Here is a 115,343-nt window from a genome sequence, read left to right as displayed (position 1 = left end):
TGCGGTAATTTTTCTACTGTAAAAATCACTTCAACCAGTGAGCCTATTTCTGGCATCACAAAACGGGCCTCACAGATATAATATCTTTTCTCCAACGGTAACCACTGACAGTCAAATATCACGGGTATCCTCCCGTTAACTTCTGCCCAGTAATAACCATTAACATCCTCATCAAACCGATGAGGATCATTTTTCTCTACGGGTGGGAATCGGTTTAATTTCCTGGTGGCTTTAACAAAAAAAAGCCCTAATTCATTAATATAAACAACCGGATCAAAGGTTCTATCATTTTGTTTTCTTAGAAAAAAGTCACGCTTATAGGTGATGTCGATATCGGATCGTCTAAATGGTCTGACAGTTATTGCTAATCCCTCATACTCCAGCCCCTGTTTATACCACAGCTCCTGATCCCCCGGCTGCATATCCGGCCAACTGGCGATCATTGGTAACACCACAAAATTGGCATCACAACCTTTTTTATTATTAATAAAGTCCGGATCCCAGGCACTGGCCCCTTCATATTCCGCCCAGTAAATAATATAGCTATCCGGCACTTCCATTACATAACCATTAAATTTACCACAAACAAAACCGGGGCGATTTTCGGCAGAAGCAAATGGTGGCATCATTAGTGAAAACATTATCAATAATGCTATTAAATATCTCACTCGTGTTTTATCACATAACAAACTACTCATATTTATCTTAGGGAACATAATTACCTTCCTTAACGTTTAATATGCGATAAAAGAAACTGCTGAGTACTGCTAACAATGGCTCTCCATTGCGGTAATTTTTCTACTGTAAAAATCACTTCAACCAGTGAGCCTATTTCTGGCATCACAAAAAGGGCCTCACAGATATAATATCTTTTCTCCAACGGTAACCACTGACAGTCAAATACCACCGGCACCCGTCCGTTAACTTCTGCCCAGTAATAACCATTAACATCCTCATCAAACCAATAAGGGCTATTCCTATCCTGTGGTTCTGCCCGGAATAATTTTCTGGTGGTTTTAACGAAAAATAGCCCTAATTTATCGATATAAACAACTGGATCAAAGGTTTTATTCTCGTATTTTCTAAGTCTAAGATAGGCATCGCGCATAAAAGCAACATCAGTATCAGATCGTATATATGGCTCGACGCTGATTGCTAATCCCTCATACTCCAGCCCCTGTTTATACCACAGCTCCTGATCCCCCGGCTGCATATCCGGCCAACTGGCGATCATTGGCAGCATCACAAAATTAGCATCACAACCTTTTTTATTATTAATAAAGTCAGGATCCCAGGCACTGGCCCCTTCATATTCCGCCCAGTAAATAATATAGCTATCCGGCACTTCCATTACATAACCATTAAATTTACCACAAACAAAACCGGGGCGATTTTCGGCAAATCCGAGTGGTGACATTATTAAAAGTAACAGTATTAACCTTCTCATTTGAGTTTTATTATTTAATAACCAATTGGTGTTTATATCAGGAGACATCATTATTCTCCTTAATATTTAATATGCGATAAAATAAATTGCTGAGTATTATTCACAATAGCTTGCCACTGAGGAAGTTTATCTATGGTGAAAATAATCCTAACCAGTGAGCCTATTTCCGGCATGATAAACCAAGATTCACAAAGATAATATATTTTCTTCATCGGTAACCACTTACAGTCAAATACTACCGGTACTCGCCCATCAACCTCTGACCAGTAATAAGTAATGACATCCTTATCTAGCCAATAATTACTTTTTTTGTCCCTTGTGTTTTTTCTAATTATTTTTTTGGTTACCTTGACAGAAAACAATTCTAATTCATCAAGATCAACCACAGGTTCAAATACTTTATCATTTTGTTTTTCAAGATAAACATCACGCTTATAATTCATATCGGTGTCAGGTCGTTTTAACGGGTGAATACTTACTCTTATTCCACCAAAATTTTCTTTTTTCTTATACCATAGTGATTTATCACCAGGTTGCATATCCGGCCAATTTATTATCATCGGTAATGCTACGAAATCGGTATCACACCCTTTTGTATTTTCAGTAAAACTGTAGCCCCAGGCGCTGGTACCGCTATATTCTGTCCAGTAAAAAACATAGCTATTCGGCACTTCCATTACATGACCATTAAATTTACCGCAAACAAAACCGGGACGGTTTTCAGCGAAAGTTAGCGGTGACATAATCAATAACATGATTTTAAATAACAAAATTAAGCATCTAACAATATATTCATTCATTAACACCATCCATATGTTATATTAATTCTATATCGAGATTAAATTCATTTATATACAATATATTTAAATAACTTGCTCGCAGTTAAATTGATAAAGTAAAAATAGCGTAAACATAAAAACAAAACAAGCGGTAAAAATAAAGTCACTAAGCAATAAGAATAGCAAGGCCACCTAATTAATAATATAAAATTAATAAAAAAAGACGCATATTTTAATATTGCGCCTTTATATTATCATCGGGAATTATCAATTAACTACAAAATATTAACCACATCCAACCAGCCATGCTGACCGCATACTGGGCGCCCATTCAACCAACGGCGCACCATATCCAGCGCCAGCATCGCACTGCTTTCCTGACGAATGCGCAAACCATGGCGGCTGGCCTGATAACGTACTGTTTGAGCAAATGTTCCTTCAGGGGTATACAGAGCCACGCTCAAGTGATCATTTTGCATGGCACCGACCGCCAGTACCACTTGCGCACCACACAGCATAGATAACGATTGTGCACGGCTGGCAATCTCTTCCAATGTTTCCTGACAATGCGCCGGTAGCAATTCACCGCCCGCCAATGGCACACCAGCACTCTGCAACTGCCAGTTCATCAACCCGCCAGTAAATTGTTCGCTCACCGCCAGTCGCAAGCCGCGTCCGTTCAATTGCTCGGCCAACAATGCAGGCAGCCCTTGCGTGCCTTCAAATAGCGTGCTGTCACCTGCCACTTCCCTCACCTGCTGCCATACCTGCTCCATCGCCTGATGTTGCGAGGCAGGGCCGGTCAGCTTCAATTCAATAATCGGGGCGGATGAACGGTAGCCCAGCACCACACCGTCCGGTAGCCGCAGTGGGTCCAGCTCTTGCGCCAAATCACTTTCTGAACGGCCAAAAGTGGTCATACGTAAACACAGCGGGGGTTCAGCCACATCGAAGTGTTGACGCAAACGCGGCATGATTTGTTGTTCCACCATCACTTTAAACTCTGATGGCACGCCGGGGGTGAAAAACATCAGGCACTTATTTAACCGTAGCGCGAAACCGCACGCCGTACCCACTGGGTTATCCAGCATTTCAGCATTGGCCGGAATATGTGCCTGTTTGCGGTTAGTCGCCGACATCACCCTCCCACGCTCATGGAAGAAAGCCTCCATACGCGCGATCCATTCCGGGTGTTCAACCAGCTCCGTTCCGGCTGCGCGTGCGGCAGCCAGAGCGCTCAGATCATCACTGGTTGGCCCCAGACCACCGTTAACAATCAACACATCAGCAACCTGACTGCGTTCAGTCAGTACTTCTATCAGTGCCGAAAGTGAGTCACCGACCGTTTCCCTACTGTTGATCGGCAAGCCTTGATTAAATAAATAATCAGCCAGCCATGCTGCGTTGGTATCGATAATCTGCCCATGCAGCACTTCATCTCCGGTACTCAACATCTCAACTCTGATCATTTTCTTCTCCGTCAGTGCTTATATATTCACTTTATGAATCTGATTACATAAACACAACGTTTATCTATTATCAGAATAATTAATCCCGATAAAAGTCGACCTTTCAATACACCAATAAACGTAACTATAAGTTTACACATTGCGTAACGTCGATTTGACACAAACAGGACGATCCACTACTCTGCTGCACTCAATAATTCCAATAAATTGTCATGTAGTAGAGGAAAGCGTGAAGAATCGCACTCTGGGCAGTATATTTATCGTTGCCGGCACCACCATTGGTGCAGGTATGTTGGCGATGCCATTGGCAGCAGCGGGCGTGGGTTTTGGTGTTACGCTAGTATTGCTTATTTCTCTTTGGATATTAATGTGTTACACCGCATTACTGCTGGTGGAAGTTTATCAGTATGAAGCAGCCGATACCGGGCTTGGCACGCTAGCCAAGCGCTATCTCGGCAACCGGGGCCAATGGTTGACCGGTTTCAGTATGATGTTTCTAATGTATGCCCTGACGGCTGCCTATATCAGCGGCGCCGGTGAATTACTGGCAACCAGTATCAGCCAGTGGACGCAACAATCGTTTCCGACCTCACTCGGCGTATTACTGTTTACGCTAGTCGCAGGCGGTGTGGTCTGTATCGGTACCCACTCAGTTGATTTATTCAATCGCATCTTATTTAGCGCCAAAATAATTTTTCTGATTGTGATGCTGGCACTGATGATGCCGCATATTGAAAAAACCAATCTATTGACACTACCACTGGAGCAAGGGTTAGCGCTTTCCGCAATTCCGGTGATATTCACCTCATTTGGCTTCCATGGCAGCGTGCCGAGCATCGTCAATTATATGGGCGGCAATATCCGCAAGCTGCGCTGGGTATTTATTATCGGCAGCGCCATTCCGCTGATTGCCTATATTTTCTGGCAATTAACCACGCTTGGGGCGATTTCCTCTCACACTTTTGTCGGTATATTGGCGCAACAGGCGGGCTTGAACGGCTTATTACAAGCAGTACGCGATGTCGTGGCCTCACCTCACGTTGAACTGGCAGTACACCTGTTTGCAGACCTGGCACTGGCGACTTCATTCCTTGGTGTGGCCTTAGGGTTGTTCGATTATCTGGCCGACTTATTTAAACGTCGTAATTCAGTGCGAGGCCGCTTGCAAACGGGCGTTATCACTTTCACACCTCCGCTATTGTTTGCGCTGTTTTATCCGCGTGGCTTTATTATGGCGTTGGGCTTTGCTGCAGTGGCGTTGTCAGTTTTGGCATTACTGCTGCCGGCGATGCTGGCATGGAAAGCCCGTAAGCTCCATCAGGGGCACTATCGGGTTTGGGGTGGGAAACCGGCGCTGGCTGCGGTATTTGCCTGTGGTGTGATGGTCATTGCCATTCAGGTGGGGATAGTGACCGGCGCATTACCGGCTGTCGGTTAATACCCTCCCCAACTAAAAGGGCGCATATCCTGTCAGGAATGCGCCTTTTTTTAATCAAACATTACTCATGTATTATCCAAAGTAATTGGCGTCGCAGGTAGGCAGCAAGCGAACGCATCCCGATGAGCTTACACAAGTAAGTGATTCGGGTTCGCGAGCGAAGCTAACACCCCTGTGGCTTCAAGAACGAAGGATAATCAGAATGCTACGCCAGCGCCAATATACACGCCATCCGCCACACGGTTATCCCGATGTCCGTCTTTACCTTTCATATTGATATAACGGTAACCGACGTCAACAGTTAATGGGCGGAATACATTCCAGCGCAAGCCGCCGTTGGCTTCGCTATAGGATTTCATGCCGCTGGTCAATTCTTCCGGGGCGAAATAGCCTTCACCGTACAGGGTGAACGATTTGTTGATCGGATAAGTTAACCCGCCACCAATCGCAATTGCACCACCGCTGCTACCGTCTTCCGGTGACATATAGATACCCTTGCCGCCGACCGTTGCCATCATTGGGCCAAGAGGGAGGTTGAACCCCAGCCCCAGTCCGTAGATATCACCATCGTGATCACTACGCGCCCAGTTACCATTGATAGCCAATCCGCCAGTATTGGTACCCATACCAAAGCCTAAATTAGTGTAATCGCTGCCGACTTCACCATTAAAACTTACGGCGCTGGCCGAACCCGCCACAAACAGCAGGCTGGCTGCACACGCGATTAAATGCTTTTTCATATTTTTCTCTCGTTATTCGTGATGTCACCCGCAAGCAAATTCTGGCCGACAGGTTTTTCCTTTCCGAGTTTAACCGAAATAAACCGCATGACCACACGAAAAAACCGATTAAATACCACAGTATTTCAAATGATTGTAAATAACCGCCTTATAGCCAGGCCTTATGTTAACAATGGTAACGATAAGGCGTACCTATTTGCTGAATACACCCAATAAGACTACAACTAATGTGGAGATCAAGGAATAACCCCTTGTTGTTGTTTAAATTATTATTTTGTCAATCAGGCTTTTGGCACAATGTAATACTGTAAACACCCTAAAAAGCAATCAATTCAACAGCTATACTGGAGAAAATGATGAGCAAAAAGAAAGGATTAACTACTGCTGCGGGCGCACCCGTCGTTGATAATAATAATGTCGTCACTGCGGGCCGACGTGGCCCAATGCTATTACAAGATGTGTGGTTCTTGGAAAAACTGGCCCATTTTGATCGTGAAGTGATCCCAGAACGCCGCATGCATGCTAAAGGCTCCGGTGCCTACGGTACCTTTACTGTCACCCACGATATTACCCGATATACTCGCGCAAAAATTTTCGCCGCAATAGGCAAACAAACCGAAATGTTTGTCCGCTTCTCAACGGTGGCCGGTGAGCGTGGTGCTGCCGATGCCGAACGTGATATTCGCGGCTTCGCCATGAAATATTACACCGAGGAAGGGAACTGGGATTTAGTGGGTAACGATACGCCGGTGTTCTATCTACGTGACCCACTAAAATTCCCTGACCTGAATCACGTTGTTAAACGCGACCCTCGCACTAACCTGCGTAATCCTACTTATAAGTGGGATTTCTTCTCCCAACTCCCAGAGTCTCTGCATCAGTTAACTATCGATTTCAGTGACCGTGGTCTGCCAAAATCTTATCGCCATATGCATGGGTTCGGCAGCCATACCTTCAGTTTTATCAATGCCAATAATGAGCGTTTTTGGGTGAAATTCCATTTCCGCTGCCAGCAAGGCATTGAAAATCTTATGGATGATGAAGCTGAAAAACTGGTTGGAACTGATCGGGAAAGCTCCCAACGTGATTTGTATGACGCCATTGAGCGCAAAGACTTCCCGCGCTGGAATCTACAAATTCAGGTGATGCCGGAACATGAAGCATCACAAACGCCTTACAACCCGTTTGATCTGACCAAAGTGTGGCCACACGGTGATTACCCATTGATTGATGTTGGTTTCTTCGAGCTAAACCGTAACCCGGAAAACTACTTTGCCGAAGTTGAGCAAGCGGCATTTAATCCGGCTAACGTGGTGCCGGGGGTGAGTTTCTCACCGGACCGGATGTTACAAGGCCGGCTGTTCTCCTATGGCGACGCTGCACGCTATCGTTTAGGTGTGAACCATCATCAAATTCCAGTGAACAGTGCTAAATGCCCGTTCCATAACTACCATCGCGATGGCGCAATGCGTGTTGATGGTAACAGTGGCAATGGCGCAACTTACGAGCCAAACAGTTTTGGCCTGTTTCAGGAGCAACCTGATTTCAGCGAACCGCCATTAACACTGGAAGGCGCGGCGGATCACTGGAATCACCGTGAGGATGATGATTATTTCTCCCAGCCACGGGCGCTGTTTAACCTACTGAGTGAAGAGGAGCATCAGCGGATGTTTACCCGCATTGCGGGTGAATTATCACAAGTACCGGAAGAGATTCAGCGCCGACAGGTTGCGTTGTTTACCCAAGTTCACCCAGATTACGGTAATGGGGTTAAAAAGGCGCTGGGGTTAAATTAGTATTATTGTTGTAACCGATTAGGTGTTCGTGTTCGGGTCCGGTTGATATCAGTTCAGTGATTAACTTACCTCCGTCGCCTTAACCGCCAAGGGGGGCACAAACGCGTGTCCCCCTTGGAACCCTGCGCTTGCGCACGTATCGCCTGCCTGCTTCGCAGGTACCCTCGGCTCAAATGTGCTTTTTAAGCTCAAGACCCTAAAAACTGGGTTTTGATTTTCTCTTTTGACGTTAAGCGCAATCAGGAGTATTACCGATAAAGACGATAGCTGTTTACCTGGTGCTTTAACAACCGAACCCTGTCACCAAATCAAATCAACTTAGCCACAAAATCAATAACCGCCTGTCGGGATACCTTAATCCCCCCCTGCTTAAGCGCCGCCGGTAAGCGGTAAAAAGCAATTGGTCGCTGGAAGACCGCCAATTGTGGTATCAGCCAATCCGATAAACTCGCCTCATCCACCTCATCGGCAACATCTATCACCGCTACTGGCCGGTGACCGAATTCATCATCAACCTGCGGCACAACAAAAGCTTGCTGTATCCCCGGATACTGTAACAAAACCCGCTCAATATCCTCCGGTTGAATACCCTCACCACCACTGAAAAACAGATTATCCAGCCGCCCGATAATATGCAGCTCACCTTGCTGCCACATCCCGCGATCACGGGTATGAAACCACCCTTCACTGTCGGTTATGGGCTGCAACTTTCCCTGCTGCCAGTAACCCGCCGCCAGGCAATCTGCTTTTATCCATACTTCATCTTCAACCAGTTTCACCTCTCGCCCCGCTAGCGCTACCCCCACGCCGGGCAAGCCATCGGCTCGTTTGGCACAAACGGTTGAAGCGGCTTCGGTCAAACCATAACCACACCAGCAGCGAATGCCACGGGCTTCGGCATGTTGTGTCAGGGTGGTTGGGATGGCTGCTCCGCCCAGTAACACCTCTTTCAGTGTTAACACCGAGTCATCTGTTGCCAGTAACCGCCATAACTGAGTGGGAACTAAAGAAGCGTGGCTACATCCGGCCAGGGCATCGTGTAATGCCCCCCCCTCTTGCACCACCAAGGTGGCCCCGGCACTCAGCCAGCGCCAGACAATACCCTGCCCCGATACATGAAACAGCGGTAATGACAGCAACCAGCTATCCGCCGAGGTGAAACTCATCAGCTTTAATATGCCATCGGCACTGACCAAATGCGCCGCCAGCGAATGCACTGCGGCTTTGGGTAAACCGGAAGAGCCAGACGTTAATGTCATCGTCGCCAGACGTAAACTATCCCAGACAACCGGTGTCATAACGGCACTATCTGTATCAAGTCGCAGCGGCGTGAAGCAGAGAGACACTGCCAGCGGGGCTGCCAGGTTCAGCACAAAATCAATATCCAACTGTGGCAGGAGTTGTGCCAGCAACGCATCAGGTAGCTGTGGATTGAGCGGCAAAACGCGCGCGCCACACTGCAATGCCGCCAGATAGGCCATCAACAATGTGTGACTGTTCTTACCGCGCAGTACCACACCACTACCGGGGGCGACACCTTGCTGTTGAAACCCCGCTGCCAGGCTATCGATATCAGCCGCTAATTGTTGCCAACTGATCAGTTGTGACCCCGAGCGTATGGCGATCGCCTGAGGTCGCAGATTGGCCCAGTATTTCCAAGGAGAAGAGTAAGTCCAGGGAGAAGAATATTGCCAGGGCCAATCATTCAACTGTGCCATAGCACGTCCAACTGTTCGGTTGTCACCATAGGCAAGGTACTCTCCGGCCACGGACGGACTAACTGCGCCTGCATCAGGCTCAGCGTATCCAACCCCGGCACGGTATCCGGTGTCAGCCAATCAGCCAGCCGGGCCAGTTGGGTTAAGCCAAGACTGGATTCAATGCTGGAACTGATTACCGCTACCAACCCCGCCTGATGCGCTTGCTGCACCAGTTGCTGACAGCGGCTGATGCTGCCCACCAGCGTCGGTTTGATAACAATCGCCACCACACCAGGTTCGGCTTCAACCTTAAAATCAGCCTCGCGTACACTCTCATCCCAAGCGATAGCAATCCCCGTGTCACGGGCAAACTCACGGGATTCGGCGCGGGTTTTACACGGTTCTTCCAAAAATGCAATGCGTGTGCGCAGTTCAGGATTGACATATTTCGCAAACCCATCAGCTTTCGCCCGCGTCCAACTACGATTGGCATCCAGCCGTAGCGTTAAGTCCGGCAAAGCCTCCAGCAGCACATTAACAATCATGCCGTCACGCACCGCTTCATACAGCCCAACTTTCACCTTGGCGACCTTTTCCCCAGGGAGCGCCTGTAGCACGGCAAATAGTTCATCGGGATCACCGGTGCACAATGGTGCTTTGCGGTAATTTGCCGCTAATGGCAGCGTTTGATTCAGCTCCGCCAGCGCACAACTGAGGCCAAAAGCGACTGATGGCAAAGCATCAAGTTCAGGTTCTGCCCCATTCACCCAGTTTTGCAGCCAATGTTGCGCCACAAGCTGTGCTTCAGGCAGCGTTTCCTGACTGAACTCCGGCAAGGGGGCAATTTCCCCCCAACCAATCTGTTCGCCCTGCTGCAATTTAACCAGTAGCCCATCGCGGCTTTTCAGCCGCTGGTGGCGCAGTATCACTCCCGCTTCCATCGGAAGGCTATAGTGGTATAGCGTGGCCGCGCGCATTACGGATTACGCTTGAATTTGCTGAAGTCCGGCTGGCGTTTCTCATTAAATGCGTTACGCCCTTCCTGACCTTCGTCGGTCATATAGAACAACATTGTGGCGTTACCCGCCAACTCTTGCAGACCCGCCTGACCGTCACAATCAGCATTCAGGGCGGCTTTCAGGCAGCGCAGCGCCATTGGGCTGTTTTGCAGCATTTCACGACACCAACGCACAGTTTCACGTTCCAGTTCAGCGATAGGTACCACGGTATTCACCAGCCCCATATCCAAGGCTTGTTTAGCATCATATTGGCGGCACAGGAACCAGATTTCGCGCGCTTTTTTCTGGCCGACAATGCGCGCCATATAGGCTGCACCCCAACCGCCGTCGAATGAACCGACTTTTGGCCCGGTCTGGCCGAAAATAGCATTATCGGCGGCGACGGTTAAGTCACACATCATGTGTAATACATGACCACCACCAATAGAATAACCTGCGACCATTGCCACGACCGGTTTCGGGCAGGTACGGATCTGGCGCTGGAAATCCAACACGTTCAGATGATGGACGCCACTGGTATCTTTATAGCCGCCGTAGTCGCCACGGACTTTCTGATCACCACCGGAGCAGAACGCTTTGTCACCTTCACCGGTCAAAATGATCACGCCGATATTGTCGTCATAGCGGGCATCAGCCAGCGCCTGAATCATCTCTTTAACCGTTAGCGGGCGGAATGCGTTACGCACATGGGGGCGGTTGATGGTTATCTTGGCGATACCATCGCTGGATTTGTGATAACGAATATCTTCAAATCCAGTAGAGCAATCCTGCCAGTCGATAGCGGCGTACAGTTGTTCTTCGCTCGGATAAAGCATAGTAAGCATTCCTTTAACGGGGGAGTGACAAAAATGAAGACTGTGATAAAAATGAAAGCACCTGCGCGGCAAAAGCACCGGGATTCGCCCGATGGGCATTGTGTCCGGCACGCGCCAGTGTGCGTAATGGCAGCGAGAATTGAACAGCCAATTGCTGGAATTTATGGTCGCGATCGCCACACAGATAAGTGTAAGGGACAGTAAGCCGTTGCAACGCCGGTAGCAGCCAGGGTTGATGGCCGAGTGACGTTGCTTCGAGCATATCAGCAACCGCCGGGCCATGATTATCCGCCCGCAGTAACACCAGTTTCTCGCGCTGTTGTGTGTCTAAATCAGCAAATACATCCTGTTGATACCAGTCGGCCAGCACCTGAGGCAACGGCTCTTGGCGAAAACGCTGCCCCCACAGGCGGTCATGCTGCAACCGTTTTTCACGCAATTCAGCGCTTTCCAGCCCAAGGTTACCCCCTTCGACCAATAAGCCCTGCAAGCCATGATGACTACCATAGCAGGCGTGATACATCGCAATTCGCCCCCCTAAAGAGTAGCCTGCCAGCCAATATTCGCGAATACCGTTAGCCTGTAACGTTTGTACTAACTGACGGCTGATATCCGCAAAACCACGGGTAGTCTGGGCGACCGATTTACCGTGCCCAGGCAGGTCTATCAGCAGTGAGGGATAATCGCCACATAACTCAGCAACCGGCAGCCAATCCAGACCGCTGCCTAACAAACCATGTAACCACACCAACCATGGCCCACAATGATGCCGGGCGGGAGACTCCGGGTGAGGATCGAGTTTACGGCAAGCCAGCGTCATAATTGCGCCACCTGTTGCACCAGTTGTTGCAGTGTTTCTGCCCCCTGACTTGGCGGCACCACGATTTCAATCAGTGTAACGCCACCCTGTAACCAGCATTGCTCTACTTGGTGCTGAAGCTGGAGCCAGCTATCTGGCCGGGCATAATGCAGACTGAACATCGCCGCAGCATGTTCAAAACTCACATCTTGCGGCATGCAGTAAAAGCGCTGTCGATCGGCTTCTGGGGTGGGTAACAGCGAGAAAATCTGCCCGCCATTATTGTTCACCACCAGCAACACCGTAGGTGCCGAGCTTTGGCGCAACAACGCCAGAGCATTAAGATCATATAAGGCCGATAAATCACCCACGATAACCAACGTGGGTTTAGCCGTTGCGCGCTGAACACCGGCTGCTGTTGACAATAAACCATCGATGCCACTGGCCCCACGGTTACTGTAAACCGGATAACCAACAGGCAGTTGGCCCAATGCATCAATCAAGCGCACAATTAAACTGTTACCGACAAACAACTGACCATTATCCGGTAATAATTCTGCCAGTTGATGCGCGACTGCGGCTTCGCTAAATTGCTCATTCAAGGCTTCAGCCACATGGGCTTGAGCATTCTCCGAGCAGATGGTCAGTTCCCCGGCCCACGGCGTGCGGCGCTGTGCTGGATGTTCCTCCAGCCATACATTCACCGGTGAAATGATTCTGCGGCCACGATGATTTGCCGGGTCGAGGCGACCGGGCAAGTTATCGACCAACCAGTACTCTTGCGGTTGGCACCCAGCCTGCCATTGCAACAGCCGTTTACCGGTCAGGCTGCTACCAAATTGCAGCACAATCTGTGCCTGCGAGAGAATAGTTTTAGCGGTGGGATGCCCGAGCCATAAGTCAGCGCAAGGTAGCGGCTGACCGGTTTGTGACAACACATCACCTATCAGCGGCCAACCGAGCAAATCAGCCCATTCAGCCAGTAGCTGCCCCTCTTGTGCCGTCATGCGCCCGGCAATCACCACTCCACGCTTTTGTCGCCAGAAAAACCAGTCCGCTTGCTGGCCTTGTGGCACAGATAAGGATTGACGCAGCCACGGATGGCACTCCTGCCACCAGTCGCCTAAGGTGGCAGACCATTCGGCATAGGCGTGCTCATCACCGCCATACAAAGGTTCGGCAAACGGGCAGTTAATGTGCAAGCCACCCTGCTGTAATTGCGCCATCGCATTATCGAGTGTGGAAACCAGCCAACTGGCAGAAATATCGGGTGTCGGACGCGGCAGATTGAGGCTTAGTGTAGGGTGGCTGGCAAACAGCCCTTGTTGACGAATAGCCTGATTGGCACCGCAATCAATCAATTCTGGTGGACGATCAGCGGTCAATAACACCAGCCGCTCACCGGTCAGCCCGGCTTCAATCAAAGCAGGATAGAGATTGGCGGCGGCAGTACCGGAAGTGACAATGACGGCCACTGGCTCGGTGGAGGCTTTCGCCAAGCCTAATGCCAAATGGCCCAGACCGCGTTCATCAAAATGGGTATGACAAACCAGCGAGGGATGCGCCGCCGCCGCCAGTGTTAACGGAGTCGAGCGGGATCCGGGAGCAATACAGATATGACGCACACCGTGGCGGGTCAAGGCTTCCAGTAACAACGCCGCCCAGCGACGGTTAAAAACACTTGTCGACATGGTTCGCTCAATAGTCAATTAACAGACACTGCGACCGCGATAATCAACATGAGGATAGTGCTTCATCCTGTTAAAAAAGCCCGGAGTGACTGATTAATGGTTATAAGTAAGGAAAGTGATCACAGTTTACACCTGCCGCTCAGGTGTCACAATCCGCCCACATAACGAGTGCGGTTAATTACGGCATTTTATTATCCTATTACTGACTTCCCAGCAAAGTGCGTAATCCGGCCGATTTGTTGTTAATTTCTTGCCATTCCTGTTCCGGGTCAGAGCCTGCCACAATACCGGCTCCGGCATACAGATGGACCTGTTGATCTTCAACCCAAGCGGAGCGCAGGGCGACACTAAATTCAGTCTGTTTTGCCGAAAGATAACCGGCAGAACCGGCATACCAGCCTCTGGGAAAAGGTTCGTACCGTGCAATAAACTGCCGCGCCACATTGCGGGGCAGACCGGCAACAGCCGCTGTCGGTTGCAAACGCTGCAAACAATCAGTATCGCTGGCGCGGGTAAGTTGGGCATGAATGCAGCGGCGCAAGTGCTGCACTTTACGCAAGCGGATGATTTCCGGTGGCATCACATCCACTGCGGCCACCCCGCCCTGTAATCGCTGGCAGATATCATCGACTACCAATAAATTTTCGCGCTGATTCTTTTCATCATGCATCAGCCAATCGGCCAGTTCCGCCGCCTGCTGGGGGCTGTCTGCACTGGATACCGTTCCGGCCAACGCCTCGGTCTCTAAATGCAATTGCTGGCGTAGATACAGGCGCTCTGGGCTGGAGCCGAGGAATGAACGTCGTGCATCAAAACGCAGCATAAAGTGGAAACAGTGGTGATTAACCTGCCGGCTGGCAGCCATAAATGCCGCGCAGGAGAGAGGCTTATCCAGCGTCAGTTGGGTGGCGCGTGCCAGTACCACTTTTTCCATCTTCTGTTGCGCTATCTCATCCAACGCGTGCTGAATCAGGTGGCTCCACTGCGGATATTCCGGCATATGCTGGGCATGTTGTACCTGAGCATCAAGTGCAGGCAACGATTTGGCGGCCACCAGTTGGTCAATAAAGGTAATTGCGAGCAGAGCATCTTGCTGTAGGGAGAAGTCACTGGCCAGATTGAGTGTTAAATAGGTTTGCTCGCCCCGACGTAATATTTCAATGCGGGGCAAAAACAGGAAACTGGCCTGCACCTGTGGCGCGCCATCAGCAGCGTGTTGGTTAACGATCACCGGTTCAAAGGCATTCAAGCCCCAAATACGTAATCCGCTCGCATCCCGATGCTGCTGAATAAAATGATCAGCCGCTTGCATATCATTGAAGAGCCGTGTTTGACCGCATGCTGCGGCCTCTTCATGGCCTTCGCGATGGAGCCAGTAAAATTGAGGGAAATGACATTGGGCGGCCAGCCACTCTAATAATTGGCTACCGATACGCCCCGATACGGGCACGATAATTTGCCGGATACCTGCCTGGTCAGGGAAACCGGCACGTAATTTCTGCCGCAATTCACCCAGCAAACCAGAAAGTTGTTTCACGACCACCTCGGCAAATCAACAGAAAGAGTGGGATTATACGGGCCGTGAATAATAAGAAAAGTCAGATTCAAAAGTTATTGTTAGTTATCACACTAATATTTGATATTGATGGTTTTATGTACTCAATAAGTGTTATCTGGCACCCAGCACGGTGCAATTGAAGAGTAAAGGGGCCGCAGCCCCTGATTATGGTTTCAGTGATCAGCCGCCAATCATTCAGCGACGAGCGATCAATAACCCCACGATCAAACCCGCAGTTGCCCCTATCCCCACGCTGCACCAGGGTTTTTCACGCACATAATCATTAGTGCAACATGCCAGTGCTTTCGCCCGTTTGATGTAGCATTCACTGCGGCCATTCAAACGGTTCTGAACCTCCTTTAGTGCTTTTTCCGCCCGTGCTTTAATCTCTTGATAGCTTTCATCAGCCGCATCGCCCGAGGCGCGCAACACTTCTTCCAGCGTATCAGTCAGCATAGTCAGATCGTCATCCAGCGAGGTTTGCTGTTCTTTATCTCGGTTCATATGCGTTCTCCATGAGTGAAAAAAGGGCATCTCATAAGAATAGCCGAAAATAGCCGGTGCAATATTGATTCAAGGCGGAAATGGAGTTTTCAGGATTAATCCGTATGGTAAATAATATGAGGGGAAAAGGGTTACTGACGCCCCTTCCCCGGTTTTATGACTAAAAACGGATACAACAAGCCCCTTGCTCAGCACCGGAAAGTTGTTCGCGCAATGCACCAAACAATTCACGGCCACTGCCTACGTGGAAGGCCGCGATATCTGGCAAGTCGGTATGGCGGGCAGCCAGTTCAGCCGCATCCACCAGCAGTGAAAGCTCGCCGGTGACACCATCAACACGCACCCGATCGCCATTACGGATTTTCGCCAGCAAACCGCCACAATACGCTTCGGGTGTCACATGGATGGCTGAGGGCACTTTGCCTGACGCGCCGGACAAGCGGCCATCGGTGACCAGTGCCACTTTAAAGCCACGGTCCAGTAACACACCTAATGGTGGCATCAGTTTATGCAATTCTGGCATCCCAATAGCTCGCGGCCCCTGATAACGCACCACCACTACGCAATCGCGGTCCAGTGCGCCAGATTCAAACGCGGGGCCGACATCGTGCTGGCTTTCAAACACCACTGCGGGGCCTTCAATAATCTGATGATCACTTGGCACCGCGGAGGTTTTCATCACTGCCCGCCCCAAGTTGCCACTTAAGACTTTGGTGCCACCGTGTGGTGAGAAAGGCATCGCCATACTGGCGATAACAGTATCATCCAGCGATTGCTGCGCCCCGTCACGCCAACATAATTGCCCCTGTTCCAGATAAGGCTCTTGGGTATAGCGCTGCAAGCCAAATCCGGCCACGGTATGGACATCTTCATGGAGCAAACCGCCCTGCAACAGCTCTTTTACCAACAGCGCTACGCCACCGGCCGCCTGAAAGTAATTGATATCTGCCGGGCCATTAGGATAAATGCGACATAACTGTGGTATCACTTCCGATAATTCAGAAAAATCATCCCAATCGATGATGATCCCCGCCGCACGCGCCATCGCCACTAAATGCATGGTGTGATTAGTCGAGCCGCCAGTCGCCAGTAGTGCCACAATACCGTTAACCACCACCTTTTCATCCACCAACTGACCAATGGGTAAATAGTTACCGCTGGTTTCTGTCAGGCGGGTGATCTGGCGGGCGGCGGCGGCGGTGAGCGCATCACGTAGCGGCGTATTAGGCTGGATAAAGGAGGAACCGGGCAAATGTAACCCCATCACCTCCATCACCATCTGGTTGGAGTTGGCGGTGCCATAAAAAGTACAGGTACCGGCACTGTGGTAGGAGGCAGCCTCTGCGTCCAACAAAGCCTGTCTATCGACTTTGCCCTCCGCAAACAACTGGCGCACCCGCACTTTTTCTTTATTAGACAGGCCGCTCGCCATCGGCCCGGCAGGAACAAAAACCGCTGGCAAATGACCGAATGACAACGCCGCCATCAACAAACCGGGCACAATTTTGTCGCACACGCCAAGATAGAGTGCACCATCAAACATATTGTGTGACAAGCCAATTGCCGCAGACATCGCAATTACATCGCGGCTCATCAGCGACAGTTCCATACCATCCTGGCCTTGCGTCACCCCGTCACACATCGCCGGAACGCCTCCCGCCACCTGCCCGACCGCCCCCACTGCATGCAAGGCATCTTTCAGTTGTTGCGGATAATATTCATACGGCTGATGTGCCGATAGCATGTCGTTATAGGAGGTAATAATCGCGATATCGCTGCGTACCATGTTCTTTAGCGCAATTTTGTCGTCTGGCTGGCAGGCCGCAAAACCGTGCGCCAAATTGCCACAGGCCAGTTGCGAACGGCGCACTGTATTTTCTTTGGCCGCGCTGATACGTTGCAAATAAGCAGTACGGGTAGCTTCGGATCGCGCAGTAATACGTTGCGTGACTCGGATGAGGGTCGCGTTCATCGCCATTCCTTATTCACTCAAGGGTGCTAAAATTTCAATGCTGCCCAATGGCAGGCCGATAAAATCTGCCAATACCTGTAACAACAGATTGTGATCGTCCAGATGGGGTGCGCCGGACACATTCACACTACCAATCACACCAGCTTGTTGAACCTGTAACGGAAAGCCACCGCCCAAGGCGGCATAATCCCGCAAACTAACACCGTAGCGTGCTTCCAGTGTGGTTTGACGCTGTTGTAACATCAAACCAGCGGCATAAGAGCTGGTATTAAGTAGCTCCACCACATTGCGCTTACGCCGCAACCAGTCATGATTTTCAGCGCTAGTCCCCAGCATGGCATAACTAAACAGCGTCTGGCGATTTACCGTGATATCGATAGCCAGAGCCACGCCTTGCCGCTCAGCCTGACACTTTATTTTCTCACCCAGCCGCCAGGCCGTTTCATGATTGAAATGAGGTAATTGCAGTAGTTGTTGATGCTGCTGACAGCGGGCTAATTGCTGTTGTAGATTCATGAAATTCTCCGGTGATAAATAGCGGGGCATAATGGTTACCAACCGATACCCCGCTACAGCTTAAGCGCGTTTAGCTTTAGCCAAACCTTTGTCAGCGATACCCTTCCCCGCCGCACTAACCTCAACATCACACTCTTTCGGCAGAGTTAAGGTTATCAATCCGGCAATAATCAGGGAGCCGGCCAGCATGCAAACTGCCGCGCTCTGCCCATAGAAGAAAATCATTACGCCCACCAGATACGGGCCACAGAAACCGCCCAGATTGCCTAAGCCATTGATCACTCCGCGTGCGCCACCCGCCACTTCCGGCACCGCGATACGACCCGGAATTGACCAAAATGGGCTGGTTGCGGCTTTGAGGAAGAAACCGCACACCACCAGTGCCAAGTAAGATACCAGTACGTTGTGGCGGAAAATCACCGACGTCACCAGGCCGGCGGCGAAGCAGAACAGGGAAACCATAATCAGCAGCCGGCGTTTACCCGTTCTGTCCGACAAGGCAGAAATGAGGTAGATACCGGCAGTGGTGGCAATAAAGGGTAAAATCGCCAGAATACCGACTGAAGCCATATTACCGCCGGTTAGGTTTTTCAAGATGGTCGGCAGCCATAAGGTATAACCATAATCGCCGGTCTGATAAAAGAAGTTCAGTGCGACCAGTTTCATCAACCCTTTATTCAGGAATACCGCCTTTAATGGCGCATTGGTCACCGGAGCATCGAGCATCCGCTCTGCCCTTTCTCGCGCCAACTCAGTCACCAGATAATCACGCTCCCTTGCCGACAACCATTTAGCTTCCTCTGGTCGGTCACTGATAACAAACCACCACATCACCAGCACCACGGCTGACAGTGAACCTTCGAGGAAGAACAGCCAACGCCAGTCCAGAGCATTAATAATGAAACCCGATAGCGGCGCGGTGAACATGCCGCCAATTGGGGCAAACATCATGACAAAAGCATTGGCCCGGCCGATTTCGCGTTCCGGGAACCAGTTACTGACCATGGTCAACACCACTGGCAACATGCCGCCCTCTGACACCCCAAGCACAAAGCGCAGGAATAGCAGTTGATAATGGTTAGTGACAAAACCGGTCAGAATCGAGACAACTGCCCAAACACAAAGAGAGTAAGCAATAAATTTTCTGCCACTACCATGAACCGCAATACGGCCACCCGGTACTTGTAGAAATAAATAACCAATAAAGAAAATACCACCCGCTAAACCAGCCATTTGACTGGTAATAGCCAGATCACTTTCCATACCACCGGGTAATGCAAAGCTAATATTTACCCGGTCCATAAAAGAAATAATACACGCAATCATTATTGGAACAATAACGCGAAACCAACGGGCATTAGGGATCTTACTGTCCATATAAACACGCCTCATGATAATAGCAGAGTATTACCCGCACCATGAATAATGGTGTAGGGAATGCCGCAAGCAAATAAACAGAAGTTTATTCTCTGGTGTTAATTAGAATTCACTGACTATTTTCAATATTTAATTAAAAATAATTATCTATTATTTATAGGTGATCGCCGTAGGGGCTTTTTCACCAGAAAAATGGGCTAATATATTTGAGAAGACAATATCGCTCATTTGAATTCGGGTTTCAGTCGTTGCACTGGCAATGTGTGGCAGCAAGACCACGTTGTCCATTTCAATTAAGGCTTGTGGCACATTAGGTTCATCGGCAAAAACATCTAAACCCGCACCACCAATATTCTGCTGCTGCAATGCAAGGATTAAATCATCCTGATTCACCATACTGCCACGGGCAATATTGATCAAAATGGCATGATTAGGCATCGCAGCAAAAATGGTTTTATTAACCAAACCGGCACTGTCTTTCCCTCCCGATATTGCGACTACCAGAATATCGCTTTGGCTGGCAAGACTCATAAGGTCAGGCACATATTGGTAGGGTAGCGTTTCGTTGTGCACCTTGTCGGTATAGGCAATTTGCATATCAAAACCCGCCGCCCGGCGAGCAATAGCTTGACCAATCTGCCCCATACCAAAAACCCCCAAACGCTTGCCGGTAACCTTAGATGATAATGGCAGAGTGCTGTGCGGCCACTGCCCGGCACGCAGGAATTTATCGGCCAAACATAGGCGGCGAGACGTGGCAATGATTAGCCCCAGCGCGGTATCAGCAACATCGTCAGTCAGTACACCGGGGGTGGTAGTAACAATAATATTGCGCTCGTGGGTGGTTGCTAAATCCACTGCATCGGTACCGACGCCAAAGATTGAGATTATCTGCACTTCAGGCAGCAGTGCCAACACCTCGTTGCTAACACCAATATCACCACGGGTCACGATGCCTTTAATATTCTGGCCCTGTTTTGCAAAGAACTCAGCATGATCAGTAACCTGGAAGAGTTTATGCACAGTAAAGGTTTGCTCCAACTTATCAGTTAAGTAGTCCATTACCGGAGCGATGATTAATACGGCTTGTTTGCTGTTTTTCATTACGGATACCTGGTCATGTCAATAAATTATAAAAAACCAGAATGGCGACAGGTAATCATCGGATGATTTAGCCATTCAGCGAATGTCGTTATAAGACCCGTTTTCAATGTTTTATTTTGTGATTCAGGTCACTGTAAATCATGTTAAGAAAACATGTTACCGGTAACGTGATCGACCTATCATTGCCAGAGCTGAATTGTTTCAGCCAGACAAATGCCGGTTAAGAACTTATAAAATTAACTACGTAAAATGTTATCGGTTGGTGTTATTTGTTATTGACGGACGGGGGATAATTTAGCGGCCATTGACCAAAGTGATTCGCAGCCATCATCCAGAGCCATGGCTGCTAGCTAGGGTAAGAAGATCAGATAGTCCCACCGAGTGAAATGCGGTAATGCAGGTCAACCTGTTCAATTGTAGGGATTTTCTTTATTTTCTTAATCAGAATTTCCGCTGCAACTTTACCCATTTCAAACCGTGGGGTGGTAACACTGGCCAGCACCGGGGTGGTGGCCTGACCGATATCTAAGCCATGGAAACCCGAAATTGCCATTTCAGCCGGTATCGCCATGCCTATTTTCAGGCATTCTTGTAACACGCCGACGGCCATATCATCATTAGTACAGAAAATAGCATCAACCTGCGGATACATTTGTCGTGCCAGCGCCAACATCCCAGCCCCGATCGAGACAGAAGAGACTTTATTAGGAGTGATATGCAATGGCGTAAAGCCTGCATCCACCATCGCCTGGCTATATCCCTGATAACGCTTGCGATCTCGCACATCAGACATCGAGCCGAAATAGACAATATTCTGCTTACCACTGGCCAGTAACGTATTGGTCATATCGTAGGCGGCCTGATAATTATTAAAACCAACGGTAATACGGTTGAACTGTGGTTCTAAATCCATCACTTGCGCAACCGGAATTTCGGCTGCATTCAAATACTTATCAGCACGTAAGGTATGTTCTGAGTCGGTGAGTATCAGACCGGAAATCTGACAGGACAACAGATTAACAATCTGCTCCTCCTCACGTTCTTTATCGTAGTTATAGTTAACCACTAGCGTTTGATAACCGCTGGCAGCGGTTACCGATTCAATACCCGCCAGTAAGTCAGAGAAAATCTGGTTATTAAAGGAAGGAATCAAGATACCAATACGCGGGATCTTTTGATTAAGACCATTTTCCCCTTCAGAATCAGGTGCGTAGTTAACCTCAGCCATCACTTGAGCAATACGCTCGGCCGTCTCTGGAGCCACTTTTTCCGGCGTGCGTAAGTAGCGGCTGACTGTCATTTTGGTCACGCCCGCAAGTAACGCGATATCCTGTAACGTAACACGCTGGTTTTTCATGGCAAATACCTGGAACAAGAGTGCGCAATGGGTAAGGTGATTATGCACTGTTAGCTTGTGTAATGAAAAGCATGTTACCGCTTTAAAATACAATAACAGCCAGGTGGCATATTATTAATCTAATTTATTATCAATAGGTTAATCTGAAACCCTACAATAAAACAGCTAAAACCCCAGCTAGCGACGGTATTTTCCCTTCATCAAGGGGATATCGCTCACGTATGTGGTAACAGCTTGTTGTAACATGATTTAAAGTGATCTTCATCACAGTTTACCCAAGCGGAAAACGGTTTGATATGCACATGTTTTCACACCGCCATTATTCAATAATATTTATTTTATAATGTCGCTTAATAAGCGCCATTTCTATCAGGAATTATTATGAAGAATCTATTTTCGTTAGAAAACCGTAAAGTATTAATTACCGGTTCAGCACAAGGTATCGGATTTTTATTAGCAAAAGGTTTGGCTGAATTTGGTGCGGAAATAATTATTAATGATATTACCGCAGATCGGGCGGAAAAAACCGTGGCGGAATTACGTGCTAGCGGTTTTATTGCACATGCCGCCGCCTTTAATGTGACCAACCACGATGCAGTTAATGAAGCCATTGAACAAATAGAAAGTAGCATCGGTGCTATCGATATTTTAATTAATAATGCTGGCATTCAACGCCGCCATGCTTTTACTGAATTTCCAGAAAAAGATTGGGATGACGTCATTGCTGTTAACCAGAAATCAGTATTTTTAGTTTCACAGGCCGTATCCCGCTATATGGTTAAACGTCAGCGTGGCAAAATTATCAATATCTGCTCGATGCAAAGTGAATTAGGCCGCGACACAATTACCCCCTATGCCGCCTCTAAAGGTGCGGTAAAAATGCTAACTCGCGGTATGTGCGTTGAGCTGGCTCGCTATAATATCCAGGTCAATGGTATCGCACCTGGCTATTTCAAAACAGATATGACAAAAGCGCTGGTAGATGATAAAGCCTTTACTGATTGGTTATGTAAACGGACACCGGCTGCTCGCTGGGGAGACCCGGAAGAGTTGATTGGTGCTGCGGTTTATCTCTCCTCCAAAGCGTCAGACTTTGTTAATGGTCATCTGTTGTTTGTTGATGGTGGAATGTTAGTTGCCGTTTAACCGTCGCTTGAAACTGTTGGGGGTTAGCGACCTTCGTTATTCGCCCCATCAATGACGTTGGTTAATGCTTCAATTAACCGGGAACAGAGGAACATTATGTCTGGTAAATGCATTATTGTTATGGGTGTATCCGGCACGGGTAAATCCTGTGTTGGTCAGGCACTGGCACAGGCACTTAACGCCAAGTTTATTGATGGTGACGACCTGCATCCGCGTGCCAATATCCAAAAGATGGCCTCAGGTCAGCCGCTTAATGATAGCGACCGCGCTCCGTGGCTTGAACGGCTAAGTGACGTGGCCTATAGCCTGCAACAGAAAAATGAAGTTGGTTTTTTAGTCTGTTCGGCGCTGAAAAAGCAGTATCGCGATCGTTTGCGGGCCGGTAATCAAGGGATACGTTTTCTGTGGTTGAGCGGTGATTACGATTTGGTGCTACACAGAATGCAGCAGCGCGCTGGGCATTTTATGCCTGAAAGCCTGTTGCAAAGCCAATTTGCAACCCTGGAAATACCCGATAGCAGTGAACCGGATGTTATTCAGATAGATATTTCGCCCGACGTCGCCGGTGTGGTTAAGCACTGTATTGTCGCGCTGGCACATGAAAATAGCGTGAGTCATTGTGCATAAACGTGCGGGCCACATAATCATATAGGAAGAGTTATGATACTTGATGAACTGAAAAGCGCAGCGAATAACCCGATCTATCCAGATGTTATCCGCCGAGCACTAACGGCTATCTGTAAAATGGATTTGGTTAACCTGCCAGCGGGCGAGCAAGAAATTGAAGGGCGTGAGATTTACTTAAATCATATTATCGCCACGACCAAGCCATTATATGAACAAGCCCCTGAATTACACCGTTACTATATTGATATTCATATTCTGCTGGAAGGCAGCGAGGTGATTGGCGCTTCACCATCAGCTCAGGGCCAGCGCCCAACGATGGATTTTGATAGCGAGCGGGATTACGGTTTGTTTGAAGGTATTACCACAGAAACGTTGTTAACACTGGCACCGGGTGATATTGCCCTGCTGTTCCCCGGCGAGTTGCATCGCCCGATGGGGACATTAGGTGACGTTGCACCGATTCGTAAGATCGTGGTTAAAGTGGCTAATCATCTTATCTGATTCGGTATTATTTTGGTTGATAGAGGCCGGATCAGGTTTCGGGGGATATTGGCTAGTGAAACAATTCGGTTGTCATAACTTCACGGCTCACTTTACCTCCATTGGCTCAACCGCCAAAGGGGTTACAAGCGCGTAACCCCCTTGGAACCCCTGCGCTAGCGCACGTATCGCTTGCCCACTTCGCGGGTTCCCTCACTCATCATTTCGCTGGCGGGACGGCTTTACGCGGGTCCCTCCGCGTGATGCCTAAATCCGCCGTCCATGGCGGATTTCCCTTGCTACACTCTTCACTCGGCAGCTCAAATGTGCTTTTAAACTTCAAAACCTAAAAACCTAAAAACAATGGTTTTGATTTTGACGTTGAGCGCAATTAGGAATATTACCGACAAAGACGATGGCCCGAGTGAGCCGCCATGGACGGCGGCGAAAAGCGCGCTTGAGCAGGAGCGAATCGCGCTGGCTCGATAAGGCCAACGACTGCCGGAGGGCACTGCGAATAGCAGTAATATTTCGCGCAAGCCGCAGGTGCAGGAGGGCCGGCTTGCCCTCCTGCTCGGTTGAGGCGACAGAGGTAAGGTGATAACTGAACGACTATCAACCGAAACCTGATCCGGTATCTATCAACCGAACCGATAATCTGAACGAATATCCCTCGAAACCTGATCCGCTCTGCGGTTCACATGCCCGAAGCTAAGTCAGCCGTAAAGTTATATCAACCGAACCGGATCACCTAATCAATATCAACCGGCGCTCCTAAGGAACGCCTCCCTTGACTCCTCCGCGCTGCCAACCACAACCCGCTGTTCTTCATAGCGTAGCCAAATACCACCCCGACTAACAATGAAGCAACCACCAACTTCCAATTACCATTACCGGCAAAAGTAGCGCAAGCGCCGATAAAAGTACCCGGAACAAATGATAACCACTGCTGGCAGGCCTGGATGCACATCAAAAACGCCACAAGCCCTGTCAAAACATACCCAAGGATCGTCCATTCAGGTTGTAAGGCACTGCCCTGGATAATCATCATCGCCCAGAACACCCCGCTCAGGCAGGTTAGCAGCGTAATCAGTAATCCTTTTAAACCACCTTGTGGGCAAGCGAAATAGGCGGTACAGCCAAGGAAACCAGCCCAACTGATTAGCCCTAAACTGACCGCAACCCAGCCCCAGATACCCGAGAGAATGCCAGTGGTAATGGCAATCATCAGAATAATGTTCATCAGTGTTACCTGCGCGAAAGTATCAAACCAATATCGATTGAGTGAAAGCCGAGCAGTTTACCTGAGTTGATGAGCAATATTCCGTATTTTTGTCACAAAAATATAAATTTTATTGTTATCATTACATTTATTATGTGATTAAAGTCACATAATAAACACTATGCATAATTTGGAAGCGCGATACACGCGCGTTTATTAAAAATTTGCTTATCACCACTTGCTGTCAATTCGCTAAAAAAACCCTTTTCATTAGCATATGGTACTATTTGTGTTTGGAAATTAAAAATATTGAAAAGCAGTCTATTAGTGAGTACCTCAGGGTCGCAATCTAAAAAAGACGCTCCGTTTTTTATAGATTGATAGTACTGAATGACTCTTTCTGAGATAACCGCATTAATATCAGGCTGCCCATGATTATCTTTAATACAAAACTTCAGCGCTTTAGTTAGCGGGTTTCTATTTACCCAATTATCAATATTGATATCATCTTTTTTTAAGTCAGATGCTGTACCAATGAAATGATTAATGATGACTTCATTGAGCAATTCGCCAGCTTTAATATGAATTTCACTGCCTTCGGCTATTTTTTTATGCAATAAATTCAAAGATTTAATTACAACAATATTAACTTTATCGATTAAGGTAACATAAGGGTTTCTCATATATATATCATTTTTATTTGTAATTAAATATGCATTTTCTATCATCGCCATATTTAATTCTTCATCTCCCTTCGCCCTATCAAGCAAGAAGTTGATTGTTTCTTTATCTTTAAAAAAGCCGGCAGATGGAACTATTTCATCTGATAGCGATAAAAAATCATCAGAGTCATATTTTGTATAAGAGTTATTATCATTAATTGATGGAAGCGAAGGTATACAGTACAACATAAATATCCTTAAGAATAGAGTGAAATAATCACTGATAAAGATATCTCAAAAAAATGTGTTCACCGCTCCATGTTTTACCCCACCCCCACCTTAAATAACATTAATTTCAGCACAGGGTAAAAAAACAAAACCCCCTGCGCGTTTCGGCTAACAGGGGGTTTGGGAACAGGCTTAACAATCAATTACATCAGTGGCTGAGCCATCTGAACCAGCGAGATCAACGGCTGCGGGTAAATACCCAGGAACAGCACCAAAATCGCAGAAATCAGCACGACCACACCGCCAGCAGTTAATGCCCAGTTGTTTGGCGTGTCACGCACCAATGTTTCCGGCGCGCTAAGGTACAGGCTGACAGTCACACGCAGGTAATAGTACAACCCAATGGCACTGCCTAAGACCACCGCCCCCGTCAACCACCACAGGTTGGCGCTGACACCCATTGCGACCACAAAGAACTTACCAATAAAGCCCAACGTCATTGGGATACCGGCCAGTGATAGCATCATTACGGTCATCACCGCAGACAGAATCGGTTTATGCCAGAACAGACCACGGTAAGAGAACAGCGATTCGGCATCCGGGCCTTTATACGGGCTGGACATCAAACTAACCACACCGAACGCACCCAAGCTGCTGAACAGGTAACCGGCCAGATAAACACCGACGGTTTCCAGTGCCAACTGATGGGTCTGCACCGCCACCAGCGCAATCAGCAAGTAGCCAAGGTGCGCGATAGAAGAGTAACCCAGCAGACGCTTGATGTTGGTCTGGCTGATAGCCATTAAGTTCCCGAACAGTATTGATGCCACCGCAATCAAGGAAAGCACCAAACGCACCGCCTCACTGTCGGCGGCCGGCGCATACAGGAACAAGCGCATGACTACCGCAAAGATGGCAATCTTACTGGCAGTCGCCAGGAAGGTAGATACCGGAGCGGGAGCACCCTGATACACATCCGGCGTCCACAGTTGGAACGGCACCAGCGACAACTTAAAGCCGAGACCAACAATCATCATCCCGAGACCAGCCAGAATCAACGGCTGGTGGATAGCGGAGTCACTTAGGCTCTTACCCAGACCGGCGAAAGACAAACTGCCAGACTCAGCATACAGCAGCGCCATCCCGAACAGCAGGAATGACGATGCCGCCGCAGACAGCAGCATGTATTTGATACTGGCTTCCAGTGAACGCTTCTGGCGATAGGCATAGCCAATCAGGCCAAACAGCGGTAAGGAAATCAGCTCAATACCCAAGAACAGCGACGCCAAATGGTTGGCACTGGCTAACAGAATGCCGCCCATGGTGGCAATCAGCACCAATAGGTAGAACTCTTCGCGGTTATCTGGATAGCCATTCAACCAAGGATAAGCAAAGGTGCTGGTTGCCAGGCTGGCAACAATCACCAGCCCGGTATAGAACATCGCATAGCCGTCAATCCGCATCAGCGGCGTGACATCCATCGGCCCGACCTGCCCGACAAAATAGAGTGACAGCAGTGCAAGGTTAAGCCCGATGACCGTCAGGGTGGCGTTAATAAAGTGATCGCGTCGCCACGCAATGGAGAGCATCACAACCACCACCGTCAATCCGACGATCAACAGCGGTAGCATTGCGATCAGTTGTTGAGGAGTTATTGTCATGGCGAATTACGGCCTTGTAGTTGTAATAGATGAAGCATTGAACCACTGCTGTACATTACTCATCGCAGCATGGGATGTGTCAAGAATTGGCTGCGGGTAAACCCCCAGCAACACTAGCAACACCACTAACAGCAGGATGATGGACAGTTCCCTTGCGCTCATGCCCGGTAACGCTTCTTGTGATTTTGGCGCACCGTAATAAGCACGCTGCATCATGATAAGCGAATAAACCGAAGCAAAGACCAGACCAAAGGTAGAGATCACGGTAATCACCGGAACCACCTGGAAGCTGCCGAACAGGATCATAAACTCGCCGACGAAGTTACCGGTGCCCGGCATCCCCAGTGTGGCTACCGCGAAGAACAGCGATAGCGCAGGCAAGTATTTGATTCGGCCCCACAGGCCGCCCATCTGACGCATGTCACGGGTGTGCAGGCGCTCATACAACTGGCCACAGATGATGAACATACCGGCGGCAGACAAGCCGTGGGCAATCATCTGGATAACCGCACCTTGATAAGCCAATTGGCTGCCGGTATAGATGGCAATCAATACAAAGCCCATGTGCGACACGCTGGTATAAGCAATCAGGCGTTTGATATCAGTCTGGCAGAAGGCCATCCACGCACCGTAGAAGATACCGATGACACCCAACCACATGGCGATAGGTGCAAACTCATGGGAGGCGTTCGGGAACAGCGGCAGACTAAAGCGCAGCAAACCGTAAGCTGCGGTTTTCAGCAAAATCCCCGCCAGGTCGACAGAACCAGCAGTTGGCGCCTGACTGTGTGCATCTGGCAACCAACCGTGCAGTGGCACAACCGGCATTTTTACCGCAAAGGCGATAAAGAAGCCCAGCATCAGCAGATATTCCACATTGTGGGACATCGGCGTATTCAACAGATCTTCGTAGTTGAAGGTCCAGATACCGGTGGCTTTATAGTGCACAAACACCAGCCCCAAAATGGCAATCAGCATGATAAGGCCGCTGGCCTGGGTATAGATGAAGAACTTGGTTGCCGCCGCGATACGGGTTTTACCGTCTGATGCTTTGTGACCCCACAAGGCAATCAGGAAGTACATCGGCACCAACATCATTTCCCAGAAGAAGAAGAACAGGAACATGTCGATGGCGAGGAACACGCCGATAACCCCACCCAGAATCCACAACAGATTCAGGTAGAAGAAGCCCTGGTTGCGCTGAATTTCACGCCACGAACAGAGGATAGCCAGCACACCTAGCAGGCCGGTTAGCACCACCATCAGCAGTGATAACCCATCCAGCGCCAGATGGAATTCAATACCAAACCGTGGGATCCACGGCAAGATGAACTCTGATTGCCACTGCGGTATTCCCGCCGGGTTAACCAGTGAATAGTTGCCCTGCCCCCACAACAGCAGAGAGAGCACCAATGTCAGCCCCATCGCGAGTAACGCTATCCAACGCGGTACTTTAGTACCGAAGCGCTCACACTGCCAAGACAGCAGGCCGCCGATAAAGGGGAGAAGAATTAGCCAAGGTAATAGCATGGCGTTTTGTGTCCCTAATTAAACGAAAAGCAACAGAGCCAGTACGACGACTGCACCCAAACCCATAGACGCGACATACCAACGCACCTGTCCATTTTCACTGAGCGTCAAACCGCGATTACTCCAGCGCGAAAGTATCGCCGGGGTATTCATCAGTGAGTTCAGCGGATCACTCTGCAACAGCCTTGCAATCCACAAGTACGGGCGGACAAACACATTGTGATACAGCCAGTCGAAGCCCCACGCATGGAACCACCAGACCGTAAAGAAGCGGCCCGGCGCACTTTGCGCGATGCTGTTGACCAGTTGGCGTTTGCCCAGATAGAGTGCCGCAGCCAATGCAATCCCGATAACCACTAACACGCCGGAGAAGATTTCCAGTGGCATTTTGCCCTCTTCACCGAAGTGAAGCTCTGGCAACACACCCGCCAGCGGTGGTGTTATCAGCGCGCCGACGAAAGTCGATAGCACCAGTAACACAATCAGCGGCAGACTGTGAGTGATCCCTTTAACCGGATGCGCTTTAGTTTTTGGCTCGCCGTGGAACACAATGAAAATCATACGGAAGGTATACAGCGCGGTGAGGAATGCCCCAACCAGCCCAGCGACCATCAGATTGATATGGCCACTGGCCAATGCGCCCCACAGAATTTCGTCTTTACTGTAGAAGCCTGCGGTAACCACTGGCAATGCAGCCAATGCGGCACCACCCACCAGGAAGCAGATATAAACCAATGGGATTGTCTTGCGCAGACCGCCCATTTTGAAAATATTCTGCTCGTGGTGACAGGCCAGAATTACGGAACCCGAAGAGAGGAACAGTAACGCTTTAAAGAAGGCATGGGTCATCAGGTGGAAGATAGCCGCATCCCACGCTTGAACGCCCAGCGCCAGGAACATGTAGCCAATCTGGCTCATGGTGGAATACGCCAACACCCGCTTGATGTCGGTTTGCACCAGCGCGGCAAAACCTGCCAGCACCAGTGTTACCGCACCGATAATCCCCACCAAATGCAGCACTTCAGGTGCCATCAGGAACAGGCCGTGGGTACGCGCAATCAGGTACACACCCGCAGTCACCATGGTTGCCGCATGGATAAGCGCGGAGACCGGGGTTGGGCCTGCCATTGCATCGGCTAACCAGGTTTGTAACGGCAACTGCGCCGATTTACCCACCGCACCACCGAGCAGCATCAGCGTCGCCCAGGTAATGGCGGTAGAGCCCATTTCCAGTTTCTGCGGTGCCAATACCATCAGTTCGCGAATATTCAGCGTACCCAGTTCTTGGTAAAGGATGAACAAGGCAATGGCGAGGAATACGTCACCAACACGGGTCACGATAAAGGCTTTCATCGCCGCCGCGCCGTTGGCCGGATTAGTGTAGTAGAAACCAATCAGCAGGTAACTGCACAGACCCACACCTTCCCAACCCAGATACATCAGCATCAGGTTATCTGCCAACACCAAAACCACCATACTGGCGATAAACAGGTTGGTGTAGGCGAAGAAGCGAGAGTAGCCCTCCTCCCCACGCATATACCAAGAGGCATACATATGAATCAGGAAACCCACGCCGGTGACCACCGACAACATGGTCAGCGACAAGCCATCCAGTGTTAGGGTCAACGGAATGTTGAAGGTGCCAACCGACATCCAGTTCCACAACGTCTGGTTAAAGACTTGGACACCAGTAGCCTTTTGGCTGAGGAAGTCCACTGCAACATACAGTGTGACCAACGCCGTCAAGCCAATCGATCCGACCCCAACCGTGGCTGAGGTATTTTCAGACCAGCGCCCACGGGAGAATGCCAACAGCAAGAAGCCCAGCAGTGGCAGCAGAATTGTTAAATATAATAGGTTCATCCGCGCATCTCACTGACTGTATCGATATTCAGAGTATGACGGCGACGATAGAGCTGTAACAGCAATGCCAAGCCAATACTGGCCTCCGCTGCTGCCAGCGTGATCGCCAGGATATACATCACCTGACCGTCAGCCTGACCCCAATAACTGCCCGCCACAACAAAGGCGAGCGCCGCTGCGTTGATCATCACTTCAAGGCTTATCAGCATAAACAGCAGATTGCGACGAATCAGCAACCCCGTTAGCCCTAGCACAAACAGTATGGCCGCCAGAATCAGGCCATGTTGTAGAGGGATCATGCTTGTTCCTCCGTTTTTCTTTTCGCGCTGTCGCTCGCGCCCATCACTTCACCCGGTTTATGTTCGCGCCCGATATGGAAGGCAACCACCAAACCGGCCAGCAACAACATTGACGCCAGTTCAACTGCCAGCACATAAGGGCCAAACAGGCTGATACCGACAGCTTTGGCATCGACCATTTCACCGCTAATACCAGAATCAGTGATTGAACTGATGGCATAAATCAGTACCGACAGCAGTACCAGTGCTAACAAGCCAGGGCCAATCCACAGGCTCGGTTTCAGCCAATCGCGCTCTTGTTGTTCGACGTTGCCCAAGTTCAGCATCATCACCACGAACACGAAAAGCACCATAATGGCACCGGCGTAAACGATGATTTCCAGCGCACCAGCGAAGTAAGCACCCAGCGAGAAGAACACCGCCGAGATAGCCAGCAAAGAGATAATCAAGTACAGCAGCGCATGTACCGGGTTGGTGTGAGTGATGACGCGAATAGTCGCCACCACTGCCACCAATGCTGCAATATAAAATGCAAATTCCATGGAAAGCGGCTCCTAAGGCATCAGACCTTTAACGTCAATCGGTTTGGCTTCGTTTTCGGCTTCGCCTTTCTGCTTGCCGTCTACTGCCATACCGGACATCCGGTAGAAGTTATATTCAGGATATTTACCCGGGCCGGAGATCAACAAGTCTTCTTTCTCATACACCAGATCCTGACGCTTAAATTCACCCATTTCGAAATCCGGCGTTAGCTGGATAGCGGTTGTTGGGCAAGCCTCTTCACACAAACCACAGAAAATGCAGCGAGAGAAGTTGATACGGAAGAACTCGGGATACCAGCGGCCATCTTTGTGCTCAGCTTTCTGTAATGAGATACAGCCAACCGGGCAAGCAACGGCACACAGGTTACAAGCAACGCAACGCTCTTCACCGTCAGGGTCACGCGTTAACACGATACGACCACGGTAGCGCGGCGGCAGGTAAACCGGCTCTTCGGGATACATTTGGGTTTCACGCTTGTGGAAGGCATGAAGGCCAATCATCCACAGGCTGCGCACTTGGGTGCCGAAACCAACCACTAACTCTTTCAACGTCATGGTTCATTCACCCCTTATTGAGCGTTGTACAAAATGACCGCGGCAGTCGCCAGCAGATTCAGCAGGGTCAACGGCAGGCAAACTTTCCAGCCGAATGACATCACTTGGTCATAACGTGGGCGCGGCAAGGATGCACGGATCAGAATGAACATCACCATGAAGAAAGCCGTTTTCAGCGCGAACCAGATAAATGGCGGCAGGAACGGACCTTGCCAACCACCGAAGAACAGAGTGACTATCAGAGCAGAGACGGTCACGATACCGATGTATTCACCGACGAAAAACAGACCGAATTTCATACCGGAATATTCAATGTGGTAACCATCGGCCAGCTCTTGTTCAGCTTCTGGCTGGTCAAAGGGATGGCGGTGACATACTGCAACACCCGCAATGGCAAAGGTCAGAAAACCAAAGAATTGCGGAATCACATTCCAGACGTGTTCCTGAGAGTTAACAATATCCTGCATATTGAACGAACCCGCCTGTGCGACTACGCCCATCAATGATAAGCCAAGGAATACTTCGTAGCTCAGGGTTTGCGCAGATGCACGCATCGCCCCTAACAGAGAATATTTGTTATTACTCGACCAACCGGCAAACAGCACGGCATATACCGCCAGCCCGGCCATCATCAGGAAGAACAGAATACCGATATTAAGGTCCGCAACCGCCCAGGTCGGGCTGACCGGGACGATGGCGAAAGAGAGCAGCAGTGAGGTAAAGGCAATCACCGGGGCCAGCGTAAAGATAGCCTTGTCGGAAAAGCGCGGAACCCAGTCCTCTTTGAAGAACATTTTGATCATGTCAGCAACCAACTGCAATGACCCGCCCCAACCGACACGGTTTGGCCCGTAACGGTTCTGGAACAAGCCCAGCAAGCGGCGCTCACCGAAGCTCATAAATGCGCCGCAGGTCACTACCACCAACAGAATCACTACCGCTTTCAGGACAGAGATTAAAATCTCAATCAATTCAGGGGTAAACCAGCTCATAATACTGCCTCCCGCAGATTCTCAACGCGCGCACCCACCATCATCGGTGGAATGCCCGGTAAGCCAAGCGGCAAGCCGACCTGACCCCGAGCCAAGGTTTCACTCAGGCGCACTGGCAGACGCAATGTCTGACCGGCACAGTTGAATTCCACCAGCGTACCGAGGTTAACCCCAAGCGTTGCAGCATCGGCTGGATTGACCATCACATAAGGTGCTGGCATGCGCTGCTGGATGACATCTGAGCGCTGCGACATCTCTTCACTACCAAACAAGTGGTAGTAGGGGGCAATCTGCCAGCCATCAGCCTGAGCGGTAAAGGCTGCCGGTACTGAATCAAAGTAACCGAGCGTCCCCTCTCCTGCTTCAATCAGGCGCACACCCGGATCACCAAAGCGCAAGCTGCCACCCACTTCAGCCTGGAATTTGTTCCATGCCTGCGGTGAGTTCCAGCCCGGTGCCCAGGCAAATGGGATCTGCTGACGATCAGCCAGTGGGCTGTTATTCCCTTCCATTGAGAAAGCGAACGGCGTGTCGATATCCTGTGGCTGACGCGGTTCATGCACACTGATATCTGCGCGCATAGCCGTGCGGCCGCTGTAACGGATAGGTGAACGCGCCAGTTTCTGACCACGAATACGGAAGGTCGCATCCGGTGCTGCTTCAACAATACCTTCCAACTGTGGCAATGCGCGGACACAAGCCGCAATCACATGATCCAGTTGCGTCCAGTCCACATGGCGACTGGTATAAGTTGAATGCAAGGAGTGCAACCAGCGCCAGCTTTCCAGCATGATGCTGTTGTTTTCCGGTTTTTTCGGGTCGTCGTAATAGGTTGGATCGTAAACCTGGAAGAAGCGTTGAGCGCGGCCTTCCTGATTGACCAGCGTACCGTCGCTTTCAGCAAAGCTGGCGGCAGACAGAATCAGGTCTGCTTTTTCCATAATCGCGGTGCGTTGATGATCAACCACGATCACGTTGGCGGCGTTCTCCAGCGCGGCGTCAACTTTGTCTTGCGCCGCATGGCGATAGAGATCGTTCTCCATCACGATAACGCTGTCAGCATCACCACGGGTCAACAATTCCAGCGCGCTATCCAGTGAGCCACCGCCAATCATAGTCAAGCCGATGCTGTTGGCTGCACTGGCAACGAAGGTGATACCCACATCAGATCCACGGCCTTTCAGTGCGGTTGCCACGTTAGCTGCCGCAGCAATGATGGCATCGCTGCCTGCACTGCTACCGGTCACGATCAATGGTTTTTTCGCGCCCGCCAAGGCTTGCACGATGATATCCACTTTGCCTTTCAGCGCGGGGGCCAGATCCGTGACAGCCGGTGACGATGCATCTAGCGCGTTAGCGATAGCAAAGCCTAAACGAGCCTGATCATCCACCGGTGCGCGGTAGTTCCACGCCGCGATATCATCCATACGGGTGTTATCAACGTTTGTGATAAACAGCGGATGTTTAGCGTGTTGGCCGATGTTCATAATCGCCGCGATTTGCCAGTCAGCCACTTTCTGTGCAGCGGCCATTTCACGGGCTTTGCCTTTCACCGCCTGACGGACAGACAGTGCGATACGTGCGCCAGTCTGGGTCAAATCTTCACCCAGGATCAACACCGCATCGTAGCTTTCAATTTCGCGCAGTGATGGCGTGTAAATGCCGCCTTCTTGTAGCACTTTCAGCATCAATTGCAGGCGTTGTTGCTCACCTGCGGCAATGCCGGTATAGAAGTTTTCCGCACCGACCAGCTCGCGTAATGCAAAGTTACTTTCCAGGCTGGCACGCGGTGAACCGATACCGATAGTTTTCTTCGCCTGACGCAGAATATCCGCCGCACCTTGCATTGCCTGTTCGGCATTCAGGTGGATCCAGTCATTACCACGCAATTGCTGTGGTTGACGTGGGCGATCTTTCAGGTTGACGTAGCCATAGCCAAAACGGCCACGGTCACACAAGAAGTAGTGGTTTACGCTGCCATTGTAGCGGTTCTCGATGCGGCGCAACTCACCGTAGCGTTCGCCAGGGCTGGTGTTACAACCCACACTGCACTGCTGGCAGATACTTGGCGCAAACTGCATATCCCATTTACGGTTATACCGTTCGGAATGGGTTTTATCGGTGAATACCCCGGTCGGGCACACTTCTACCAGGTTGCCAGAGAACTCGCTTTCCAGCGTGCCGCTCTCAGTACGACCAAAGTAGACGTTGTCGTGTGCGCCATAAACACCCAGATCGGTGCCATCAGCGTAATCTTTGTAGTAACGCACACAACGATAACAGGCGATACAGCGGTTCATTTCGTGCGAGATGAACGGACCGAGATCCTGATTTTGATGAGTCCGTTTACTGAAGCGATAGCGGCGGAAACTGTGTCCGGTCATCACTGTCATATCTTGCAGATGACAGTTACCCCCTTCTTCACAGACCGGGCAATCGTGTGGATGGTTAGTCATCAACCATTCAACCACACTCTCACGGAACGCTTTGGCTTCGCCGTCATCAATGGAAATAAAGGTTCCATCAGTGGCCGGGGTCATACAGGACATGACCAAACGCCCACGGGTATCATCGGCGTTTTGGTATTGCTTTACCGCACATTGGCGGCAAGCGCCGACGCTTCCCAGCGCCGGATGCCAGCAAAAGTAAGGAATATCGAGTCCCAGGGAGAGACAAGCTTGTAACAGGTTGTCGGCCCCGTTTACGTCGTATTCTTTGCCGTCTACATGAATCGTAGCCATATCAGCATGCTTCCAAGTGACTTGTATTTGAACACGTTTATTGTCTGTTACGACGACCTTAAAACGGTTCGTTTACAAGCGTTAATCAAAAAATCTGGCTCTTGCTGAAAACAGCAAGAGCGTCAATGCTGCTACCAGCGCGCTTTTAATAGGTTCGGTTGAATACCGGCTATGGCTCGGGTGTTGCCATAGTCTTTACTTGCGATCCCGGCTTCGAATTCTTCCCGGAAATATTTGATCGCACTTTGTAGTGGTTCAACCGCGCCCGGCGCGTGAGCGCAAAAGGTTTTGCCCGGCCCCAAGAAGCGGCAAAGTTGCTCCAGCGTCTCAATGTCGCCCGGCTGACCTTCGCCGCGCTCCAGTGCACGCAGGATCTTCACGCTCCACGGCAACCCATCGCGGCAAGGGGTACACCAGCCACAGGATTCACGGGCGAAAAACTCTTCCAGATTACGCACCAGCGGAACCATACCGATCTCATGGTCTACTGCCATTGCCAGTGCAGTGCCTAACCGACTACCTGCTTTGGCAATATTTTCGAAGTCCATCGGTAAATCCAAGTGGTCGGCGGTCAGGAAATCGGTCCCTGCCCCACCCGGCTGCCAGGCTTTGAACTTCAAGCCATCACGCATGCCACCGGCGTAATCTTCCAGAATTTCACGCGCTGAAATACCAAAGGGCAGCTCCCACAGACCTGGGTTTTTCACCCGGCCAGAGAAGCCCATCAGTTTGGTACCCGCATCGTTACTCTTACCCGCCGTAATCCCCTGATACCAGTCAACGCCGTGCTCAAGAATGGCCGGAACGTTACACAGAGTTTCAACGTTATTGACGCAAGTCGGTTTGCCCCATACCCCAGACGATGCAGGGAAAGGCGGCTTGGAACGCGGATTGGCACGGCGGCCTTCCAGCGAGTTAATCAGGGCGGTTTCTTCACCGCAGATATAACGGCCAGCACCGGTATGAACAATCAGTTCAAAATCAAAACCGCTGCCCATGATATTTTGGCCCAGCAACCCAGCTTCCGTTGCCTCGCTAATCGCACGGCGCAAGTGCACGGCAGCTTCGATATATTCGCCACGCAGGAAGATGTAACCACGGTAAGCTTTCAGCGCAAACGCACTGATCAGCATCCCTTCCACCAGCAGATGAGGCAATTGCTCCATCAGCAAGCGGTCTTTATAGGTACCTGGCTCCATCTCATCGGCATTACACAGCAGATAGCGAATGTTCATGCTTTCGTCTTTTGGCATCAGGCTCCACTTCAAACCAGTGGAAAAGCCTGCACCGCCGCGCCCTTTCAGGCCAGCGTCTTTTACCAAATTGACCACATCAGGTGCTGTCATGCCTTTTAACGCTTTTTCAGCACCCAAATAACCATTTTTACTGCGATATTCATCCAGCCATACTGGCTGTTTGTCATCGCGCAAACGCCAGGTCAGCGGATGCATTTCTGGCGTGCGAATAACCTCTTTGGTAAAACCCGAATTAGTTGTCATGGATATTGCTCCAGTAACTTCTCAATATCTTCAGGTTTCAGATAGCTGTGGGTATCGTCGTCGATCATCATGGTCGGACCGCGATCACAGTTGCCCAAGCAGCAGGTTGGCAGCAGCGTAAAGCGGCCATCAAACGTGGTCTGGCCCGGCTCAATACTGAGCTTCTTCGAAATCGCGGCCTGAATCCCTTGGTAACCGGTGATGTGGCACACTACGCTGTCACAATAACGGATCACATGACGCCCAACCGGTTGACGGAAGATCTGACTGTAGAATGTGGCCACACCTTCGACATCGCTGGCCGGGATACCCAGCACTTCAGCAATGGCGTGAATCGCCCCATCCGGCACCCAACCACGTTGTTTCTGCACAATTTTCAGTGCTTCAATCGACGCGGCGCGGGCATCTTCGTAATGGTGTTTTTCATGCTCGATAGCATCACGTTCTTCAGCACTCAACTCGAAAACTTCAGTTGTGGTCGCCGGTTCAGCCGCATTGACTGCCAGATCCACCACATTTTGGCTTTCGTTATGATCCTGAGTCTCTTTTTGATCACTCATAATTAGCGGTCCACATCAGACATTACAAAATCGATACTGCCCAGATAGACGATCAGGTCAGATACCAGGCTGCCACGGATAACCGAGGGGATCTGCTGCAAATGGGCATAGCTTGGGGTACGTATCCGGGTGCGATAGCTCATGGTGCTAGCGTCACTGGTCAGATAGTAGCTGTTGATCCCTTTGGTCGCTTCAACCATTTGGAATGATTCGTTGGCTGGCATCACCGGACCCCATGAAACTTGCAGGAAGTGGGTGATCAGCGTTTCGATATGTTGAAGCGTACGTTCTTTCGGCGGCGGCGTCGTCAGTGGGTGGTCAGCCTTAAATGGCCCTTCTGGCATGTTTTTATAACATTGCTCCAGAATGCGCAGGCTTTGACGTAATTCTTCCACTTTCAGCATCACGCGGTCATAACAGTCGCCGTTGTTACCGACTGGCACTTCAAAATCAAAGTTTTCATAGCCGGAATACGGGCGCCATTTACGCACGTCAAACTCAACCCCGGTGGCACGCAGGCCTGCGCCAGTCACACCCCATTCCAGTGCTTCTTTGGAATTGTAGGCAGCAACGCCGATAGAACGCCCTTTCAGGATACTGTTCTGCAACGCCGCTTTGACGTAGGAATCGAGACGTTTTGGCATCCAGTCAAGGAAGTCACGCAGCAAACGCTCCCAGCCGCGCGGCAGGTCGTGTGCAACACCACCAATACGGAACCAGGCCGGATGCATACGGAAACCGGTAATCGCTTCAACCAAGTCATAGATTTTCTGTCGATCAGTAAAGGCGAAGAACACCGGCGTCATTGCGCCGACGTCCTGGATAAAGGTACTGATATACAGTAAATGACTGTTGATGCGGAATAATTCAGACAACATCACACGGATGGTTTTAACGCGATCCGGTACCTCAATGCCTGCCAGTTTTTCAACCGCCAGCACATAAGGCATTTCGTTAACGCAACCACCCAGATATTCGATACGGTCGGTGTAGGGGATGTAGCTGTGCCAGGACTGGCGCTCGCCCATCTTCTCCGCACCACGGTGGTGGTAACCCACATCCGGTACGCAGTCGACAATCTCTTCACCATCAAGCTGCAACACGATACGGAAGGCACCATGTGAAGAAGGGTGGTTCGGGCCGAGGTTAAGGAACATAAAGTCCTCGTTTTCGGTGCCGCGCTTCATACCCCAATCTTCGGGTTTGAAGGTCAGAGATTCCATCTCCAGATCCTCTTTCTGCTTGGTCAGCACAAAGGGATCAAATTCGGTAGCTCGTGCTGGGTAATCTTTACGCAGCGGGTGCCCTTCCCAAGTCTGCGGCATCATGATGCGCGTCAGATGTGGGTGACCATCAAAGGTAATACCAAACATTTCCCAAGTTTCCCGCTCATACCAGTTGGCATTAGGAAAAATCTTGGTCGCTGTGGACACGTGCAGGTCTTTTTCAGACAGTGCCACTTTCAGCATAATGTCGCGGTTACGCTCGATGGAAAGCAGATGATAGAAAACAGAAAAATCCGCTTCAGGGAGGCCCTGGCGGTGAGTGCGAAGACGCTCATCAACGCCATGCAAGTCGAACAGCATGACATACGGCTTCGGTTGTTTTCTCAGAAACGTCATTACTTCCAGCAATTGCTCACGCTTTACCCATACCACGGGCATACCGGTACGGGTTGCTTGAACAACAAAGGCCTCAGGCCCAAAACGGTTCGACAGCTCGCTAATCACCGGATCATCGAGATGATCACGGGTTTGCCATGCAGGCTGGGCGCTATCGGACGTCGTTAAATCGGTCATTATTTATTCACCACACTGTTTTTTCACCACACTGTATGTGTCATTTTGTGGTCATTTGCCGCACACATGTTCTGGAAGAAAAACCGTTCATTCCCAAAACAAATCACTTACGCACCGCGATCCTGAGCCGTTATCTTTTGCAAAATAACAAGCTTAGATCTCGTCAGGTGTACGCAGGTTAGTTACTGCAATTCGTTCAGCATGCTTACGCTCTCTTTCTGGTTGCATATTGGCGCGGTAAACGCCTTGATCACCTACAACCCAAGAGAGAGGACGGCGCTCTTTACCGATAGATTCCTGTAGCAGCAACAGTGCTTGCATATAAGCTTCAGGGCGCGGTGGGCAGCCAGGAATATACACATCTACCGGTAGGAATTTATCCACGCCTTGTACTACGGAATAGATATCATACATGCCGCCGGAATTGGCACAGGCACCCATGGAGATAACCCACTTGGGTTCCAGCATTTGTTCATACAAGCGCTGAATTACCGGGGCCATTTTGGTAAAACAAGTCCCCGCCACGACCATGAAGTCAGCCTGACGCGGAGAAGCACGCAGCACTTCCGCACCGAAACGTGCCACATCATGTACGGCAGTGAACGAGGTCACCATCTCCACATAACAGCAGGAAAGACCGAAGTTATACGGCCAAAGAGAGTTTTTACGCCCCCAGTTCACCATGTCGTGCATGGCGTTCTCAAGTTTACCCATGTAAACACTACGGTGGACATGTTGCTCGAGAGGATCGCCGCTGACGGTTTCCTGAGTTTGCAGGGGGTAACGGTCATTCTCACCGTTAGGGTCTATGCGGGTGAGCGTATAGTCCATGTTAATGCCTCGCTGTATTTATTGACCACTATACCCTTTGTACTTAGAGCTGCAGGGCTGTTAGCTACTTTCACTCACCCGAATCACTGACTTGAGTCAGCTCATCGGGATTAATGAGCCTCATGGTGGAGGCTCACCCTACGGGCTAGCATACATGCGCTTCAAATCGTGACCGATTTGCCGTCCGCTTGCTGCTGACCTGCAACGCCAAGATCTTTAGGTATATCTTGTGGAGGACTGCTGGCGTATTTGACTATGCTCGGTTTGCTCACTCGGCGATTAGAACGCGTAGGAGTCCAGTCCAGCGCGCCGATGCGCACCAGATAAACCAAACCAGCCAAGAGCACCAAAATGAAAATGGTTGCTTCGATAAAGCCTACCCAGCCACTCTCACGGATAGAGATTGACCACGCATACAGGTACAGGGCTTCAACATCGAAAATAACAAAGAACATGGCGACCAGATAGAACTTGGCAGACAAACGCATACGCGCAGAGCCTACCGAATCAATACCGGACTCATAGGGGACGTTTTTGGCGCGAGCCCGAGCTCTCCCACCCAGGAAGAACGCACCTAAGAGCATCAAGCCGCATAACCCGATAGCGCCGATCAGAAATACAGCGAACGCCCAATGATGAGCGATAACTTCAGTGGTTGTTGACATACTCATTGCTTACTCATCAAAAGTGGTGTCGGACATCCTGCTCTTATGTTGGCAGTTAGTGCACCACATCGATTCAAAGGGAAGGATAAAAACCACACGAAACACACTGTCTTTACAACTGTTTAGCCAGTGTTTTACTGTGGGCTTTTTACTCCTTTCAGTAACCTTTTGTCAACTTTGACAAAAGTAACTACACATTAATTTACAAACGCACGATCTTACTTAACATTTGGTGCGAAGTGTAAAGCTAAATCGTGTCAGTAATTTGTTAAGTCAGAACATACACATATAAACCAACGTGGAGAGTTCGTTTTAACTATACCATTGTCTCAGGAATAACCGGTTCTTCCACTCACTAGCTAGGGGTATTTTTTTGATCCAGAACACGTTTTGAGTGTTATTTCATAAATATTCGACGTGAAAAGTTGTCTTTTAAAAAAAATAAATAGTGGAACGTTGTTTTAATAAAAATAAATGGAAAAATAAGAAGAAATATTAACCACTAATTCAATATGGTTTATTCTGCTTTAACCCATACTCAGACTGATCGCTAAGTGAAATAAAGCGACGTTTTAAGCATGAAATTAAACGGGAGCAGTGGAAAACTGTTTTTTATAAAAGATAAAAACAAAAAAGCCCCTAAAATAAGGGGCTTATGATATTTTAATTAACGCTAGACGTTCAACTTTTCTCGTCTATTAAATAATCAGAATCCAGCACTAAATCCGATCCAGACTGCAAGCCATGTTGGTGGCCCGTCTGCATAGCATCAAAAATGGCTAAGGCCAATTCGTTGCCACACTGACTGTCTTTACATAATGCATAATGTGTTTCAGGCAACCGAGGTAGCCCTTCTGTTTCACCCAGTACGCGTAAATCAGGACTCATCATCTCTATTGGCCTGGCGGTCACACCCAGCCCTGCCCTGACTGCCGCACGGATGGCAGAAAGTGAAGAGGCTACATAGGCGATACGCCATGCAATACCGGCTCTGGTCAGATTTTCTATTGCCATATCGCGAAATGGGCTTGGCTCATCCATCACCACTAGCGGTACCGATTCACCTGACTGATACTGATAGTCGGCGGAACAATACCAAAGCGTGGGTGATGTCCTTAAGATCACATGATGAGTGTCGACCTTGGCGGTAGTAATAGCCAGGTCCACTTCGCCATTACTCAGCATATCAGCGATAAATGGACTGCGTTTTACTCGCACATCTATCGCTAGCCGAGGATATAGCGTCGCCACTCGGTTCAGCAAGAAAGGCAACAGCGTATCGGCAGTATCATCAGATGCGCCGATAATGAGTGACCCTTCTATATTGCTGTACATAAGTGACGTACAAGCTTCATCGTTGAAACGCAAAATTTTTCTGGCATAGCCAAGTAACTGGAGACCATGTTCAGTCAATAATTTGTTACGCCCATGGCGGGCAAATAACTCCTTACCGACTAACTGTTCTAACCGTTGCATTTGTTGGCTAACTGCTGATTGAGTCCGACAAACCGCTGCGGCAGCAGAGGCAAACGTATTCAAGTCAGCAACAGCTACAAAGGTTCTAAGCAGATCGAGGTCGAGATTAATTATCGGACGATTTGCATTTGTCATAGTGTATTCTTCACTTTTTTGAATTCTAATTACAAACTACCCTGGTGTTTTAAGTAACAGCGCCATCAATAAGGGACGACGCTAAGCATGACAGTACCCCACTCATTAGAGTAGGGCAAAAAATTTACTTATATTTCGTTACCGCTATCTCTTTTTATAAAAATCTATTGGATAAGTTATGTATTTATTTGTAAGAACAGTGATAGGCAGCCACTAAATCTTCGATTAATGAAGATTTTTTCTCTTTAGGAACCTGTTTTTCCTCAGGTCTTTTATCGTGCTGTAACGCCATTCTAATTAAAAAATCCGTACCAGCCTCTTTCAGAATATCAAAAAACATCAATATATCTTTGCGTATGTTTTTTATCTAATTGAGTAAATTCAACTAATAACATTGATACCCGCTAAGATTTAGCCTGGGTAACATTAATTATTCTTAATAGTTTTCCTATCTACAATTTTGTCTCTTTTCACATCTTAATAATATGTATGATGATATAAATTGTTGAATTGAGATCCCAACCATTAAAATACAGCATAATTAGGTCTCATTATCACCGGCATCAACCCGCCATTTGGGGGTGGAAAGTCAACGACATCTTATAGATACACTTTGTTGTTAACTGCTGTATATCATTCAATTAACCAGAATAAAACACCATAAAGTTACATAACAAAAGCATATAACAATAGCTTTTAGTCATAAAACATAAACTATATTCTGCAACAGCCAGGTTGGCTGCCGTTTCAAATAAAAGCAGACATTTGCACTAAAGACGTGCATAGAACTTCAAAAACCAGTGACGTCGGAGTACATTGGAGGCCTTGCAGTGTTCCACGCTGAGGACACGCTTTTACCAGCAAAAGGCTCAATTTTTTATGTCCCCCATTGAGAAATCCAGCAAACTGGACAACGTCTGTTACGACATTCGTGGACCAGTGCTAAAAGAAGCTAAGCGTCTTGAAGAAGAAGGTAACAAGGTTCTGAAACTGAATATCGGCAACCCAGCCCCATTTGGTTTCGATGCACCCGATGAAATTCTGGTGGATGTGATCCGTAATTTGCCGACTGCACAGGGCTATTGCGATTCCAAAGGCCTGTTTTCGGCGCGCAAAGCCATTATGCAGCACTATCAGGCACGGGATATGCGTGACCTGACAGTGGAGGATATTTACATTGGGAACGGTGTCTCTGAGCTGATCGTGCAATCCATGCAGGCATTGCTGAACCAGGGCGATGAAATGCTGGTACCTGCACCAGATTATCCGTTATGGACGGCGGCAGTTTCGCTTTCAAGCGGTACCGCCGTACATTACATGTGTGATGAAGAATCGGGCTGGTTCCCTGATTTAGACGATATCCGCAGTAAAATCACGCCGCGTACTCGTGGTATTGTGATTATTAACCCGAATAACCCAACCGGCGCGGTATACAGCAAAGAGTTGTTGCTGGAGATTGTTGAAATCGCCCGTCAAAATGATCTGATCATTTTCGCCGATGAGATCTACGATAAGATTTTATATGACGAAGCTCAGCATCATTCTATTGCTGCTTTGGCACCTGATTTGTTAACTGTAACCTTCAATGGTTTGTCCAAGACTTACCGTGTTGCTGGTTTCCGTCAGGGCTGGATGGTGCTGAACGGCCCGAAAAAGCACGCTAAAGGTTATATTGAAGGTTTAGAAATGCTGGCATCAATGCGTCTGTGCGCCAACGTACCGATGCAGCATGCCATTCAGACGGCACTCGGTGGCTATCAGAGCATCAGCGAGTTTATTCAGCCGGGTGGGCGCTTGTACGAACAACGTGACCGTGCCTGGGAGCTAATCAACCAAATACCGGGGGTTTCTTGCGTGAAACCTCAAGGTGCGCTGTATATGTTTCCGCGCATTGATCAGAAGCGGTTTAACCTGAAAGATGATCAGAAACTGGTATTGGATCTGCTATTGCAGGAAAAAGTGCTGTTGGTTCAAGGCAGCGCCTTTAACTGGCCATACCCTGATCATGTGCGGATTGTAACATTACCGCGCGTGGATGAGCTGGAGATGGCAGTTAGGAAACTGGGGCGGTTTTTGGAAACCTACCACCAGTAATTAATCAGGGCTTGTATAGCAAGCCCTGTTTTATTTATGCAGTGATTATCTTAAACAACCGAGTTCTTCCCTTTGTTGACGATCGATTAAAACCCTCACCGAATCATTAATGCTCCAAGATATTGCAGAACCTTGTTGTTTAATCAGCTTATTGCAACGTTCTATTCTTCGTTGCTCTTGCTGCTTATCCCTCGCGGCGTTATGCGTAGCGCAAAACTCCTCACTGAACGGCCCCAAATTTCCCCCGACACAGAACTCCTCCTGAGCTTGTGTTGTCGCACTGAATAATAAAATTGACATAGGAATAAGTAATAATTTCATATAACTATCCTTAGCTTTATAATTTAAATAAAATTTATATACTGAAATTTAATAATCCATAGAATGGACAAAAAAAGAATAATGAGTTCACATCACAGACTCAATAGAGCCAATGTTAAATAATTTCTTTTATAATTAATAAGATAGAATGAATGGCAAGGATGAAACACAAAGATAAAGTGAGGGTTTAATAAACAAAATTGAGATATTGTGAGAATATTTAATTAACTCATTATCTCATTGATCAAATCGATTTGATGTTATCCTCGTATGCAGATTGTTTCCATCATCTTATGGTTAATATATTGAATAGAGAGAAAACTATGAGTCATTTCTTCGCCCATCTATCCCGTTTGAAACTAATCAACCGCTGGCCTCTGATGCGCAATGTCCGCACTGAGAATGTCTCTGAACACAGTTTGCAGGTGGCATTTGTCGCTCATGCGCTAGCTATCATTAAGAACCGTAAGTTTAACGGCAATCTTAATGCTGATCGCATTGCACTGCTGGCGATGTACCACGATGCCAGCGAAGTGATTACCGGGGATTTACCGACGCCCATCAAGTATTACAACCCGCAAATCGCCCACGAATACAAAAAAATAGAAAAGGTTGCCCAACAAAAACTGATCGAAATGCTGCCGAAGGAGTTACAGCATGATTTCCGCTGTCTGCTGGACGAGCACTATTACAGCGAAGAAGAGAAAGCGCTGGTTAAACAAGCCGATGCCCTGTGTGCTTATCTAAAATGTCTGGAAGAGTTATCGGCCGGTAATAACGAGTTTATTCAAGCCAAAGCGCGGTTGGAGAAAACCCTCTCGATGCGCCAAAGCCCGGAAATGGATTACTTTATGGCGGTGTTTGTGCCCAGCTTTAGCCTGTCACTGGATGAAATCAGCCTCGACTCACTGGATTAAAGTTGAAGTTGAAGTTAATTTTCAAAAGCATATTTGAGCTGCCGAGCGAAGAATATAGGCAAGGAAAACGGGCAGGACGCCCGTTTTAGGCGTCACGCGGAGGGACCTGCGAAGCAGGCACGCGATACGTGCGCTAACGCGGGGATTCCACAAGGGGTCACGCGCTTGTGACCCCTTTGGCGGTTGAGGCACCAAGGGGCAAGGTGAGCACCAATCTCATATCAACCAAACTAAACACAACTCTTACCCCATAGCATCCCAATCAGAATGGAAACAGCACCGGCACCACCATCACACTAACAATCATGACTAATATCGTAAATGGTACCCCCATGCGGACAAAATCACCGAATTTATAGCCACCAGGCCCTAATACCAAGGTGTTCACCGGTGACGAAACGGGGGTCATAAAAGCGGCTGAGGCTGCAATACCAATAATCATCGCAAAGGGATATGGCGAGACTGACATCTCCCGCGCAGCAGCAATGGCAATCGGTGCCATTAGAACTGCCGTTGCCGTATTAGAAATAAACAATCCGATTGTGGCACACAACACAAACAAACATAGCAGCATGACGCGCGGCCCCATCCCACCGGCCACATCCATCAAACCACGAACAATCAAATCAACCCCGCCGGTTTTCTGCAATGCCTGCGCAAAGGGCATCATCCCGATGATCAAAATCAAGCTCGGCCAATGGATTGAACGATAAGCACTTTCCATATCAATACATCGGAACTGCCCCATCAGTAAACAGGCGACCAGCGCTGCAATCACATTCGGCACCTCGTCGGTCATCATCATGGCAACCATCAACGCCAGACAGAACAATGCGTGGGGGGCTTGCGAAATGGCCGGTGCCACTTCATCCACTTCAGCCGGCAGGTTCAGTACGATGAAATCACGGGTCTTTAACTGCAACTGGCGAATCAGTTTCCAATCACCGATCACCAGTAAGATGTCGCCAAACTGTAATTTGTCATCAACCAGTTTGCCTTCCAAAGTCTTACCATTGCGGCGGATACCCACCACATTTAAACCATAGCGGGTACGGAAGGTGACCTCACGTAGACTCTTTCCCAATAGAGCGGAATCAGGAATGAGCGAAACCTCAGCCATTCCGACGTTGCGCGCCTGCTCGGAGAAGTATTCACCGCGCAGTACCATCGGCTCCAGCATCTGCTCGGTACAAAATTCACGTAAGTCTATGTCGCAATCTGACATATCAATCAGTAAGACATCGTTCTCGTGCAATTCGGATGAACCGGTGGCGCTCACCATCACACGCCGAAAACGCTTCCAGCGTTCAATCCCCACCACATTTGCCCCATAACGGGCACGCAGATGCAGCTCGTCAAGTGAACGGCCAATCAAAGGAGAATCATGGCGGATAGCCAAACGGCGCGCACGGCCATTCAGTTTATAATCGCGAATAAGGTCTCGGAAAGTACGGCGTTTCCATTGCTGCTCTTTCTCTGAGCTTTCCGGCTTCCCTCCCAACCAGCGCCGGGCCACTAGCATGTAACCAACACCCATTAGCAAAATGATGATACCAATCGGAGTCACACCAAAGAAGCCAAACCCTTTGATGCCTTCGCGCAGTAACTCACTGTTTACCACCATATTTGGCGGTGTTGCCACCAACGTCATCATGCCACTTATCAAACCAGCAAAACTCAGCGGCATCATTAAACGCCCCGGCGAAATTTTCATCCGGCTGGCAACACTCAGTACCACAGGGATAAAGATCGCCACCACGCCAGTTGAACTCATAAAAGCGCCCAATCCGGCAACCGTTACCATTAACAGCGCCAACATTTTGGTTTCACTGTGACCGGCGACTTTCACCAACCAATCGCCCACCTGATAGGCAACACCGGTTCTGACTAACCCTTCACCAATAACAAACAGCGCCGCAATCAATATCACGTTGGGATCACTGAATCCGCTGGTCGCCTCACCTAATGACAACGTACCGCTCATCACAAAGGCAATAATGACCAACAGTGCTACCACGTCCATGCGCAGTTTATTGGTAGTAAACAGCACAATAGCTATTAGAAGTAGCGTCAACACCCACAATAGTTCGCTGTTCAAAATGGCCTCGTTGGCAAAAAGTGAAAGGGAATATCCGGCTCTGGCAGTAAAACATTAAAATCAGCGATGGCCGCTGTCTGAGATCAATAATGACTGCAAATTTATGTGCTTACTATCCCGCAAAGCGTTTAATTGTATTTTTTCCCTGAAAAAAGTTTATCAATTTGTGAGGTTCCAGACAGTAAAAGAGCGCCATCAGGCGCTCTCAGTGAAGATGTTTAAGCATCGCGCGAAAACTTAACCTACTCGCACAACCCGTGCGCCATTAGTGGTCACTTCAACATTAATTTGTTCCAGCGAACTGAGCACCAAATCAACCTGATCAAGTTTTGGCGTATCCGCCGGAGCGTTGACTGCAATCACCTGACAGCCCGCCGCCAAGCCTGACAAAATCCCCGCAGGGGCATCTTCCACTACGATACAATCAGCAGGAGCCAACCCTAAGCGCTCGGCCCCCAACAGATAAGCATCCGGCTGAGGTTTGCCATGCTTAACCTGTTCGCAGGTGATAAACACTTCAGGTACCGGCAGATGGCCGGCAGCACGGCGAGCAGAAGCGACCGGTACCGAGCCAGAAGTGACAATAGCCCACGGAATTGACAGGCTGTTTAGTCGATCCAACAGTGCCACTGCGCCTGGCAGTGCACTCACACCATCGGTGTCATTGGCTTCAATCTGCTCCAATGCCAGAAACTCAGCCTGAATTTCAGCCTCGCTTGCACCTGACATGAAATGACGTAAAGAGGTAATTGCTTGTTTGCCATGGATAAAATCAAGAACTTCTGCTGGATTGATGCCTCGCCCTTGCGCCCAGCCAATCCAGGCCCGTTCGACAACAGGTAAAGAATCAACCAACGTCCCGTCCAAATCAAAAAGAAAACCTTTACACTCCACAAGCACATCCTCTTCAGTAAAACTATTTCTTCAACTTACTGATAGCACACAAGTTACACGTTATCAGGCATTGATGATTTGCGAAATTTCAACGGCACTCAAATGGTATTGGCGTGGACATGATTGCCAGATAGCCAGCATACGTTGGTATTTATCCCACATTGGGGTTTGAGAGTTGAAACCATGAGTTCCTGAGTCAAAATGGGTGTAACGCCCTTCAGTATTAACCATAAAGCGCACATAACTCAGATAACGGGATTCGGTAGCAGCATCAAAGCCGAGGAATGAGATACGGCGCTCATCCAAGTCTTGCTTGTCTTTCAGGTTACCGCTGGAGACTTGCAGGGCGTGATGCATCTCCATGATATTAATGATAGTACGGCAAGTATCTTCGCTCATTTCACCAAAATCACGGTCCAGTTCACGCATCTGCAAACCAAAGCCGCGCTCGACAATGGTTTGCTGGCGACGATAACGCTCAGCATTTTCCGGGTCCAGCATGGTCATCATTTTGTACTGATTCGACAGAATCAGTCGTTGGGCGTTTGTCATATCCATCACTAACTCCTAAAACATAAATAATGAGGAAATCATCGCACACAGGCTTAGGCCATACTTTGATTTGACAGGGGATTTTGCACCACTAATCCTTTGATGCATAGAAAGCTGCTGGCATAAAACGCCCCTTAGAGGTCATCAAGAAATGTTTTATCCAACTGTTTGAAGGCACGTTTCAGCACATCCGCCAGGGATTGGTAAGTTGGCGTCTGCTCGACCGGTGCAACGGCCTGCCCCGCTTCAGTCAGCTTGTTGCGTACCTCGTGGAACCACTTGAGTAACGTTGGCGGTAATGGGGTTATCGCACGCTTACCTAACCACCATAACCCTTGTAATGGTAAACCACAGGCGAACAGCGCAGTTGCGATAGCTGGCCCTAGCTGCCCACCGAGGGCTATCTGCCAGGTCAGGGTAAAAATGGCCAACGGAGGCATAAAGCGGATACCGAAACGTGTCGCCGTAACCACGCGATTTTCGGGAAACACTGTCGCCAGGCGCTTATCTGCAGGCCAGGTCTTCATATAAAGTTGGCCGCGCTGGAGTACCTGAAACCAACTTACAGAATCAGAGGGTTTTGTTGTCATGGTTTACCTCAACTTCACAAACAAAAATTAAAATTTTTTTTGCAATCCACAAACTAAAAATTAGTCTGTTAAATATATTTTGTTTTTAGGCTGCGCTATCGGTATCCTAGCTCGGCCTTTTGGCCGCTAGAAGATGGCACTAAATATGTCAACTTTTTGCAGCTTTTAAATCATTTTTGTTAAATCGCACCGATTTTTACCACCAGGTTTTAACGTTTGCACTTAGCGTTTAATCCGCGATTTTTCCATCATCATGCCTTTTTCTCTATCGCATGATGTTAATCATTAATGTCGACGCCAATATGCGCTACGCTTTTGGACTGATTGACGTTTTATTAACCACATGTTTTTCGCTGTTTTTGCACCTTCAATGCCCCACGCGCATCGTTGTGTAAAAACAAATGTTGAACACGACTATAAAATAGGTACTTCCATGTCGAGTAAGCTAGTACTGGTTCTTAACTGCGGTAGCTCTTCCCTAAAATTTGCTATCATCGACGCGACCAACGGTGAAGAACACCTCTCTGGTTTAGCCGAATGCTTCCATCTGCCTGAAGCCCGCATCAAATGGAAACTTGATGGTGGCAAACAGGAAGCAGCATTGGGTGCTGGTGCAGCACACAGCGAAGCACTGAATTTCATTGTTAATACTATTCTGGCACAAAAACCAGAGCTTTCCGCGCAACTGACCGCTATTGGTCACCGTATTGTTCATGGTGGCGAGAAGTTTACAGCATCCGCTATCGTTACCGACGAAGTTATTCAGGGTATCAAAGATTCCATCCCATTTGCACCACTGCATAACCCAGCTCACTTGATCGGTATCGCTGAAGCGTTGAAATCATTCCCGAATCTGGCTGATAAAAATGTCGCCGTCTTTGACACTGCATTCCATCAGACCATGCCAGAAGAGTCTTATCTCTACGCCCTGCCGTACCGTTTATACAAAGAAAACGGTATCCGTCGCTATGGCGCACACGGCACCAGCCACTTCTACGTCAGCCAGGAAGCCGCTAAAACCCTGAACAAGCCACTGGAAGAGCTGAACGTCATCACTTGCCATTTGGGCAACGGTGGTTCAGTCACTGCGGTTCGTAACGGTAAATGTGTTGATACTTCTATGGGCCTGACACCACTGGAAGGTTTGGTCATGGGCACCCGTAGTGGTGATATCGACCCGGCGATCATTTTCCATTTGTATGATGCCATGGGCATGAGCATGGAACAGATCAGCAAGCTGTTGACCAAAGAATCTGGCCTGCTGGGCCTGACGGAAGTCACCAGTGACTGCCGCTATGTTGAAGACAACTATGCAACTAAAGCAGATGCACGCCGCGCAATGGATGTGTTCTGCCATCGTCTGGCAAAATACATCGGTGCATATACTGCGCTGATGGATGGCCGTCTGGACGCGGTTGTCTTCACCGGCGGTATTGGTGAGAACGCAGCAATGGTACGTGAACTGACGTTGGACAAACTGGGTCTACTGGGCTTTGAAATTGACCACGAGCGTAATATGGCCGCACGCTTTGGTAAGTCTGGCACCATCACCAAAGATGGCAGCCGTCTGGCTCTGGTTATCCCAACCAATGAAGAACTGGTTATCGCGCAAGATGCTGCTCGCCTAACCGCATAAGTATTTTTACCCAAAGACCTTGGAGCTGCAGGTAGGCGGTAAGCGAACGCATCCCGATAAGCTGACTCAGGTCAGTGATTCGGGTAAGTGAACGTAGCCAACCCCCTGAAGTTCCAAGGACGAAGGATGTCCCCAAAGTCATTGGAGTTGCAGGTAGGCGGCAAGCGAATAAATCCCGATGAGCTGACTCAGGTCAGTGATTCGGGTGCATGAGCGTAGCCAACAACCCTGCGGCTTCAAGGACGAAGGGTATAACCGTAAAGAGGTTTAGCCGTGTCCCGTACAATAATGTTGATTCCTACCGGCACCAGCGTTGGTCTAACCAGCGTCAGCTTGGGTGTCATCCGCTCCATGGAACAAAAAGGTGTACGCCTGAGCGTATTCAAGCCAATCGCCCAGCCTCGTGCCGGTGATGATGCACCTGACCAAACCACCACTATTATCCGTGCGAACTCCAGCATCACTGCTGCTGAGCCGTTGAACATGGGTTATGTGGAAACCTTGCTGAGTTCTAACCAGCAAGATGTGTTAATGGAAGAAATTGTTGCCCGTTATCACGAAAATACCAAAGACGCAGAAGTGGTTCTGGTTGAAGGCTTGGTGCCAACACGTAAACATCAGTTTGCCAATGCATTGAACTATGAAATTGCTAAAACGCTGAATGCTGAAATCGTCTTTGTTATTGCGCTGGGTAATGACTCACCGGATCAGCTGAAAGAGCGTATTGAACTGGCTCGTTCCAGCTTTGGTGGCAGCAAAAACAAAAATATCACCGGCGTTATCATTAACAAATTAAATGCACCGGTTGATGAGCAAGGCCGTACCCGCCCTGACCTGTCTGAAATCTTTGATGATTCCACCAAGGCCAGCGTTGCGAATATCGATCCGAGCCAACTGTTTGCCAACAGCCCGCTGCCCGTTCTGGGTTGTGTGCCTTGGAGCTTCGAGCTGATTGCAACTCGTGCCATTGATATGGCTAATCACCTGAAAGCGACCATTGTTAACGAAGGTGATATCAGAACTCGCCGCGTTAAATCGGTCACTTTCTGTGCTCGTAGTATCCCGCATATGCTGGAACATTTCCGTCCAGGTTCTCTGTTGGTGACCTCAGCAGACCGCCCAGACGTGTTGGTTTCAGCTTGTCTGGCGGCAATGAATGGCGTTGAAATTGGTGCCATCCTGCTGACAGGTGGTTATGCGATTGATGAACCGATTAAAAAGCTGTGTGAGCGCGCCTTCCAAACTGGCCTGCCAGTATTTATGGTTAATACCAACACTTGGCAGACCTCCCTCAGCCTGCAAAGCTTCAATCTGGAAGTGCCCGCCGACGACCATGAGCGTGTTGAGAAGCTGCAAAACTACGTTGCCAGCCATATCAGTGGTGAGTGGATTGACTCTCTGAGTGCAACTTCTGAGCGTTCACGTCGCTTGTCACCACCAGCATTCCGCTACGAGCTGACCGAACTGGCCCGTAAAGCCGGTAAACGCATCGTACTGCCAGAAGGCGATGAGCCACGTACCGTTAAGGCTGCTTCTATCTGCGCTGAACGCGGTATCGCGACTTGTGTGCTACTGGGCAACCCAGAAGAGATCCAACGTGTTGCTGCCGCGCAAGGTATTGAGCTAGGCAAAGGCGTTGAAATCATCGATCCTGTTGCCGTGCGTGAACAATATGTTCCGCGTCTGGTTGAGCTGCGTAAGAGCAAAGGCATGACCGAAGTGGTCGCACGCGAACAGTTGGAAGACAACGTCGTTCTCGGCACTCTGATGCTAGAAAAAGGTGAAGTTGACGGTTTAGTTTCCGGTGCAGTACATACCACCGCAAACACCATCCGCCCACCGTTGCAGTTGATCAAAACCGCACCAGGCAGTTCACTGGTTTCTTCTGTGTTCTTTATGCTGCTGCCTGACCAGGTTCTGGTTTACGGTGACTGTGCAATCAATCCAGATCCAACCGCTGAACAACTGTCTGAGATTGCTATTCAATCTGCGGATTCTGCTGCAGCATTCGGTATTGAACCACGTGTGGCGATGATCTCTTACTCTACCGGTAATTCTGGTGCGGGTAGCGATGTCGAAAAAGTACGTGAAGCGACCCGTCTGGCACAAGAAAAACGCCCAGATCTGATCATCGATGGTCCGTTGCAGTATGATGCGGCAATCATGGCAGATGTGGCAAAATCCAAAGCGCCTAACTCACCGGTTGCAGGTAAAGCCACTGTGTTCATCTTCCCAGATTTGAACACCGGTAACACCACCTATAAAGCGGTACAACGCTCTGCTGACCTGATCTCTATCGGGCCGATGCTGCAAGGTATGCGTAAGCCAGTTAACGATTTGTCCCGTGGTGCATTGGTTGACGATATCGTCTATACCGTAGCACTGACGGCGATTCAATCCGCTCAGGCTGACGCCAGCGCATCTTAAGTCTAAGATTACGTTGTCTACGAAACGCCAGCCTTGTGCTGGCGTTTTTGTTTGTTGGCAAAGCGATGTATAAATTGGGGTTAGAACGCTTTCACCTCGTAACCACATTCGCCAAAAGAGCGTATCCGTAAAACGCGCCAACAAAAAAACCGCCATATAGGCGGTTTCTCTGTGCTGGTCCGGTAAGCGGCCATTCCAGCGGGCTTGTTAGTATCAAAATAACTGTTACTAACATATCGCAAGTGCAACCCTGTTCTCATATTTTGGGCCAGTTGCTATTCACTGTCAAGTATCGGCTGGGGGTGCATTCGTGTACAATCGCGGCGGACCTTTTCGCCGCCTTAAGCAAGCGGGCATCGGTTTAAGGGAAGGATATCCATTGGCCGTAACGCAAGTGCAACCCTGTACTTGTATTCACGGTAGTATCACCGGTGGTGCTGGCGTGAAGCGGTCTAAGCATGGACCGCACAATGAAACGGTACTTTTGTATTGTGCTCGTTGTATTTGGCGCATTGTTAACATCCGGGAATGGGGGTTGGCGTATTTTCAACAACTCAATCACGGTGATAATCAACACGTCAGGCAAGTAAGCCCGGTAAGCCGCCCTGCGGGGCGGTTTTCCTTTATTGTTTGGCGCTAGCCTCAGGTACTCTGCCGTGGTTCAAATTTATAGCTGAAACTCTGGCTAACCGGTTCACTCAACTCGCCATCGTCCTCACTCTCAAGCAGTTCGATCAACATCTTGCCGGCATCTTTACCCATTTTCCGGTAATCGATACGCATCGACGTCAGCGTCGGGTGAGTCTGATCACAGTTATCAGAGCCATCCAGGCAGGCAACCGCGATCCCGCCGGGGATTTTCAGCAAGCGGCGCTGGCATTCAAACAACACTCCCAAAGCGATATCTTCGTGGCTGCAAATAACAGCATCCAGTTCCGGCTGGCGTTGTAGGATCTCCGTCAAGGCATAGCGGCCAAACTGCAAACTGGCTGTTTCTGGTGTAGTGACGGTTTGATCGGCATTTTTGTAATGTTCCAGCATCGCTTTATGCCAGCCGTTCAATTGCTGACGTTGCAAGCGGTTATCCATATGAGCGCCAATAAAACCAATATTGTGATAACCGCGCTCCAGTAAATGACTGCTTAATGCATAAGCAGACTCAAAAAATGCCGCTTCAAGGGTAATTTTTGCCCCTTTAAAGTAGGAACCCACCACATTAACGCTAGGAATATTGGCTCGCTCTAGCAATTGATAAGTTTTATCTGCCAGTTGTGAGCCGAATATCACCACCGCTGCTGGATTGCTTTGCAGCAGTGTCATCAGTATTTCAGCTTCTTTCCGCTGATTATATTCATGGCAACCCAGCAATAACTGAAATTCATTCTTGTTCAGAATCTGTTGTAGCGCCTGCATAAATCGGGAACTGGCTTTATCGGTAAGCGATGGAATCAAAACCGCGACAGTATCGCTATGTCCTGAGGCCAAAGCCCCCGCTGCACGGTTGGGAATATATCCTAATGTTTCAACAGCTTGCTCTATCTTCTCACGTAACTTATCTGAAACCTGCTCCGGCGTTCTCAGCGCTCTGGAAACAGTCATCGACCCTACCCCAGCGTAATTCGCCACATCCAATAGAGTGACCCGCCCGGTATTACGGCGCTTGCGTGTTTTTTCCATGCTGAGTTCCTGCCTGATTAAAATTTCTTGCCGAATTAAAATATCCTGTTTGGATAAAACAAATCAGTCCGAACGAATCTCGGCAATACGTTGCATTGTATATGGCTTATTACGAGATAGCCAAAGACCCTGACGCAACAAATGATAGCGCTATCACAAAATTTGGTAGCGCTATCAGGTAGCGCTACCAATTGAGATATTCATCACATTAATAACTACGATAACTATCTACTCTCTGGTTAACAGTCATCGGGAGTCATCAATATCATGTTAAAAACACTGTTAACGTCAGACGTCATTCAGGTGGTTAGCCAGGCAAAAGACTGGCGTGAGGCCATCGCAATTTCATGTAAGCCACTGATTGATAATGGCTCTATTGAAGCGCGCTATGTCGACGCTATTTATCGCTCCCATGAGGCTATTGGCCCTTACTACGTGGTCGGCCCCGGCATTGCGATGCCACATGCCCGCCCGGAAGAAGGCGTTAATAAACTCTCTTTGGCATTAACCGTCATTACCGAGGGTGTCACTTTCAATGCTGAAGGTAATGACCCGGTCAAACTACTCATTGTGTTAGCCGCGACAGACAGCAATAGCCATATTGAGGCTATTTCTCAACTCGCTCAGTTGTTCGATAACGATAAAGATGTACAAACCTTACTTAATGCACAAACGCCGCAAGAGATTCAATCAGTCATTGCGCGTTATTAATCACGGCATTCAGTACGGATAATAATTTTAAGGGGAAAGAAAATGAAAATTACAGTGGTTTGCGGTAACGGCTTAGGTACCAGCCTGATGATGGAAATCAGCATCAAAAGTATTCTGAAAGAGTTGGCAGTCGCAGCCGAAGTGGATCATGTGGATCTTGGCTCTGCCAAAGGTACCCCAAGTGACATCTTCATCGGTACCAAAGATATTGCCGAGCAACTCATTGCTCAGTCGGTTGGCGGCAAAATCGTTGCTCTTGATAACATGATTGATAAGAAAGCCATGAAAGAACGTTTGTCTGTGGCATTAACTGAATTAGGCGCGCTGTAAGCGGAGGCTGGCATGGATTTCTTTCGTTTCTTAATGAGTGATGTGCTTTCTGAACCGGCAGTTCTGGTCGGTTTGATCGCGTTAATCGGCCTGATTGCCCAGAAAAAACCAGTAACTGAGTGTATTAAAGGCACCGTAAAAACCATCATGGGTTTTGTCATTTTAGGTGCGGGCGCGGGCCTGGTGGTTTCATCTCTGGGTGATTTTGCCAATATCTTCCAACACGCTTTCGGTATTCAGGGCGTGGTGCCGAATAACGAAGCAATCGTTTCTGTGGCACAAAAGAGTTTTGGTAAAGAGATGGCGATGATTATGTTCTTCGCTATGGTGATCAATATTCTGATTGCCCGCTTTACGCCATGGAAATTTATCTTCCTGACCGGTCATCACACCCTGTTTATGTCGATGATGGTGGCAGTAATTCTGGCTACCGCAGGTATCAGCGGCGTGACACTGATTGTCATTGGTTCGTTGGTAGTTGGGGTTGCGATGGTGTTCTTCCCAGCGATTGCCCACCCTTACATGAAAAAAGTGACCGGTTCTGATGATGTGGCAATTGGCCACTTCTCTACCCTGTCTTACGTACTGGCAGGTTTTATCGGTAGCAAATTCGGTAATAAAGAACATTCTACTGAAGATATGAATGTGCCGAAAAGCCTGCTGTTCCTGCGTGATACACCAGTGGCTATCTCATTCACCATGTGTATCATTTTTATCGTGACTTGCCTGTTCGCCGGACCAGAAGTGGTGAAAAGCCTGAGTGGCGGTAAGAACTGGTTTATGTTCTCGTTGATGCAATCCATCACTTTTGCCGCGGGTGTGTACATCATCCTGCAAGGTGTACGTATGGTTATTGCCGAGATAGTGCCAGCATTTAAAGGGATTTCAGACAAGCTAGTTCCTAATGCAAAACCTGCATTGGATTGCCCGGTAGTATTTCCATACGCACCTAATGCGGTTCTGGTTGGCTTCCTGAGCAGCTTTGCTGCGGGTCTTATCGGTATGTTCGCACTTTACTTGATGGACATGACCGTGATTATCCCAGGCGTAGTTCCTCACTTCTTCGTTGGTGCAGCAGCCGGGGTATTTGGTAATGCAACCGGTGGCCGCCGTGGTGCTATTTTAGGTGCCTTCGCGCAGGGCTTATTGATTACCTTCCTGCCAGTCTTCCTGCTGCCAGTACTGGGTGACATCGGCTTTGCCAATACCACGTTCAGTGATGCTGACTTCGGTGCGCTGGGTATCTTACTGGGTATTATTGTAAGATAATCAGCAAGATGAAAGTAAGAAACACGAAAGCCCCTGAAGAGGGGCTTTTTTATGCTTAAGCAAGAATTAATCTTCGCGAGGGGTGATTTTACCGTAATCCTGCTCATTGTTACGCGTCAGCCACAGTGACAGCGCTTTCAGAGAGTCAGGGGTAAACTCGTCACAACGGGCAGTGATATCTTCCGGTACCATCCAGCATACCTCTTCAATTTCCTCAGCCTGTAGTGCGAATGGCCCATGGGACACGCAACTGAATAATCCGCCCCAAACCCGGCAACACTCTTCTTCAAAATAAAACAGGCCATGTTCGGCAAACGGGACACCGGCGATCCCTAACTCTTCCTCTGCCTCACGCCGCGCAGATTCCAGATAGTTTTCACCACTCTGCACAACACCACCTGCGGTGGCATCCAGTTTACCAGGATAGAAATCTTTACTCTCGGTACGACGTTGTACCAGAATTTTCCCCATTCCATCGTGCACCACAATATAGGTAGCACGGTGGCGTAGTCGTTGAGCTCTCATTTGTTGACGGCTGGATTGCGCAATAACTTCATTTTGCTCATCAACAATATCAACCCACTCGATGACTGCTGCTGGATTTTGCTCCACCATCCTCTGAAACCTTCTATCTGGGCGCGGTGAGACTCGCGCAATTGTTAATTATAATTTTACCCTTCTGATTTGACGTTACTGCATCAATCAATTTGAGTAACTAACTATTTATAATAGTTTTTTTAAATCCAATTGGGTGACAAGTTCATCGTTATGTAGGGCCAGAACCTGTAAAACTCCTTGGTCTAACATGCCATAGCTCGCCGGGTATCCGCCTTTGGGGATACTGACCGAGCCTGGATTAAAACAAATAATATCTGCCTGTTGCTGAGCTTCGGGCAGATGAGTATGACCATAGACTAAGACATCCCCCTTACGCAACGGAGGAAGTGCGCCGGGATGATAAAGGTGACCATGCGTCAAAAATAGGCGGGTTTCTGGCATAATAATCTGCTGCCAACCGGCCATTATCGGGAACTGTAATAGCATCTGGTCAACTTCACTGTCACAGTTACCACGAACCGCAATGATCCTTTCTTTATAGGGGTTTAGGCGCTCTGCAACCGCGGCTGGCTGATAACCTGCGGGTAACGCATTACGTGGCCCATGGTTAAGCAAATCACCCAATAACACCAACCACTGCGCACCACTGCGCTCGAAGGTAGCCAGAACCTTTTCCGTCGCGGGTAACGAACCATGCAGGTCAGAAGCAAACATTAACTTCATGATATCGTTTTCTCTTAGGTCTACTCTCAGCAAATCAGGTGGCATAAACGCCTGGGGACTTAACGAGAGATAAAGAAGTCTATTCTATCATCCAATTGGTCGGATTAATCCGATAAAAATCGGAATCTGTCATGAGAAAATTTTATCGCAAAAAACAGCGCCGACACGACAAAATAATATCAGCGCAAGGTGAACTACAATACGAGGGTAGCGTTACAACGAGGGTTGAGATACCAGTTCATCCAATGTCACCGGATTGAATAAATACCCCTGCATAGCATCAATATTGCTGCCCTTAAGTTGCGCTGACTCATCCTCATTTTCCACGCCAACCACAATGACACCGAGGCAATATTTCTTAATATTATTGATTAAGATCGGGAAGGTATGTTTATTGTGTTGCCAGAAAAAATGCTTATCGATTTTTACATATTCAAAAATATTGGCCGTGACTGCATTCAAGGTGGAACCGCCACTGCCCAAATCGTCTAACCATAACGGATAGCGCTCCGCTAGTTCCCGTAGCAACGGGTTATTCATCCCATCGGATAAATTAGAAAAGGTCTCCATGATTTCCAATCGTAGGAAAGGCATCTCATCCAACAACTGGCGTATTGCAGCATCCGTCACAATCACCCCCGCCAAATCAAAATCAATATTGATTGAAAGCAGAACATTGTGCGTGATAAACCAATCGCTATACGCTTTTACGGCCCGCAACTGGTCCTGGAATAAATCAGTCTTTCCGTCGATATCTAATTTTTTAATAAACTTGTCTACATCGATGGGCAAATCGACCGATTTCGCAGAAAATCGGCTTAATAGCTCTACTGCCAGTAAGCTACCATCTTGTCTATGTATGGGCTCGCATACATAAGAACAATTAACTTCGATATTTAGCTTCATGCGCACCTGAAAAAGTATATGGACAACAATGAGGTCACAACCAGACCTCAGCCGGAGGATTTATAAGCCACCGCGAGTTTTTATAAAGCACCCAACATTTATTTATAAAACATCCAAACTTCACAAGGTATAGGAGGCCAACAGCCTTCTCCTCCATTCAGGTTAGTTTGTTCACTCTAGCAGAAATTCACAAAATCAGTGTTTTAAAAGTAAGCAAGGTGTGGCTTATAGTCGTTCTTGTTGTTCAGAACAATAGCCATATCTGCAGTTTTCTACTGCCGAAGTGGTATTACTTGAACGTTCAATACTGTATTAATCGGATAGATTGGTGCATTTGTTTAGTTATTATTTTTTATTTTTCCAAATGATGTGACTCACCCAGACTTACCGATGAGATTAAAAAAATAATCTCAGGATGTGCTCAGCATCGTAGGAGAAGATCGCAGGTTAGCCTATGCTGAAGGAGAAACCAGACTGCCGCTATCCCCAACGGACTCGGCGTTGCAGGTAGGCATCAAGTAAGCGATTTGGGTAAGTGAACGCAGATAACCCCCTGCGGCTTCAAGTAAGAAGAGGATAAATGGAGATTGGCTATGCGTATATTAATAACCGGAGCTACAGGCCTAATTGGGCGCAGTCTAACTGCCTTCCTTTTATCGCAAGCCCATCAAGTAACCGTTCTAACCCGTGACACTCAGCGGGCGAATAATGTGCTCGGCGCACAAGTCACCTGCTGGTCAACGCTAAATGATAAACATGACCTCAATGATTTTGATGCAGTAATCAATCTGGCTGGCGAGCCTATTGCAGAAAAACGCTGGACCCCACAGCAAAAAGAGATTTTGTGCCAAAGCCGCTGGCAGATAACCGAACGCCTGAGCACGTTAATAAGGGCCAGCAGTACACCACCAGCGGTATTTATTTCAGGATCCGCCGTTGGCTTTTATGGTGATCAGGGGCAAGCTCTGGTTACCGAAGAAGAGACGCCGCATGATGAATTTACCCATCAGTTGTGCGAGCGCTGGGAAAATCTGGCTCGGGCGGCTGAAAGTAGTCATACCCGCGTTTGCCTGTTACGCACGGGTATTGTATTAGCGCCACACGGCGGTGCACTAGCCAAAATGGTGCCGCTGTTGCGCCTTGGGCTAGGTGGCCCAATAGGGGATGGTCGCCAATATCTCCCCTGGATTCATATCGATGATATGGTGCATGGGATCTATTATCTGTTGACTACCGATGGCCTAAACGGCCCATTTAATATGGTTTCACCTTACCCGGTACATAACGAGCAATTTATTGCCACACTGGCCAGCGTGTTAGACCGGCCAGCGGTTATCCGCACACCAGCCGCCGCGATCCGCTTATTGCTGGGCGAATCCGCAGCATTAGTGTTGGGCGGACAACGGGCGGTGCCGAAACGATTGGAAGAAGCTGGTTTTGGCTTTCGCTATTTTGAACTGGAAGAAGCACTGCGCAATGTGCTGCACAAACCCTCGGCTTAATCGAATTGCTGCGGGATAGATAAAATCGCTATCCCGCAGAGATGTTACTTTAGTGCGCCAGAAAGGAACTGCTGCAAGCGGTTACTCTTTGGGTTACCAAAAAGTTCAGCCGGCGGGCCTTCCTCTTCGATTACCCCTTTGTGCAGGAAAATAACATGGCTGGAAACATGGCGTGCGAACTCCATTTCATGGGTTACCACCACCATGGTTTTCCCCTCTTCGGCCAGTTTTTGCATGATACGCAATACTTCACCGACCAGTTCTGGGTCCAGCGCAGAGGTAGGTTCATCAAATAGCAGTACATCGGGTTCCATCGCCAGTGCCCGGGCAATGGAAACACGCTGCTGCTGGCCTCCTGATAGATGTACCGGATATTTAGCCCGTGCGCGCTCATCAATTCCAACTTTATCCAGATAACGGATAGCCCGCTCTTTGGCCACTGATTTACTTAACCCCAAGACTTGAACCGGTGCCTCCATTACATTCTCCAGCACCGTCATATGGCTCCACAAATTAAAATGTTGGAATACCATCGTCAGGCGCGTGCGCAACAGTTGCAGCTCTTTTTTATCAAAAACTTTCAATTGCCCATCTTTATCCCGTACCAGGCGGATATCTCGATTATTAACGCTAATCGAGCCTTCACTGGGCTTTTCCAAAAAGTTGATACAGCGTAAAAAGGTACTTTTCCCTGAGCCGGAGGAACCAATAATGGAGATAACATCCCCTGCTTTAGCCGAAAGTGAAACACCTTTTAAAACTTCATGTTCACCGTAGTGCTTATGCAATTCCGTCACAGACAGTTTGGTTTCAGCTATTTTAGTTTCTAATGTGTCAGTCATAAGATCTCCGTACTTAATGCGATGCCTGAGGTTTTATATGAGCCAGCCAACGTTTCTCTGCCTGGCGGAACAGGCTAATTAGCGTAAAGGAGATAATCAGATAAAGTACGGCAGCAATACCAAAAGCATAAAACGGCTGATAAGTTGCAGCGTTAATATCACGCGCTATTTTCAGTATATCTGGCACCGTGGCAGTAAATGCCAGAGCGGTGGAGTGCAGCATTAAGATTACCTCATTACTGTAAGCCGGTAAGGCAATACGCAGCGCAGAAGGTAAAATAATACAGCGATACAATTTAAAACGTGAAAAACCATAGGCTCTGGCGGCTTCGATTTCACCATGTGGCACCGAACGAATGGCCCCAGCGAAAATCTCAGTGGTATAAGCACAGGTATTCAATGTTAGCGCCAAAATAGTGCAATTCAATCCGCTGCGGAAAAATGCATTCAGCAAATCATTGCCTCGGACAATCTCCAAACTGTACATGCCGGAATAGAATACCAATAGTTGTACATATAAGGGCGTACCACGGAAGATATAAGTAAAAATCCAAACCGGCAAGCGAATCCAACGCCGTTCGGCGACCCTTGCTACTGCCAAAGGAATTGCCAGCAACCCGCCCATGACGACTGAGGAAATAAGTAACCATAAGGTGACAGCCATCCCGGTGAAGCGATAACCATCACTCCAGAGCAGTGCTTGCCAATATTGTTGCAGGATCTCTATCATAGCTCAGCCCTCTTCACCCCATGGGAATAGCGCCGTTCTAGCCACAGTAATACGCCATTCGATACCGTGGTGAAGACCAGATAGACCACGCCGGCCACTAAAGCGAAGAAGAATGGCTGATAAGTCCCCTTGCCTGCCAACTGTGTGGCCTTAACCACATCATTTAACCCCAAAATAGAGACCAATGCCGTTGCCTTTAGAATGACTTGCCAGTTATTGCCGATACCGGGCAGTGCATAGCGCATCATGGCAGGAAACATGATTCTGCGGAAAATTTGGCTAGGGGTGAAACCAAATGCCGTCGCCGCCTCAATCTGGCCGCTGGGTACCGCCATATAGGCACCCCGGAAGGTTTCAGTGAAGTAAGCACCATAGATAAAGCCAAGGGTAATTATCCCAGCGGAGAGAGGATCAATATTGATTTGCTCAAAACCAATTGATTCAGTAATGCTATTTAGGGTTATCTGCAAACCGTAGAAGATAAGCAGCATTAAGACTAAATCGGGTACACCACGGATTAGTGTGGTGTAGCATTCAAAAAAGCCAGATAACAGCCGATTCGATGATAACTTTCCACCGGCACCAATCAAGCCGATAATCACTGACAGCAGCACTGAACACAGTGCCAACTCCAGCGTCACCAGCGCACCTTCAAATATCAGTTTCGAATATCCATCCAGCATCTGGGTTATCCTGTTTTACTGAGTAAGGAGTCTGGTTAATTGCTATGTTTAATTGCATGTAGAGGCCCCAACCATTTTTGGCTGGGGCCTTAACGGCAAAGGTGATTAACCGCCGTAAACATCAAAATCGAAATATTTCTTCGCCAGCTTGTCGTAAGTGCCATCTTTGCGCATTTCTGCAAAGGCTTTATCCAGCGCCGCTTTCAGTTCTGCATCATCTTTACGCAAGCCCATACCGGTACCTACGCCAAAGAATTGATCATTTTTTACTGATGGACCGGCGAAAGCATAACCTTTACCCGCCTCTTGTTTCAGGAAACCTTCACTGCCTGCAACTTCATCCTGGAAAGCCGCATCAATGCGCCCCGAGGCCAAGTCAGCATAAATCAGATCCTGATTTTGATAAGCAACTACATCAATACCTTTTGGCTGCCACTCAGCATTGGCAAATGCTTCCTGAGTAGAGCCTTGCAACACCCCAACACGTTTGCCTTTCAAGGCCACTAATGTAGGCTCGATTTTACTGCCTTTGGTGGCAATTAAACGGGCATTGGCCGCGTAGAGCTTGTCGGTGAAAGCAATCTCTTTTTGGCGTTTTTCAGTAATGGAGAGTGAGGAGATAATGGCATCGATTTTTTTAGCTTTGAGCGATGGGATTAATGCATCGAAGTCACTTTCAACAAAAGTACATTTGGTATCGATACGTTTACATAACTCTTTTGCTATATCGATATCAAAACCTACCAATTCACCACTGGCATTTTTGGACTCAAAAGGAGCATAAGTTGGATCAGTACCAATTTTGACATCTTTAGGAATGGCAGCAAAAGCACTGCTGGCAGCAGCCAATGCTAATACTAGCGGAAGAACCAAGATCTTCTTATTCATACATAACCCTCAAATTGATTTTCGATGCCATAAAGTGCGTTAGTTTTCCGTACAACCCAGAGCGTTCATAAACCAATTTGCAGTAATCGTGCCAGTAATCATCTGGCGATAAAGCTAATTTCACTACTGCTTAATTAGCACGATCACCGCTAAATACCAGCATCAAGTTGTACGCAAAAATCGAATACGGAACGCATGCCCTGACACACCTTCTCAAACAGGATCATTGTGGTGCATTATCCGCCCCATTTCAGTGCGATGTTGCACAAATGTATCAATTAAGGGGAAAATGTTAATTACTACCTTGCCAACGCGTAAACAGGTCTTCAGGTAGTTCGATATCAAATTGATCGATAACCCGATTAACGGTCTGATCAATAATATCTTGAATGGTTTGTGGTCGATGATAAAACGCTGGCATCGGCGGCATAATGATAGCGCCCAGCTCAGCGGCTTGTACCATCAGGCGTAAATGCCCTAAATGCAACGGGGTTTCGCGCACACCCAACACCAAGGGGCGGCGCTCTTTTAAGATCACATCAGCAGCACGGGTCAGCAAACCGTCGGTATAGCTATGAACAATGCCAGATAACGTTTTGATTGAACAAGGCAAAATGACCATGCCACAGGTCTTGAATGACCCAGATGAGATACAAGCAGCAATGTCACGTGAGTCATGTACAACATCGGCCAGTGCCTGCACATCCTTTACGCTGAGCTCAGTTTCCAGCGCCAGCGTTTGGCGCGCCGCATTACTGAGAATAAGATGAGTTTCCACGCCCTCGACATGTTGTAGCACCTGTAATAGCCGTACACCATAAATGGCACCGCTGGCACCGCTAATGCCGATAATAAGTCGTTTCATGGGGTACTGCCTCGCGCTGATGTTATGCCTTATAGAGTGAGCATAACATAAAGAAATATCGCCAGACTTTGCCGTATCAAGTGCGGATTAGCAAGTTATTGGCCCCGTTTTGCCACAATACTCATGGCCCTCGGGTAGATAACAAAAAAGGTGCACCGCGCCGGAACGCTGGTTGCACCTTTTTGATTCATGCTCTGCCGATGACTTGAATATACCGAATAAATTTCAAGATGCAGCGTGGATTGGCCGCGGCCAACACATCTGCAACGTGAAAGATGACAGGTATTACCCTTCGTTATGCATCTCCAGATTCTCGGCTTCGTTATGATTACGTAATGCCTGCGCATCATCGTTACGTAACGACTCAAGATATTCCAGATAGCTCTGATCGACATCTTTAGTCACGTAAACGCCGTTAAAGACCGAGCACTCAAACTGGATGATGTCTGGGTTATCTTCGCGTACTGCCTCGATAAGATCGCTAAGATCCTGGAAAATCAGTGCATCGGCACCAATCAACTGGCGGATTTCATCCACTTCACGACCATGGGCAATCAATTCGTTCGCACTTGGCATATCAATGCCATACACATTCGGGAAACGAATTTCCGGTGCAGCAGAGGCGAAATAGACCTTCTTCGCCCCAGCCTCACGCGCCATCTCGACAATTTGTTCCGACGTTGTGCCACGCACGATAGAGTCATCTACTAATAAGACGTTCTTATCACGGAACTCTGCGCGGTTGGCATTGAGTTTACGGCGCACTGATTTACGACGTTCCTGTTGACCAGGCATGATAAAGGTACGGCCAACATAACGGTTTTTCACAAACCCCTGACGGTACGGTTTATCCAGAATACGGGCGATTTCCAGCGCGATATCGCAAGATGTTTCCGGGATAGGAATGACAACGTCAATATCCAGATCTTCCCACTGTTTGGCAATTTTGGCACCCAACTTCTGCCCCATGCGCACGCGCGCACTGTAAACAGAAATTTTATCCATAAAGGAGTCTGGGCGAGCAAAATAAACATACTCAAACAAGCACGGATTATATTTCGGATTTTCAGCACACTGGCGGGTGAACAACTGGCCTTTTTCCGTGATATACACGGCCTCGCCTGGTGCAACATCACGCAGGAATTCAAAACCAAGAGTATCCAGTGCCACACTTTCAGAAGCGACCATATATTCATTGCGGCCGTCAGCCAAAGCGCGCTTACCCATAACCAACGGACGAATACCGTTAGGGTCACGGAACGCAACCATACCATGGCCGATAATCATCGCGACGCAAGCATATGCCCCACGGATCAACTGATGCGTTGCAGCAACAGCGGCAAAAATATTGTCTGACTCCAACGGATAATGTTGAAAACGGTCTAATTCACTGGCAAAAATATTCAGCAGAATTTCTGAGTCAGAAGTGGTGTTCACATGACGGCGAGAAACTTCGAATAATTCCTTTCTCAGTTGGTGAGCGTTAGTCAGATTACCGTTATGAGCCAGAGTGATGCCAAACGGTGAGTTAACGTAGAAAGGCTGAGCCTCGGAAGCACTAGAACTGCCAGCCGTCGGGTAACGAACATGGCCAATACCCATATTCCCCTGTAAGCGCAGCATATGCCGGGTTTCAAATACATCCTTCACCAAGCCGTTTGCTTTACGCAGCCGGAACCCATTATGGGCATCAATGGTAACGATGCCCGCAGCATCCTGGCCTCGGTGCTGAAGCACCGTCAGCGCATCATAAATCGACTGGTTTACCGGTGCAAAACCGGCGATACCGACAATACCGCACATGTTGTCTTTTCCTCATAAGCCGCTCCGAATCGGTAATTGATTCGGTAAGAAACTCGACGTGCTCTGCAGGTAGTCAAAGAACCACCTGATTATATAACTGAACTGCGGGATCAATTGTGACTGTTTCCAGTCAACACTCTGTGAAAAGCCAGTAAACGTATCCAGAAAGAACAACATGGCAGAGACTATCAGAACACCTCGCAGCGCGCCAAAACAGACACCCAGCACCCGGTCAGTTCCTGATAACCCAGTACGTTCAACCAACGAACTAATCACATAGTTAACAATAGCCCCGACGATCAATGTCGCGATGAACAAAATGCCGATGGCAATTCCGTTGCGAACTACTTCATCTTCAAAACGCGTGAAGTAGACAGCAAGGTAAGTGTAAAAATGGCTGGCAACAAAAAACGCACACCCCCATGTTACAAGTGACAATGCTTCACGGACAAAACCCCGGATTAAGCTGACTAACGCAGAAAATCCGATAATCCCTATAATGACGTAATCAATCCAGACCATGGCTATTCCAATGACGAAATCGCCGCTGCATCCTGTTCGCGGCGAATTCTAACAGAAAAAGAAAACGTTTGCGTAGGGGAATTCTTACCCACGACAAATTAAAGTGCGGCGATTTTAAAAACAACAATCGCCGCACAAACTTAGCTCAAAAACCCCATACACACTGATATCTTAACGCTCGGCATAAACCTTAACGCGCCGTGCCGTAGGGCTTAACTTGCCCATTCAGACCACTTAATGAATTAAGCTCCGGCAGCGCAGATTGCAATTTTTGTTTTGACGCATCTGGCCCGACATACACGCGGGTTATCTGGCCCTGAACTGGCGTTGCAGGCACCGTAAACGCCCGATGACCTGACAAGCGCAGCGTCGCCACGATTTCATTCACTTTAGCGGCGTTTTTCAACGCGCCCAGTTGGACGACATAAGCCTGCCCTACCGGTGCTTTTTCTTCTGTGGTCGGTTTGACTTGTGGCTGAACGTCCGGCTTAACCTCAGTTTGAACCTCAGGTTTAGGTTTCACTTCCTGCGGTTTCTTCTCTACCGGTACCGGTTTGACCTCAACCGGTTTCTTCTCAACAGGTTTCACCTCAACCGGCTTACTTGGTATCACTGGCGGTGCCACGATAGTCGGTTCAGACGAAAGGTTACCGGCATCATTAGCAGCCTGAGAGGCGGAATCATCTTTAGGGACATCCACGGCTTGCGCCGCACCTTCTGGTGGAGCGATAGGCAGAGGTTGACTGACCGGAGCAACCGCATCGATCTCCTGACTATCGCCTGGTTTTGGCACTAATGGGATAGCCGCAAACTCATCCTCATAATGCTTCTTTTTACCATCCAGTAGCCCCGGCAGTACAATCACGCCTAACGCCACCAGAATTATGGTCCCGACTAAACGGTTCTGGAACTTACTTGCCACTCGCACTCCCCAATTCAATGCCTTGATAAACTCAAGTTGTCACAAATTCAAGCTGTCATAAATCCAATACAGCCATCACATGAGCGACAGTATGGAAAGAACCACAGACAATAACCACATCCTGTGGTTCCGCATCCTGCATCGCCTGACGCCAGGCCGTTTCTACATCGCTAAACTGGCGTGATAGCACCAGATGCTCGGCTAATTGCTCCGCAGTCGCCCCACGCGGCCCTTCAAGCGGCGCACAATACCATTCATCAACTTGTTCAGATAAACAGGCCAGCGTCCCGCCAATATCTTTATCTGATAGCATGCCGACCACTGCCCGTACTTTACCGTGTTTCGGCAATCGAGCCAGCCTGTCGGTGAGATAACGTGCTGCATGCGGGTTATGGGCTACATCCAAAATCAGCAGCGGCTGCTCACTGACAACCTGAAAACGCCCCGGCAAACTGGCAGCCAACAAGCCCTGGCGAATAACCTCATCGCTTAAAGGCAGGCCGGAATAGTGCAATACGGCCAAAGCTGTCGCCGCATTTGCCAAAGGTACGTTTGGTAAAGGCAAATTGGCCCACTGATGGTTACCACACTGCCAATCCCAGCTATTTCTTTGTTGATCAAATGGCGCCTGTTGGCTGAACCACCATGCGTCATCACGGCGATACAGTTGTGACCCCAATTGCGCAGCAACATCGGCAATCGACTGCGGCATATCAGGTTCGCCAACCACGGCAGGTTTCCCTGCACGGAAAACACCGGCTTTCTCGCGGCCAATGCTTTCTCGATCGAAGCCCAACCAGTCAGTATGGTCTATGGCAATACTGGTAATAGCCGCAACATCAGAATCGACTATATTGGTCGCATCCAAACGCCCACCCAACCCCACTTCCAGAATCACTACATCAAGCTTAGCCTGCTTAAATAATTGCAGCGCTGATAAGGTGCCAAATTCGAAGTAAGTCAGGGAGATACCCGCGCGCCCGGCTTCAATTTGAGCAAAAGAGTGGCTGTGTTCAGCCTCAGACAATTCCTGCCCCTGAATACGAACTCGCTCGGTATAGCGCAAAAGGTGAGGTGAGCTGTAAACCCCGACCCGCAGACCCGCCGCAAGTAAGATTGATTCCAGGGTACAACAGGTGGTGCCTTTGCCATTGGTACCAGCAACGGTAAAGACTTTTGGGGCAGGTTTAAGCAGATCCAAACGCTCAGCAACCTGTTTAACACGTTCCAGACCCAACTCGATTGGTTGAGAGTGCAAACGTTCAAGATAGTAAAGCCACGCGGCCAAAGGCGACGTGGCTTTGGGGATTTGATGGTTTTTCATGAGTCCCGTCACTGGCCTTTATACCCATCAGACTTCAAGCTGCATGTGCATTGACTGCTTTCGTTGCTCGGCCCATCCATGGGCCTCGCCTCTGCGAGGCCGCTGCAAGCAGCGATGTTCAACATGGTTTACAACCAAGTTGTCACTCAATTGCCGCCTTCCTGCAACTCGAATTATTTTGGGTAAATATTTTCTTTTTTAAAGCTATAAAGCTTAAGTTGCGACCATGCACAACAACCGGGCATCACCTTATCAGGGTGATGCCCGCGTGAGTAATCAGGCTTCGGCCTGATTATCCGCCTGTGCAGTATCGGCTTTGCTCTCAATCACACTAGGTTGTGGCTGATGCGTTAATTTAGACAAGATACTGGCAATTGTCTGGCGCATCACCGGGCGACGAACGATCATGTCGATAGCGCCTTTTTCAATCAAGAACTCACTGCGCTGGAAGCCCGGCGGTAGTTTTTCCCGAACAGTTTGCTCAATAACCCGTGGACCAGCAAAACCGATCAAGGCTTTAGGTTCTGCGATATTGATATCACCCAACATTGCCAGACTGGCGGAGACGCCACCCATGGTAGGGTCTGTCAGCACAGAAATGTACGGCAAGCCACGCTCTTGCATTTTAGCCAAAGCAGCACTGGTTTTTGCCATCTGCATCAGTGACATCAATGCTTCCTGCATACGAGCACCACCACTGGAAGAGAAGCACACCAACGGGCAATTATCTTCCAGCGCCTGCTCAACCGCACGCACAAAACGAGCACCTACCACTGACGCCATTGACCCACCCATAAAGGCAAATTCAAATGAAGCGGCAACAATAGGCATGCCCTGCAAGGTTCCTTTCATGGCAACCAAGGCATCTTTCTCACCCGTGTCTTTTTGTGCAGCAGAAATGCGATCTTTATACTTCTTGGAATCCTTAAATTTCAGGATATCCTTCGGCTCCAGTTCGCTACCCAATTCAACTTCACTGCCTGCATCCAGTAGCATATGTAACCGTGAACGGGCTGTCATACGCATGTGGTGATCACACTTAGGACAAACTTCCAGATTACGCTCTAACTCGGCACGGTAAAGCACCTGACCGCAACTGTCACATTTAGTCCACACCCCTTCAGGAATACTCGCTTTACGGGTTTGTGTAATATTGCTTTTGTTAAGAATTCGTTCAATCCAGCTCATCGATGACCTTTCTGTTTGAACCTGGCTGTTGCCAGTCCGCTGTTCATGCTTTAACCATCTCCCTGAAAACATCCCAATAAAAAATGCCTGAGATACACGCCATGACAACGTGGCTAAGGCACTGGAACTCGGGTTGTCCGCAGGAACAGACCATAAATGTTACTCATTAAACCATATTGGCTCGACAGTGTAGATAAAAAACTGGTCGAACCCACGGCTTAGGTAACGTTTTTACTGATTTTTTTGGCGTGATTGCGCGCGCCGATGCCGCCAAACCTCAAATACACCCGGCAAAATTGACACCACAATAATGGCAACAATTAGCAATTTCAGATTGTTCTGCACGATAGGTACGTTACCAAACAGATAACCAGCATAGGTGAATAACAGCACCCATACCAACGCCCCAATCACGTTATAAGCCGCAAAGTGGCGATAAGACATTTTCCCCATTCCGGCGACGAACGGCGCGAAAGTGCGGATAATCGGGACAAAACGTGCCAAAACAATCGCTTTACCGCCATGCTTTTCGTAGAACTGATGGGTTTTTTCCAGATAACTGCGGCGGAAAATTTTTGAATCTGGGTTACTGAATAGTTTCTCTCCGAACACCCGACCAATGGTGTAGTTAACGGCATCGCCCAAAATAGCGGCGGTAACCATCAATGCCACCATAACGTGTACGTTGATATCATTGGAAGGTAATGATGCCAGCGCCCCGGCCACAAACAACAAAGAATCCCCCGGCAGGAACGGCGTCACCACCAGACCGGTTTCACAGAATAAGATCAGGAATAAAATGGCGTAAACCCAAATCCCATACTGCGCTACCAGCTCCGCCAGATGAACATCAATATGCAAAATAAAATCAATAACGAAACGTATAAATTCCATAAATACTCTCGAGTGGTAAACATGCCTATGCTTTGATTGAGTGAGGTTAACTGAACTTCCTTAGGTATTCCTTAGCCCGAGGCGAGCTCACTCATCAATGTAGAGAAATCAGTCATCTGCCAAAAAGAGTGGCCCCATTGGCGCCATTGGTAGAGCAAAGCGTTCAGGATAATCAACAGAGACTAAATACAACCCCTCGGCTTTCGCCGTTGCCGCAGCACGCGATCGGTCTTTCAGTGCCAGCAACTCGGCCATCCAGTTGACATCCTGATTACCACACCCAATCTCAATCAGGCTACCAACAATATTACGCACCATATGATGGACAAAAGCGTTGGCCTTGATATCTACCACGATATACGCGCCATGTCGGGTAACTTTGACATGTTTTACATTTCGCCATGGCGTACGAGACTGGCACTGTATCGCGCGAAATGAGGTAAAATCATTCTCGCCGAGTAAACATTGCGCAGCTTGTTCCATTTTTTCCGCATCCAGCGGCAGGTAGCAATGGGTTACCCCTTGCGCCAAAACCGCGGGGCGATAGCGATGGTTAAAAATAATATAGCGATAACGGCGGGCGGTTGCGCTGAAACGGGCATGAAAATCATCATCCACTGTTTTTATCCAACGCACGGCGATATCTGAAGGTAAATGACTATTAACCCCCATAGTCCAGGCGGCATCTTTACGCACCGCCGTGGTGACAAAATGCACCACCTGCCCGGTGGCATGTACGCCAGCATCAGTGCGCCCAGCACAAAATACACCGATGGGTTCATTGGCTACTTTCGATAAAGCGGCCTCCAGGCAAGCCTGCACACTGGCAACCTCTAACTGGCGTTGCCAACCAAAATAGCGGCTGCCGTTATATTCAATGCCCAGCGCAATTTTTATACTGGCCGTTTCAGCCACGACGTCTTGTTGCTGAGCCAACTCAAGTTCGGACATCAGTATAGTTGCTCCTGCAACAGGCGCTCCGCCGTTTCAATTGCCATCAATGCGCCACCAAAACGGATGTTGTCGGCCACTGACCAGAACTGCAACACTTCAGGAATGCCGTAGTCGTTACGCACACAACCAATACTCAGCACCTCACTGCCCGAGGCATCACTAACCTGTGTTGGATAATCATCCTCTTCAGATAATTGGATATCTTCACAATTTTCCAGTTCGCCGCGTGCCTCATCTGCGGAGATCGGGCGCAAAGCTTCCAGATGAACCACTTGTGCCTGACCGTAAAATACCGGTGATTGAATGCAACTCACCGAGATAGGCAGACCCTCGTCTTGTAATACTTTACGCACCTGATCAACCAAACGGCGTTCTTCACGCACACTGCCCTCTTCATCAGCCAGCAGCGGTAATACGTTAAATGCCAGTTGCTTGGCGAAGATACTTGGCTCAGCAGGAATGCCATTTAACAGCTTGGCGCTTTGACCGGCCAGATCGTCCACAGCAGCCTTGCCGTGAGCGGAGGCTGAAATCAGCGCAGTGACATGCAAGCGGGACAACCCAGCCTGTTCCGTCAGTGGTTTAATCGCAGTCAGCAACTGGCTGGTCAGGCTATCGGCCACGGCCACAATATTGCGATTGCGATATTCTGCCAGCACCTGAGGATTCACACTTGGCACCACCAGCGGTACGTCCGGTTCCATCGCGAACAGGCCACTGCTATCAATAACCAGACAACCTGCATTCGCCGCTTCTTCAGCGTATTGCTGTGAGGCTTCGCGCCCGGCAACAAAGAAAGCTAACTGCACCTGAGACCAGTCAAATTCAGCAACATTTTCCACCAGCAAACTTTTACCATTAAAGCGCACAGACGCACCGGCGCTGCGTTCGCTGGCCAGAGGATACAATTCACCAACCGGGAACTGGCGCTCATTTAACAGCTCCAGCAAAGCTTCACCTACTGCGCCCGTTGCTCCTAACAGAGCAATATTCCAGCCGTCAGACATGTTGGTTTTCTCCACTAACGTTCATTAAATTACAAGGGTTCATTCAGATACTAAGATCGATTGAAATAGAAAGGCGGTAAAAAAACCGCCTGACAATCAATAAATTAAAGTTTATACCGGGCTTATAATAACTGTGTACTAAAGCCTAATTTCTGCAACAGTTCGGCACTGGCCACATTATCGCATTGCACGCAGAGCGATGACCACTCGCGCCGCTCCTGGTAGTGCTTGCGCAGCCGATCAAACTCACCGAGGATGCCGGCAACATGGCGCAGCGGTGCATCATCGCGGCGCACATCATACACTAAGTGCATCAATCGTTTTAATTTGCCTTCATCCAACTCACCGTTCAGTCTCAAGTGGCTAAACTCCGGTTGAGGTAACAAGGAGGCTAGCTCTACCGACTGCGGCTGCCCCAGATGTTGACTAAAAGCTTCAAATACTTGTGTGGTACCGCGCGCTTTGCCCTCCAGCGTATAGCCGGCAATATGCGGTGTCCCGATATCAATCCGCCCTAACAGCGGCAAAGATAACTCTGGTTCTGGTTCCCACACATCCAATACCACACTGAGTTTCTTGCCTTTCTCCAACGCATGAAGCAGCGCAGCGTTATCCACCACCGCTCCGCGACAGGCATTAATCAGAATGCGGCCATCCGGCAGGGCTGCCAGTAATTCATCGTCCGCCATGTGCAGACTTTGATAAGGGCCGGTTTTATTCAACGGTGTATGGAAAGTGAGGACATCTGCCTCTCGCACCAGTTTTTCCAGCGGCCAGAAGGTGTCATTATCACCCCTGTCTGCCCGTGGCGGATCACACAACAGAGTACGCACACCTAAGGCTTGTAGCCGGGCATTCAATCTGGCCCCGACATTCCCCACCCCAACAATGCCGACGGTTTTGTCACGCAATTGGAAACCATCGCGTTCAGCCATCATCATCAGTGCAGAAAAAACATATTCCACAACCGCAATGGCGTTACAGCCGGGGGCCGCAGAGAAACCAATTCCTTGTTGCTGTAGCCAGTTATCATCGACATGGTCGGTACCGGCAGTTGCTGTACCCACAAAGCCAATTGACGTGCCTTGCAGCAAGGCCTCATTCACTTTGGTGACCGATCGCACCATCAGCGCATCTGCACCAATCAGTGCTTCACGAGGAATTGGTCGCCCCGGCACTGCCTGTACCTCACCTAAACGCCGGAATAGCAGATCCGCGTACGGCATATTCTCATCAACCAGGATTTTCACTTTGTTCTCCGGCAGCTTACTGCCCTATAGATGAAAAGCAGGGACTTAGTATATACCCAAAGAAGTTGGAGTTGCAGCCAACACCCCTGCGGCGTCAAGGATGAAGACGATCCCCAAAATCATTGGCGTTGCAGGTAAGCTGCAAGCGAATAAATCCCGATGAGCTGACTCACGTCAGTGATTCGGGTGCGTGAGCATAGCCAACACCCCTGCGGCGTCAAGGATGAAGGGGATTGTTGCGACGAAAACGCTCCGGCGTAGTCCCTGCAATTTGCTGGAACATGGCGATAAAAGCCGATGCGGAACTATACCCGACATCCAGTGCGATGCTTTGCACGGTTTTCCCTTGCTCTAACAACGAGATAGCGTGCAAAAAACGCAACCGCTGACGCCATTCACTGAAGGCCATGCCCAGTTCTTGCTGGCAGCGGCGCGATAACGTCCGCTCGGTGGTATAGACCCGCTTGGCCCACTGCGCCAGTGAGGTATTATCCGCCGGGCAACGTTCTAGCGCCGTCAGAATAGGTGACAGTAATTTATCCTGCGAGGTAGGCAAGTAGGTGCGCTGTACCGGTGACATTCTGAGTTGATCGATCAATACGTGGGCTAAGCGCATATCTTGCTCACTTTCCGGCATCAATACACCACGGGAGAAACAGTCTTCCACAATGGCATTAAAGATCGGGCTGACATTAATCAGGCAAGCTGATACCGGTAATTCCTTACAAAGCGCAGGTGCAATATCAATAGCACGAAATTGCGTCGGCTTGCGGTTATAGCTGGAGTGCTCCATGCCGGCTGGTATCCAGACACTGAATTCAGCAGGTGCCAGAAAGCGCTGCCCCCCAATACTCATTGCCACTACACCTGACTTTACGCAGATCAACTGCCCATAAGGATGGGTATGCGGCAAAAACTCAGTATTGGCATTAAAGGCCTCGCAACGAAAGGAAAGGCTCAGTGGCACGGTCGTTGCTACCACCGGGAAAGAAGGCTCAGCCATGGTGAACTATCTCCTGTGAAAAAGAATTCCTGCCGAGATTGTCTTAATCACAGCAATAATTGTCTGGTTTTCAGTATATAGAATAAATCAGACAACTGTAGACTACGTCACATATTATTTAGATGAGAATTATTATCATGAATATGCTATTCCCCCTGTTCGCGGTGATCATCTGGTCAATCAATGCCGTGGTCAGTAAGGTCTCTGCCACCGCAATTGATCCCGCCGCCATCTCGTTTTATCGCTGGGTACTGGCGTTGCTAACGTTAACGCCATTTTTACTGCTGGGTGTTATCCGTAACTGGCAGGCAATCCGCGTTTATTGGTGGAAATTGATGATATTAGGGATGCTGGGCATGGTGCTGTACCAAAGCCTGGCGTACTACGCAGCTCACAGTGTTAGCGCCCTGTTTATGGGGATTCTCAGTTCGTTAATTCCCTTGCTGACCGTGCTTATTAGCATTGTGGTGTTACGTGTCGCCCCCACGGTCGGTATTGCATTAGGTAGCGTGCTGTCATTAGGTGGGCTGGTGTGGTTGGTAAGTGCAGGTAACCCAGCACAACTGTTGCAACATGGTATTGGCAAAGGCGAATTGATGATGTTCGGCGCATCGGCATCCTATGCGCTGTATGGTGTATTGACCAAACGCTGGGCGATTCAATTACCGAACTGGCAGTCCCTTTATATGCAGATCGTTTTCGGCGTGGTGCTGTTATTGCCTAATTTCCTGATGGCCTCAGATGTGCAACTGACGGCGCAAAATATCCCATTGGTGCTATTTGCTGGTATACCGGCCTCAATTATTGCGCCTTATTTATGGATCCACGGTGTGATGCGTTTAGGTGCAAATACCGCATCAATATTTATGAATCTGACACCGGTATTTACCGCCATTATTGCCGTGGCCTTCCTTCATGAGCAATTACACAGCTATCACCTGATTGGCGGGGGTATCACACTGGCGGGAGTGATCTTAGCTCAACGCCTGCGCACTCCATTGCGGCGCTCGGCGGCGCAGTAAAAATAAGGTAGCGGCGTATAGGCTGCGCTGCTACCCCATACATTTCTTTTATTCCGCGCTAACCGCCATCATTTCTGTTTGGACCTTATCTTTACGATGCAACATCAGCACGCCCAGTAATACCAGTGCGCTGCCCAGCAATTGGGAGGGAGAGAGCGTTTCCCCCAACAAGAAATATGCAATCACCGCAGTGAAGACCAGTTCCAGCGTTAATAGTAGGCTGGCCACCGCCAAAGGCAGTGTTTTCAAACTGAGATTAAACAGGCCAAACCCCAGTAATGTTGGTCCGGCGGCTAAAATTAACAATAGCCCCCAACCAGACCATTGAATACCATCAGCCCTATAAGATAAGAAGAATAGATCACCCACCATTTGCTGTAACCCTGGCAGCGGGAACCACAGCAATAACTGATTAAATATCAGTTGGTAGATAGCGGAGAAACCAAAAACATACAGGATAGTGTTCCAGACCGGATAACGGCGTTCGGTCGCAATGCGCCCCGCCAGAGTATAAAAGCTGTAACCAATACCAGAGGCTAATCCGATAAAGAGGCCAACAAAATTAAAGTCTGAACCAGTAATATTCAGGCCATCGCTGACTAAGAAACAGCCCAACAGGCTGATCACCATAACCAATAATTCACGCCAGCCCATATATTCGTTATAGAAAATCCAGCCGAGAAACACGGTAAAACCGATTGAACAATAGACCAGAATGGTGGAGATCGACGCACCGTTTAAAGCAACAGATTCAGTCCACAGCCCATTAAAGACCGCCAGCAATAAGCCATATGCAGTATAGAACTTTAGCTGGCACCCACGTAATTTGGCCCATTCCGGTTTGGTCAGAAGTAAAATAGGCAATAACACCACGGCGACCAGTGCAGCCCGCCAGAAAGCCAATACCGAAGTGGGTAGATGATAATGCGCCGTGAGGATACGAATTATGATGCCGGTAAAACCCAACAACATGGCACTAATGATCGCCAGCAGATAGCCTTGTCGTTTGCCACTAAACCCGCCTCTGCCCGCCCCGATAGAGCCAAATGCTGATGGGAATAAATTTGCCGGAATCGCCATAACAACCTCATAACTACTTTCACGATAGTGATCAGATAGCGATTGTACCCCCCATGTTCTCTGCTACCAGAGCCACTTTCCTGCTGATTGATACAGGCCACTTTTTCCCTCTTGAAGCCTTGTTAAGCTTGAGTATAGTGACAATACATTATCCACAGTGAGCCACTTCTGGCCGGTGAGACATGCATATTCCGTTAGATCGTCAGCAAGACATTCCACTGTATCTACAAATCGAAGAGGCATTGCGCCGTGCTATCCTCAGTGGGGTGTTTGCCGATGGCGACAAACTGCCTTCAACCCGCACCTTGGCAGCAGAATTATCAGTGAGCCGCCTCACCGTGGATAATGCCTATGCCGAACTGGCGGCTAAGGGGTTATTACAACAACGTCGTGGTAGCGGTGCCTATGTCTGTCACCTCTCACCACCGCCAAGCCATCCGCATCCACGGCTACATGGTGAGTTCCCGCTGGACCGTTTTACCACTGTCACCTCACGGCTGGACGGGTATGCCGATATCCCCTTACCGCCAGATACCATCAATTTTGCCGCTGGCATCGGTAGCCCCAAAATTTTCCCATTGGATGAATTCCGCCAGATCTTGCATTCAATTCTGCGCCGCCATGCTGAAGAAGCATTCAGTTACGGCGATTACTGCGGCTATTATCCATTGCGCGATACACTCAGCCGCATTCTATCCGCACAAGGTATTCCTACCCGGCCAGAGCAACTGTTGATAACCAATGGTTCGCAACATGCCATCAGTCTGATCAGCCAATCACTGCTGGCCCCAGGCGATAGCGTGCTGGTAGAAGAACCCACTTATGCCGAAGCATTAGCCCTGTTCCGCCTGCATAAAGTGAATATTATTACCCTGCCAAGCGACCAACAAGGTATGAATCTGGCTACCCTGCCTGCGCTGTTAGCCAGACATCAACCGAAGCTTATCTATTGCATTCCCAACTTTAATAACCCCACCGGACGCTGTATGAGTGAAGAGCGCCGCCATCAGTTAGTGCAAATAGCCAGAACCGCTGGGGTGCCAATACTGGAAGATGATTATGTGGGCGACTTGCGTTACAGCGGCAAAAAGCTGCCTTCGCTGCGTTCACTGGCAGCAACAGGTGAAGTTATCTATGTCAGTACTTTTTCCAAAATGTTACTACCCAGCATGCGCATTGGTTATCTGGTGGCAGACGCGCCCCATTACATTCAACTGGCGCGCTTAAAGCATGTTGACAGTTTTACCAGTTCGAACCTGATCCAACGGGCGTTGGATGCCTTTGTCACTGTTGGGCGTTATGACAAACAGCTCCGTCGGGCTTGCCGTTTGTACCGCCAGCACCGTGATGCCATGGTCGATGCCCTCCAGCAGACGCTGCCGCTCGGCTGCCAATTTGAGGTTCCTGACGGGGGGTTATTTATCTGGCTACAATTGCCAGCAAACGTACCAATGACTCAATTGATGCCGCTGGCGTGGCAGGCGGGGGTCACTTTTGCAAAAGGAGGCGGGTTTTACCCCCAAGAATCACAAGGCGAATTTACCTTGCGCTTGAATTTTGCCGCTAATTCACCCGAGCTGATTAGCCAAGGAATAGCCAGATTAAGTGCGGCGATTCGTCAGTGCCAGGCATAAAATCAATCAAAAAACGCACGACCAACAGTCAGACTGAGTCAAACTGTTGGTGTGCAGTTCCCTGTGAACTTTACTAGACAGTTACCTTAGAACGAGGCCAGCCATAAACGCAGTTTCATACCCCAATAGCTGGTCCATCCGCTGGTGTTTTGTACCATCTGGCCTTGATAGAGGATCACTAACGTCGGTGTAACACCGACTTGCCACTGCGCAGACAACTCACCGCGTGGGTCATTTATCACCGGCAACCGGTACTCCTTCTTCGCCAACCAGCGCTCAAGCTGTGGTGCTTCACCGGAGCGCAGCGCCACCGTCATCACATTCTCGCCCTCCTGCACCATTTGATTGACACTGGGGCTGGTGAATTTACACACACCGCACCATGTTGCCCAAAAATAGATAAGCAACGGTTTGTCCTGGCTCATCGCCTTTAACGAGACAGTTTGGCCCGCCAGGGTTTGCAACGACATATCGCTCCAATTAGCCGGTACCTGCGGGCTACGCAACCAATCCATCGCCAAAGAGACCACCGTGACCAGTGCCAGTAAAATAACCAGCTCTTTACCCCACCGCTTCAAGCGACTCATTTACCCGCCTTAGCCAGTTGCTGCTTCACTATCTCCTCCAGTTGCTCATAGGAAATAGCACCTGGAATTATCTGATTACCAATCAAGGTGGCTGGTGTGCCCTCGATACCCAGTTGATCCGCTAACTTCAGGTTGGTACGTAGCACATTCAAGCTCTGCTCGCTTAGCGCTACTGGCGTAACACCGGTCTTTTTCTGCGCCGCGGCAATACTGTCAGCATCGTGGAAACCTTTTTTCGCCATCAAGCGCTGATGGAATGGCAGAAATTGGTTCGGATGTTGTTGCCACAGCGTCAGTGCCAACCGCGCACTGGTCATTGAGCTTTCCCCTTTAAACGGCAGCGGTTTTATCACCACCGCCACCTGCGGGTACGCTTTCACGATTTTTTCCAGCAAGGGATCAAAGGTTTTACAAAATGGGCAGTTGTAATCGGTAAATGAAACCAATGTCAGGGCTGGCATTGTAGCCCCGAAACGGGGGCTGCCGGGGTCTTGGAATAGCACTTGTTTATTGGCTTCGATAAATTGATCCATTTGCTGCCCTTGCGCTTCATTAGCTTGCTGTTGCAAGGCATTGATGGATTGCTCAAGAATATCTGGGTTAGCGACCAGCGTTTCACGGATTAAGGCTTTAATCCGCACTTCCTGCTCCGGTGTAAAAGGCGCAGCCGCCCAGAGTGGCGTCGAGATCAGCGTTAACAACACAACCATGATAATTTTCATTCTTTATTTCCTTTAGCATCGGCCAAAATTTTTAATAACACGTCACTGTCCAACAGTGGTGAGAGCACCACACCCTGCGGTTGTTGTGGCCCATAAATTTGATTAAATGGGATTGCGACACTGCCGCGCTGGCGCAAAAACTCAGTAATATCAGCAGAAGGCCGTGTCCAGTCACCGCGTAACGCCACCACGTCAGGCGCTTGCAATGCCTGCTGCACATCGTCACGCATCAGGACGTGTATTTTGTTAACTTTACAGGTCACGCACCAATCGGCAGTGACATCGACAAACACCCGCTTATGCTCCACCAGCGCTTCCTTAATGGCAGATTCAGTTAATGGCTGCCACGGGATGTTGTCATGTAGCGGTTTGCGCCACAGATTAGCCGTCAACGAACCTGCCAACAGTAATCCGCCGATAATCAACACCCCGATTAAGCTGACGATTGCTGCAACACGCACGCCATAACGCCAGCCAATAGCCAGCAATAGCGTTAACAGCAACACTCCGGTAATCACTATCACCAGTTGTAGGCCAACATGGCTCACCATCAGGCTCAGTAACCACAGACTTGATGCCAGCATCAGCCCCCCCATCCCGATGCGCAGGCGATTCATCCAACGACCGGGGCGGGGCAAAAACAGCACTAATTTAGGCCATAGCGCCACCGCCAACCACGGCAGGCTCATGCCAACCCCCAGGGCGGTAAATATGCCCCATAGCGCCGGTAAAGGGGCGGCCAGCGCAAAGGCTACCGCCGTCCCCAGGAATGGCGCGGAACACGGGGTTGCCAGTAGCGTCGCCAATGCGCCCTGTCCAAAGTGGCCGGCCAAACCGCGAGCCCCCGCTTTCTCTACACGAGGCGCAGCAATACGACTATTGAGCGATGAGGAGAGATTGATCTCGAACAAGCCGAACAGATTGGCCGTAAAGAGTGCGGTAACCAGCACCATAAAGCCGATAAACCAAGGGCTTTGGAACTGAATTCCCCAGCCAAGGGCATGATTACCTAAGCGCAAGGCGGTCATCAGTAGTGCCAACAACCAAAACGAAGTCACAATTCCAGCAGACGATGCCAGAAACTGCCAACGAATCTGACGGCGGGTTTGCTGCCCGGTCTGCAAAATCGACCCCAGTTTCATTGCAAGAACCGGAAGCACACAAGGCATCAGATTAAGAATAAATCCGCCCGCCAGCGCCATCACTATCCAAGACCAAAAACGGGGGGAGGATTGCGGTAAAGTGAGCGCTTGCCCAATCGTCACCGTGGCCTCTTGCGCCAGACCTGCGTCAGTAATCACCATTGTCAGGGGTTTACCACGGAGATCCCCCACGCCCTCCCCCCAACCATCGGTCGCAGGAACCCGCACCGAGAGCTGATTACCCTGTACGCTGACCTGCGGTTTGCCGAAATCCACGTCCGCCAAGGTATCGAAGAACAATTCGGGCTGTTGCCAACCTTCGTCACGTACCGCCAGAATTTGCACCTCACCATGACCAAAACCAGCTTGGATCTGTTGGGTCAAGGCATTGGCAATGGGTACCTGCCCCATCGCTTGGGCAAAATCGTGTTGGAATTGTTGTTGGTTTTCGTCGCTTAACGGCGAGGAAAGATCGAGGCTAAACGGGTAGTCCGTCAAAATGCAGACATTGCTACAGGTCGATAGGGTCAAGATGCCATTTAGCGTTTGGGGTGCCTTAGCGGAAATGACGATCGGCAGCATGACCTGCTCGTGATAGCCCTGGGTAGAAATACCAGAAACATCAAATCGTTGTGGTACAGGCCAGTACCATTTTACCGCGTCAAGAGGTGTGCTCCAGGCAATGGTTGGTGCAATGCCCCCTTCACCCGGTGAGCGCCAGTAAGTTTTCCAGCCTTTATCCAGTTGAACGGAAAGTAACAGGCGGGTTGCACCGCTCGTTGAGGGTTCGGCATGAATCCGCACCTTAGCATGTGAGTTTTGTGGGCTGACCAACCAGCCGCTGTCTGCCGCCCAAAGGGTGGGCATCCATAGCAGTAACAGACAGAACAACGCTGTCTTGCTTAAATTGAACATGATTCTTCTCCAGAAATAGATTAATCACAGCAACGCAAAAGGTTGCCGTAGTTATGCCAACAGCATCTCTATTCCCGGAAAATGCAGAGTTGCAGGTGCACCCTCAAACGGCTGGGTGATATCACTCTGGGTGGCGGAAACCTCATGCGGGCCGGAATCACTGGCCCCAATAGCAAGAGTAATAAACCCAGAGAAAAAATCGCTAATTCGAACAGAACAGGCGGGGATGCTAACAGGGATTTGGCACTTAGCTCACAAGGCGTGGGAGCTTCATTTGCATCGGCAGCAACCTGTGATGACGATGTCTGAAGGAGGTTTTTTTCCAACGCGTGCAGGCTGGCGATGCGTTGTGTCATACAAACTAATATGACCAGGCAAGCCAGACAGAGGAACCACTTTGCCGCACGCTGTTGTTTAACCATTTACCGTGTTTAATCCTGATCCGTATAATTCATCAGTAAAATTGATAAATTAGTCTCATTCAAGACTGAGCGCTCATCTTAACGGCATAATTAAGATTATCAATGTCTGAACTTAAACAATCACTCAAAGTGACATTTAATTACAAACGTATTTAACCAAAAAAACATAATCTGACGGTATGGGTCGCCCACATTTACGCGTATCATATTGGTAGCCTGCGTCTATCGCCGGGTACTTTATGAACGTCCACAGTATCTCCTCCACAGCGAAGGACCGGTTATATGCAACCTTTGAACGGCCCGGGTGTACCGATTGCCAGTGATCGCAATATTGCACCGACCAAAGTACCTCATCAGGGCCAAGTGGAAGATCAGGCACTTACCCCTGCGCAACGCACTACGCTGGAAAAGCTAATTGTGCGGATTATGGCCCTCAGCCCAATTAAATCAGCCGAGATCTGGGCCGGTCTGCGCCATGATTTATCCTTGGGTAGCACCAGCGACTTACTGGCACGCCACTTCCAACCCGCAGAGCAATTGCTGCAAACCCGCCTTGCACAGGCACAGGAAAATCACGCCAATCATCAATTGCGCCAGCAACTGACCGAACTGCTGCCACAAGGTAACAACCGGCAGGCGGTCAGTGATTTTATCCGCCAGCACTTTGGTCATACCGTATTAAGTCAGCTAAGTCATGCTGAGTTACAACAGGTTTTGGTGCTACTGCAATCCGGCACCCTGAATATTCCACAGCCACAACTGGCAACAATAACTGATCGGCCGTTACTGCCCGCAGAGCATCAGAATATTCAATCGCTAGTAGCAAAACTTAGTGCTGCAACCGGTGAGCAACCGGCCAAAATATGGCAGGCGTTGTTTGATATGGTGGGGGTGAAAAGTAATGATCCATTACCTGCGCGCCATTTCCAGCTACTCAGCCAGTTTTTACAGACCAAAGTGGCACTCAGCCAACAAACGGCACCGACATTGGTTAACCTGCAAACCGCGTTGAAGCAGCCCGCTGATGCGCAGGAACAACAATTATTAATTGATTACAGCCAGAATCGCTTTCAGGCCAGCCCTACCACGCCGCTGACACAAGCGCAGTTGAATGACATTATCAATGTCCTGTTTACCGCCAGATTAGATCGGGCTAATGCAGCCCAACGTTTAGCAGAAGACCAAAAAACTCTGCAACCAGTGATTAACCCGCTGATCGCCGCATTACCCCAATCATTACAGCCATTGTTGCAAAAACCGTCACTGGCATTTGTGGCGCTAATTATAGTGATGGCCTTTTTGTTGGCTATCTTCCTCTAACCAGATGTGGCTCAGGTTATCTCCCGCTGAGCCATCCATCTGATTACAATAATAGCCACCAGCCAACCAGAGCACTCCACAACAAAAATGGCAGTGAATAAGCGTGGAATTTTAACCAGATGGCAGGTTCTGCTGCCATTCTCAGCGCAATTAAATTAGCCATAGAACCCAACACAAAACCAAAACCACCAATATTGACCGCATAAGCCACCAGCGCGCTGGAAGGCAGATAATTAAGCAGCAATATTGTGGCGGGGACATTACTGATCAATTGCGATAGACCCATCCCCAATATATAGGCGGCAGCCGCAGACAGCGTTTTGATTTCACCGAACAGCGATTGTAACGCAGGTAACTCCGTCAGTAGGCGCACGTCAATGAACATCGCCATAAAGACCACAATCAAGCTCCAGTCAATTGCCAATAACACCCGCCGCGCCAGTAACAATAAACCAGCGAAAACGACAAGCAGCCCATAGCCAGCCCTGCCCAAATCTACGCAGATAATAAAAATAACATACAACGCCAAACAACTTAGCAACAGGCGGAACTGGTAGGGATAAAGCGGGCTTGAGGCCTGTTTCTTTATCTTACGCGCCGGAAAACGCCACCATGTTACCGCTAATAATGTCAGCAGAATAATGGCTGCTAAAGGTGCCATTTGGCGGGTAAAACCAATAAAAGAGAGTTCGGAACGGCCCCATAACAGAATATTTTGTGGATTGCCGATCGGGGTTAATAGCGACCCGGCATTGACTGCCAGCGCCGAGAAAATAATTAGGCGGGCAACCGGCAGAGACGATATTTTTTTCAACGTCAAAATCAGTGGAACAATGATAAATAGCGCCACATCATTGGTCAGAAAGGATGACAACACTGCCGCAGCTAAGACTAAAAACAGCGCCAGATGCCGCTCAGTGTGGAGTGTGTTAATAATTTTCCGGCCAATAAAATCGAAGTAACCGCTGACCTCAACCCCTTTAGTCAGTAGCATTAATCCCAATAAAGTAACAATGGTGGTCCAGTCAATAAACTGCGGGAAGACGGCAATTTGGGCTGGCATTAAGGCCGTTAACCCTATCCCCAAAATCAATAAAATATGTAATAGACGATCTTTGAGAAAAGGTCTTAATACCGTTTTTACTGCTTGCTGAGTAGTCGCAAATAATGTCATCAGGAAATCTACAAATGGCCAGGGGCTGACAAAGAGAGATTACGTTAGCGTAGCCTATCATTTTATGCCAGCCCCTATTGTCTACCGGCTGCCGCAACCGGCGGCAGGGCAGTGTTAACTTAACTTTGTGTGTTGTGTTTTATCGCTTTTCTGAAATCATCCATTGAACAGAACCCGTTGGCATCAACCGGGCAGCCCTTAATTTCCAGCGTGACACGTTTTGGTGGTGCCTGAAGGGTCAGCGGCGTCTTATTACGAATTTGCTCAGTCGACAGATAGATATATTCGATCTTCATCATATCTTTATTTTGTTTCGTATCTTTCCAGCGCTCAAATACTACTTTGCCGCTGATTGGTGTTTTCTCATATTGGTCTGGCAGTTGGTATTCTTTAGTTTTCAGTGCTGCCAACAATGAAGCAATGTTAGAGTCATGCCCAACCAATACCGCCAATTTAGCTTTCTGCGCCGCTAATTCATTAGGCGTTTTCTCACCGACGGGATCAAGGGCGGCACTGATAAAACCGACTAACTTCTCAGCCGCATTATCCGCAATGGCAGGAGAACCGAATAACGTCTCATGGTAGAGGTTTTTGATATCGATTAATTTACGCCACTCTTCCGATGACTGAATCCGTCCCCAGGCCACATCTTTAATCGGGAAACCTTCGTAATATTGCAACATAAATGCATCTGATGCGCCGGTACCTAACTTCAGCGGGCCGGTGATGCCTGGCTCTTTATTTTGTACCAATACAATATTAGTTGGCTGGGTACTCCAGTCACATTTCTTATCCGTTAAACAGGCCGGTGATTTTTTATAATCCAACACGCGGGAAAGTAAATCGTAATTAGGCTGTAAGCGCTTATTTAGCCCTTCTACCCCGCCCGGCCCGGCGTGTTGATTAATCGATGCCAAGGCTTTTTCTTTAAATTCTGGTGTGACATATAGCGTGATGATCGGATTAAAAACTGGATCCATTTTGCCGATGTCTTTTTGGTGCGCCACTGGCACATTACAACCAGGGAAAGCACCGAATAAGAAATGCTGCGCGGTACCAATAGTCCTTGGCAAGCTGTTAGCATAAGTAAATACCGTGGTATCTGCCGGGCATCCTGTCGCTTTCAGTAATTTGGCATTAACCAACCACTCGCGGAAGTACCCCCCCATCATCGCCTCAAGCTCAGCCCCTTTCGGTGTCAGATAACCGCCAGGGGTGGTCCATTGTGGCCATTTATCGGGTGTCGCACTGGAAAGCATATCGCCATAATTTACCAAAGGTGCTCGTATACCATGCCGGCTCATCACCAGCACTTGTTCAAGTTTATAGTTGTCACTTTTATCCTGTGCTACAACATGGGTTGACGCTGGCAAGAGTAGCGCTAATAGTGTCAGGGTGTATGCCGTCTTTATTTTTATCATCCTAATCTCCGTCATCCTGTTGATGGTAATAGTGTAAAAATGGATAGAGGAATAAATAGATGTTCCGATTGCTACAGATTTGTTACAACCAACATGATAGACAGAGATAATAGGTATAGTCGGAGTCTTGTCACAGTTCCGCTAATTGCTTTGTCGCGGTGCATCAGCAGCGTGTTTCTACATAGTTAAATTTCTATCCATACTCAGACGGGCGTTTGTACAGGAATAAGCGAATGAAAATTTTGGGTCTTATTGGCGGTATGAGTTGGGAATCAACCATCCCTTATTACCGGATGATTAACCAGCAGGTTAAAGAACAACTTGGCGGGTTACACAGTGCCAAAATCATTCTCTATAGTGTGGATTTCCATGAGATTGAACAGCTTCAGGCCAAGGGGGACTGGGAAACTGCAGCACAGTTGCTGTCTGATGCCGCCGTTTCATTAAAAAATGCCGGAGCTGACGTCATCGTGGTATGCACCAATACTATGCACAAAGTGGCTGATGACATTGAAGCGGCCAGCGGATTACCGTTATTGCATATCGCAGATGCTACTGCCGCACAAATTAAGCTGCAAGGGATCAATAAAATTGGCTTATTGGGCACCCGCTACACCATGGAACAAGATTTTTATCGGGGCCGATTGACGGAAAAACACGGTCTTGAAGTAATTACCCCTGATAGTATCGATCGCGAAAGTGTTAACCGCATTATTTATGAAGAGCTGTGTTTGGGCGTTATCAGTGAAACCTCCCGCCAGGAATATCGCCGCATTATGGGCAAATTAGAACAGCAAGGCGTGCAAGGGATTATCTTTGGTTGCACCGAGATTACATTGTTGGTTAACGCGCAAGACGCGAGCGTACCGGTATTTGATACCACCGCAATACATGCCTGTGCGGCCGCTGAATATGCGCTGACATGCTAATTGTGATGATTCCCCAGCCATCACACATTTGCCAAGGCAGCAAACAATAACAGATCGGTGGGCAGCAGAGGTTGATACCGCTTGCTGCGACCTCCCCTGCATGACTCAGCAATAGGCCGAGTGACAAAGGTTGCCACATCACTACGGCGTTAAGTTGGAAGAATATCAGCCGCTAATAATATTCCTACCCGCTGCTTTTGAGTTATAGAGCATTTTATCTGCACGGATTAATAGCTGTTCCTGCGCTTCATTTTGCCCCAATTCCACCACACCCAGGCTCATCGTTACATTGATATTCCCTTCCACAGGCATGGTTTCGATGCATTGCCTGATTTTCTCAGCAATACATTTAGCCTCATTTAATTGTGTGTTAGGTAACACAATCATAAACTCATCGCCACCCCAACGGCCTAACACATCAATTTCCCTAATATTATTCCTGATCACATCAACAATATGCGTCAATGTTAAGTCCCCAACAGAATGACCATGCTTATCATTAATAGATTTGAAATTGTCTAAATCCAACGCAAGCAATGACAACGGCTGGCAAAATCGTTTTGCGCGGTTATATTCGTGTTTCAGTACTTTTTCCAGCAAATAACGGTTAGCCGCAGAGGTTAATACATCTGTTTCAGAAAGACTTTTTTTGATATCGAGTTGCTGCTGTAACCGGAAATTGGTTTCGCGTAATTCAACAGTTCGCTCCTCGACTAACGCTTCCAGAGATTTATTCTTTAACTCTAACTTTTCAAGGCGCTGTTTTCTGTCATGGATATTGCGGTGAGCGCCGATCATCCTCGATACGGAACCATCACTATTACGCTCAATCACCTTGCCGCGATCTTCAATCCATATATAGTCGCCATCATGAGTCCGGCAACGGTATTCAATCTGGTATCGTTCTGCCTGGTTATTAATATAGGCATCAAACTGAAACATCACTCTTTCAAAGTCGTCTGGATGGATGATTTTTTCCCAAGTATGGACTGTATTTTCAAAAACATGGGCAGGGTAACCCAGCATTTCATACCAACCAGTATTACGATAAACAAATCCACTGTTGGCATTCCAATCCCAGATACCATCACTTATCACTTCCAGAATTTCATGAACAACGCGCTCGTTTAAATCGGCAATCTTAATCTTCTGATCACTTTGATTATGGCTCATTGAACTATCCTGCTGTGTTGGTAAATTAAAAGACAAAAATAAAACTGTTTAATTATTGTTCTAATAGTGTGAATTAACGTTTTTGAGCAGGCAAGGATTTTTTAACTTCAAATTTGACTTTAACAGAATAAAAAAATATTAAGAAACGATGTAATTAGGTTAACGTATTAAGATTCAATCACCTACAGTCTATAATGTTATTCATCTCGATTATTGAGTACAAGATATTTTTATGAATAGTCAGTGATCAACTGATGATTATTGTATTCTTCCTTAGACGTATTTATTCATAGCGAATAAAAAGGCCCGCGATTACTCGCAGGCCTTAGTAACTCAATATCAATGAGCAGAAATATCTGCGATTGACCTTATTTCTGGTATTTACGCATGACCAGTGTGGCGTTAGTACCACCAAAACCGAAGCTGTTAGACATAACAGTAGTCAATTCGCGTTGAGTTGGCTCAGTAATGATATTCATCCCCGCCGCCTTCTCATCCAGATTTTCGATATTGATACTTGGTGCGATAAAGCCGTGTTCAACCATCAGCAGGCTAAAGATAGCTTCATGCACACCCGCAGCACCCAGTGAGTGGCCGGTCATGGCTTTTGTTGAGGAGATAGCCGGTGTGTTATCACCAAATACCTCACGAATCGCACCCAGCTCTTTCACATCACCAACCGGTGTAGAAGTACCATGTACGTTCATGTAGTCAATTGGCGTATCAACGCCTGCCATTGCCATCTGCATGCAACGAACAGCACCTTCACCTGATGGTGCAACCATATCAGCACCATCAGAGGTTGCGCCGTAGCCAACAATCTCAGCATAGATATGTGCGCCACGCGCCAGAGCATGCTCAAGCTCTTCTACCACCACCATACCGCCGCCACCTGCAATGACGAAACCATCACGGTCTTGATCATAAGTACGGGAAGCTTTAGCCGGAGTTTCATTGTATTTGGTCGACAACGCGCCCATGGCATCGAATTCACAGGCCATTTCCCAACACAGTTCTTCACCACCACCCGCAAACACCACATCCTGCTTGCCCAGTTGGATTAACTCCAAAGCATGACCAATACAGTGTGCGGATGTCGCACAGGCAGAACTGATTGAGTAGTTAACACCTTTGATTTTGAACGGTGTTGCCAGGCACGCGGACACACCGGATGCCATGGCTTTGGTCACCATATAAGGACCAACACCTTTCAAGCCGCGTGGGGTACGCATTGCATCAGAACCGGCAACCTGATTACGGGGTGAACCACCACCGGAACCCACTACCAGCCCACTGCGGAAATTGGATACCTGATCGTCTGACAGACCAGAGTCTGCTATCGCTTCTTGCATCGCAAGAAAAGCATAAATTGAGGCGTCGCTCATAAAACGCAGCACTTTGCGATCAATGAGGTCTTTAGGCTCAGATGCCAGCTTTACATCGCCCCATACATGGCTGCGCATACCTGCGTCTTTAAATTCCTGAGCGAAAGTAATGCCAGAGCGGCCTTCCTGCAAAGATGCCAGAACTTCCTGCTGGTTATTACCAATGCTGGAGACAATACCCAAGCCAGTAATTACTGCACGCTTCATTCAATACCTCTTCCACTTATTTTACATTCGGGATTTTGCAACGCACTTTAGCGTACAGTTGTACGCCGAACAAGTCCGATCAGCGTAATATACCCAGATAATTTTACGATTTGCACGCGGCCGGTCACATAGTTAGAATCGCCCTACCCCTTGAGATACGAGTCTTTCAACGTGAGCCAACCCCCAATCCAAACCGCGACATTAAGCTGGAATGAACAGGGTACACCTGTATCGGAACAGTTTGGTGACATCTATTTTTCCAATGAAGATGGGCTGGAAGAGACTCACTACGTTTTTCTTAAGGGGAATGGTTTTCCTGAACGTTTTGTTCAACACCCGCGAGATAACTGCATTTTTGCCGAAACGGGCTTCGGAACCGGATTAAATTTCTTAACGTTATGGCGTGATTTCGCTCAGTTCAAACAGCAACACGCCAGTGCTAAGCTCCAACGTTTACACTATATCAGTTTCGAAAAATACCCGCTTCAGGTGGCTGATTTGGCCGCCGCCCATGGCCGCTGGCCAGAACTGGCGTTTTTTGCCGAACAACTGCGCGCCCACTGGCCATTACCCCTTGCGGGGTGCCACCGTATCCTGTTGGCACAGGGGAGTATTACTCTGGATCTGTGGTTTGGTGATGTCAATACCTTACTGCCCCAGTTGGATGCCAGCCTGAATAATCAAGTGGATGCCTGGTTTCTTGATGGTTTTGCCCCGGCTAAAAACCCCGATATGTGGAATGACATGCTATTCAATGCCATGGCGCGTATGGCGAGGCCGGGAGGGACTTTCGCCACATTTACCGCTGCCGGATTTGTTCGCCGTGGTTTGCAACAAGTAGGGTTCGACGTGGCTAAAGTGACAGGTTTTGGGCAAAAACGTGAAATGCTCACGGGCAGATTGCCGCAAAGCATCGAGTCACCCGCCACGCCCTGGTACCACCGGCCAGCAGCAGCCCATTGTGATGATATCGCGATCATTGGCGGGGGCATCGTCAGTGCATTGACAGCATTAGCCTTATTGCGCCGTGGGGCTAAGGTCACGCTCTATTGCGCCGATACACAACCAGCGCAAGGTGCATCAGGTAACCGCCAAGGTGCACTCTATCCCCTGCTAAACGGTAAAGATGATGCACTGGAAACCTTTTTCACCAGCGCATTTACCTTTGCTCGCCGCCAATATGACCAATTGCTAGCGCAAGGCGTGAGTTTTGACCATCAATGGTGTGGTGTCAGCCAATTGGCATTTGATGAAAAAAGCCGTGGCAAAATTGATAAAATGCTGCAAATAAGCTGGCCGGTGCAATTCGCTGAAGCCATGAGCCGTGAACAGCTCAGTGCGCTCGCTGGGCTAGATTGCGCCCACGATGGTATACATTATCCAGCCGGAGGCTGGTTATGCCCATCAGACCTCACCACAGCGCTGGTAATGCTGGCTCAGCAAAAAGGGATGACTTGCCACTATCAACATGAACTGCGCCAGTTAGAGTATGTTGACGGGCAATGGCAGCTCAGCTTCCAGCAACTCAGTGCCCAACCCATCGATACCCAACAACCACGGGTGGCGAAACAACATGCTACAGTGGTGCTGGCCACCGGCCACCGCTTAGCTGAGTGGCAACAAACCCAGCATCTGCCGCTGTCGGCCGTGCGCGGGCAGGTTTCCCACATTCCCACCACCTCAGTACTCAGTCAGTTGCAGCAAGTGCTATGCTATGACGGCTACCTGACGCCAGTGAATCCGGCTAATCAGCATCATTGTATTGGGGCCAGTTATCAGCGCGGCGATATTGCCACTGATTTTCGTGCCGATGAACAACAAGAGAATCGGGATCGCCTGTTACGTTGCCTGCCGCAAGTTAAGTGGCCGCACCAGGTTGATATCAGTGATAATCAAGCGCGCTGCGGGGTGCGTTGCGCTATTCGTGATCACTTGCCAATGGTGGGCGCAGTCCCAGATTATGCTGCAACACTGGCACAATATCAGGATCTGCCGCGCAAAATTCAGCGTGGTGATGAGATAGCGCCAGCTCCGGTATGGCCGGAATTATTCATGGTGGGGGCTTTGGGGTCACGGGGCTTGTGCAGTGCGCCATTGGTGGCAGAAATTCTGGCGGCACAAATGTTCGGGGAACCGCAGCCATTAGATGCACCAACGCTGGCGGCACTCAATCCTAATCGATTTTGGATTCGAAAGTTGCTGAAAGGCAGGCCGGTACAACAGCGCGTTGCGACGTTATCTTAAGCGCAGCGGGGTGACTTGCAGCGGCGTCAAAATCACTAGAATCGCAGAGGTGAAGCCAAGTAACGGATCTGGCTAAACCCCTGCGACTTCAGTAATGGAAGCTATTTGATAGCTTGCTCAAGTAAACGATCCCACAAGCCCAAGACCAAAACCTGATCCGGTGGGGAAAGCTCACCGGCTTTGATCGCTTTTTCCAGGCTGGTCTGCACGCGGGCATGTAGCTGCTCAGCCGTATGTTCACCAAACTCTTCAGATTCAGCTACGGCCAGAGTCAGATGGCCGCGCAGATAGCCGCCGGCAAATAAATCATCATCACTGGCGTGCTCTACCATGTCATCAATCTGCGCTAATATGTGCGTTTCGAACTCTGCGATCATCAATTTTCCTCAATAACCCGCCATATTTCAAACCGCAGGTGTGTTGGCAGCCCCGTTAACCCGAATCACTTACCGTCGGGATTATGAACCTCATCAGAGGCTCACCCTGCGGGCCAGCACAAGCATTGTTCAAAATACAATCAATTTGTATCTTGCTTGCCGCCTTCCTACACCTTGAAATCTATTGGGTTATATTCTATATCCAAAAATAATGGCGTTGCAGCCAGGCGGTAAGCTACACGAGATCTTCCGGGTAAGGGAAAAGCTCGGCTACCAACGGCGGCGTATTGTAAAACGATTGTAGTGCCTGAATAAAGCCCGCAGGTCGTGTGGATATACCGTTTTCTAAATTCCACAATACTTGTTCGCGCACTTTGCGCTGGAATGTGATGCGATCCGGCTCACAATCCCCCTCCAGGTTGTCGCAACTGACGTTAAAAGGGAAACCCGCCGCTACACAGAACATCCATTCCAGTGCCTGTGGTTTGATCTCAACCACTTCAAACTGACTCTGAGTTAATACATCTCGCCCGTCCGGGCAGTACCAATAACCAAAATCGACCAACTTGCGCCGCTCTTCACCGGCAATACACCAATGCGAGATCTCATGCATTCCGCTGGCATAATATCCATGGGCAAAAATCACCCGATGATAGGGAAATTCGTCATCGGCGGGCAGATAAATAGGTTCATCGTCACCTTTTACCAGCCGGGTATTATATTGGTCGCTAAAACAGGCATTAAAAACATCGATTAATTGCTGATAATCATGAGTCATACTTGGGTCCGTAAGAGCGGTATCGGCAACGGCATTCAGGCTCACTGCCCTATTGGATACCTTAAGTTATGCGAAAACGTGTAATCCCAGCCAGGAGGAGATCTCGGTACCATGACTGTCATACAGCAGCTTGCAGCTCATTACGAATGACACCACGACAATCATTGGGCGGATTAATTTTTGGCCTTTAGTCAACACCATATGTGCACCAAGGCGCGCGCCCAGCACTTGCCCGACCAGCATCACCAACCCGATACTCCACACCACTTTGCCGCCGATGATGAAAAAGATAAGGCCACCCAAATTAGAGGTGAAATTAAGCACTTTGGCATGGGCAGTGGATTTTGCCAGATTAAATCCGCACAGGGTCACAAAGGCCAACGCATAGAAAGAACCAGCTCCAGGGCCAAAGAAACCATCATAAAAACCGACACCACCGCCAGCAATCAAGGCAAAAGGTAGTGGAGATAGACGGCGTTGTTGATCAACCTCACCCAGCTTGGGGGTGAGTAGAAAATAGACACCAATACCTATTACCAGTAATGGCAGAATTTGCCGCAAAATGTCGGCCCGCATATGCTGAACCAAAATAGCACCCAGCATTGAACCGACCAGCGTTAGAGCAATAATCAACTTTTGCTCTTTTAAATTCACCGCCCCACGGCGGATGAAATAAAGGCTGGCGGAGAATGATCCACCGACGGATTGTAATTTATTGGTCGCCAACACTTGCGCTGGGGGTAATCCAACCGCCAGCAATGCTGGCACAGTGAGTAAGCCCCCGCCGCCAGCAATGGAATCAATAAAACCCGCCAATAAGGCAACGACAAACAAAATCCCTAAAACTGCAGGGCCCAGCGTAAACCAATCCATGATTTATTCCGTAGCAAAATGGTTATCCAACAAAGCCTGACATGAAGGCGGCAATGGTGGGGGTAAGGTTTTACCCGGTTTAGCACTCGGTTGATGTGGCTGGAACCAGCTTTCCAGTTCGGCACCACAACCATCCCCCGCAGGAGGCGTGTCTTGATCCAAACACTCCAGACTGTCTGCCGGGCAGCGCAATCTTACATGCATATGTGCACGATGACCGAACCACGGGCGCACTTTATGCAACCAATTACGATCCGTTCCGGCATCCAGACACAGTTGTTTTTTAATTGCCGGATTGACAAAAATACGGGTCACTTCGTTATCGTTAGCCGCTAATTTGATAAGACTCTCGACCTGCGGTTGCCAGAGTGCTGGCACTACCCGTTTACCGTCAGCAGCCACCAAATCAATGGGTTGCGGTTTCAACAATTGCTGTTGGCTCCAGCGCTGTTGTGGCAGTTGTAACCAGATATCCACATCCAGACCAGACTGATGGCTGGCATGCCCGCTGCTAAAGCGCCCACCGGCAGGCATTGCCATGTCGCCAATCAACACTGTACCCAAGCGATGTTGCTCAGCCTGCGCACTCAGACGGTGGATAAAGTTCAGCAAATCAGGGTGACCAAAATAACGGCGCTGATCCGGGCGCATCACCTGATACTCTGCCGATTGGAGCGGCAAGGGCATCGCACCAATAACGCAGCCGTTGGCAAAACCACCAATCGACTGCGGAGAACCCGCCACCGGGTTGGCTATCTGTTGCCATGGCGTTGCCGCCATGACTGGGGCCATAGCAGCCAGCGCTACTGTTGTGGCAAGTGCTATTGCACCCACAATCCATTTGTTCATTGTGCCTACCAGCGCGGAACGTCTGAAACCACATCACCGCACTGTGCACGCTGGCGCAGCAAGTGATCCATTAACACAATAGCCATCATGGCCTCCGCAATCGGGACGGCACGAATACCGACACAAGGGTCATGGCGGCCACGGGTAACCATCTCAACCGCCTCACCCTGCCGGTTAATGGTTTGCCCTGGAACCATAATGCTGGATGTCGGTTTCAAAGCGATATGGGCCACAACTGGTTGCCCGCTGCTGATGCCGCCTAAAATGCCACCGGCATGATTGCTCTGGAAACCTTGTGGGGTAATTTCATCACGGTTTTCACTGCCGCGCTTAGTCACAACAGCAAAGCCATCACCGATCTCTACCCCTTTCACCGCATTGATACTCATCAATGCATGAGCCAAATCAGCATCTAAACGGTCAAATACCGGTTCACCCAACCCCACTGGTACGTGTTCAGCTACCACGGTAATTTTGGCCCCAATGGAGTCACCAGCTTTTTTCAGTTCGCGCATCAGCGCATCTAACGGCTCCAACTTACTGGCGTCTGGGCAGAAGAACGGATTCTGTTCAACCAAATCCCAATCAATCAAATCACAACTGATATCGCCAATTTGTGCCAGATAGCCACGCACCTGTACCCCGAATTTTTGCGCCAAATATTTTTTAGCAATGGCACCGGCGGCAACACGCATTGCGGTTTCACGGGCTGAAGAGCGGCCCCCTCCCCGATAGTCGCGCACACCGTATTTTTGTTCGTAGGTATAGTCCGCATGGCCTGGGCGGAAGACATCTTTAATCGTGCTGTAATCTTGTGACCGCTGGTCAGTATTCTCAATCATCAACCCGATACTGGTACCGGTGGTGACCCCCTCAAACACGCCGGATAAAATACGCACCTGATCCGGTTCGCGGCGTTGAGTGGTGTAGCGTGAGGTACCTGGGCGACGCCGGTCGAGATCCAACTGAATGTCAGCTTCAGTGATTGGAATGCCCGGCGGGACGCCATCAATAATACACCCCAAGGCGATGCCGTGAGATTCACCAAAAGTGGTGACGCGGAAAAACTGCCCAATACTGTTGCCAGCCATCACGGCTCCTTACCATGTAGTCATAAACAATCTGTCAGTATGATATTTATCACACTGACAGACTTTATAAGCAGAGATCGATTAATCGCGGTACATACTAAAATGCGGAGCGCAGTCAATCAGTTGCTGTTTGGTCAGCATAAATACGCCATCACCGCCGTTGTCGAACTCCAGCCAGGTGAAAGGCACATCTGGATAGAGGTCCATCAAATGCACCATGCTGTTGCCCACTTCGCAAATCAACACGCCATCATCTTGCAAGAAGTCCGGTGCGCAAGCCAGAATACGGCGAGCCAGTTTCAAGCCATCGCTGCCAGCAGCCAACCCAAGTTCAGGCTCGAAGCGGAACTCCTGCGGTAAGTCGGCCATATCTTCGGCATCAACATACGGTGGATTAGTGACAATCAAGTCATACTTGATTGGCGGTAAATCACGGAACAGGTCAGAGCGAATCGGTGTCACCTGATGTTCCATCTCATGTTGCTGAATATTATGCTCAGTTACTGCCAGGACATCATTAGAGATATCGACGGCATCCACTTCAGCGTCTGGGAAGGCATAGGCACAAGCAATAGCAATACAGCCACTGCCGGTACACATATCCAGAATATGCTTAGGCTGGTGTCTAATCAGCCCGTCAAAGCTGTTATTAATCAACTCAGCTATCGGTGAACGTGGCACCAACACCCGCTCATCAACATAATATTCCATGCCGCAGAACCAGGCTTTATTGGTCAAATAAGCAACCGGAATTCGCTCATTAACCCGGCGGATTACTCGCTCGACAATCCGGTGCCGCTCGCTCGACGTCAGGCGCGCACTGCGCATATCTTCAGGAATATCGATCGGTAAAAACAGGCTTGGGAAAACCAGTTGTACTGCTTCGTCCCACGGATTATCAGTACCGTGACCATAAAAAATATTCGCCGCATTAAACCGGCTAACTGCCCAGCGCAGCATATCCTGAATGGTGTGCAGCTCATTTACTGCTTCATCGACGAAAATCTTGTCCAAGGTATTCTCCAACAACGGTGCGAAAAATCATTATCTATCCCCTAGTTTGCCATGAAGCCCGCGACAAATCAGCAGCAATACATCAGTTGAATGATAACCGAATAATGAAAAGTGCATTAATGACAAAAATTGCATGGATAACCGATTGATTGCGAGGGCAACCAACACGCCTACACCTTGAAATATGACGACATACCTATACCCAATAGATTTCGAGGCGTAGGAAGGCGGCAACAGAGAGAATCCCGATGAGCTTACACAAGTAAGTGATTCGGGTAAGCGAGGGCAGCCAACGCACCTACACCTTGAAATATGACGGGTATAGACATTTATTTAGACAGATGACGTTCAACAGGTAAACTGGAGGTAATCAAATAAGTAAACGAACTGATAATGAAAAATAAATATCACCTCACGACTGATGATTTACAGCTATTTAAGGAGTCTATAGTCGGGGCGAAGAAACTGAAACAAGATACGATTGTTTTGCATACACCGCCCAAGTTGGGCAAAAAAATCGCGCCGGAAAAATTACTGCAAGAACAGGTTGATGCCAGTTATTATTTTTCTGATGAATTCCAACCACAGTTGGATAGCGAAGGCCCGACACGCTATGTGCGGCCTGGCGTTGATCATTTTGAAGTTAAAAAGCTGCGGCGCGGTGATTACTCGCCCGATATGTTTTTGGATTTACACGGATTAACCCAAAAACAGGCTAAACAGGAATTGGGCGCACTGATTGCTGCCTGTAAGCGGGAGCATGTGCATTGTGCCTGCGTGATGCATGGCCACGGCAAGCATGTTCTGAAACAACAAACCCCTTTGTGGCTGGCACAGCATCCCGATGTGCTGGCATTCCATCAAGCCCCTAAAGACTGGGGTGGAACTGCGGCATTACTGGTATTAATTGAGTTAGAAGAATAGACGTGAAATGCGGTTTGAGAGAAAAACAACGGCGCGACAGAGATGCCGCGCCGATTGGGTATTCACTAACACTGTTTTAACCGTGGCAAGCCTTTGCCAGCAGTTGTGACGGGCTGACTTGCCAGTCAAACGTCCCCTTTCCTGTCTCACCATTAAGGTCAACACAGGCGATTGCCGAAGTGGCAAACATCGGTGGACATTGCCCTGGACAAAGCTCAGACACCAGATACCCGACCAGCGGCAAATGCGAAATAACCAGCACTGCGGCACAATCTTCTTTTGCCAATGCCTGCAAATAACAACAGACAAAAGCGGCATCCCCACCCGGCGTTAATTCTGGCATCACTTCCTGCTCCGCCGGTAGCGTTATCACCTCACGCGCGACGTCTAATGTTTGCGCGGCGCGTAGATAAGGGCTAACCAAAATCTGATCGATATCAACAGACTGCTCGCTTAGCCAGCTTGCTATCTGACGTGACTCATCCTGACCACACAGAGTAAGAGGCCGCTGCGCATCACTTGCTGCATCAAGGGCCGCGTCACCGTGACGCATAATGAAAACTTGCATATTGCACCGTTTTTGTTAACAAAATAACGCTATACAGAAACGCTTTGCGTGCTGTACCGCCGAAACCTTTACCCATAGGCAAAGAAACTTCATAACGATAACGCGCCGTCTCTCTATGGCGGCCGGGCATTTTGCCTGAAACTTAAGGTAAAGAAAATGGCTGTTTTTTACACCGAGCATACCGACAGCCAACCTTGAGTGGTTACATAATAACCATATCAACAGCTTAATCTAAACTTTATCACCTGCGCAATGAGTGCCGATGAATTCATTTTGGCACAAATAGTCACTTAACGTGATTCTGGCTAAGGTAGCGCGGGTTGTCCCCGGTGTACAGCCACCTAATCCCTTAGAATCGCAGGTGGTGATCCTGCTCACACTCTTCATCATAGCTGTTAGTCGGCACAATATTGTGCGGGAAAAACACCACTAATCCCCGCAACAAACGCCTGATTGCTAACTCAGCGCTCTTCACCTGGCACTGCATCGGGGTTACTTTCCTGCGGGTAAAACGTCTGCTGTTGTTCAGCCATGCTAACCAGCAATTGGCAAGGTTCAAAACGCTCACCATACTGTTGCGCCAGCAATCTGAGCGCTTTCACAACCTTTTCTGCCCCCAGACTATCCAGATAGCGGAAAGGCCCCCCCAAAAACGGCGGGAAGCCAATACCGAACACCGCACCAATATCACCGTCGCGCGGGTTACGAATAATCGACTCATCCAGACAACGCACCACTTCATTCAACATCATCATGGTACAACGCTGTACTATCACCGAGGACTCAAGATGGGCTTTCGGCGTCACGCCCAACAAAACATAAACGCTGGTATCGACTTGTTTTTCCTGTTTTCTTTTCCAAAAAGCACCTTTATTTTCCGCTGGATAAAGGTAAAAACCACGGCCATTTTTACGCCCTTTACGCCCATCCTTTAAGATGACATCAAATGACGGCGGAGCGGCAAAACGTGGCCCTAATTGCGCAACCAAAATCGGCATAATTTTGGTGCCGACATCAATACCGACTTCATCCAACAGCGTGATCGGCCCAACCGGGAAGCCGAAATTCACCAACGCTTTATCAACCGAATCGATAGGTTCACCGTCAAGGACACAGCGGGCAGCTTCGTTGATATACGGAGCCAGAATACGGTTTACATAAAATCCAGCGCGATCAGCGACAACAATCGCTGTTTTACCTTGTTTACGCGCCAAAGCTACTGTGGTTGCGATAGTTTCTTCGCTGGTTTTTGCATGGGGAATCACTTCCACCAACGGCATTTTATCGACCGGGCTAAAGTAGTGCAGGCCAATTACCTGCTCTGGTCGCTGTGCCTGCGCGGCAATTTGGCTTATCGGCAATGAGGAGGTATTGGAGGCAAAAATAGTATGTGCTGCGCCGAAACGTTCGATATCAGCAACCATCTGCTGCTTCAATGATAAATCTTCAAACACAGCTTCAACTACGATATCAAGCGTGTCGAAACCGCAATAATCTGTACTGCCGGAAATCAGCATCATCTGGCGCTGCCGCTCAGCCGGGCGCATGCGTTTGCTGCGTACCCGTTTACCTAAGGCATCCCACGTGTATTTCAGCGCCTGATTAATCCCTTGCGGATTAATATCTTTGATCCGTACCGGCAAGCCTGCGCGGGTGGCAGTGACATTGGCAATCCCACCGCCCATAAGGCCGCCACCCAAGACCCCAACACGATGAATAACATGAGGCTGTGCAGCACCACCGGTCTCTTTTTTCAGTGATGTTGTAGCAAAGAACAAGCTACGCAAAGCAGCCGATTGAGGGGACATGGCCAGATCACCAAAGGCTCTGGCTTCCGCTTCATAACCACTGGGGCCACCGTGATCCAACCCTTTACGCACCACATCAATAATGCGTTCAGCAGCCGGGTAATGGCCTTGGGTCTTTGCCAACGTTTTTTTACGCACAATTTTAAACAATAATGCTTTACCCAACGGGCCGCTAAGCAAGCGTTCCTGCCAAGGCAAAACCGGCCTGTCAAGCCAACCCGCTTTGGCGCGTTTGACCGCCACATCTAACAAGATATCGTGAGGCACTGCATCGTCAACCAGCCCCATTTTAAGCGCCTGGCGCGCACGGATCTGCCTGCCGGTGAGGATCATATCCAGTGCTTTGCTGACACCGATCAGGCGCGGCAAGCGCTGTGTGCCACCCGAACCGGGCAACAGACCCAGTTGCACCTCAGGTAAACCGAGTACCGTTTTATCATCCAGAGAACAGATGCGACTATGGCACGCCAATGCCAGTTCCAGCCCGCCGCCCAGACAAGCACCATGAATAGCGGCAACTACCGGTATGGGGAATGCCGCGATTTGTGCCAATGTCGATTGACCTTTTTGTGCCAATACACGGGCATCGTGGGCAGTGCGGCAAGCAGCAATCATGGTGATATCAGCCCCGGCAATAAAGGAGTCTGGTTTACCAGAAATAATGACTAGCCCCTGCAATTGTGATAAAGCCTGTGCTTGTTGCAGTACTTCGGCAATTTGCTCTGCAAATTCAGCCTTTAAGGTATTCACTTTGTCACCAACAACATCAATGGTGATAACACCGATATTGTCTGGCCGCACACTGAGGGTAAAGACCGAATCGGCCGGAATATGGCTATCCCCACCTACCGTTTCATCACTGCCGTTAAGTAACTTTTCCTGGTTCATTACTCTACCTCCAGAATCATCGCGGCACCCAAACCACCTGCGGCACATGCGGTCGTTAGCCCTAATCCTCCGCCACGGCGACGCAATTCATTTAATGTTTGGGTGATCATGCGAGCACCGGTGGCTGCGAAGGGGTGGCCGTAGGCAATCGAACCGCCCAATACGTTGAATTTGCTCATATCAACTTCGCCAATAGCCTGGCTACGCCCCAATTTTTCACGCGCAAAAGTATCACTGGCAAACATTTTCAGGTTAGCCAGTGTTTGTGCCGCAAATGCTTCATGCATATCGATAAGGGTCAAATCTGCCAGCGTGATACCGGCACGATCCAGCGCCAGTGGCGTAGCATAAGAGGGGCCTAGCAGCATATCTTGCCAAACATCGATGGCGGAAAAGGCGAAACTGCGCAGATAACCTAACGGTTGTAAACCCAGTTCTTTTGCTTTCGCTTCACTCATCATCATCACGGCTGCGGCACCATCCGTCAGCGGGGTGCTGTTGGCCGCAGTGACACTGCCATGTTTGCGATCGAATGCCGGGCGTAACTTGGCATATTGCGCCATCGTGGAATCTTTGCGGATATTGTTATCTTCAGTAATAGCATCACGGTAAGGCGGGATATAAGCCGTCATCACCTCGTCGTGTAATAGCCCTTGCTGCCAGGCAATCGCGGCCATTTGGTGCGAGCGTAGCGCCAAAGCATCTTGATCTTCACGGCTGATACCATAGGTTTTTGCCATCTGCTCTGCGGTATCCCCCATGCGCAAGCCGGTAGAGTATTCAGCCACCGCCGGAGCAACAGGAAGCAGGTCGCGTAACTTTAATCGGCTGAACAACTTCAGCCGCTGGGAGAGGGTGCGTGCTTTATTAACATCCACCAAGGTGCGCGCCAATGCTTTACTGACACCGATTGGCAGCACGGAAGAGGAATCGGCACCACCAGCTATCGCTACCGTGACTGAGCCAGCAATAATACTTTCTGCCACATTGGCTACCGCCTGAAAACTGGTAGCGCACGCGCGTGACACACTGTAAGCATCGGTATGCGCACTCATACCGGTTCCCAACACGATTTCGCGGGCAATATTTGGCGCTTCAGGCATTTGCACCACCTGACCGAAAACTAATTGATCAATTAACTCAGGAGCAACGCCACTTCTGGCCAGCAGCTCACTGACCACAATTTTACCTAAGTCGACAGCGGGTACACCGTGATAAGCAGTTGCCTGCTTGGCAAAAGGGGTCCGCAGGCCGCTGACTATTGCAATGCGATCGCCCTGGCGCGTCACTAGCGGTAATGGCTTACTCATAAACGCTCCTGATAAATAGAATGGCTTTTAGTTAAGCATAACAAATAACAGGTCTGACCTGATCCAATTATTGTTAACCAAACATTTACATTTGGTAAACCTACAGAGCAGGAAAGTGGGAGCAGGAGCAACTTTTAGCGACAAAAATCGATGGAAGGACGAATTGGAAATGGGGATAACAGCAGTAAATGTGATGAATCTAATGCAATAAATTCACAAGGGGAATAATACAAAAATAAACGCGAAGCAAAAAGCTTCGCGTTGGGGAGAGATTCACTAACCTAAGTTTCAGTGAAAACCGGTATTAATTAACGCAGACCAAGCTGGAAAATCATGGTTTCTGCCTGGCAAGCAAAGGTAAAGTCGATGGTTAAACAAACACCGCCGTCTTTCTCTTCAAATTTATGCTCAATCAGACAAGGCTCTGATTCAACAGCTCGCGCTTTTTCAGTCAGCGATTTCAACATGGCTTCAGCGTCAGCACGGTTACCAAACACACAACTGTAAGACGCCGTGCAATCAGTATTATCCATGATAGTGCCGACATCTATACAGCAGCAGGCAGCAGTTTCTTCCGCACTACAGCGATTAATTGCATCTGACATCTTCAATTCTCCTCAACGGACATTTCAAAATAGGTGCAAATTGCCAATTCGTTAGCGCAAATAGCGCAAAAAGAGATGGCGCAAAAAAAATATATTCTCTGTCACTATTTTACTACCGTCGGTCACTTGGCACTAGGACTTACTGTTTATAGGCTTATTAAGTGATAAAGATCACACTCGAATCACATGCTCATTCATTGGTAATGTAATAATTGATACTAAATTGTGATTTTTTTGTTAACTGTGTCTATTTTTTGCAATCAAAACTGAACAAATCCTAAAACATACTTGCAACACTGACACAGGTCGGACCTATACTTCAGCCACTGGTCTGCTTTGTCTGACCGATAACGGACCCTACAATCCCGCATTCTCTTGTTACGATGAGTAACATTAATTAAAACAATGAGGTTTTGGTCATGAACCAGAAAAACCTGTTTACCCGATCAGCTCTGGCGGCTGCAGTTGCACTCATATCGTCGAACGTTTCTGCGGCTGGCTTCCAGTTGAATGAATATTCAGCCGCTGCATTGGGGCGTTCTTTCTCTGGTGAAGGCGCCGTTGCCGACAACGCATCTGTTGGTAGCCGCAACCCCGCTGCAATGACTTTGTTCGACCGCCCTTCTTTCTCTGGCGGCTTTGTTTATGTTGATCCTGATGTCAATATCAGTGGCACATCACGAAGCGGTCAAAGTACCAATGCCAATAACATCGCACCATCGGAGTGGATCCCGAATATCCACTTTATTATGCCACTGAATGAGCAATGGGCAATTGGTGCCTCTGGTACCTCAAACTACGGTTTGGCTACTGAATTCAATGACAATTATACTGCCGGTTCTCTCGGCGGTCAGACTGATCTGAAAACAGCCAACCTGAACTTGAGCACCGCTTATCGCCTGAATGAGAATTTCAGTTTCGGTCTGGGCTTTAATGCCGTGTACGCCGATGCGACCATAGTACGCCACGCTGGCGAAGCTGGCCCTCGCTTACCTATTCCACAAGCACCAAGTACCGAGGTTTCCCGCCTTGAGGGGAAAAAATGGGGTTACGGTTGGAATGCGGGTGTCTTGTATGAAGTAGATAAAGAAAACCGCTACAGCTTTACCTACCGATCAAAAGTTAAGATTGATTTTGATGGCGATTACAGTAACCAATTGCCTACTCGACTAGGTGGGCTGGCAGGTCAAACAGTCCCTGGCTCTCTGACGCTTAATCTACCAGAAGTCTGGGAAGTCTCTGGCTACAACCGTGTGGCACCACAGTGGGCCATTCACTACAGCATGGCGTATACCAGTTGGAGCCAGTTCAAAGAGTTGAGAGCGACGGGCACAAATGGGCAAACCCTGTTTGAGAAGCAAGAAGGCTTCCATGACGCTTACCGTATCGCGCTGGGTACCACTTATTATTACGATGATAATTGGACCTTCCGTACCGGTATTGCCTTCGATGACAGCCCGGTTCCGGCAGATAACCGCACTATCTCGATTCCAGACCAAGACCGTTTCTGGATCAGTGCCGGTACTACTTACGCTTTCAACAAAGATGCCTCAGTAGATGTCGGTGTTTCCTATATGCATGGCCAGAGCGTGCACATCAAGGAAAAAACGCCTACCGCATTGGGTGGCACTACCTATGAGTTCGACTCCAAAGGTACCGCACTGCTGTACGGTGTGAACTTTAACTACGCGTTCTAATCAGCCGATACTGGCAAACAAAAAAGCGCCTTTCGGCGCTTTTTTGTTATTCGTATTAAGCATCAAAATCAGTTGGCTGAATCGATACTTTCCAAATCACCCTGAATCGCTTGTGCGTTCGAATTAACTTCCGGTTTCAACTGCCCGCCATTCGCCAGGAAATCATGACGCTGGAAGTAGGCATCGCGCACCATCAGATAAGGATCTGACGAGTTACGCAGCAAACCATCGGAGTCCAATAACTGAGCGCGGGTTTCAATCCCTTCAACCATCCATTTACCTGCTGACATCCAGAACGTCAGATAACTCAATACCGGGTAAACATAATCAGCCGCATTACCACCATCCTCACGAATAGTGAAACTACCATAGCCCGGTAGTACCACATACGGGCCGTAACCGACGTTATAATGGCCCAGGGTACTGCCAAAACGGTGAGGGGTTTGTTTAGCCAGTTTAGGGTTAGCCATACTCGCCACATCTATCAAGCCACCCATACCCAAAATAGTATTCAGGAAAAAGCGGTTAAAGTGTTTCATGCCATTATACGGGTCACCCACCAGGAAGCTGTTGACCATACTGGCTGGCTCTTCAAGGTTACTCAGGAAATTACTCGTACCATTACGTGCAGGTTGTGGCACATAATCACGCCAAACTACGGCAACCGGACGCACCACGTAAGGATCAAGAACCTCATAGTTAAAATTGAACATTGCCCGGTTAAAACCTTCCAGCGGATCTGAGCGGCCCTGCTCGATGTGATCCGGCGAGCTACTGGCACACCCTACTAATAGCACGGTGGCAAAAGCCAGCCCAGTCAGGCGGTAGTTCATAATTTTCTCCATGAAATTCTGTCCAGCCCCTTACACTTAAGGGATCTGTTTGTTTATCTGTACATTAATCGTTTGCGGCTGCGCTTTCTCACCGAAACCCTGTACACCACTCTCGCCAAACCAGTCCCCTGCTTGCGGATTGGCCGTACCATCCAGCGAGATACGCGCCCGCACGTTCACCTGAGACAAAGAAGAGAGCAAGCGCTCTGGCATCATTGCATTGCTGTCATCAAGCGCTACAGATAGCGGGAATCGGCTCAAAGGCAATTGTTTTACTGCAACCGGTACCGGATTTGCCCCATCGGTTACCGAGATAATCAGGGTTCCCTGCTGGGGTAATTTCTGTGCGGCGTCGGAGGATAATGAAACCTCTATTCCCAGTGTAGCTGTTTCCTGCCCTGCCTGTGATTTGGCTTGCTGGATACTGCGTTTTATCACTTCTATGCGGGAATCGCCAGCAGGCAGCAATTTTAGCATAACTTCCCATGCACCAATCGCTTGTTTAAAATCCCCCTGCTCAAAAGCATTAAAAGCTAATAAACTCATGGCGCGCAGATTGGTGTGATCCTGCCCAACCATCGTTCGCAACATCTGGGTTGCGAGCTGATTATCCTGTTGATCGTTGGAGCGTGTCAGCACTTCGGCATAACCGAGTCTGACATCTTCATTATCCGGGGCAAGTTGATAAGCTTTTGCAAAAGCTTGGGTTGCGGTAGTGGCATTATTCAGTGCCATCCCCACCCTGCCGAGCATCATCCAGTCATTGACGTTGCCGGCATCTTGTTGCAAAGAAGTACGCAAGCCCAGTCCTAAACGTGCGATCTCTTCCGTGCTTAGCGGTTGCGCCCGTTCATTGGCAACTCTGGCGCGTAATTCAGGCATTTGCGCCTCAACCTGATGCCATGCCTGCACCTGAGCCAAACCACCGGTTTTCAGGTATAACCCTACCGCTACCACCACCAGAATCACCACCCCAGGCAATAACATCCAGCGGTTAATCGGGCTTATCTCTTCATCCGGTTGTTGCGGGATATCTGTCAGCAGGTTTTGTTGCAGTTCCTGAATCAGTTCTGGTCGCTGCTCTACCACGCCCTGTGCTTCATCTTCTGCCAATTCAGATAACCGATCCTGATAAATAGCCTTGTTCAATTCATCCCGAGTGGTCGCCGGTGCATGCTGGTTTTGTCGCATGGCAGGTATAACCAACAAGGCACCCGCGACCACCAGCAAAATGATCACTATCAGCCAAAAAGCCATTATGGTTGTTCCCTGTTAGTCTTTACGTGTTCAGTTGGCATGCTGTGTTGCACGGCAGCCGGTTTTTCCACACCGCGAGAATGTTCAGCTAGCAGATGATGTAATCGTTGCTGTTCCTGCGCCGACAGTGGAGTTTCTTTCACCACCCGCCGCCGTGCACGTAATACCACCACTGCGGCACCTATCAACACAAACAGTGCTGGCCCCACCCACAGAATCAGCGTCGCGGCAGTAACCGGTGGTTCATAAGTAACGAAGTTACCGTAACGGGCCACCATATAATCAATGATTTGCTGTTTGGAATTACCCTGCTGCATCAGTTCATACACTTTGGCACGCATATCAGCAGCAATAATGGCGTTGGAGTCGGCAATGCTGTTGTTCTGACATTTAGGGCAACGCAGTTGCTCCGTCAGCTCACGATACTGCTGCTCTTGTGCCTCAGATTTAAAGGTATAGGTATCGATGGCGGCAAACAAACTCCAACTCAGCATGAGGCCAAAGATCAGGCTCAGTAATCTCATGCGCCCCCCTGATACTTCTTATACAACGGCAGAATTTCTTGCAACCAGATGCGATCATTGAGATCACCGGCATGGCGATAACGGATAATACCCTGGCCGTCGATCAGAAAAGTTTCCGGCGCACCATAAACCCCCAGATCCAGCCCTAACATGCCATCGCCATCATACAAACTCAGCGCATAAGGATTACCCAGCGCATTGAGCCACTGTACCGCTTTGACACGATCATCTTTATAGTTCAACCCCACCACACGGATGCCCTGTGCTGCCAGCTTATTCAGGTATTGATGCTCAGCGCGGCACGTCGGGCACCAGGTCGCCCAGACATTGAGTAGCATGGGCTTACCATCATGTAATACTGCCTGATCAAAGGTTTTCCCCGGCTGGTCAAGAGATTCAAGTTTGAACGTTGGCACCGGTTTGCCAATCAACGCCGACTCCAACATCGTCGGATCATCACCATTAGCATTGCGGGTCAATTGCACTAAAAAGGCTACAACCAACAGTAAAAACAGTACCAACGGAATAAACATCAGCTTATTGAATGAAAAATGAGATTTCATTATTCAGCCTCCGATGCAGCACTGTGCTTTAATTTTTTACTCATCCGATAACGCGGATCAAGCATGCAGAAGATACCGCCGATAGCCATAAATACCCCGCCGAACCAGATCCAGCGGACAAAGGGTTTGTAGTACAAGCGCACCGCCCATGACCCGTCATCCAGTTCTTCACCCAGTGCAGCGTAAAGATCACGGCTGAAACCACCATCAATAGCAGCTTCAGTCATCATCGAACGGGCCACACTGTAATAGCGTTTCTCCGCATGTAACGTGGCTTCAGGTTTACCATTACGGGTGACATCAATAATACCAACACCGCCGGTATAGTTCGGCCCTTTGATATCGTGAACATCGCGGAACACGAAGTGATAATCGTGAATATTGATACTATCACCGGCCTTCATGCGCACATCACGCTCAACACTGTAATTTTGGCTAAAAGCAATACCGATCACCGTCACCGCAACACCCAAATGCCCCAATACCATGCCCCAATGACTGCGAGATAAGTGTGTTAAACCACGCCAAAAACCATGGCGGTGAGTCGCTCGCTCATGCAACTCCATCAATGTCAGGATAATGACCCAGATAGACATCATCAGACCGACAACAGTCATACCGGCAATAGTGTCTTGCAGCAGCCAGGGTACCAATATCGACAGCAGCAAAGTGATGACCAGAGCCACACTGAGGCGTTTCCATAGTTTGCTCGGCTCATCTCTGCGCCAGCGCACTAACGGCCCGATCCCCATCAGCAGCGCCATCGGTGCCATCAACCAGGTAAACATGGTATTAAAGAACGGTTCGCCGATTGAAATACTGCCCAGCCCCAGTTGCTTGTGAACCAATGGCAGCAAGGTACCCAGAAGCACCACCAGCATCGCGGCGATCAGCAGCACATTATTACCGAGCAGGAAAGTCTCGCGTGAGAACACCTCGTGCTGAGTACGGCTGCGCACTTGTGCGCCTTTAACCGCATACAGTAGCAATGAGCCACCGATAACAATCACCAGATAAGCCAGAATAAACATGCCACGGGCCGGATCAGAGGCAAAAGAGTGCACCGAAACCAGTACGCCGGAACGCACCAGGAAGGTGCCCATTAGGCATAGAGAGAATGCCGTAATCGCCAGCAATACCGTCCACGCTTTGAATGTTCCACGTTTTTCAGTCACCGCTAATGAGTGAATCAACGCCGTACCTGCCAGCCAAGGCATAAACGAGGCATTCTCAACCGGATCCCAGAACCACCAGCCGCCCCAGCCTAATTCATAATAAGCCCACGCCGAACCGAGCACGATCCCCATGGTCAGGAACACCCATGCCGCTTGAGTCCACGGCCGTGACCAGCGCGCCCAAGCACTGTCAAGCCGGCCAGCCATTAAGGAAGCGATGGCGAAAGCAAAAGCTACTGAGAACCCCACATACCCCATATAAAGCAGTGGCGGATGGAAAATCAGCCCGACATCCTGCAACAACGGATTTAAATCGTTACCGTCAATTGGGAAGTCCGGCAAGCTGCGGGTAAACGGATTTGACGTCAGAATAATAAATAACAGGAAACCACTGGTAATCATCCCCAGCACCGACAGCACTCGGGCTACCGCATCATCCGGCATTGAACGGCTAAAGAGCGCCACAGCCAGCGACCAGCAACTTAGCAGCAGCACCCACAGCAGCAGCGATCCCTCATGTGCGCCCCAGGTCGCCGCAATACGATAATAAACCGGCAGGTGTGAATTTGAGTTCGCCGCCACATAGGAGACAGTGAAATCATTCACCACAAACGCATACACCAGACATATAAATGACAGCGCGATGGTAGCAAACATACCGTAAGTCAAGGGTCTGCCAACCGCCATCATGCGGGCATCTTGACGCGCAGCACCCCATTGCGGATACAAACTCAGCAATAGTGAGATGGCCAGTGCCAGGCATAACAGGAAACTCCCCATTTCAGGCATCATGAGGCGTTGCCCTCACGCTTAGTGCTACTGTAAGCCTCTGCGGGGCGCGTGTGGTTTTCCTTCATCGCCTCTTTCACTTCTGGTGGCGTGTATTTCTCATCATGCTTTGCCAGCACCTCTTTCGCATTTACCGTATTGCCCTCAGCAAATACGCCTTGCGCTACCACCCCCTGCCCCTCGCGGAACAGATCCGGTAGAATGCCGGTATAAGTGACGGTGATTGCGCCACGCGCATCATAAACCTTGAAACTCATTTCCAACGTCTTATCATCACGTTTCACCGAACCCGGCATGACCATGCCGCCGATACGCAAACGCTGGCCTATTTCCGGCTTCTCGTGGCGCTCACCTTTACCCTGCAAAATTTCGCCAGGGGTATAGAACAGATCGATATTGGCACGCAGTGCGTACAACACCAGAGTGGTCGTCAGGCCGATGCCGATCAAAACCACCATCGCCAAATAGAGCCGACTTTTTCTACGTGGGTTCACTGCTGTTTCTCCTGCGAACGGGCGGAATGCTGAGTCTGATTTGCCTGCCGAATGCGCAGCTCCCGCGCCTGACGACGCTGAATATCCGCGAATAGCTGCTTGTGCTGCCACCACGTATATCCCCACAAACTAAACAGAGACAACAAAGTAACCGCCGCCGCCAGCCAGACATAAAAGGCATAGCCGCCCATGGCAAAAAATGCCGCCCAGGAGTGAAAGGCCGGATTCATAGACGTGGTTCCTTACGCAATAGGGCGCTAACCCAAGGTCGATGGCGTTCTTGCTGCAAAATCAAGTTGCGCAGGCGCATTAATGTCAGCGTAATAAAACATAATAAGTAGCCAATAATCGCCCAACGCAATGGCGAACGCATACTCGGATCAATGCTTTGCTGCATGTTGGTGGAACCTTGATGCAAGGTGTTCCACCACACCACCGAGAAATGAATGATTGGAATATTAACCACCCCGACCAGCACCAGAATACCGGCAGCCCGCCCGGCCAACTTGCGATCGTCAAATGCGTTATACAGCGCAATCACGCCAAGATAGAGGAACAGCAGCACTAATTCAGAGGTCAGTCGCGCATCCCAAATCCACCAGGTTCCCCACATCGGTTTACCCCAGGCAGAACCGGTGACCAATGCAATAAAGGTAAAGACCGCGCCGACCGGTGCCATGGCGGCCACCACGTTATCGGACATTTTCATTTGCCAGACCAGACCGACAAATGCCGCAATTGCCATCGACATGTAGATACCCATCGACCAGATAGCCGCCGGGACATGTAAGTAGATGATACGGAAACTGTCGCCTTGCTGGTAATCCGAGGGGGCGAAACCAAATCCCCACACCCAGCCCACCATCAGACAGACCACGCTAGCAATACCCAGCCATGGAACAAACCGGCCGCACAGCGTATAGAGCCGTTCGGGTTTAGCGAATTGATGAAACCATTTCCACATTTTTCATTGCTCACAGTAAAATTTGACAGGCATCACCCATTGGAATGCCGGTGCAGGGTACGGCGCACAATCTGCTCTGACTGCGTTGGCTACCGCGCTTAAGCTTATGAAAACGCTCACACACTTAACTGCACGCTTCTTTTTCGAAATTGTTACCTTCTGAGTGGCATTAAACTGCTAGTGCACACTCACTCTCAATGCGGCAGCGGTAGCAAAAGGCGCCAGTGTTGCACTCCCCGCTAACATTGCCCCCAAAATAGCCAGATACCCATCAATTGGCAGCGACATTGACGCCGCATCAATGGCCGCAGTAGCAAATATCAGCACCGGGATATACAGCGGCAGCACCAATAAACTCAGCAGCACCCCTCCCTTGCGTAACCCCACGGTCAGTGCCACACCAATAGCCCCGATAAAACTTAAGGTCGGTGTCCCCAACAGCAGCGTCAGCGCCATGGCAATCGCGGTATTGCTGTCGAGGGAAAGCAACAAAGCGACCAGCGGAGATAAAATCAGTAACGGTAATCCGGTCACGACCCAGTGAGCACACACTTTGCCTAACACCGTGAGTGCCAGTGGCGCGGGTAATAACAGCAACTGTTCAAGGGAGCCATCGTAGAAATCATCGCGGAATAGCCGCTCCAAAGAGAGTAACGATGCAAGCAATGCTGCCACCCAGACAATTCCCGGCGCAATACGCGCCAATAATTGCGGTTCCGGGCCGATCCCCAACGGAAACAAAGTGATGACAATCAGAAAAAACCAGAGCGGATTAACTATCTCTGCACCTTTTCTAAAGGCTATCTTTAATTCACGGCGCAACACGCTGATAAACATTAATTCTCCTGCGTGTTGGTTAAACGGATTTTACGTACACGTTGACCAACACCGTTCAGGTCCTGATGTGTGGT

At 49.1% G+C, this 115,343-nt stretch carries 107 protein-coding genes (2 of these 107 cut by a window edge); 20 read left to right on the top strand and 87 right to left on the bottom strand.

Annotated features, from left to right (window positions below; translation table 11 throughout):
• The 4 genes from A6J67_RS10910 to A6J67_RS10895 form a co-directional block, all read right to left on the bottom strand.
• Nucleotides 1-716, bottom strand: partial view of a hypothetical protein gene (locus A6J67_RS10910; RefSeq protein WP_074010336.1) — the 5' portion only. Its footprint begins 58 nt before the window's first position; only the first 716 of its 774 coding nucleotides appear in the window; the start codon lies at nt 714-716; the stop codon falls past the left edge of the window.
• 11 nt (nt 717-727) lie between these two features.
• Nucleotides 728-1,495: a hypothetical protein gene (locus A6J67_RS10905; RefSeq protein WP_050288622.1), complete on the bottom strand. Its 768-nt coding sequence runs from the start codon at nt 1,493-1,495 to the stop codon at nt 728-730.
• An 11-nt stretch (nt 1,496-1,506) separates the two neighbouring features.
• Entirely contained in the window at nt 1,507-2,247 is a 741-nt protein-coding gene (locus A6J67_RS10900; protein WP_050296720.1) for a hypothetical protein, read from the bottom strand.
• Nucleotides 2,248-2,501: 254 nt separating this feature from the next.
• Nucleotides 2,502-3,695 carry a nicotinamide mononucleotide deamidase-related protein YfaY gene (locus A6J67_RS10895; RefSeq protein ID WP_032907617.1) on the bottom strand — a complete coding sequence of 398 codons (1,194 nt, stop codon included), beginning with the start codon at nt 3,693-3,695 and terminating at the stop codon, nt 2,502-2,504.
• A 229-nt stretch (nt 3,696-3,924) separates the two neighbouring features.
• Here A6J67_RS10895 and tyrP point away from each other — a divergent pair, with 229 nt between their 5' ends.
• On the top strand, nt 3,925-5,133 hold the full coding sequence (tyrP, locus tag A6J67_RS10890; RefSeq protein ID WP_042568314.1) for a tyrosine transporter TyrP: 1,209 nt from the start codon (nt 3,925-3,927) through the stop codon (nt 5,131-5,133).
• Nucleotides 5,134-5,330: 197 nt separating this feature from the next.
• On the opposite strand, the gene A6J67_RS10885 is transcribed toward tyrP, so the two are convergent.
• The gene (locus tag A6J67_RS10885) at nt 5,331-5,873 is read right to left on the bottom strand and encodes a YfaZ family outer membrane protein (RefSeq protein ID WP_005191235.1); all 543 of its coding nucleotides are present in this window, start codon (nt 5,871-5,873) and stop codon (nt 5,331-5,333) included.
• 356 nt (nt 5,874-6,229) lie between these two features.
• Between A6J67_RS10885 and A6J67_RS10880 the strand changes: the two genes are divergently transcribed.
• Nucleotides 6,230-7,669: a catalase gene (locus A6J67_RS10880; RefSeq protein WP_170930834.1), complete on the top strand. Its 1,440-nt coding sequence runs from the start codon at nt 6,230-6,232 to the stop codon at nt 7,667-7,669.
• Between the two features lie 308 nt (nt 7,670-7,977).
• Here the strand turns inward: A6J67_RS10880 and menE are convergent, their stop codons facing one another.
• From menE to A6J67_RS10820, 12 genes are all read right to left on the bottom strand, one after another.
• Complete coding sequence (gene menE / locus A6J67_RS10875) at nt 7,978-9,387, bottom strand: o-succinylbenzoate--CoA ligase (protein ID WP_105165830.1); 1,410 nt, start codon at nt 9,385-9,387, stop codon at nt 7,978-7,980.
• Complete coding sequence (menC, locus tag A6J67_RS10870; protein WP_032907620.1) at nt 9,375-10,346, bottom strand: o-succinylbenzoate synthase; 972 nt, start codon at nt 10,344-10,346, stop codon at nt 9,375-9,377. The genes menE and menC overlap by 13 nt, the downstream gene beginning before the upstream one ends.
• A complete protein-coding gene (gene menB / locus A6J67_RS10865; RefSeq protein ID WP_005191245.1) occupies nt 10,346-11,203 on the bottom strand; it encodes a 1,4-dihydroxy-2-naphthoyl-CoA synthase in 858 nt (285 codons plus the stop codon). The genes menC and menB overlap by 1 nt, the downstream gene beginning before the upstream one ends.
• 13 nt (nt 11,204-11,216) lie before the next feature.
• Complete coding sequence (gene menH, locus A6J67_RS10860) at nt 11,217-12,026, bottom strand: 2-succinyl-6-hydroxy-2,4-cyclohexadiene-1-carboxylate synthase (protein ID WP_080984862.1); 810 nt, start codon at nt 12,024-12,026, stop codon at nt 11,217-11,219.
• The gene (gene menD, locus A6J67_RS10855) at nt 12,020-13,693 is read right to left on the bottom strand and encodes a 2-succinyl-5-enolpyruvyl-6-hydroxy-3-cyclohexene-1-carboxylic-acid synthase (protein ID WP_050073734.1); all 1,674 of its coding nucleotides are present in this window, start codon (nt 13,691-13,693) and stop codon (nt 12,020-12,022) included. Before menD ends, menH begins: the two co-directional genes overlap by 7 nt.
• A 199-nt stretch (nt 13,694-13,892) precedes the next feature.
• Nucleotides 13,893-15,230 (bottom strand): isochorismate synthase MenF, encoded by a 1,338-nt coding sequence (menF, locus tag A6J67_RS10850; protein ID WP_050296722.1) that lies wholly within the window; start codon nt 15,228-15,230, stop codon nt 13,893-13,895.
• A gap of 216 nt (nt 15,231-15,446) precedes the next feature.
• Nucleotides 15,447-15,755 carry a DUF883 domain-containing protein gene (locus A6J67_RS10845; RefSeq protein ID WP_005191261.1) on the bottom strand — a complete coding sequence of 103 codons (309 nt, stop codon included), beginning with the start codon at nt 15,753-15,755 and terminating at the stop codon, nt 15,447-15,449.
• A gap of 160 nt (nt 15,756-15,915) precedes the next feature.
• On the bottom strand, nt 15,916-17,727 hold the full coding sequence (gene edd / locus A6J67_RS10840) for a phosphogluconate dehydratase (protein WP_050296723.1): 1,812 nt from the start codon (nt 17,725-17,727) through the stop codon (nt 15,916-15,918).
• A gap of 9 nt (nt 17,728-17,736) precedes the next feature.
• Complete coding sequence (locus tag A6J67_RS10835) at nt 17,737-18,243, bottom strand: heme-degrading domain-containing protein (protein ID WP_042568321.1); 507 nt, start codon at nt 18,241-18,243, stop codon at nt 17,737-17,739.
• 60 nt (nt 18,244-18,303) lie between these two features.
• Nucleotides 18,304-19,620, bottom strand: a complete 1,317-nt coding sequence (locus A6J67_RS10830; RefSeq protein ID WP_005191269.1) for an MFS transporter — start codon at nt 19,618-19,620, stop codon at nt 18,304-18,306.
• A 150-nt stretch (nt 19,621-19,770) separates the two neighbouring features.
• Nucleotides 19,771-20,724, bottom strand: coding sequence for a 2-hydroxyacid dehydrogenase (locus A6J67_RS10825; protein ID WP_050296724.1), 954 nt, complete (start codon nt 20,722-20,724; stop codon nt 19,771-19,773).
• A gap of 364 nt (nt 20,725-21,088) precedes the next feature.
• A complete protein-coding gene (locus tag A6J67_RS10820; RefSeq protein WP_032907629.1) occupies nt 21,089-22,081 on the bottom strand; it encodes a substrate-binding domain-containing protein in 993 nt (330 codons plus the stop codon).
• Nucleotides 22,082-22,462: 381 nt separating this feature from the next.
• On the opposite strand from A6J67_RS10820, the gene idnO reads away from it, so the two are divergent.
• The 3 genes from idnO (at nt 22,463) to A6J67_RS10805 (ending at nt 24,355) form a co-directional block, all read left to right on the top strand.
• Nucleotides 22,463-23,227: a gluconate 5-dehydrogenase gene (gene idnO / locus A6J67_RS10815; RefSeq protein WP_050296725.1), complete on the top strand. Its 765-nt coding sequence runs from the start codon at nt 22,463-22,465 to the stop codon at nt 23,225-23,227.
• Between the two features lie 96 nt (nt 23,228-23,323).
• A complete protein-coding gene (locus A6J67_RS10810) occupies nt 23,324-23,854 on the top strand; it encodes a gluconokinase (protein WP_032907632.1) in 531 nt (176 codons plus the stop codon).
• A 33-nt stretch (nt 23,855-23,887) separates the two neighbouring features.
• Nucleotides 23,888-24,355, top strand: coding sequence for a YhcH/YjgK/YiaL family protein (locus A6J67_RS10805; RefSeq protein ID WP_042568323.1), 468 nt, complete (start codon nt 23,888-23,890; stop codon nt 24,353-24,355).
• A 730-nt stretch (nt 24,356-25,085) separates the two neighbouring features.
• On the opposite strand, the gene A6J67_RS10800 is transcribed toward A6J67_RS10805, so the two are convergent.
• The 17 genes from A6J67_RS10800 to A6J67_RS23470 form a co-directional block, all read right to left on the bottom strand.
• Nucleotides 25,086-25,577, bottom strand: coding sequence for a DUF1097 domain-containing protein (locus tag A6J67_RS10800; RefSeq protein ID WP_050073739.1), 492 nt, complete (start codon nt 25,575-25,577; stop codon nt 25,086-25,088).
• Between the two features lie 158 nt (nt 25,578-25,735).
• Nucleotides 25,736-26,467: a hypothetical protein gene (locus tag A6J67_RS10795; protein WP_080608163.1), complete on the bottom strand. Its 732-nt coding sequence runs from the start codon at nt 26,465-26,467 to the stop codon at nt 25,736-25,738.
• Between the two features lie 182 nt (nt 26,468-26,649).
• Nucleotides 26,650-28,107: an NADH-quinone oxidoreductase subunit NuoN gene (gene nuoN / locus A6J67_RS10790; RefSeq protein WP_042568324.1), complete on the bottom strand. Its 1,458-nt coding sequence runs from the start codon at nt 28,105-28,107 to the stop codon at nt 26,650-26,652.
• A gap of 6 nt (nt 28,108-28,113) precedes the next feature.
• Nucleotides 28,114-29,637, bottom strand: a complete 1,524-nt coding sequence (gene nuoM / locus A6J67_RS10785) for an NADH-quinone oxidoreductase subunit M (protein ID WP_005191297.1) — start codon at nt 29,635-29,637, stop codon at nt 28,114-28,116.
• Nucleotides 29,638-29,655: 18 nt separating this feature from the next.
• On the bottom strand, nt 29,656-31,500 hold the full coding sequence (nuoL, locus tag A6J67_RS10780) for an NADH-quinone oxidoreductase subunit L (protein ID WP_032907635.1): 1,845 nt from the start codon (nt 31,498-31,500) through the stop codon (nt 29,656-29,658).
• Nucleotides 31,497-31,799, bottom strand: coding sequence for an NADH-quinone oxidoreductase subunit NuoK (gene nuoK / locus A6J67_RS10775; RefSeq protein ID WP_032815102.1), 303 nt, complete (start codon nt 31,797-31,799; stop codon nt 31,497-31,499). The genes nuoL and nuoK overlap by 4 nt, the downstream gene beginning before the upstream one ends.
• Nucleotides 31,796-32,341 (bottom strand): NADH-quinone oxidoreductase subunit J, encoded by a 546-nt coding sequence (gene nuoJ / locus A6J67_RS10770; protein WP_005191302.1) that lies wholly within the window; start codon nt 32,339-32,341, stop codon nt 31,796-31,798. Before nuoJ ends, nuoK begins: the two co-directional genes overlap by 4 nt.
• Nucleotides 32,342-32,353: 12 nt before the next feature.
• Entirely contained in the window at nt 32,354-32,896 is a 543-nt protein-coding gene (gene nuoI / locus A6J67_RS10765) for an NADH-quinone oxidoreductase subunit NuoI (RefSeq protein WP_005191305.1), read from the bottom strand.
• 14 nt (nt 32,897-32,910) lie between these two features.
• On the bottom strand, nt 32,911-33,888 hold the full coding sequence (gene nuoH, locus A6J67_RS10760) for an NADH-quinone oxidoreductase subunit NuoH (RefSeq protein ID WP_032907637.1): 978 nt from the start codon (nt 33,886-33,888) through the stop codon (nt 32,911-32,913).
• Nucleotides 33,885-36,629 carry an NADH-quinone oxidoreductase subunit NuoG gene (gene nuoG / locus A6J67_RS10755; RefSeq protein ID WP_050296728.1) on the bottom strand — a complete coding sequence of 915 codons (2,745 nt, stop codon included), beginning with the start codon at nt 36,627-36,629 and terminating at the stop codon, nt 33,885-33,887. The genes nuoH and nuoG overlap by 4 nt, the downstream gene beginning before the upstream one ends.
• 131 nt (nt 36,630-36,760) lie before the next feature.
• Nucleotides 36,761-38,128 carry an NADH-quinone oxidoreductase subunit NuoF gene (gene nuoF / locus A6J67_RS10750; protein WP_050296729.1) on the bottom strand — a complete coding sequence of 456 codons (1,368 nt, stop codon included), beginning with the start codon at nt 38,126-38,128 and terminating at the stop codon, nt 36,761-36,763.
• Nucleotides 38,125-38,688 carry an NADH-quinone oxidoreductase subunit NuoE gene (gene nuoE / locus A6J67_RS10745; protein WP_005191318.1) on the bottom strand — a complete coding sequence of 188 codons (564 nt, stop codon included), beginning with the start codon at nt 38,686-38,688 and terminating at the stop codon, nt 38,125-38,127. The genes nuoF and nuoE overlap by 4 nt, the downstream gene beginning before the upstream one ends.
• A 2-nt stretch (nt 38,689-38,690) precedes the next feature.
• Nucleotides 38,691-40,487, bottom strand: coding sequence for an NADH-quinone oxidoreductase subunit C/D (nuoC, locus tag A6J67_RS10740; protein WP_005191331.1), 1,797 nt, complete (start codon nt 40,485-40,487; stop codon nt 38,691-38,693).
• A 153-nt stretch (nt 40,488-40,640) separates the two neighbouring features.
• Nucleotides 40,641-41,318 carry a NuoB/complex I 20 kDa subunit family protein gene (locus A6J67_RS10735; protein WP_002210278.1) on the bottom strand — a complete coding sequence of 226 codons (678 nt, stop codon included), beginning with the start codon at nt 41,316-41,318 and terminating at the stop codon, nt 40,641-40,643.
• A 161-nt stretch (nt 41,319-41,479) separates the two neighbouring features.
• On the bottom strand, nt 41,480-41,989 hold the full coding sequence (gene nuoA / locus A6J67_RS10730) for an NADH-quinone oxidoreductase subunit NuoA (RefSeq protein ID WP_032907641.1): 510 nt from the start codon (nt 41,987-41,989) through the stop codon (nt 41,480-41,482).
• A gap of 675 nt (nt 41,990-42,664) precedes the next feature.
• Nucleotides 42,665-43,594, bottom strand: coding sequence for a virulence transcriptional regulator RovM (gene rovM, locus A6J67_RS10720; RefSeq protein WP_032907644.1), 930 nt, complete (start codon nt 43,592-43,594; stop codon nt 42,665-42,667).
• Between the two features lie 184 nt (nt 43,595-43,778).
• Nucleotides 43,779-43,934 carry a hypothetical protein gene (locus A6J67_RS23470; RefSeq protein WP_155412737.1) on the bottom strand — a complete coding sequence of 52 codons (156 nt, stop codon included), beginning with the start codon at nt 43,932-43,934 and terminating at the stop codon, nt 43,779-43,781.
• A gap of 539 nt (nt 43,935-44,473) precedes the next feature.
• Between A6J67_RS23470 and A6J67_RS10715 the strand changes: the two genes are divergently transcribed.
• Nucleotides 44,474-45,688, top strand: a complete 1,215-nt coding sequence (locus A6J67_RS10715) for a pyridoxal phosphate-dependent aminotransferase (protein WP_005191339.1) — start codon at nt 44,474-44,476, stop codon at nt 45,686-45,688.
• Nucleotides 45,689-45,733: 45 nt separating this feature from the next.
• Here A6J67_RS10715 and A6J67_RS10710 read toward each other — a convergent pair whose 3' ends face one another.
• Entirely contained in the window at nt 45,734-46,009 is a 276-nt protein-coding gene (locus A6J67_RS10710) for a hypothetical protein (protein ID WP_050296730.1), read from the bottom strand.
• 323 nt (nt 46,010-46,332) lie between these two features.
• On the opposite strand from A6J67_RS10710, the gene yfbR reads away from it, so the two are divergent.
• Nucleotides 46,333-46,926: a 5'-deoxynucleotidase gene (gene yfbR, locus A6J67_RS10705; RefSeq protein ID WP_080608162.1), complete on the top strand. Its 594-nt coding sequence runs from the start codon at nt 46,333-46,335 to the stop codon at nt 46,924-46,926.
• A 262-nt stretch (nt 46,927-47,188) separates the two neighbouring features.
• On the opposite strand, the gene A6J67_RS10700 is transcribed toward yfbR, so the two are convergent.
• The 4 genes from A6J67_RS10700 to yfbV all read right to left on the bottom strand — a co-directional run bounded on the left by A6J67_RS10700 (nt 47,189) and on the right by yfbV (nt 51,060).
• Nucleotides 47,189-49,024, bottom strand: a complete 1,836-nt coding sequence (locus A6J67_RS10700; RefSeq protein WP_032907648.1) for an SLC13 family permease — start codon at nt 49,022-49,024, stop codon at nt 47,189-47,191.
• A 237-nt stretch (nt 49,025-49,261) separates the two neighbouring features.
• A complete protein-coding gene (locus A6J67_RS10695) occupies nt 49,262-49,918 on the bottom strand; it encodes a sugar phosphatase (RefSeq protein ID WP_005191345.1) in 657 nt (218 codons plus the stop codon).
• Nucleotides 49,919-49,981: 63 nt separating this feature from the next.
• Complete coding sequence (locus tag A6J67_RS10690; RefSeq protein ID WP_005191347.1) at nt 49,982-50,476, bottom strand: YfbU family protein; 495 nt, start codon at nt 50,474-50,476, stop codon at nt 49,982-49,984.
• Between the two features lie 128 nt (nt 50,477-50,604).
• Nucleotides 50,605-51,060 carry a terminus macrodomain insulation protein YfbV gene (gene yfbV, locus A6J67_RS10685; RefSeq protein ID WP_032907650.1) on the bottom strand — a complete coding sequence of 152 codons (456 nt, stop codon included), beginning with the start codon at nt 51,058-51,060 and terminating at the stop codon, nt 50,605-50,607.
• 433 nt (nt 51,061-51,493) lie between these two features.
• Between yfbV and ackA the strand changes: the two genes are divergently transcribed.
• Entirely contained in the window at nt 51,494-52,696 is a 1,203-nt protein-coding gene (gene ackA / locus A6J67_RS10680) for an acetate kinase (RefSeq protein WP_005191350.1), read from the top strand.
• Between the two features lie 288 nt (nt 52,697-52,984).
• On the top strand, nt 52,985-55,123 hold the full coding sequence (pta, locus tag A6J67_RS10675) for a phosphate acetyltransferase (protein ID WP_005192631.1): 2,139 nt from the start codon (nt 52,985-52,987) through the stop codon (nt 55,121-55,123).
• A 642-nt stretch (nt 55,124-55,765) separates the two neighbouring features.
• Here pta and A6J67_RS10670 read toward each other — a convergent pair.
• Entirely contained in the window at nt 55,766-56,800 is a 1,035-nt protein-coding gene (locus A6J67_RS10670; protein ID WP_005192635.1) for a LacI family DNA-binding transcriptional regulator, read from the bottom strand.
• Nucleotides 56,801-57,067: 267 nt separating this feature from the next.
• Between A6J67_RS10670 and A6J67_RS10665 the strand changes: the two genes are divergently transcribed.
• From A6J67_RS10665 to A6J67_RS10655, 3 genes are read left to right on the top strand one after another with little or no spacing between them, the layout of a single operon-like run.
• Complete coding sequence (locus A6J67_RS10665) at nt 57,068-57,511, top strand: PTS sugar transporter subunit IIA (RefSeq protein ID WP_005192639.1); 444 nt, start codon at nt 57,068-57,070, stop codon at nt 57,509-57,511.
• 42 nt (nt 57,512-57,553) lie between these two features.
• Complete coding sequence (locus A6J67_RS10660) at nt 57,554-57,841, top strand: PTS sugar transporter subunit IIB (RefSeq protein WP_005192642.1); 288 nt, start codon at nt 57,554-57,556, stop codon at nt 57,839-57,841.
• 12 nt (nt 57,842-57,853) lie between these two features.
• Nucleotides 57,854-59,110 (top strand): PTS ascorbate transporter subunit IIC, encoded by a 1,257-nt coding sequence (locus A6J67_RS10655; RefSeq protein ID WP_005192644.1) that lies wholly within the window; start codon nt 57,854-57,856, stop codon nt 59,108-59,110.
• A gap of 66 nt (nt 59,111-59,176) precedes the next feature.
• Here A6J67_RS10655 and yfcD read toward each other — a convergent pair whose 3' ends face one another.
• From yfcD to A6J67_RS10640, 3 genes are all read right to left on the bottom strand, one after another.
• On the bottom strand, nt 59,177-59,725 hold the full coding sequence (gene yfcD, locus A6J67_RS10650; protein ID WP_005192646.1) for an NUDIX hydrolase YfcD: 549 nt from the start codon (nt 59,723-59,725) through the stop codon (nt 59,177-59,179).
• 108 nt (nt 59,726-59,833) lie between these two features.
• Nucleotides 59,834-60,391 carry a phosphodiesterase gene (gene yfcE / locus A6J67_RS10645; protein ID WP_042568330.1) on the bottom strand — a complete coding sequence of 186 codons (558 nt, stop codon included), beginning with the start codon at nt 60,389-60,391 and terminating at the stop codon, nt 59,834-59,836.
• 213 nt (nt 60,392-60,604) lie between these two features.
• On the bottom strand, nt 60,605-61,297 hold the full coding sequence (locus tag A6J67_RS10640; RefSeq protein ID WP_032907949.1) for an EAL domain-containing protein: 693 nt from the start codon (nt 61,295-61,297) through the stop codon (nt 60,605-60,607).
• A gap of 593 nt (nt 61,298-61,890) precedes the next feature.
• Between A6J67_RS10640 and A6J67_RS10635 the strand changes: the two genes are divergently transcribed.
• Entirely contained in the window at nt 61,891-62,799 is a 909-nt protein-coding gene (locus tag A6J67_RS10635; protein ID WP_042568331.1) for a TIGR01777 family oxidoreductase, read from the top strand.
• 44 nt (nt 62,800-62,843) lie between these two features.
• Here the strand turns inward: A6J67_RS10635 and hisP are convergent, their stop codons facing one another.
• From hisP to A6J67_RS10560, 15 genes are all read right to left on the bottom strand, one after another.
• Nucleotides 62,844-63,641 carry a histidine ABC transporter ATP-binding protein HisP gene (gene hisP / locus A6J67_RS10630; RefSeq protein WP_074010338.1) on the bottom strand — a complete coding sequence of 266 codons (798 nt, stop codon included), beginning with the start codon at nt 63,639-63,641 and terminating at the stop codon, nt 62,844-62,846.
• 13 nt (nt 63,642-63,654) lie between these two features.
• The gene (locus A6J67_RS10625; RefSeq protein ID WP_032907951.1) at nt 63,655-64,371 is read right to left on the bottom strand and encodes an ABC transporter permease; all 717 of its coding nucleotides are present in this window, start codon (nt 64,369-64,371) and stop codon (nt 63,655-63,657) included.
• On the bottom strand, nt 64,368-65,054 hold the full coding sequence (locus A6J67_RS10620; protein ID WP_005192685.1) for a histidine ABC transporter permease HisQ: 687 nt from the start codon (nt 65,052-65,054) through the stop codon (nt 64,368-64,370). Before A6J67_RS10620 ends, A6J67_RS10625 begins: the two co-directional genes overlap by 4 nt.
• A gap of 105 nt (nt 65,055-65,159) precedes the next feature.
• Nucleotides 65,160-65,942 carry a histidine ABC transporter substrate-binding protein HisJ gene (gene hisJ, locus A6J67_RS10615; protein ID WP_005192687.1) on the bottom strand — a complete coding sequence of 261 codons (783 nt, stop codon included), beginning with the start codon at nt 65,940-65,942 and terminating at the stop codon, nt 65,160-65,162.
• A 292-nt stretch (nt 65,943-66,234) separates the two neighbouring features.
• Nucleotides 66,235-66,807: a UbiX family flavin prenyltransferase gene (locus A6J67_RS10610; RefSeq protein WP_005192689.1), complete on the bottom strand. Its 573-nt coding sequence runs from the start codon at nt 66,805-66,807 to the stop codon at nt 66,235-66,237.
• 285 nt (nt 66,808-67,092) lie between these two features.
• On the bottom strand, nt 67,093-68,610 hold the full coding sequence (gene purF / locus A6J67_RS10605) for an amidophosphoribosyltransferase (RefSeq protein ID WP_005192691.1): 1,518 nt from the start codon (nt 68,608-68,610) through the stop codon (nt 67,093-67,095).
• Between the two features lie 12 nt (nt 68,611-68,622).
• Nucleotides 68,623-69,132 carry a colicin V production protein gene (cvpA, locus tag A6J67_RS10600; protein WP_005192693.1) on the bottom strand — a complete coding sequence of 170 codons (510 nt, stop codon included), beginning with the start codon at nt 69,130-69,132 and terminating at the stop codon, nt 68,623-68,625.
• Nucleotides 69,133-69,322: 190 nt separating this feature from the next.
• Nucleotides 69,323-70,054, bottom strand: a complete 732-nt coding sequence (dedD, locus tag A6J67_RS10595) for a cell division protein DedD (RefSeq protein ID WP_042568334.1) — start codon at nt 70,052-70,054, stop codon at nt 69,323-69,325.
• 55 nt (nt 70,055-70,109) lie between these two features.
• The gene (folC, locus tag A6J67_RS10590) at nt 70,110-71,378 is read right to left on the bottom strand and encodes a bifunctional tetrahydrofolate synthase/dihydrofolate synthase (protein WP_005192696.1); all 1,269 of its coding nucleotides are present in this window, start codon (nt 71,376-71,378) and stop codon (nt 70,110-70,112) included.
• Nucleotides 71,379-71,654: 276 nt separating this feature from the next.
• A complete protein-coding gene (gene accD, locus A6J67_RS10585) occupies nt 71,655-72,566 on the bottom strand; it encodes an acetyl-CoA carboxylase, carboxyltransferase subunit beta (protein WP_005183370.1) in 912 nt (303 codons plus the stop codon).
• Nucleotides 72,567-72,797: 231 nt separating this feature from the next.
• Nucleotides 72,798-73,460, bottom strand: a complete 663-nt coding sequence (locus tag A6J67_RS10580) for a DedA family protein (RefSeq protein WP_042568335.1) — start codon at nt 73,458-73,460, stop codon at nt 72,798-72,800.
• 108 nt (nt 73,461-73,568) lie between these two features.
• The gene (gene truA / locus A6J67_RS10575; RefSeq protein WP_072088819.1) at nt 73,569-74,411 is read right to left on the bottom strand and encodes a tRNA pseudouridine(38-40) synthase TruA; all 843 of its coding nucleotides are present in this window, start codon (nt 74,409-74,411) and stop codon (nt 73,569-73,571) included.
• Entirely contained in the window at nt 74,411-75,421 is a 1,011-nt protein-coding gene (locus A6J67_RS10570; RefSeq protein WP_032905911.1) for an aspartate-semialdehyde dehydrogenase, read from the bottom strand. Before A6J67_RS10570 ends, truA begins: the two co-directional genes overlap by 1 nt.
• A 122-nt stretch (nt 75,422-75,543) precedes the next feature.
• Nucleotides 75,544-76,671: a 4-phosphoerythronate dehydrogenase PdxB gene (gene pdxB / locus A6J67_RS10565; RefSeq protein WP_050073749.1), complete on the bottom strand. Its 1,128-nt coding sequence runs from the start codon at nt 76,669-76,671 to the stop codon at nt 75,544-75,546.
• A 217-nt stretch (nt 76,672-76,888) separates the two neighbouring features.
• Nucleotides 76,889-77,674 (bottom strand): AraC family transcriptional regulator, encoded by a 786-nt coding sequence (locus A6J67_RS10560; RefSeq protein WP_005183380.1) that lies wholly within the window; start codon nt 77,672-77,674, stop codon nt 76,889-76,891.
• 137 nt (nt 77,675-77,811) lie between these two features.
• Between A6J67_RS10560 and A6J67_RS10555 the strand changes: the two genes are divergently transcribed.
• The gene (locus A6J67_RS10555) at nt 77,812-78,696 is read left to right on the top strand and encodes a DMT family transporter (RefSeq protein ID WP_050088825.1); all 885 of its coding nucleotides are present in this window, start codon (nt 77,812-77,814) and stop codon (nt 78,694-78,696) included.
• A gap of 48 nt (nt 78,697-78,744) precedes the next feature.
• Here A6J67_RS10555 and A6J67_RS10550 read toward each other — a convergent pair whose 3' ends face one another.
• Entirely contained in the window at nt 78,745-79,776 is a 1,032-nt protein-coding gene (locus A6J67_RS10550) for a DMT family transporter (RefSeq protein WP_050296731.1), read from the bottom strand.
• 182 nt (nt 79,777-79,958) lie between these two features.
• Here A6J67_RS10550 and A6J67_RS10545 point away from each other — a divergent pair, with 182 nt between their 5' ends.
• Nucleotides 79,959-81,410 carry a PLP-dependent aminotransferase family protein gene (locus tag A6J67_RS10545; RefSeq protein ID WP_005183389.1) on the top strand — a complete coding sequence of 484 codons (1,452 nt, stop codon included), beginning with the start codon at nt 79,959-79,961 and terminating at the stop codon, nt 81,408-81,410.
• 86 nt (nt 81,411-81,496) lie between these two features.
• Here A6J67_RS10545 and A6J67_RS10540 read toward each other — a convergent pair whose 3' ends face one another.
• The 4 genes from A6J67_RS10540 to A6J67_RS10525 all read right to left on the bottom strand — a co-directional run bounded on the left by A6J67_RS10540 (nt 81,497) and on the right by A6J67_RS10525 (nt 85,198).
• On the bottom strand, nt 81,497-81,997 hold the full coding sequence (locus A6J67_RS10540; protein ID WP_050288609.1) for a protein disulfide oxidoreductase: 501 nt from the start codon (nt 81,995-81,997) through the stop codon (nt 81,497-81,499).
• Complete coding sequence (locus tag A6J67_RS10535; RefSeq protein ID WP_032905914.1) at nt 81,994-82,719, bottom strand: DsbA family protein; 726 nt, start codon at nt 82,717-82,719, stop codon at nt 81,994-81,996. Before A6J67_RS10535 ends, A6J67_RS10540 begins: the two co-directional genes overlap by 4 nt.
• Nucleotides 82,716-84,776, bottom strand: a complete 2,061-nt coding sequence (locus A6J67_RS10530; protein WP_050073752.1) for a protein-disulfide reductase DsbD family protein — start codon at nt 84,774-84,776, stop codon at nt 82,716-82,718. The genes A6J67_RS10535 and A6J67_RS10530 overlap by 4 nt, the downstream gene beginning before the upstream one ends.
• A 68-nt stretch (nt 84,777-84,844) precedes the next feature.
• On the bottom strand, nt 84,845-85,198 hold the full coding sequence (locus A6J67_RS10525; protein WP_050073753.1) for a hypothetical protein: 354 nt from the start codon (nt 85,196-85,198) through the stop codon (nt 84,845-84,847).
• Nucleotides 85,199-85,480: 282 nt separating this feature from the next.
• Here A6J67_RS10525 and flk point away from each other — a divergent pair, with 282 nt between their 5' ends.
• Complete coding sequence (gene flk, locus A6J67_RS10520) at nt 85,481-86,518, top strand: flagella biosynthesis regulator Flk (RefSeq protein WP_005183405.1); 1,038 nt, start codon at nt 85,481-85,483, stop codon at nt 86,516-86,518.
• A gap of 43 nt (nt 86,519-86,561) precedes the next feature.
• Here the strand turns inward: flk and A6J67_RS10515 are convergent, their stop codons facing one another.
• The gene (locus A6J67_RS10515; RefSeq protein WP_080608161.1) at nt 86,562-87,692 is read right to left on the bottom strand and encodes an SLC13 family permease; all 1,131 of its coding nucleotides are present in this window, start codon (nt 87,690-87,692) and stop codon (nt 86,562-86,564) included.
• 119 nt (nt 87,693-87,811) lie between these two features.
• Nucleotides 87,812-89,113: a bifunctional glucose-1-phosphatase/inositol phosphatase gene (gene agp, locus A6J67_RS10510; RefSeq protein WP_050296733.1), complete on the bottom strand. Its 1,302-nt coding sequence runs from the start codon at nt 89,111-89,113 to the stop codon at nt 87,812-87,814.
• A 233-nt stretch (nt 89,114-89,346) separates the two neighbouring features.
• Here agp and A6J67_RS10505 point away from each other — a divergent pair, with 233 nt between their 5' ends.
• Nucleotides 89,347-90,042 (top strand): aspartate/glutamate racemase family protein, encoded by a 696-nt coding sequence (locus tag A6J67_RS10505; RefSeq protein ID WP_050296734.1) that lies wholly within the window; start codon nt 89,347-89,349, stop codon nt 90,040-90,042.
• Nucleotides 90,043-90,207: 165 nt separating this feature from the next.
• On the opposite strand, the gene A6J67_RS10500 is transcribed toward A6J67_RS10505, so the two are convergent.
• Nucleotides 90,208-91,215, bottom strand: coding sequence for a sensor domain-containing diguanylate cyclase (locus A6J67_RS10500; RefSeq protein ID WP_005183417.1), 1,008 nt, complete (start codon nt 91,213-91,215; stop codon nt 90,208-90,210).
• Between the two features lie 368 nt (nt 91,216-91,583).
• The gene (gene fabB / locus A6J67_RS10495) at nt 91,584-92,807 is read right to left on the bottom strand and encodes a beta-ketoacyl-ACP synthase I (protein WP_005183419.1); all 1,224 of its coding nucleotides are present in this window, start codon (nt 92,805-92,807) and stop codon (nt 91,584-91,586) included.
• A gap of 171 nt (nt 92,808-92,978) precedes the next feature.
• On the opposite strand from fabB, the gene mnmC reads away from it, so the two are divergent.
• On the top strand, nt 92,979-95,051 hold the full coding sequence (mnmC, locus tag A6J67_RS10490; protein WP_050296735.1) for a bifunctional tRNA (5-methylaminomethyl-2-thiouridine)(34)-methyltransferase MnmD/FAD-dependent 5-carboxymethylaminomethyl-2-thiouridine(34) oxidoreductase MnmC: 2,073 nt from the start codon (nt 92,979-92,981) through the stop codon (nt 95,049-95,051).
• 101 nt (nt 95,052-95,152) lie between these two features.
• On the opposite strand, the gene A6J67_RS10485 is transcribed toward mnmC, so the two are convergent.
• From A6J67_RS10485 to prmB, 6 genes are all read right to left on the bottom strand, one after another.
• A complete protein-coding gene (locus A6J67_RS10485; protein WP_005183422.1) occupies nt 95,153-95,428 on the bottom strand; it encodes a YfcL family protein in 276 nt (91 codons plus the stop codon).
• A 235-nt stretch (nt 95,429-95,663) separates the two neighbouring features.
• Nucleotides 95,664-96,206: an elongation factor P hydroxylase gene (locus A6J67_RS10480; RefSeq protein WP_080608160.1), complete on the bottom strand. Its 543-nt coding sequence runs from the start codon at nt 96,204-96,206 to the stop codon at nt 95,664-95,666.
• Nucleotides 96,207-96,272: 66 nt separating this feature from the next.
• Nucleotides 96,273-97,079 carry a sulfite exporter TauE/SafE family protein gene (locus tag A6J67_RS10475; RefSeq protein WP_005183424.1) on the bottom strand — a complete coding sequence of 269 codons (807 nt, stop codon included), beginning with the start codon at nt 97,077-97,079 and terminating at the stop codon, nt 96,273-96,275.
• A 3-nt stretch (nt 97,080-97,082) separates the two neighbouring features.
• Nucleotides 97,083-97,928, bottom strand: coding sequence for a penicillin-insensitive murein endopeptidase (mepA, locus tag A6J67_RS10470; RefSeq protein ID WP_005183425.1), 846 nt, complete (start codon nt 97,926-97,928; stop codon nt 97,083-97,085).
• A gap of 5 nt (nt 97,929-97,933) precedes the next feature.
• Nucleotides 97,934-99,019 carry a chorismate synthase gene (aroC, locus tag A6J67_RS10465; RefSeq protein ID WP_005183428.1) on the bottom strand — a complete coding sequence of 362 codons (1,086 nt, stop codon included), beginning with the start codon at nt 99,017-99,019 and terminating at the stop codon, nt 97,934-97,936.
• An 81-nt stretch (nt 99,020-99,100) separates the two neighbouring features.
• The gene (prmB, locus tag A6J67_RS10460; protein WP_032905917.1) at nt 99,101-100,033 is read right to left on the bottom strand and encodes a 50S ribosomal protein L3 N(5)-glutamine methyltransferase; all 933 of its coding nucleotides are present in this window, start codon (nt 100,031-100,033) and stop codon (nt 99,101-99,103) included.
• A gap of 393 nt (nt 100,034-100,426) precedes the next feature.
• Here prmB and smrB point away from each other — a divergent pair, with 393 nt between their 5' ends.
• Nucleotides 100,427-100,957, top strand: a complete 531-nt coding sequence (gene smrB, locus A6J67_RS10455) for an endonuclease SmrB (protein WP_042568346.1) — start codon at nt 100,427-100,429, stop codon at nt 100,955-100,957.
• Between the two features lie 76 nt (nt 100,958-101,033).
• Here smrB and sixA read toward each other — a convergent pair whose 3' ends face one another.
• From sixA to A6J67_RS10435, 4 genes are all read right to left on the bottom strand, one after another.
• Nucleotides 101,034-101,525, bottom strand: coding sequence for a phosphohistidine phosphatase SixA (gene sixA, locus A6J67_RS10450; protein ID WP_005183441.1), 492 nt, complete (start codon nt 101,523-101,525; stop codon nt 101,034-101,036).
• Between the two features lie 461 nt (nt 101,526-101,986).
• Nucleotides 101,987-104,221 (bottom strand): fatty acid oxidation complex subunit alpha FadJ, encoded by a 2,235-nt coding sequence (gene fadJ / locus A6J67_RS10445; protein WP_192945370.1) that lies wholly within the window; start codon nt 104,219-104,221, stop codon nt 101,987-101,989.
• Nucleotides 104,221-105,531: an acetyl-CoA C-acyltransferase FadI gene (gene fadI, locus A6J67_RS10440; protein WP_032905918.1), complete on the bottom strand. Its 1,311-nt coding sequence runs from the start codon at nt 105,529-105,531 to the stop codon at nt 104,221-104,223. Before fadI ends, fadJ begins: the two co-directional genes overlap by 1 nt.
• A gap of 308 nt (nt 105,532-105,839) precedes the next feature.
• Nucleotides 105,840-106,136, bottom strand: a complete 297-nt coding sequence (locus A6J67_RS10435; RefSeq protein WP_072088818.1) for a YfcZ/YiiS family protein — start codon at nt 106,134-106,136, stop codon at nt 105,840-105,842.
• Nucleotides 106,137-106,555: 419 nt separating this feature from the next.
• Here A6J67_RS10435 and fadL point away from each other — a divergent pair, with 419 nt between their 5' ends.
• Nucleotides 106,556-107,833, top strand: coding sequence for a long-chain fatty acid transporter FadL (gene fadL / locus A6J67_RS10430; RefSeq protein WP_050296736.1), 1,278 nt, complete (start codon nt 106,556-106,558; stop codon nt 107,831-107,833).
• Between the two features lie 68 nt (nt 107,834-107,901).
• Here the strand turns inward: fadL and mlaA are convergent, their stop codons facing one another.
• The 10 genes from mlaA to ccmA form a co-directional block, all read right to left on the bottom strand.
• Nucleotides 107,902-108,666 carry a phospholipid-binding lipoprotein MlaA gene (mlaA, locus tag A6J67_RS10425; RefSeq protein ID WP_072088816.1) on the bottom strand — a complete coding sequence of 255 codons (765 nt, stop codon included), beginning with the start codon at nt 108,664-108,666 and terminating at the stop codon, nt 107,902-107,904.
• A gap of 36 nt (nt 108,667-108,702) precedes the next feature.
• The gene (gene ccmI, locus A6J67_RS10420) at nt 108,703-109,923 is read right to left on the bottom strand and encodes a c-type cytochrome biogenesis protein CcmI (RefSeq protein WP_005183463.1); all 1,221 of its coding nucleotides are present in this window, start codon (nt 109,921-109,923) and stop codon (nt 108,703-108,705) included.
• Nucleotides 109,923-110,447 (bottom strand): cytochrome c-type biogenesis protein CcmH, encoded by a 525-nt coding sequence (locus tag A6J67_RS10415; protein ID WP_032905919.1) that lies wholly within the window; start codon nt 110,445-110,447, stop codon nt 109,923-109,925. Before A6J67_RS10415 ends, ccmI begins: the two co-directional genes overlap by 1 nt.
• Entirely contained in the window at nt 110,444-111,010 is a 567-nt protein-coding gene (locus A6J67_RS10410) for a DsbE family thiol:disulfide interchange protein (protein WP_032905920.1), read from the bottom strand. The genes A6J67_RS10415 and A6J67_RS10410 overlap by 4 nt, the downstream gene beginning before the upstream one ends.
• Entirely contained in the window at nt 111,010-112,977 is a 1,968-nt protein-coding gene (locus A6J67_RS10405; RefSeq protein ID WP_032905921.1) for a heme lyase CcmF/NrfE family subunit, read from the bottom strand. Before A6J67_RS10405 ends, A6J67_RS10410 begins: the two co-directional genes overlap by 1 nt.
• A complete protein-coding gene (gene ccmE / locus A6J67_RS10400; protein WP_032905922.1) occupies nt 112,974-113,468 on the bottom strand; it encodes a cytochrome c maturation protein CcmE in 495 nt (164 codons plus the stop codon). The genes A6J67_RS10405 and ccmE overlap by 4 nt, the downstream gene beginning before the upstream one ends.
• Nucleotides 113,465-113,698 (bottom strand): heme exporter protein CcmD, encoded by a 234-nt coding sequence (ccmD, locus tag A6J67_RS10395; protein ID WP_032905923.1) that lies wholly within the window; start codon nt 113,696-113,698, stop codon nt 113,465-113,467. The genes ccmE and ccmD overlap by 4 nt, the downstream gene beginning before the upstream one ends.
• Entirely contained in the window at nt 113,695-114,432 is a 738-nt protein-coding gene (locus A6J67_RS10390; RefSeq protein ID WP_005183466.1) for a heme ABC transporter permease, read from the bottom strand. Before A6J67_RS10390 ends, ccmD begins: the two co-directional genes overlap by 4 nt.
• A 177-nt stretch (nt 114,433-114,609) precedes the next feature.
• Nucleotides 114,610-115,269, bottom strand: coding sequence for a heme exporter protein CcmB (gene ccmB / locus A6J67_RS10385; RefSeq protein ID WP_005183467.1), 660 nt, complete (start codon nt 115,267-115,269; stop codon nt 114,610-114,612).
• Nucleotides 115,269-115,343, bottom strand: the 3' portion of a protein-coding gene (gene ccmA, locus A6J67_RS10380) for a cytochrome c biogenesis heme-transporting ATPase CcmA (RefSeq protein ID WP_032905924.1). 552 nt of this gene lie beyond the right edge of the window; the window shows 75 of its 627 coding nt (coding positions 553-627); its start codon lies off the right edge, out of view — the gene reads right to left on this strand; the stop codon is at nt 115,269-115,271. The genes ccmB and ccmA overlap by 1 nt, the downstream gene beginning before the upstream one ends.

The sequence above is a fragment of the Yersinia sp. FDAARGOS_228 genome (genome assembly GCF_002073315.2).
Classification (GTDB): Bacteria; Pseudomonadota; Gammaproteobacteria; order Enterobacterales; family Enterobacteriaceae; genus Yersinia; species Yersinia intermedia.
This window is presented reverse-complemented; position numbering and strand designations above follow the sequence as displayed.

Excerpts from the sequence above, each read along its gene's own strand:
- A6J67_RS10545 (WP_005183389.1), top strand. The coding sequence starts at position 79,959 with ATGCATATTCCGTTAGATCGTCAGCAAGACATTCCACTGTATCTACAA.
- pta (WP_005192631.1), top strand. The coding sequence starts at position 52,985 with ATGTTGATTCCTACCGGCACCAGCGTTGGTCTAACCAGCGTCAGCTTG.
- folC (WP_005192696.1), bottom strand. The coding sequence starts at position 71,378 with ATGAAAAACCATCAAATCCCCAAAGCCACGTCGCCTTTGGCCGCGTGG.
- A6J67_RS10475 (WP_005183424.1), bottom strand. The coding sequence starts at position 97,079 with ATGGATTGGTTTACGCTGGGCCCTGCAGTTTTAGGGATTTTGTTTGTC.
- A6J67_RS10485 (WP_005183422.1), bottom strand. The coding sequence starts at position 95,428 with ATGATCGCAGAGTTCGAAACGCACATATTAGCGCAGATTGATGACATG.
- A6J67_RS10515 (WP_080608161.1), bottom strand. The coding sequence starts at position 87,692 with ATGACATTATTTGCGACTACTCAGCAAGCAGTAAAAACGGTATTAAGA.
- A6J67_RS10885 (WP_005191235.1), bottom strand. The coding sequence starts at position 5,873 with ATGAAAAAGCATTTAATCGCGTGTGCAGCCAGCCTGCTGTTTGTGGCG.
- fadI (WP_032905918.1), bottom strand. The coding sequence starts at position 105,531 with ATGAGTAAGCCATTACCGCTAGTGACGCGCCAGGGCGATCGCATTGCA.
- edd (WP_050296723.1), bottom strand. The coding sequence starts at position 17,727 with ATGAACGCGACCCTCATCCGAGTCACGCAACGTATTACTGCGCGATCC.
- A6J67_RS10800 (WP_050073739.1), bottom strand. The coding sequence starts at position 25,577 with ATGAACATTATTCTGATGATTGCCATTACCACTGGCATTCTCTCGGGT.
- rovM (WP_032907644.1), bottom strand. The coding sequence starts at position 43,594 with ATGACAAATGCAAATCGTCCGATAATTAATCTCGACCTCGATCTGCTT.
- A6J67_RS10505 (WP_050296734.1), top strand. The coding sequence starts at position 89,347 with ATGAAAATTTTGGGTCTTATTGGCGGTATGAGTTGGGAATCAACCATC.
- fabB (WP_005183419.1), bottom strand. The coding sequence starts at position 92,807 with ATGAAGCGTGCAGTAATTACTGGCTTGGGTATTGTCTCCAGCATTGGT.
- A6J67_RS10610 (WP_005192689.1), bottom strand. The coding sequence starts at position 66,807 with ATGAAACGACTTATTATCGGCATTAGCGGTGCCAGCGGTGCCATTTAT.
- ccmD (WP_032905923.1), bottom strand. The coding sequence starts at position 113,698 with ATGAATCCGGCCTTTCACTCCTGGGCGGCATTTTTTGCCATGGGCGGC.
- A6J67_RS10690 (WP_005191347.1), bottom strand. The coding sequence starts at position 50,476 with ATGGATATGACAAACGCCCAACGACTGATTCTGTCGAATCAGTACAAA.
- A6J67_RS10635 (WP_042568331.1), top strand. The coding sequence starts at position 61,891 with ATGCGTATATTAATAACCGGAGCTACAGGCCTAATTGGGCGCAGTCTA.
- nuoI (WP_005191305.1), bottom strand. The coding sequence starts at position 32,896 with ATGACGTTGAAAGAGTTAGTGGTTGGTTTCGGCACCCAAGTGCGCAGC.
- ccmB (WP_005183467.1), bottom strand. The coding sequence starts at position 115,269 with ATGTTTATCAGCGTGTTGCGCCGTGAATTAAAGATAGCCTTTAGAAAA.
- cvpA (WP_005192693.1), bottom strand. The coding sequence starts at position 69,132 with ATGGTCTGGATTGATTACGTCATTATAGGGATTATCGGATTTTCTGCG.
- A6J67_RS10530 (WP_050073752.1), bottom strand. The coding sequence starts at position 84,776 with ATGTTCAATTTAAGCAAGACAGCGTTGTTCTGTCTGTTACTGCTATGG.
- mlaA (WP_072088816.1), bottom strand. The coding sequence starts at position 108,666 with ATGAACTACCGCCTGACTGGGCTGGCTTTTGCCACCGTGCTATTAGTA.
- nuoK (WP_032815102.1), bottom strand. The coding sequence starts at position 31,799 with ATGATCCCTCTACAACATGGCCTGATTCTGGCGGCCATACTGTTTGTG.
- hisP (WP_074010338.1), bottom strand. The coding sequence starts at position 63,641 with ATGACTGACACATTAGAAACTAAAATAGCTGAAACCAAACTGTCTGTG.
- nuoG (WP_050296728.1), bottom strand. The coding sequence starts at position 36,629 with ATGGCTACGATTCATGTAGACGGCAAAGAATACGACGTAAACGGGGCC.
- A6J67_RS10415 (WP_032905919.1), bottom strand. The coding sequence starts at position 110,447 with ATGAGATTACTGAGCCTGATCTTTGGCCTCATGCTGAGTTGGAGTTTG.
- yfcD (WP_005192646.1), bottom strand. The coding sequence starts at position 59,725 with ATGGTGGAGCAAAATCCAGCAGCAGTCATCGAGTGGGTTGATATTGTT.
- nuoA (WP_032907641.1), bottom strand. The coding sequence starts at position 41,989 with ATGAGTATGTCAACAACCACTGAAGTTATCGCTCATCATTGGGCGTTC.
- A6J67_RS10500 (WP_005183417.1), bottom strand. The coding sequence starts at position 91,215 with ATGAGCCATAATCAAAGTGATCAGAAGATTAAGATTGCCGATTTAAAC.
- smrB (WP_042568346.1), top strand. The coding sequence starts at position 100,427 with ATGAAAAATAAATATCACCTCACGACTGATGATTTACAGCTATTTAAG.
- A6J67_RS10620 (WP_005192685.1), bottom strand. The coding sequence starts at position 65,054 with ATGCTGGATGGATATTCGAAACTGATATTTGAAGGTGCGCTGGTGACG.
- A6J67_RS10835 (WP_042568321.1), bottom strand. The coding sequence starts at position 18,243 with ATGAATCTACAACAGCAATTAGCCCGCTGTCAGCAGCATCAACAACTA.
- nuoE (WP_005191318.1), bottom strand. The coding sequence starts at position 38,688 with ATGAGTGATCAAAAAGAGACTCAGGATCATAACGAAAGCCAAAATGTG.
- A6J67_RS10670 (WP_005192635.1), bottom strand. The coding sequence starts at position 56,800 with ATGGAAAAAACACGCAAGCGCCGTAATACCGGGCGGGTCACTCTATTG.
- A6J67_RS10410 (WP_032905920.1), bottom strand. The coding sequence starts at position 111,010 with ATGAAATCTCATTTTTCATTCAATAAGCTGATGTTTATTCCGTTGGTA.
- A6J67_RS10625 (WP_032907951.1), bottom strand. The coding sequence starts at position 64,371 with ATGATAGAGATCCTGCAACAATATTGGCAAGCACTGCTCTGGAGTGAT.
- A6J67_RS10905 (WP_050288622.1), bottom strand. The coding sequence starts at position 1,495 with ATGTCTCCTGATATAAACACCAATTGGTTATTAAATAATAAAACTCAA.
- fadL (WP_050296736.1), top strand. The coding sequence starts at position 106,556 with ATGAACCAGAAAAACCTGTTTACCCGATCAGCTCTGGCGGCTGCAGTT.
- A6J67_RS10405 (WP_032905921.1), bottom strand. The coding sequence starts at position 112,977 with ATGATGCCTGAAATGGGGAGTTTCCTGTTATGCCTGGCACTGGCCATC.
- A6J67_RS10715 (WP_005191339.1), top strand. The coding sequence starts at position 44,474 with ATGTCCCCCATTGAGAAATCCAGCAAACTGGACAACGTCTGTTACGAC.
- A6J67_RS10660 (WP_005192642.1), top strand. The coding sequence starts at position 57,554 with ATGAAAATTACAGTGGTTTGCGGTAACGGCTTAGGTACCAGCCTGATG.
- A6J67_RS10580 (WP_042568335.1), bottom strand. The coding sequence starts at position 73,460 with ATGGAATTTATACGTTTCGTTATTGATTTTATTTTGCATATTGATGTT.
- A6J67_RS10570 (WP_032905911.1), bottom strand. The coding sequence starts at position 75,421 with ATGTCTGACGGCTGGAATATTGCTCTGTTAGGAGCAACGGGCGCAGTA.
- nuoH (WP_032907637.1), bottom strand. The coding sequence starts at position 33,888 with ATGAGCTGGTTTACCCCTGAATTGATTGAGATTTTAATCTCTGTCCTG.
- A6J67_RS10735 (WP_002210278.1), bottom strand. The coding sequence starts at position 41,318 with ATGGACTATACGCTCACCCGCATAGACCCTAACGGTGAGAATGACCGT.
- A6J67_RS10540 (WP_050288609.1), bottom strand. The coding sequence starts at position 81,997 with ATGAGTCGCTTGAAGCGGTGGGGTAAAGAGCTGGTTATTTTACTGGCA.
- nuoJ (WP_005191302.1), bottom strand. The coding sequence starts at position 32,341 with ATGGAATTTGCATTTTATATTGCAGCATTGGTGGCAGTGGTGGCGACT.
- nuoL (WP_032907635.1), bottom strand. The coding sequence starts at position 31,500 with ATGAACCTATTATATTTAACAATTCTGCTGCCACTGCTGGGCTTCTTG.
- A6J67_RS10880 (WP_170930834.1), top strand. The coding sequence starts at position 6,230 with ATGAGCAAAAAGAAAGGATTAACTACTGCTGCGGGCGCACCCGTCGTT.
- nuoM (WP_005191297.1), bottom strand. The coding sequence starts at position 29,637 with ATGCTATTACCTTGGCTAATTCTTCTCCCCTTTATCGGCGGCCTGCTG.
- A6J67_RS10435 (WP_072088818.1), bottom strand. The coding sequence starts at position 106,136 with ATGTCAGATGCAATTAATCGCTGTAGTGCGGAAGAAACTGCTGCCTGC.
- A6J67_RS10710 (WP_050296730.1), bottom strand. The coding sequence starts at position 46,009 with ATGAAATTATTACTTATTCCTATGTCAATTTTATTATTCAGTGCGACA.
- truA (WP_072088819.1), bottom strand. The coding sequence starts at position 74,411 with ATGTCCGAACTTGAGTTGGCTCAGCAACAAGACGTCGTGGCTGAAACG.
- A6J67_RS10665 (WP_005192639.1), top strand. The coding sequence starts at position 57,068 with ATGTTAAAAACACTGTTAACGTCAGACGTCATTCAGGTGGTTAGCCAG.
- menE (WP_105165830.1), bottom strand. The coding sequence starts at position 9,387 with ATGGCACAGTTGAATGATTGGCCCTGGCAATATTCTTCTCCCTGGACT.
- A6J67_RS10535 (WP_032905914.1), bottom strand. The coding sequence starts at position 82,719 with ATGAAAATTATCATGGTTGTGTTGTTAACGCTGATCTCGACGCCACTC.
- aroC (WP_005183428.1), bottom strand. The coding sequence starts at position 99,019 with ATGGCTGGCAACAGTATTGGGCAGTTTTTCCGCGTCACCACTTTTGGT.
- A6J67_RS10390 (WP_005183466.1), bottom strand. The coding sequence starts at position 114,432 with ATGTGGAAATGGTTTCATCAATTCGCTAAACCCGAACGGCTCTATACG.
- mepA (WP_005183425.1), bottom strand. The coding sequence starts at position 97,928 with ATGAACAAATGGATTGTGGGTGCAATAGCACTTGCCACAACAGTAGCG.
- nuoC (WP_005191331.1), bottom strand. The coding sequence starts at position 40,487 with ATGACCGATTTAACGACGTCCGATAGCGCCCAGCCTGCATGGCAAACC.
- hisJ (WP_005192687.1), bottom strand. The coding sequence starts at position 65,942 with ATGAATAAGAAGATCTTGGTTCTTCCGCTAGTATTAGCATTGGCTGCT.
- flk (WP_005183405.1), top strand. The coding sequence starts at position 85,481 with ATGCAACCTTTGAACGGCCCGGGTGTACCGATTGCCAGTGATCGCAAT.
- agp (WP_050296733.1), bottom strand. The coding sequence starts at position 89,113 with ATGATAAAAATAAAGACGGCATACACCCTGACACTATTAGCGCTACTC.
- A6J67_RS10655 (WP_005192644.1), top strand. The coding sequence starts at position 57,854 with ATGGATTTCTTTCGTTTCTTAATGAGTGATGTGCTTTCTGAACCGGCA.
- yfbV (WP_032907650.1), bottom strand. The coding sequence starts at position 51,060 with ATGACAACAAAACCCTCTGATTCTGTAAGTTGGTTTCAGGTACTCCAG.
- A6J67_RS10555 (WP_050088825.1), top strand. The coding sequence starts at position 77,812 with ATGAATATGCTATTCCCCCTGTTCGCGGTGATCATCTGGTCAATCAAT.
- A6J67_RS10480 (WP_080608160.1), bottom strand. The coding sequence starts at position 96,206 with ATGACTCATGATTATCAGCAATTAATCGATGTTTTTAATGCCTGTTTT.
- A6J67_RS10810 (WP_032907632.1), top strand. The coding sequence starts at position 23,324 with ATGTCTGGTAAATGCATTATTGTTATGGGTGTATCCGGCACGGGTAAA.
- idnO (WP_050296725.1), top strand. The coding sequence starts at position 22,463 with ATGAAGAATCTATTTTCGTTAGAAAACCGTAAAGTATTAATTACCGGT.
- A6J67_RS23470 (WP_155412737.1), bottom strand. The coding sequence starts at position 43,934 with ATGTTTTTTGATATTCTGAAAGAGGCTGGTACGGATTTTTTAATTAGA.
- A6J67_RS10830 (WP_005191269.1), bottom strand. The coding sequence starts at position 19,620 with ATGGACAGTAAGATCCCTAATGCCCGTTGGTTTCGCGTTATTGTTCCA.
- ackA (WP_005191350.1), top strand. The coding sequence starts at position 51,494 with ATGTCGAGTAAGCTAGTACTGGTTCTTAACTGCGGTAGCTCTTCCCTA.
- nuoN (WP_042568324.1), bottom strand. The coding sequence starts at position 28,107 with ATGACAATAACTCCTCAACAACTGATCGCAATGCTACCGCTGTTGATC.
- sixA (WP_005183441.1), bottom strand. The coding sequence starts at position 101,525 with ATGCAAGTTTTCATTATGCGTCACGGTGACGCGGCCCTTGATGCAGCA.
- A6J67_RS10895 (WP_032907617.1), bottom strand. The coding sequence starts at position 3,695 with ATGATCAGAGTTGAGATGTTGAGTACCGGAGATGAAGTGCTGCATGGG.
- accD (WP_005183370.1), bottom strand. The coding sequence starts at position 72,566 with ATGAGCTGGATTGAACGAATTCTTAACAAAAGCAATATTACACAAACC.
- A6J67_RS10845 (WP_005191261.1), bottom strand. The coding sequence starts at position 15,755 with ATGAACCGAGATAAAGAACAGCAAACCTCGCTGGATGACGATCTGACT.
- A6J67_RS10805 (WP_042568323.1), top strand. The coding sequence starts at position 23,888 with ATGATACTTGATGAACTGAAAAGCGCAGCGAATAACCCGATCTATCCA.
- A6J67_RS10795 (WP_080608163.1), bottom strand. The coding sequence starts at position 26,467 with ATGTTGTACTGTATACCTTCGCTTCCATCAATTAATGATAATAACTCT.
- A6J67_RS10825 (WP_050296724.1), bottom strand. The coding sequence starts at position 20,724 with ATGAAAAACAGCAAACAAGCCGTATTAATCATCGCTCCGGTAATGGAC.
- ccmI (WP_005183463.1), bottom strand. The coding sequence starts at position 109,923 with ATGGCTTTTTGGCTGATAGTGATCATTTTGCTGGTGGTCGCGGGTGCC.
- yfbR (WP_080608162.1), top strand. The coding sequence starts at position 46,333 with ATGAGTCATTTCTTCGCCCATCTATCCCGTTTGAAACTAATCAACCGC.
- A6J67_RS10550 (WP_050296731.1), bottom strand. The coding sequence starts at position 79,776 with ATGGCGATTCCGGCAAATTTATTCCCATCAGCATTTGGCTCTATCGGG.
- A6J67_RS10900 (WP_050296720.1), bottom strand. The coding sequence starts at position 2,247 with ATGAATGAATATATTGTTAGATGCTTAATTTTGTTATTTAAAATCATG.
- A6J67_RS10525 (WP_050073753.1), bottom strand. The coding sequence starts at position 85,198 with ATGGTTAAACAACAGCGTGCGGCAAAGTGGTTCCTCTGTCTGGCTTGC.
- menB (WP_005191245.1), bottom strand. The coding sequence starts at position 11,203 with ATGCTTTATCCGAGCGAAGAACAACTGTACGCCGCTATCGACTGGCAG.
- purF (WP_005192691.1), bottom strand. The coding sequence starts at position 68,610 with ATGTGCGGTATTGTCGGTATCGCCGGTTTTGCACCGGTAAACCAGTCG.
- yfcE (WP_042568330.1), bottom strand. The coding sequence starts at position 60,391 with ATGAAGTTAATGTTTGCTTCTGACCTGCATGGTTCGTTACCCGCGACG.
- A6J67_RS10560 (WP_005183380.1), bottom strand. The coding sequence starts at position 77,674 with ATGGCTGAGCCTTCTTTCCCGGTGGTAGCAACGACCGTGCCACTGAGC.
- A6J67_RS10640 (WP_032907949.1), bottom strand. The coding sequence starts at position 61,297 with ATGAAGCTAAATATCGAAGTTAATTGTTCTTATGTATGCGAGCCCATA.
- fadJ (WP_192945370.1), bottom strand. The coding sequence starts at position 104,221 with ATGAACCAGGAAAAGTTACTTAACGGCAGTGATGAAACGGTAGGTGGG.
- A6J67_RS10820 (WP_032907629.1), bottom strand. The coding sequence starts at position 22,081 with ATGAAAAACCAGCGTGTTACGTTACAGGATATCGCGTTACTTGCGGGC.
- menD (WP_050073734.1), bottom strand. The coding sequence starts at position 13,693 with ATGTCGACAAGTGTTTTTAACCGTCGCTGGGCGGCGTTGTTACTGGAA.
- menC (WP_032907620.1), bottom strand. The coding sequence starts at position 10,346 with ATGCGCGCGGCCACGCTATACCACTATAGCCTTCCGATGGAAGCGGGA.
- nuoF (WP_050296729.1), bottom strand. The coding sequence starts at position 38,128 with ATGACAACTAATTCGGGTTTTACCAAAGAGGTTATTCGCACGCCAGAA.